104 protein-coding genes and 1 tRNA gene (2 of these 105 running past the window's edge) are annotated in these 112,117 nt (G+C 66.3%); 56 read left to right on the top strand and 49 right to left on the bottom strand.

The window, feature by feature from the left end:
- The 3 genes in view from petA to ACW17U_RS15150 are tightly spaced (at most 5 nt apart) and all read left to right on the top strand, a layout consistent with a single transcriptional unit that may run on beyond the window.
- Positions 1-278, top strand: partial view of a ubiquinol-cytochrome c reductase iron-sulfur subunit gene (gene petA, locus ACW17U_RS15160; protein WP_062143407.1) — the 3' portion only. 274 nt of this gene lie to the left of the window's left edge; the window shows 278 of its 552 coding nt (coding positions 275-552); its start codon lies off the left edge, out of view; the stop codon is at positions 276-278.
- Between the two features lie 5 nt (positions 279-283).
- Positions 284-1,567 carry a cytochrome b gene (locus ACW17U_RS15155; protein WP_062143410.1) on the top strand — a complete coding sequence of 428 codons (1,284 nt, stop codon included), beginning with the start codon at positions 284-286 and terminating at the stop codon, positions 1,565-1,567.
- Between the two features lie 5 nt (positions 1,568-1,572).
- Entirely contained in the window at positions 1,573-2,418 is an 846-nt protein-coding gene (locus tag ACW17U_RS15150) for a cytochrome c1 (protein ID WP_062143413.1), read from the top strand.
- Between the two features lie 22 nt (positions 2,419-2,440).
- Here ACW17U_RS15150 and ACW17U_RS15145 read toward each other — a convergent pair whose 3' ends face one another.
- The 5 genes from ACW17U_RS15145 to ychF all read right to left on the bottom strand — a co-directional run bounded on the left by ACW17U_RS15145 (position 2,441) and on the right by ychF (position 6,605).
- On the bottom strand, positions 2,441-3,238 hold the full coding sequence (locus tag ACW17U_RS15145) for a hypothetical protein (RefSeq protein WP_492053530.1): 798 nt from the start codon (positions 3,236-3,238) through the stop codon (positions 2,441-2,443).
- Between the two features lie 83 nt (positions 3,239-3,321).
- Positions 3,322-3,999 carry a dienelactone hydrolase family protein gene (locus ACW17U_RS15140; protein ID WP_492053528.1) on the bottom strand — a complete coding sequence of 226 codons (678 nt, stop codon included), beginning with the start codon at positions 3,997-3,999 and terminating at the stop codon, positions 3,322-3,324.
- A gap of 2 nt (positions 4,000-4,001) precedes the next feature.
- Positions 4,002-4,685, bottom strand: a complete 684-nt coding sequence (locus ACW17U_RS15135; RefSeq protein WP_492053526.1) for a dienelactone hydrolase family protein — start codon at positions 4,683-4,685, stop codon at positions 4,002-4,004.
- 35 nt (positions 4,686-4,720) lie between these two features.
- Positions 4,721-5,410: a hypothetical protein gene (locus ACW17U_RS15130; RefSeq protein ID WP_492053524.1), complete on the bottom strand. Its 690-nt coding sequence runs from the start codon at positions 5,408-5,410 to the stop codon at positions 4,721-4,723.
- 94 nt (positions 5,411-5,504) lie between these two features.
- Entirely contained in the window at positions 5,505-6,605 is a 1,101-nt protein-coding gene (gene ychF / locus ACW17U_RS15125; protein WP_492053522.1) for a redox-regulated ATPase YchF, read from the bottom strand.
- Between the two features lie 118 nt (positions 6,606-6,723).
- Here ychF and ACW17U_RS15120 point away from each other — a divergent pair, with 118 nt between their 5' ends.
- From ACW17U_RS15120 to ACW17U_RS15110, 3 genes are all read left to right on the top strand, one after another.
- Positions 6,724-7,554, top strand: coding sequence for a pirin family protein (locus ACW17U_RS15120; protein WP_492053520.1), 831 nt, complete (start codon positions 6,724-6,726; stop codon positions 7,552-7,554).
- A gap of 206 nt (positions 7,555-7,760) precedes the next feature.
- Positions 7,761-8,966, top strand: a complete 1,206-nt coding sequence (locus ACW17U_RS15115; RefSeq protein WP_492053518.1) for a saccharopine dehydrogenase family protein — start codon at positions 7,761-7,763, stop codon at positions 8,964-8,966.
- 11 nt (positions 8,967-8,977) lie between these two features.
- Complete coding sequence (locus ACW17U_RS15110; protein ID WP_492053516.1) at positions 8,978-10,150, top strand: carboxynorspermidine decarboxylase; 1,173 nt, start codon at positions 8,978-8,980, stop codon at positions 10,148-10,150.
- A 3-nt stretch (positions 10,151-10,153) separates the two neighbouring features.
- Here ACW17U_RS15110 and pth read toward each other — a convergent pair whose 3' ends face one another.
- From pth to lgt, 7 genes are all read right to left on the bottom strand, one after another.
- Positions 10,154-10,774 carry an aminoacyl-tRNA hydrolase gene (gene pth, locus ACW17U_RS15105; RefSeq protein ID WP_492053514.1) on the bottom strand — a complete coding sequence of 207 codons (621 nt, stop codon included), beginning with the start codon at positions 10,772-10,774 and terminating at the stop codon, positions 10,154-10,156.
- 99 nt (positions 10,775-10,873) lie between these two features.
- Positions 10,874-11,467, bottom strand: a complete 594-nt coding sequence (locus tag ACW17U_RS15100) for a 50S ribosomal protein L25/general stress protein Ctc (RefSeq protein ID WP_492053512.1) — start codon at positions 11,465-11,467, stop codon at positions 10,874-10,876.
- Between the two features lie 154 nt (positions 11,468-11,621).
- The gene (locus ACW17U_RS15095) at positions 11,622-12,710 is read right to left on the bottom strand and encodes a hypothetical protein (protein WP_492053510.1); all 1,089 of its coding nucleotides are present in this window, start codon (positions 12,708-12,710) and stop codon (positions 11,622-11,624) included.
- Positions 12,711-12,849: 139 nt separating this feature from the next.
- Complete coding sequence (locus ACW17U_RS15090; protein ID WP_062143447.1) at positions 12,850-13,788, bottom strand: ribose-phosphate pyrophosphokinase; 939 nt, start codon at positions 13,786-13,788, stop codon at positions 12,850-12,852.
- A gap of 118 nt (positions 13,789-13,906) precedes the next feature.
- Positions 13,907-14,692 carry a peptidoglycan editing factor PgeF gene (pgeF, locus tag ACW17U_RS15085; protein WP_492053508.1) on the bottom strand — a complete coding sequence of 262 codons (786 nt, stop codon included), beginning with the start codon at positions 14,690-14,692 and terminating at the stop codon, positions 13,907-13,909.
- Positions 14,689-15,927: a class I SAM-dependent methyltransferase gene (locus ACW17U_RS15080; protein ID WP_492053506.1), complete on the bottom strand. Its 1,239-nt coding sequence runs from the start codon at positions 15,925-15,927 to the stop codon at positions 14,689-14,691. The genes pgeF and ACW17U_RS15080 overlap by 4 nt, the downstream gene beginning before the upstream one ends.
- Positions 15,914-16,825 carry a prolipoprotein diacylglyceryl transferase gene (lgt, locus tag ACW17U_RS15075; protein WP_492053505.1) on the bottom strand — a complete coding sequence of 304 codons (912 nt, stop codon included), beginning with the start codon at positions 16,823-16,825 and terminating at the stop codon, positions 15,914-15,916. Before lgt ends, ACW17U_RS15080 begins: the two co-directional genes overlap by 14 nt.
- Before the next feature lie 115 nt (positions 16,826-16,940).
- Here lgt and ACW17U_RS15070 point away from each other — a divergent pair, with 115 nt between their 5' ends.
- The 6 genes from ACW17U_RS15070 to ACW17U_RS15045 all read left to right on the top strand — a co-directional run bounded on the left by ACW17U_RS15070 (position 16,941) and on the right by ACW17U_RS15045 (position 20,602).
- On the top strand, positions 16,941-17,207 hold the full coding sequence (locus tag ACW17U_RS15070; protein ID WP_062143461.1) for an accessory factor UbiK family protein: 267 nt from the start codon (positions 16,941-16,943) through the stop codon (positions 17,205-17,207).
- Between the two features lie 131 nt (positions 17,208-17,338).
- On the top strand, positions 17,339-17,845 hold the full coding sequence (locus ACW17U_RS15065; protein ID WP_062143465.1) for a type III secretion system chaperone family protein: 507 nt from the start codon (positions 17,339-17,341) through the stop codon (positions 17,843-17,845).
- Positions 17,846-17,995: 150 nt separating this feature from the next.
- On the top strand, positions 17,996-18,778 hold the full coding sequence (proC, locus tag ACW17U_RS15060; RefSeq protein WP_492053502.1) for a pyrroline-5-carboxylate reductase: 783 nt from the start codon (positions 17,996-17,998) through the stop codon (positions 18,776-18,778).
- Positions 18,779-18,866: 88 nt separating this feature from the next.
- Positions 18,867-19,121 carry a hypothetical protein gene (locus ACW17U_RS15055; RefSeq protein ID WP_492053500.1) on the top strand — a complete coding sequence of 85 codons (255 nt, stop codon included), beginning with the start codon at positions 18,867-18,869 and terminating at the stop codon, positions 19,119-19,121.
- The gene (locus ACW17U_RS15050) at positions 19,111-19,995 is read left to right on the top strand and encodes an SPFH domain-containing protein (protein ID WP_062143474.1); all 885 of its coding nucleotides are present in this window, start codon (positions 19,111-19,113) and stop codon (positions 19,993-19,995) included. The genes ACW17U_RS15055 and ACW17U_RS15050 overlap by 11 nt, the downstream gene beginning before the upstream one ends.
- A 64-nt stretch (positions 19,996-20,059) precedes the next feature.
- Positions 20,060-20,602, top strand: a complete 543-nt coding sequence (locus tag ACW17U_RS15045; RefSeq protein ID WP_492053498.1) for a TetR family transcriptional regulator — start codon at positions 20,060-20,062, stop codon at positions 20,600-20,602.
- A 122-nt stretch (positions 20,603-20,724) separates the two neighbouring features.
- Here ACW17U_RS15045 and ACW17U_RS15040 read toward each other — a convergent pair whose 3' ends face one another.
- The 7 genes from ACW17U_RS15040 to ACW17U_RS15010 form a co-directional block, all read right to left on the bottom strand.
- Positions 20,725-22,065, bottom strand: a complete 1,341-nt coding sequence (locus ACW17U_RS15040) for an ATP-binding protein (RefSeq protein WP_492053496.1) — start codon at positions 22,063-22,065, stop codon at positions 20,725-20,727.
- The gene (locus tag ACW17U_RS15035) at positions 22,065-22,766 is read right to left on the bottom strand and encodes a response regulator (RefSeq protein WP_492053494.1); all 702 of its coding nucleotides are present in this window, start codon (positions 22,764-22,766) and stop codon (positions 22,065-22,067) included. The genes ACW17U_RS15040 and ACW17U_RS15035 overlap by 1 nt, the downstream gene beginning before the upstream one ends.
- Positions 22,763-23,269, bottom strand: coding sequence for a MarR family winged helix-turn-helix transcriptional regulator (locus tag ACW17U_RS15030; RefSeq protein WP_062151162.1), 507 nt, complete (start codon positions 23,267-23,269; stop codon positions 22,763-22,765). The genes ACW17U_RS15035 and ACW17U_RS15030 overlap by 4 nt, the downstream gene beginning before the upstream one ends.
- A gap of 157 nt (positions 23,270-23,426) precedes the next feature.
- Entirely contained in the window at positions 23,427-25,472 is a 2,046-nt protein-coding gene (locus tag ACW17U_RS15025; RefSeq protein ID WP_492053492.1) for a TonB-dependent receptor plug domain-containing protein, read from the bottom strand.
- A 399-nt stretch (positions 25,473-25,871) separates the two neighbouring features.
- Positions 25,872-26,846: a tetratricopeptide repeat protein gene (locus ACW17U_RS15020; RefSeq protein WP_492053490.1), complete on the bottom strand. Its 975-nt coding sequence runs from the start codon at positions 26,844-26,846 to the stop codon at positions 25,872-25,874.
- Between the two features lie 139 nt (positions 26,847-26,985).
- Positions 26,986-27,402, bottom strand: coding sequence for a DUF4870 family protein (locus ACW17U_RS15015; protein ID WP_492053488.1), 417 nt, complete (start codon positions 27,400-27,402; stop codon positions 26,986-26,988).
- Between the two features lie 3 nt (positions 27,403-27,405).
- The gene (locus ACW17U_RS15010) at positions 27,406-27,771 is read right to left on the bottom strand and encodes a DUF4870 family protein (protein WP_174515170.1); all 366 of its coding nucleotides are present in this window, start codon (positions 27,769-27,771) and stop codon (positions 27,406-27,408) included.
- 145 nt (positions 27,772-27,916) lie between these two features.
- On the opposite strand from ACW17U_RS15010, the gene ACW17U_RS15005 reads away from it, so the two are divergent.
- The 3 genes from ACW17U_RS15005 (at position 27,917) to ACW17U_RS14995 (ending at position 32,974) form a co-directional block, all read left to right on the top strand.
- Positions 27,917-29,926 (top strand): TonB-dependent receptor, encoded by a 2,010-nt coding sequence (locus tag ACW17U_RS15005; protein WP_492053486.1) that lies wholly within the window; start codon positions 27,917-27,919, stop codon positions 29,924-29,926.
- Positions 29,927-30,017: 91 nt separating this feature from the next.
- Positions 30,018-32,450, top strand: coding sequence for a M1 family metallopeptidase (locus ACW17U_RS15000; protein WP_492053485.1), 2,433 nt, complete (start codon positions 30,018-30,020; stop codon positions 32,448-32,450).
- A complete protein-coding gene (locus tag ACW17U_RS14995; protein ID WP_062143502.1) occupies positions 32,447-32,974 on the top strand; it encodes a DUF6702 family protein in 528 nt (175 codons plus the stop codon). Before ACW17U_RS15000 ends, ACW17U_RS14995 begins: the two co-directional genes overlap by 4 nt.
- A 22-nt stretch (positions 32,975-32,996) precedes the next feature.
- Here the strand turns inward: ACW17U_RS14995 and ACW17U_RS14990 are convergent, their stop codons facing one another.
- The 5 genes from ACW17U_RS14990 to ACW17U_RS14970 all read right to left on the bottom strand — a co-directional run bounded on the left by ACW17U_RS14990 (position 32,997) and on the right by ACW17U_RS14970 (position 35,591).
- Entirely contained in the window at positions 32,997-33,548 is a 552-nt protein-coding gene (locus tag ACW17U_RS14990; RefSeq protein ID WP_492053484.1) for a hypothetical protein, read from the bottom strand.
- A gap of 5 nt (positions 33,549-33,553) precedes the next feature.
- Entirely contained in the window at positions 33,554-33,961 is a 408-nt protein-coding gene (gene folB, locus ACW17U_RS14985; RefSeq protein WP_492053482.1) for a dihydroneopterin aldolase, read from the bottom strand.
- Between the two features lie 14 nt (positions 33,962-33,975).
- Entirely contained in the window at positions 33,976-34,728 is a 753-nt protein-coding gene (locus tag ACW17U_RS14980) for an SDR family oxidoreductase (protein WP_492053481.1), read from the bottom strand.
- Positions 34,729-34,884: 156 nt separating this feature from the next.
- On the bottom strand, positions 34,885-35,337 hold the full coding sequence (locus ACW17U_RS14975; RefSeq protein ID WP_492053480.1) for a type II toxin-antitoxin system VapC family toxin: 453 nt from the start codon (positions 35,335-35,337) through the stop codon (positions 34,885-34,887).
- Positions 35,334-35,591, bottom strand: coding sequence for a type II toxin-antitoxin system Phd/YefM family antitoxin (locus tag ACW17U_RS14970; protein ID WP_207205011.1), 258 nt, complete (start codon positions 35,589-35,591; stop codon positions 35,334-35,336). The genes ACW17U_RS14975 and ACW17U_RS14970 overlap by 4 nt, the downstream gene beginning before the upstream one ends.
- Positions 35,592-35,668: 77 nt before the next feature.
- On the opposite strand from ACW17U_RS14970, the gene ACW17U_RS14965 reads away from it, so the two are divergent.
- Positions 35,669-36,139 carry an NUDIX domain-containing protein gene (locus ACW17U_RS14965; RefSeq protein WP_492053478.1) on the top strand — a complete coding sequence of 157 codons (471 nt, stop codon included), beginning with the start codon at positions 35,669-35,671 and terminating at the stop codon, positions 36,137-36,139.
- Between the two features lie 104 nt (positions 36,140-36,243).
- Positions 36,244-37,683, top strand: coding sequence for an aldehyde dehydrogenase family protein (locus ACW17U_RS14960; RefSeq protein WP_492053476.1), 1,440 nt, complete (start codon positions 36,244-36,246; stop codon positions 37,681-37,683).
- Between the two features lie 57 nt (positions 37,684-37,740).
- Here ACW17U_RS14960 and ACW17U_RS14955 read toward each other — a convergent pair whose 3' ends face one another.
- Positions 37,741-38,445 carry a hypothetical protein gene (locus ACW17U_RS14955; protein ID WP_492053474.1) on the bottom strand — a complete coding sequence of 235 codons (705 nt, stop codon included), beginning with the start codon at positions 38,443-38,445 and terminating at the stop codon, positions 37,741-37,743.
- 152 nt (positions 38,446-38,597) lie between these two features.
- On the bottom strand, positions 38,598-39,197 hold the full coding sequence (locus ACW17U_RS14950; protein WP_492053472.1) for a phytanoyl-CoA dioxygenase family protein: 600 nt from the start codon (positions 39,195-39,197) through the stop codon (positions 38,598-38,600).
- A 547-nt stretch (positions 39,198-39,744) separates the two neighbouring features.
- On the opposite strand from ACW17U_RS14950, the gene ACW17U_RS14945 reads away from it, so the two are divergent.
- Complete coding sequence (locus ACW17U_RS14945; RefSeq protein WP_492053470.1) at positions 39,745-40,188, top strand: GNAT family N-acetyltransferase; 444 nt, start codon at positions 39,745-39,747, stop codon at positions 40,186-40,188.
- A 179-nt stretch (positions 40,189-40,367) separates the two neighbouring features.
- On the opposite strand, the gene ACW17U_RS14940 is transcribed toward ACW17U_RS14945, so the two are convergent.
- A complete protein-coding gene (locus tag ACW17U_RS14940; protein ID WP_492053468.1) occupies positions 40,368-41,300 on the bottom strand; it encodes a CPBP family intramembrane glutamic endopeptidase in 933 nt (310 codons plus the stop codon).
- A 268-nt stretch (positions 41,301-41,568) separates the two neighbouring features.
- Here ACW17U_RS14940 and ACW17U_RS14935 point away from each other — a divergent pair, with 268 nt between their 5' ends.
- Positions 41,569-43,455, top strand: coding sequence for an AMP-binding protein (locus ACW17U_RS14935; RefSeq protein ID WP_492053466.1), 1,887 nt, complete (start codon positions 41,569-41,571; stop codon positions 43,453-43,455).
- Positions 43,456-43,504: 49 nt separating this feature from the next.
- Here ACW17U_RS14935 and ACW17U_RS14930 read toward each other — a convergent pair whose 3' ends face one another.
- Positions 43,505-45,922 (bottom strand): M28 family metallopeptidase, encoded by a 2,418-nt coding sequence (locus ACW17U_RS14930; protein WP_492053464.1) that lies wholly within the window; start codon positions 45,920-45,922, stop codon positions 43,505-43,507.
- Positions 45,923-46,089: 167 nt separating this feature from the next.
- Positions 46,090-48,606 (bottom strand): TonB-dependent receptor, encoded by a 2,517-nt coding sequence (locus tag ACW17U_RS14925; RefSeq protein WP_492053462.1) that lies wholly within the window; start codon positions 48,604-48,606, stop codon positions 46,090-46,092.
- Between the two features lie 258 nt (positions 48,607-48,864).
- Here ACW17U_RS14925 and ACW17U_RS14920 point away from each other — a divergent pair, with 258 nt between their 5' ends.
- Both ACW17U_RS14920 and ACW17U_RS14915 read left to right on the top strand, forming a co-directional pair.
- Positions 48,865-50,328: a protein adenylyltransferase SelO gene (locus ACW17U_RS14920; protein ID WP_492053460.1), complete on the top strand. Its 1,464-nt coding sequence runs from the start codon at positions 48,865-48,867 to the stop codon at positions 50,326-50,328.
- A gap of 90 nt (positions 50,329-50,418) precedes the next feature.
- Positions 50,419-50,556, top strand: a complete 138-nt coding sequence (locus ACW17U_RS14915; protein ID WP_166504117.1) for a hypothetical protein — start codon at positions 50,419-50,421, stop codon at positions 50,554-50,556.
- A 33-nt stretch (positions 50,557-50,589) separates the two neighbouring features.
- Here the strand turns inward: ACW17U_RS14915 and ACW17U_RS14910 are convergent, their stop codons facing one another.
- On the bottom strand, positions 50,590-51,795 hold the full coding sequence (locus ACW17U_RS14910; protein WP_492055748.1) for a winged helix-turn-helix domain-containing protein: 1,206 nt from the start codon (positions 51,793-51,795) through the stop codon (positions 50,590-50,592).
- Positions 51,796-51,900: 105 nt separating this feature from the next.
- On the opposite strand from ACW17U_RS14910, the gene ACW17U_RS14905 reads away from it, so the two are divergent.
- Together ACW17U_RS14905 and ACW17U_RS14900 are read left to right on the top strand one after the other, a co-directional pair.
- Entirely contained in the window at positions 51,901-52,755 is an 855-nt protein-coding gene (locus ACW17U_RS14905; RefSeq protein ID WP_492053458.1) for an aldose 1-epimerase, read from the top strand.
- 96 nt (positions 52,756-52,851) lie between these two features.
- A complete protein-coding gene (locus ACW17U_RS14900; RefSeq protein WP_492053457.1) occupies positions 52,852-53,175 on the top strand; it encodes a YdeI/OmpD-associated family protein in 324 nt (107 codons plus the stop codon).
- A gap of 16 nt (positions 53,176-53,191) precedes the next feature.
- Here ACW17U_RS14900 and ACW17U_RS14895 read toward each other — a convergent pair whose 3' ends face one another.
- Positions 53,192-54,484, bottom strand: coding sequence for a lytic murein transglycosylase (locus ACW17U_RS14895; RefSeq protein ID WP_492053455.1), 1,293 nt, complete (start codon positions 54,482-54,484; stop codon positions 53,192-53,194).
- 216 nt (positions 54,485-54,700) lie between these two features.
- On the opposite strand from ACW17U_RS14895, the gene ykgO reads away from it, so the two are divergent.
- The 5 genes from ykgO (at position 54,701) to ACW17U_RS14870 (ending at position 57,027) form a co-directional block, all read left to right on the top strand.
- Entirely contained in the window at positions 54,701-54,826 is a 126-nt protein-coding gene (ykgO, locus tag ACW17U_RS14890) for a type B 50S ribosomal protein L36 (RefSeq protein WP_018061125.1), read from the top strand.
- Positions 54,826-55,443, top strand: a complete 618-nt coding sequence (locus ACW17U_RS14885) for an HAD family hydrolase (protein ID WP_492053453.1) — start codon at positions 54,826-54,828, stop codon at positions 55,441-55,443. Before ykgO ends, ACW17U_RS14885 begins: the two co-directional genes overlap by 1 nt.
- 63 nt (positions 55,444-55,506) lie before the next feature.
- Positions 55,507-55,773, top strand: coding sequence for a nucleoid-associated protein GapR (gene gapR / locus ACW17U_RS14880; RefSeq protein WP_035047451.1), 267 nt, complete (start codon positions 55,507-55,509; stop codon positions 55,771-55,773).
- 90 nt (positions 55,774-55,863) lie between these two features.
- On the top strand, positions 55,864-56,205 hold the full coding sequence (locus ACW17U_RS14875) for a hypothetical protein (protein ID WP_062143546.1): 342 nt from the start codon (positions 55,864-55,866) through the stop codon (positions 56,203-56,205).
- Between the two features lie 357 nt (positions 56,206-56,562).
- Positions 56,563-57,027 (top strand): hypothetical protein, encoded by a 465-nt coding sequence (locus ACW17U_RS14870; RefSeq protein ID WP_062143549.1) that lies wholly within the window; start codon positions 56,563-56,565, stop codon positions 57,025-57,027.
- Positions 57,028-57,124: 97 nt separating this feature from the next.
- On the opposite strand, the gene ACW17U_RS14865 is transcribed toward ACW17U_RS14870, so the two are convergent.
- The 4 genes from ACW17U_RS14865 to ACW17U_RS14850 form a co-directional block, all read right to left on the bottom strand.
- Positions 57,125-58,597 (bottom strand): sigma-54-dependent transcriptional regulator, encoded by a 1,473-nt coding sequence (locus tag ACW17U_RS14865; protein WP_062143552.1) that lies wholly within the window; start codon positions 58,595-58,597, stop codon positions 57,125-57,127.
- A 346-nt stretch (positions 58,598-58,943) separates the two neighbouring features.
- Entirely contained in the window at positions 58,944-59,801 is an 858-nt protein-coding gene (locus ACW17U_RS14860) for an alpha/beta hydrolase (protein ID WP_492053450.1), read from the bottom strand.
- A gap of 79 nt (positions 59,802-59,880) precedes the next feature.
- Positions 59,881-60,972, bottom strand: a complete 1,092-nt coding sequence (locus ACW17U_RS14855; RefSeq protein WP_062143558.1) for a glycosyltransferase family 4 protein — start codon at positions 60,970-60,972, stop codon at positions 59,881-59,883.
- A complete protein-coding gene (locus ACW17U_RS14850) occupies positions 60,972-61,796 on the bottom strand; it encodes a UDP-2,3-diacylglucosamine diphosphatase (protein WP_062143561.1) in 825 nt (274 codons plus the stop codon). Before ACW17U_RS14850 ends, ACW17U_RS14855 begins: the two co-directional genes overlap by 1 nt.
- A gap of 280 nt (positions 61,797-62,076) precedes the next feature.
- Here ACW17U_RS14850 and ACW17U_RS14845 point away from each other — a divergent pair, with 280 nt between their 5' ends.
- Together ACW17U_RS14845 and ACW17U_RS14840 are read left to right on the top strand one after the other, a co-directional pair.
- Complete coding sequence (locus tag ACW17U_RS14845) at positions 62,077-62,706, top strand: TetR/AcrR family transcriptional regulator (RefSeq protein ID WP_492053448.1); 630 nt, start codon at positions 62,077-62,079, stop codon at positions 62,704-62,706.
- Between the two features lie 63 nt (positions 62,707-62,769).
- Positions 62,770-63,450 carry an enoyl-CoA hydratase/isomerase family protein gene (locus tag ACW17U_RS14840; protein ID WP_492053446.1) on the top strand — a complete coding sequence of 227 codons (681 nt, stop codon included), beginning with the start codon at positions 62,770-62,772 and terminating at the stop codon, positions 63,448-63,450.
- Between the two features lie 710 nt (positions 63,451-64,160).
- Here the strand turns inward: ACW17U_RS14840 and ACW17U_RS14835 are convergent.
- Both ACW17U_RS14835 and ACW17U_RS14830 read right to left on the bottom strand, forming a co-directional pair.
- A complete protein-coding gene (locus ACW17U_RS14835; RefSeq protein WP_492053444.1) occupies positions 64,161-65,261 on the bottom strand; it encodes a pyridoxal phosphate-dependent aminotransferase in 1,101 nt (366 codons plus the stop codon).
- 62 nt (positions 65,262-65,323) lie between these two features.
- Positions 65,324-65,791 carry an Lrp/AsnC family transcriptional regulator gene (locus tag ACW17U_RS14830; RefSeq protein WP_062143577.1) on the bottom strand — a complete coding sequence of 156 codons (468 nt, stop codon included), beginning with the start codon at positions 65,789-65,791 and terminating at the stop codon, positions 65,324-65,326.
- Between the two features lie 122 nt (positions 65,792-65,913).
- On the opposite strand from ACW17U_RS14830, the gene ACW17U_RS14825 reads away from it, so the two are divergent.
- The 5 genes from ACW17U_RS14825 to ACW17U_RS14805 all read left to right on the top strand — a co-directional run bounded on the left by ACW17U_RS14825 (position 65,914) and on the right by ACW17U_RS14805 (position 71,786).
- Positions 65,914-66,162, top strand: a complete 249-nt coding sequence (locus ACW17U_RS14825; protein WP_062143580.1) for a DUF6356 family protein — start codon at positions 65,914-65,916, stop codon at positions 66,160-66,162.
- Positions 66,159-67,175: a putative sulfate exporter family transporter gene (locus ACW17U_RS14820; protein ID WP_492053442.1), complete on the top strand. Its 1,017-nt coding sequence runs from the start codon at positions 66,159-66,161 to the stop codon at positions 67,173-67,175. The genes ACW17U_RS14825 and ACW17U_RS14820 overlap by 4 nt, the downstream gene beginning before the upstream one ends.
- A 182-nt stretch (positions 67,176-67,357) precedes the next feature.
- Positions 67,358-68,773 carry an amino acid permease gene (locus ACW17U_RS14815; protein WP_492053440.1) on the top strand — a complete coding sequence of 472 codons (1,416 nt, stop codon included), beginning with the start codon at positions 67,358-67,360 and terminating at the stop codon, positions 68,771-68,773.
- A 106-nt stretch (positions 68,774-68,879) separates the two neighbouring features.
- Complete coding sequence (locus tag ACW17U_RS14810; RefSeq protein WP_062143589.1) at positions 68,880-70,028, top strand: acyl-CoA dehydrogenase family protein; 1,149 nt, start codon at positions 68,880-68,882, stop codon at positions 70,026-70,028.
- A gap of 135 nt (positions 70,029-70,163) precedes the next feature.
- Positions 70,164-71,786 carry a methyl-accepting chemotaxis protein gene (locus tag ACW17U_RS14805; RefSeq protein WP_492053438.1) on the top strand — a complete coding sequence of 541 codons (1,623 nt, stop codon included), beginning with the start codon at positions 70,164-70,166 and terminating at the stop codon, positions 71,784-71,786.
- A 189-nt stretch (positions 71,787-71,975) separates the two neighbouring features.
- Here ACW17U_RS14805 and ACW17U_RS14800 read toward each other — a convergent pair whose 3' ends face one another.
- Positions 71,976-72,287 (bottom strand): energy transducer TonB, encoded by a 312-nt coding sequence (locus ACW17U_RS14800; RefSeq protein WP_062143593.1) that lies wholly within the window; start codon positions 72,285-72,287, stop codon positions 71,976-71,978.
- Between the two features lie 310 nt (positions 72,288-72,597).
- On the opposite strand from ACW17U_RS14800, the gene ACW17U_RS14795 reads away from it, so the two are divergent.
- From ACW17U_RS14795 to ACW17U_RS14735, 13 genes are all read left to right on the top strand, one after another.
- Positions 72,598-74,613 (top strand): methyl-accepting chemotaxis protein, encoded by a 2,016-nt coding sequence (locus ACW17U_RS14795; protein ID WP_492053436.1) that lies wholly within the window; start codon positions 72,598-72,600, stop codon positions 74,611-74,613.
- Positions 74,610-74,897: an STAS domain-containing protein gene (locus ACW17U_RS14790; RefSeq protein WP_166504310.1), complete on the top strand. Its 288-nt coding sequence runs from the start codon at positions 74,610-74,612 to the stop codon at positions 74,895-74,897. Before ACW17U_RS14795 ends, ACW17U_RS14790 begins: the two co-directional genes overlap by 4 nt.
- Entirely contained in the window at positions 74,894-75,259 is a 366-nt protein-coding gene (locus tag ACW17U_RS14785; protein ID WP_062143607.1) for a response regulator, read from the top strand. Before ACW17U_RS14790 ends, ACW17U_RS14785 begins: the two co-directional genes overlap by 4 nt.
- A gap of 46 nt (positions 75,260-75,305) precedes the next feature.
- Positions 75,306-77,591 carry a chemotaxis protein CheA gene (locus ACW17U_RS14780; protein ID WP_492053434.1) on the top strand — a complete coding sequence of 762 codons (2,286 nt, stop codon included), beginning with the start codon at positions 75,306-75,308 and terminating at the stop codon, positions 77,589-77,591.
- A gap of 3 nt (positions 77,592-77,594) precedes the next feature.
- Entirely contained in the window at positions 77,595-78,062 is a 468-nt protein-coding gene (locus ACW17U_RS14775) for a chemotaxis protein CheW (protein WP_492053432.1), read from the top strand.
- Positions 78,062-78,940 carry a CheR family methyltransferase gene (locus ACW17U_RS14770; RefSeq protein WP_492053430.1) on the top strand — a complete coding sequence of 293 codons (879 nt, stop codon included), beginning with the start codon at positions 78,062-78,064 and terminating at the stop codon, positions 78,938-78,940. Before ACW17U_RS14775 ends, ACW17U_RS14770 begins: the two co-directional genes overlap by 1 nt.
- Positions 78,940-79,968 (top strand): protein-glutamate methylesterase/protein-glutamine glutaminase, encoded by a 1,029-nt coding sequence (locus ACW17U_RS14765; RefSeq protein ID WP_062143619.1) that lies wholly within the window; start codon positions 78,940-78,942, stop codon positions 79,966-79,968. Before ACW17U_RS14770 ends, ACW17U_RS14765 begins: the two co-directional genes overlap by 1 nt.
- A 4-nt stretch (positions 79,969-79,972) precedes the next feature.
- Positions 79,973-80,362, top strand: coding sequence for a response regulator (locus ACW17U_RS14760; protein WP_019847929.1), 390 nt, complete (start codon positions 79,973-79,975; stop codon positions 80,360-80,362).
- A complete protein-coding gene (locus ACW17U_RS14755; protein ID WP_062143621.1) occupies positions 80,359-80,922 on the top strand; it encodes a chemotaxis protein CheD in 564 nt (187 codons plus the stop codon). The genes ACW17U_RS14760 and ACW17U_RS14755 overlap by 4 nt, the downstream gene beginning before the upstream one ends.
- Before the next feature lie 5 nt (positions 80,923-80,927).
- Positions 80,928-81,314 carry a DUF8776 family protein gene (locus ACW17U_RS14750; RefSeq protein WP_062143624.1) on the top strand — a complete coding sequence of 129 codons (387 nt, stop codon included), beginning with the start codon at positions 80,928-80,930 and terminating at the stop codon, positions 81,312-81,314.
- Between the two features lie 9 nt (positions 81,315-81,323).
- The gene (locus ACW17U_RS14745) at positions 81,324-81,923 is read left to right on the top strand and encodes a response regulator (protein ID WP_492053426.1); all 600 of its coding nucleotides are present in this window, start codon (positions 81,324-81,326) and stop codon (positions 81,921-81,923) included.
- Positions 81,920-82,378, top strand: a complete 459-nt coding sequence (locus ACW17U_RS14740) for a chemotaxis protein CheE (RefSeq protein WP_492053425.1) — start codon at positions 81,920-81,922, stop codon at positions 82,376-82,378. Before ACW17U_RS14745 ends, ACW17U_RS14740 begins: the two co-directional genes overlap by 4 nt.
- Before the next feature lie 360 nt (positions 82,379-82,738).
- Positions 82,739-85,741: a TonB-dependent receptor gene (locus ACW17U_RS14735; RefSeq protein ID WP_492053423.1), complete on the top strand. Its 3,003-nt coding sequence runs from the start codon at positions 82,739-82,741 to the stop codon at positions 85,739-85,741.
- A 64-nt stretch (positions 85,742-85,805) separates the two neighbouring features.
- On the opposite strand, the gene nagA is transcribed toward ACW17U_RS14735, so the two are convergent.
- The 3 genes from nagA to ACW17U_RS14720 are packed head-to-tail and all read right to left on the bottom strand — an operon-like array spanning position 85,806 to position 88,775.
- Positions 85,806-86,942, bottom strand: a complete 1,137-nt coding sequence (gene nagA / locus ACW17U_RS14730) for an N-acetylglucosamine-6-phosphate deacetylase (protein WP_492053421.1) — start codon at positions 86,940-86,942, stop codon at positions 85,806-85,808.
- Complete coding sequence (locus ACW17U_RS14725) at positions 86,942-88,018, bottom strand: SIS domain-containing protein (protein WP_492053419.1); 1,077 nt, start codon at positions 88,016-88,018, stop codon at positions 86,942-86,944. Before ACW17U_RS14725 ends, nagA begins: the two co-directional genes overlap by 1 nt.
- Positions 88,019-88,031: 13 nt before the next feature.
- Positions 88,032-88,775 (bottom strand): GntR family transcriptional regulator, encoded by a 744-nt coding sequence (locus ACW17U_RS14720; protein WP_062143640.1) that lies wholly within the window; start codon positions 88,773-88,775, stop codon positions 88,032-88,034.
- A 275-nt stretch (positions 88,776-89,050) separates the two neighbouring features.
- Here ACW17U_RS14720 and ACW17U_RS14715 point away from each other — a divergent pair, with 275 nt between their 5' ends.
- The 5 genes from ACW17U_RS14715 (at position 89,051) to ACW17U_RS14695 (ending at position 99,180) form a co-directional block, all read left to right on the top strand.
- On the top strand, positions 89,051-91,702 hold the full coding sequence (locus ACW17U_RS14715; protein ID WP_492053417.1) for a TonB-dependent receptor: 2,652 nt from the start codon (positions 89,051-89,053) through the stop codon (positions 91,700-91,702).
- 220 nt (positions 91,703-91,922) lie between these two features.
- Positions 91,923-94,214 carry a beta-N-acetylhexosaminidase gene (locus ACW17U_RS14710; protein WP_492053416.1) on the top strand — a complete coding sequence of 764 codons (2,292 nt, stop codon included), beginning with the start codon at positions 91,923-91,925 and terminating at the stop codon, positions 94,212-94,214.
- A gap of 23 nt (positions 94,215-94,237) precedes the next feature.
- Positions 94,238-96,763 (top strand): phosphoenolpyruvate--protein phosphotransferase, encoded by a 2,526-nt coding sequence (ptsP, locus tag ACW17U_RS14705; RefSeq protein ID WP_492053414.1) that lies wholly within the window; start codon positions 94,238-94,240, stop codon positions 96,761-96,763.
- Between the two features lie 3 nt (positions 96,764-96,766).
- Positions 96,767-98,563 carry an N-acetylglucosamine-specific PTS transporter subunit IIBC gene (gene nagE / locus ACW17U_RS14700; protein ID WP_492053412.1) on the top strand — a complete coding sequence of 599 codons (1,797 nt, stop codon included), beginning with the start codon at positions 96,767-96,769 and terminating at the stop codon, positions 98,561-98,563.
- Complete coding sequence (locus ACW17U_RS14695; RefSeq protein WP_492053410.1) at positions 98,560-99,180, top strand: DUF1349 domain-containing protein; 621 nt, start codon at positions 98,560-98,562, stop codon at positions 99,178-99,180. Before nagE ends, ACW17U_RS14695 begins: the two co-directional genes overlap by 4 nt.
- Here ACW17U_RS14695 and ACW17U_RS14690 read toward each other — a convergent pair.
- On the bottom strand, positions 99,177-100,841 hold the full coding sequence (locus ACW17U_RS14690; RefSeq protein WP_492053408.1) for a sulfotransferase family protein: 1,665 nt from the start codon (positions 100,839-100,841) through the stop codon (positions 99,177-99,179). The two genes, ACW17U_RS14695 and ACW17U_RS14690, sit on opposite strands and share 4 nt — an antisense overlap.
- A gap of 4 nt (positions 100,842-100,845) precedes the next feature.
- Positions 100,846-102,045, bottom strand: a complete 1,200-nt coding sequence (locus tag ACW17U_RS14685) for a class I SAM-dependent methyltransferase (RefSeq protein WP_492053406.1) — start codon at positions 102,043-102,045, stop codon at positions 100,846-100,848.
- A gap of 219 nt (positions 102,046-102,264) precedes the next feature.
- On the opposite strand from ACW17U_RS14685, the gene ACW17U_RS14680 reads away from it, so the two are divergent.
- Positions 102,265-104,163 (top strand): O-linked N-acetylglucosamine transferase, SPINDLY family protein, encoded by a 1,899-nt coding sequence (locus ACW17U_RS14680; protein WP_492053404.1) that lies wholly within the window; start codon positions 102,265-102,267, stop codon positions 104,161-104,163.
- 75 nt (positions 104,164-104,238) lie between these two features.
- Here ACW17U_RS14680 and ACW17U_RS14675 read toward each other — a convergent pair.
- The 5 genes from ACW17U_RS14675 to ACW17U_RS14655 all read right to left on the bottom strand — a co-directional run bounded on the left by ACW17U_RS14675 (position 104,239) and on the right by ACW17U_RS14655 (position 107,634).
- Positions 104,239-104,328: transfer RNA gene (locus ACW17U_RS14675), tRNA-Ser, on the bottom strand.
- Between the two features lie 105 nt (positions 104,329-104,433).
- Positions 104,434-104,853 (bottom strand): PaaI family thioesterase, encoded by a 420-nt coding sequence (locus ACW17U_RS14670; protein WP_062143663.1) that lies wholly within the window; start codon positions 104,851-104,853, stop codon positions 104,434-104,436.
- A gap of 65 nt (positions 104,854-104,918) precedes the next feature.
- Entirely contained in the window at positions 104,919-105,764 is an 846-nt protein-coding gene (locus ACW17U_RS14665; RefSeq protein ID WP_062143664.1) for an MBL fold metallo-hydrolase, read from the bottom strand.
- A gap of 107 nt (positions 105,765-105,871) precedes the next feature.
- The gene (locus ACW17U_RS14660; RefSeq protein ID WP_492053402.1) at positions 105,872-106,567 is read right to left on the bottom strand and encodes a hypothetical protein; all 696 of its coding nucleotides are present in this window, start codon (positions 106,565-106,567) and stop codon (positions 105,872-105,874) included.
- A gap of 95 nt (positions 106,568-106,662) precedes the next feature.
- Positions 106,663-107,634: an RluA family pseudouridine synthase gene (locus ACW17U_RS14655; RefSeq protein WP_492055747.1), complete on the bottom strand. Its 972-nt coding sequence runs from the start codon at positions 107,632-107,634 to the stop codon at positions 106,663-106,665.
- A 149-nt stretch (positions 107,635-107,783) separates the two neighbouring features.
- On the opposite strand from ACW17U_RS14655, the gene ACW17U_RS14650 reads away from it, so the two are divergent.
- Entirely contained in the window at positions 107,784-110,135 is a 2,352-nt protein-coding gene (locus tag ACW17U_RS14650; protein WP_492053400.1) for a TonB-dependent receptor, read from the top strand.
- A gap of 54 nt (positions 110,136-110,189) precedes the next feature.
- Here the strand turns inward: ACW17U_RS14650 and ACW17U_RS14645 are convergent, their stop codons facing one another.
- Positions 110,190-110,498 carry a ferritin family protein gene (locus ACW17U_RS14645; protein WP_492053398.1) on the bottom strand — a complete coding sequence of 103 codons (309 nt, stop codon included), beginning with the start codon at positions 110,496-110,498 and terminating at the stop codon, positions 110,190-110,192.
- 77 nt (positions 110,499-110,575) lie between these two features.
- Between ACW17U_RS14645 and ACW17U_RS14640 the strand changes: the two genes are divergently transcribed.
- On the top strand, positions 110,576-112,117 hold the 5' portion of the coding sequence (locus ACW17U_RS14640; RefSeq protein ID WP_492053397.1) for an alkaline phosphatase D family protein. 165 nt of this gene lie beyond the right edge of the window; 1,542 of the gene's 1,707 nt are visible here — the first part of the coding sequence; it begins with the start codon at positions 110,576-110,578; the stop codon falls past the right edge of the window.

Genomic DNA, 112,117 nt, shown 5'->3' with positions numbered 1-112,117 from the left:
CTGCGGCGGTTAAGGACGACACGGCGGCCCTGAAGGATCCGCAGACCGACGCGGAGCGGGTCAAGCCGGGCAAGGCCCAGTGGCTGGTCCTGATCGGCAGCTGTACGCACCTGGGTTGCGTGCCGACCTTCGGCGGCGGCGACTATGGTGGGTGGTTCTGCCCCTGCCACGGTTCGCACTACGACACCTCGGGCCGGATCCGTAAGGGTCCCGCTCCGAAGAACCTGGCGGTTCCGGAGTACGCCTTCCTGTCCGACACCAAGGTCAAGATCGGTTAAGCGAGATGAGCGGACATTCGACCTATGAACCGAAGACCGGTTTCGAGCGTTGGCTCGACGCCCGCCTTCCGATCGTGCGCCTCGGCTACGACAGCTTCGTCGACTACCCGACGCCGCGTAACCTGAACTACTGGTGGACCTTCGGCGGCATTCTGTCGCTGTGCCTGGCCTCGCAGTTGATCACCGGCATCATCCTGGTGATGCACTACACGCCCAGCGCCGATCACGCCTTCGCGTCGGTCGAGCACATCATGCGTGACGTGAACTACGGCTGGCTGATCCGCTACATGCACTCCAACGGGGCGTCGATGTTCTTCATCGCCGTCTACATCCACATGTTCCGTGGCCTCTATTACGGGTCGTACAAGGCCCCCCGCGAAGTGCTGTGGATCCTGGGCTGCGTGATCTACCTGCTGATGATGGCTACCGCCTTCATGGGCTACGTCCTGCCCTGGGGTCAGATGTCCTTCCATGGCGCGGTCGTGATCACCAACCTGTTCGGTGCCCTGCCGATCGTCGGCGAGAGCATCACCACCTGGCTGTGGGGCGGCTTCGCCGTCGACAACGCCACGCTGAACCGCTTCTTCTCTCTGCACTATCTGCTGCCCTTCATGATCGCGGGCGTCGTGATCCTGCACATCTGGGCCCTGCACGTGGTCGGCCAGAACAACCCGACCGGCGTCGAGCCCAAGTCGAAGGCCGATACCCTGCCCTTCACGCCCTATGCGACGGTGAAGGACGGCTTCGCGATGAGCGTCTTCCTGATCCTCTTCGCCTTCTTCGTCTTCTACATGCCCAACGCCCTGGGCCACGCCGACAACTACATCCCGGCCAACCCGCTTGTGACGCCGTCGCACATCGTTCCGGAATGGTACTTCCTGCCGTTCTACGCGATCCTGCGCGCCGTGCCGGACAAGCTGATGGGCGTGCTGGCCATGTTCGGCGCCATCGGCTGCCTGTTCGCCCTGCCTTGGCTGGACACCTCCAAGGTGCGTTCGATGCGCTACCGTCCGACGGCTCAGATGTACTTCGTGATCTTCGTGGTCGCCTGCATCATCCTGGGCTTCTGCGGTGCCAAGCTGCCCGACGATCAGGTCATCCCGCACGTGACGACGTTCAAGTTCATCGATGCGGACCTGAACAGCTTCGTGTGGCTGAGCCGGATCGCGACGCTGTACTACTTCGGCTTCTTCCTGGTGATCCTGCCGATCCTGGGTCTGAAGGAAACGCCTCTGCCGGTGCCGGACTCGATCGCTTCCCCGGCGCTGTCGCCTGCTGAGAAGGGCTGAACCCGATGCTGCGCAAACTCTCCATCATCGCAGCCGTCGCGGGTCTGATGGTTGGCGGCCAGGCCCTGGCGGCCGGTCACCCCCACAAGCCCAAGGACGTCGCCTGGTCCTTCGAAGGTCCGTTCGGCAAGTTCGATCAGGCCCAGCTGCAACGCGGCTACAAGGTCTATCGGGAGGTCTGCTCGGCCTGTCACTCGATGACCCTGGTCAGCTTCCGCAACCTCGGCGACAAGGGCGGCCCGTTCTATAGCGCCGAGTACAAGAACTCGAACGACAACCCGTGGGTCAAGGCGATCGCCAAGGACTACGAGGTCGCCGACATCGATTCGGAAACCGGTGATGCGATCAAGCGTCCGGCCACCAGCGCCGACCGCTTCCCCGCACCGTTCGCCAACGAGCCGGCCGCTCGCGCCAACAACGGCGGTGCCCTGCCGCCGGACATGTCGCTGCTGGCCAAGGCCCGCACCGGCGGTCCGGACTACATCTACTCACTGCTGACCGGCTATCATGAGCCGCCGGCCGGCCTGAAGGTTGGCCCAGGCCAGCACTACAACCCCTACATGCCTGGCGATCTGACCGCCGCCTGGTCAGGCCCGCATGACAAGGTTCCGGCCGGTGGCTTCATCGCCATGGCTGCGCCCCTGAAGGACGGCCTGGTCACCTTTGACGACGGCACCAAGTCGACGGTCGACCAGCAGGCCAAGGACGTCTCGGCCTTCCTGATGTGGGCCGCCGAGCCCAAGCTGGAAGAGCGCAAGAAGATGGGCTTCGTGGTCATCCTCTATCTGCTGCTGTTCTCGGGCCTGCTCTATGCGAGCTACCGCAAGGTCTGGAAGAACGAGTCGCACTGACCGTTCTGAACGATCGACAAGATCAGGGCCTGGCGGAAACGCCGGGCCCTTTTTCTTTGGCTGCCCGTCTGGCTGGAAGAAGCCACAGGTGGCCGCCCTGGGCGTCAAGACGCAGGCGATAGGCCGACAGCAACTGGACGCCCACCGCCCCGACCACGCCCTCTGGCAGGTCGCCGGCCACGACGGCTTTCAGGTGCTGGCGAAGGGTTCCGTTCAGCGACAGGCCGGCCAGCCGCCCGGCCGGCTTCTGCCGGGGGGCGTCGGCTTCACCCCGCGCCCGCACGCCGCCGTTCGAGGCGGTGTCGAGGGCAAAGGCCCCGGTCAGGCTGGTGAAGCCGTCCGAGGCCGTGGCCCGCACCGTCGCCACCCCGCCGACGACGGTCACCGCCAAGGGCGCTGCTCCGGGGGTAAGGGCCGCGTCCCGCGCCTCGAGGCTCAGGCGGCAGGGCGCGAAGTCGAGGCTGACCACATAGCGATCGAGGACATCGGCTCCGATTACCCCGACAATGGGGGCGATGAAGCCGACACTGCGATAGTCGAGATCCCGAACGACGATCGGAACCGCATCGAGCCTCTGGCCGGCCAGTTTGACCGGCAGGGTCAGGTCCGTCTGGGCATAGCCGCTCATCTGGGCCTTGGTGTCGTGCAGCAGGGTCTGGGGGGCCGAGAGGTCGATGACGAAGTCGCCGGCCATGTCGGCCAGGGCGGCGGGGGCGACGACGGCCCCGTTCTCGAACCAACAGGCCGTTTCGCCGGCCAGGGCCGGGCCAGCCGCCGCGAGCGACAGGCAACCAATCAGCAGGGATGAGCGGCGGCGCATGGGCGCGATCCTAGCCAAGCCGGGCGGCGAGGGCGACAGGGACGAAGGCCTCTTAGCCCTGGGTCTGCCCGTTTGCCCGATCTCTAGACCTCACCCCGGCTCCCGCCGCCCCGCTGGAACAGCTGCAGCGTTCGCAGCATGGCCAGCCGCGCGCTGTCAGCGTGATGGCCGTTGGGGGCGACAAAGGCATGGCCGGCCTCATAGAGCCAGACCGGGAGGTCGGGATGGGCGGTCCCGATCGCCTCGACATCGGCCAGGGGAATCATCGGATCGGTCTTGCCGAAATGCAGGGCGGTCGGAACCTTCGGCGTTTCGCCGACATATTGCAGGATGTCGCCGCCATAGAAGCTGGAGACCGCCGACAGGCCCTCCACCCGGGACGCCGCGAGCCAGGCGGTGGTGCCACCGAAGCAGAAGCCCATGGCGAAGACCGGTCCCTGCAGGGCGTCGACACAGGCCTGGACGCGCGGCAGGGTGGTCAGGCCCCAATCGGTGGCGCGACCCATCGCCATGCGCTGGTCAAGGATCGCCGGCTCAGTATTGGCTTGAGGGAAGGGCGCATCGGCCGGGTCGAACAGAGCCGGGGCCAGGACCTCATAGCCCTGGTCGGCGAGGCTGTCGGACAGTTCGCGGATATGGGGGGTGACGCCCCAGATGGCATGCAGGATGACCAGTCCGCCCCGGCGGGCGTCCTGATGCGGGGCGTGCCAGGCGGTGAAGGGCTTGCCCTCACGCGTAGACAGGGCCATCGCCGTGCCCATGCTCAGGCGGCGCCGTGAGCCAGGAACAGGTCCAGGGTGCGACGGCGGGCCAGCTGCGCGTCGGTGAGGTCAGACTCCGGCCGGCCGTCATTGTTGAAGCCGTGGCCGCTGGCCTCGTAGATGTGGACCGGAACCTCCGGATGGGCGGCGGCGATCGCGGCCTGCACCTCATCGGCGGGGATGTGCCCGTCCTTGCGACCCAGATGGACTATGACGGGGCAGGAGAGGGCAAACTTGGCCATGCCCGCCACCTGGCCGCCATAATAGCTGGCGGCGGCCGAGAGGCCCTTGCAGCGGGCCGCTGCCAGCCAGGCCATGGTGCCCCCATAGCAATAGCCGACCACGAAGACTGGCCCGCGCGGGGCCAGGAAATCGATACAGGCCTGGACATCGCCCATGGCGTTCTCGGGTCCGTTGGCCTTGGCATAGCGGACGCCGGCCTCGAACCCGGCCGGATCATGGTCGGCGACGAAGCCCTGTTCCTGGCGGTCGAACATCGAGGGGGCCACGACCTCGAAGCCCAGCTCAGACCAGCGGGCCACATCCTCATGGACATAGCGATCCAGGCCGAAGATCTCCTGGATCACGATGACCCCGCCCCTGCGCGGTCCCCGGGCCGGCGCATGGGCCGCCGAGAAGGCGAAGCCGTCATGGCCGGCGGTCAGGGTGAGGTTGTGGTCGGTCATGGGGTGTTGCCTCGCCGCTTCAGGGCTTCAGGGCTTCAGGGCTTCAGCGCGCAGACGGCCGCGCCGGTGGCCTTGGCCCGGGCGCAGGACATGGCCTGCAGGGGGGCCTTGGAGCGGGGCTGGGGGGCGTCGATGATATAGCCGGACCCGCCATTGCAGAGCACCTCATAGCGCGAGATCGGCGGATCACCGCCGCCGCCCAGATAGGTGGCATTGATGGGCTTGCAGGTCAGGCCGGCCTTGCTGGCCAAGGTCGCCACGCCGGCGAGGGAGCCCCTGTTGGCGGCCAGGTGGCAGGTCGCCAGCTTGCCCTTGGCGGCTTTTTCCGAAGCGGCCAGGGCCAGACAGTCATAGGCGTTGACCGTGTCGCCGCTCTTGGAGACGATCCAGCCGAAGTCGTCCTTGCAGGCGACTTCATAGCTGACCGTGCGCTTGCCGCCCTTGATGCTGTCCTTGACGACGCCCGCCGTGGTCTGGTCGCAGGTCACGCCGGCCTCGGCGGTCAGTTCGCGCGCCGCCTTCTGTTGCAGGGGGTTGCCCGGTTCAAGCGCCTTGCCGCCCTCATTGGCCGCCTGATAGCGGCCCATGGTGTAGGCCGGAGTCACCTCGCGGGGGCCGGTGACATTGGCCGATGGCGCGCCGTAATTGCCGGTACCACCGGCCGCCTGGGCCAGGGCGCTGCCGGCGACCATGGCGAAGGCGAGGGAAAGGATCAGTCTTTTCATGTTTCGGCCCCTGAACTGAGGGGCGGAGAATGGCGCCGCAGCCTGACGCCGTCGAGCCCCGGAAATGATGCTTTCCGGGGCCCGATCAGGACGATCAGACGTTGAAGCGGAAGTGCATGACGTCGCCGTCCTTGACGACATAGTCCTTGCCTTCGGCGCGCATCTTGCCGGCTTCCTTGGCACCGTTCTCGCCGCCCAGCTTGACGAAGTCGTCAAAGGCGATGGTTTCGGCGCGGATATAGCCCTTCTCGAAGTCGGTATGGATGACGCCGGCCGCCTGCGGGCCGGTGTCGCCGACATGGATGGTCCAGGCGCGGGCTTCCTTGGGGCCGACCGTGAAATAGGTCTGCAGGTTCAGCAGCTTGTAGGCCTCGCGGATCAGGCGGTTCAGGCCCGGCTCTTCCAGGCCGAGGGTTTCCAGGAACTCGGTCCGCTCTTCGGAGTCGAGCAGCGCGATTTCACTCTCGATCTGAGCCGAGATGACCACGCTCTTGGCATTGTCCTTGGCGGCGCGTTCGGCGACCAGACCACTGTACTTGTTGCCCTTGTCGGCGCTGGCCTCATCGACATTGCAGACATAGAGGGCCGGCAGCGAGGTCAGAAGCTGCAGCATGTGCCACGCCTTCTCATCGTCGGCATCGATCTTGGCGGCGCGGGCCGGGCGGCCTTCGCGCAGCAGGGCCAGGGCGATATTGGCCAGGCGCAGGGTGTTGGCGCTTTCCTTGTCGGCACCGACCTTGGCGCGCTTTTCGAGGGCGGGCACCCGCTTTTCGAGGCTTTCCAGGTCGGCCAGCATCAGCTCCATCTCGATGATCTCGAGATCGCTGATCGGGTCGATACGGCCCTCGACGTGGACGATGTCGCCGTCTTCAAAGCAGCGGGCCACGAAGGCCACGGCGTCGCAGTCGCGGATATTGGCCAGGAACTGGTTGCCCAGGCCCTCACCCTTGGACGCGCCGCGCACCAGGCCGGCGATGTCGACGAAGGTGATGCGGGCCGGGATGATTTCCTTGGAGCCGGCGATCTTGGCCAGGGCGTCGAGGCGCGGCTCGGGCACTGCGACTTCGCCGGTATTGGGCTCGATCGTGCAGAACGGATAGTTGGCGGCCTGGGCCGACGCCGTCTGGGTCAGGGCGTTGAACAGGGTGGACTTGCCGACATTGGGCAGGCCGACGATGGCGACTTTAAGGGCCATGGATCTCTCGTGAATTTCGTTGGCCGCGACCTAGCACGGATGATCGGCAAGGCGAAGGGCAGGGACTTGCACCATCTGTAACCGCATCCGATATCAAAGGCGGAAAAGGAGCCGACTGATGAGCCTTCGACCCGTGGTGAAGATCGTGAAGGGCGTCCCCGCCTCGGATGGAGACGGCGTGCGCCTGACCCGAATGCTGGGCACGGCCGAGGCCCAGATGTTCGACCCGTTCCTGATGCTGGACTGTTTCGACAACGACCAGGCGTCCGACTATATGGGCGGCTTTCCCGACCATCCGCATCGCGGCTTTGAGACCGTGACCTACATGCTGGAAGGCCGGATGCGTCACCGCGACAATACCGGCCGCGAGGGCGTAATCGGGCCTGGCGGCATCCAGTGGATGCGGGCCGGCCGCGGCATCGTCCATTCCGAAATGCCCGAGCAGTCTGAAGGCCGCATGCGCGGCTTCCAGCTGTGGGTGAACCTGCCGGCGAAGCTGAAGATGAGCGCGCCCGGCTATTCGGAGTTCGAGAGCGAGGCCATCCCGGTCGAGGCACGCGATGGCGGGGTTACGGTCAAGGTGATCTCGGGCGTCACGGAAGCGGGCACGGCCGGACCCATCGGCGGCGGCGCGGTCGACGCGCTCTATTTCGACATCGTCCTGCCGGCCGGAAGCCGCTTCGAGGAGCCTGTGGGCGCTGACCGCAATGCCATGCTGGCGGTCTATGAGGGTCAGGTTCGCGTGGCGGGTGGCAAGATCGACGCCCTGTCGGGGGTGTTCCTGGGGCGGGGCGACACGGTCCTGGTCGAGGCCGTCACCGACGCCCGCGTGCTGTTACTTGCCGGCCGTCCGATCGGCGAGCCGGTGTTCTGGCACGGACCGTTCGTGATGAACTCGCGGGACGAGATCGTGCAGGCCTTTGAGGATTTCCAGAGCGGCAAATTCTAGCCGCAGATCGGTCCTGCCCGGCATGAGCCGTGGCCCAGGGATCACGATGGTGAGACGGAGTCTGCGTCAGATCCGGACAAGGTAGAGAACTGTCGCAGCTTCTGCTTAGGGTGATTAGCGGACTCGACGTCCTCGTGATAAGACCCCCGCCCCCCTCTCGCAGGCGTTCACACTGCCAGAGGCTACAGGCGTTAGGAGAAGGCCAAATGAGCAGGGTGCTGGTTATCGGTGCTGGCGGTGTTGGTTCGGTTGCCGTCCACAAGATGGCGATGAATACGGACGTGTTCTCGCACATCACGCTGGCGAGCCGAACGAAGTCGAAATGCGACGCCATCGCGCAATCCGTCAAACAGCGCACGGGCGTGACCATCGACACGGCCGCCATCGACGCCGATGACGTGGTGGCGACCACGGCCCTGATCCAGGCGGTCAAGCCCGCCCTGGTGGTCAATCTGGCCCTGCCCTATCAGGACCTCAACATCATGGACGCCTGTCTGGCGGCCGGGGTGAACTATCTCGACACGGCCAATTACGAGCCGCGCGACGAGGCCAAGTTCGAATACAAGTGGCAGTGGGCCTATCAGGACCGCTTCAAGGACGCCGGCCTGATGGCCCTGCTGGGCAGCGGTTTCGACCCGGGCGTGACCTCGGTCTTCACCACCTATACCAAGAAGCACCTGCTGGACCGGATCGATACGCTCGACATTCTGGACTGCAATGGCGGCGACACCGGCCTGCCCTTTGCCACCAACTTCAATCCCGAGATCAATCTGCGCGAAGTGACCGCCCCGTCGCGGCACTGGGAAGGCGGCCAGTGGGTCGAGGGCCCGGCCCTGAGCCACAAGCAGGTGTTCGACTTCGAGCAGGTCGGCCCGAAGAACATGTACCTGATGTACCACGAAGAACTTGAGTCCCTCGTGAAGTTCTATCCGGAGATCCAGCGCATCCGCTTCTGGATGACCTTCGGCGACAGCTATCTCAAGCACCTGGACGTGCTGGGCAATATCGGCATGACCAGCATCGAGCCGATGATGTTCCAGGGCCGGGAGATCATCCCGATCGAGTTCCTGAAGGCCCTGCTGCCCGAGCCGTCCTCGCTGGGCCCGATCACCAAGGGCAAGACCAATATCGGCACGATCGCGACCGGTGAGAAGGACGGCAAGGCCCGTACCGTCTACATCAACAACATCTGCGACCACGAAGAAGCCTATGCCGAGACCAACAACCAGGCGGTCAGCTACACCACGGGCGTTCCGGCCATGATCGGCGCGGCCCTGATGCTGACTGGCCAGTGGAAGGGCGCGGGCGTGTTCAACATGGAGCAGCTGGATCCCGATCCGTTCATGGACATGCTGAACAAGCATGGCCTGCCCTGGAAGGTGCAGGACCTGGACGCGCCCCTGGCCTTCTGATCGATCCGCAGATGGAAACCAAGGCCGCCGGCCCCGGCGCATTCGCCCGCTTTGACCTGTATCGCGTCCCGTCGCCCTGTTTCGTGGTCGACGAGGTCGCGGTGCGGCGCAATCTCGCCATGCTCAAGGCCGTCGGTGACGGGTCCGGAGCCAGGGTCCTGCTGGCCCTGAAGGCGTTTTCGATGTGGTCGCTGGCCGATGTGGTCGGCGACTATCTCGACGGTGTCTGCGCATCTGGCCTGTGGGAAGCACGGCTGGCCCGCGAGTTCTACAAGGGGCACCTGACCACCTATTCGCCGGCCTACAAGGCCGAGGACCTGCCCGAGATCCTGCGGCTGTCCGACTCGGTGATCTTCAATGCGCCCGCCCAGATCGCCCGCTTTTCCGACCTGATCGCGGCGGCGCGGGCGGCGGGCGAGGTCTTCGATATCGGTCTGCGTCTCAATCCTGAGCACAGCGAAGCCGAGGTCGCCAAATATGATCCCTGCCAGAGGGGATCGCGCCTGGGCTTTCCGGTCTCGCAGCTGCGGCCCGAGCATCTCGACGGCGTCGACGGCCTGCACATCCATGCCCTGTGCGAGCAGGACTTCGCGCCGCTGCAACGGATCTGGCAATCGGTGGAGCCCCGGCTGGCCGGGATGCTGGGCCAGCTGAAATGGCTGAACCTGGGCGGCGGCCACCATGTCACCCGGGCCGACTACCAGACCGCCGACCTGATCGCCTTCCTGGCCGACATCGGCCAGCGCCATGGGCTTCAGGTCTATATCGAGCCGGGCGAGGCTATTGCGCTCGATGCCGGTATCCTGGTGGGCGAGATCCTCGACACCTTTGACAACAGCGTGCCCGTGGCCATCACAGACATCTCGGCCACTTGCCACATGCCCGATGTCATCGAGGCGCCCTATCGGCCCGCGATGCTGGGCGAGGTCGAGGGCGGGGTGATCCTGCGCATCGGCGGGCCCTCGTGCCTGGCGGGCGACATTATCGGCGATTACGGCTTCGCCACCCGGCCGGTCCCGGGAACGCGCATCGCCTTCCTCGACCAGGCGCACTATTCGATGGTCAAGACCAACACCTTCAACGGCGTGCCCCTGCCGGCCATCGCCCTGTGGAACAGCGACAGCGACGCCCTGAAGCTGGTGCGCCAGTTCGACTATCCCGAGTTCCGCGACCGGCTGTCCTGAGGTTCAGTCCTCGGACTTGGCCGGCTTCTTGGGGTCGGACTTGGGGGAGGGCGCCAGGCGCATGATCTCGGCCTGGTAGCGCTCGTCGTCCCCCGCTGCAGCAAAGGGCAGGGCGTCGCAGATCGCGTCCAGCAGCGGGTTCAGCCACTGGTGCTCGACCTTGTGGAAGTCGCCCAGCACATAGTGCATGACCATGGCCTTGTCGCCCGGATGGCCCACGCCGATGCGGCCGCGCCGGAAGGCGTCGCCGACCTGGCTGGTGATCGAGCGGATGCCATTATTGCCCGCCGCCCCGCCACCGGCCTTCATGCGAAAGCGGCCCGGGGCCATGTCGATCTCGTCGTGGAAGACGATTACGTCCGCCGGCGTCAGCTTGAAGAACTTCATTGCCTCGCCCACGGCGCGGCCGCTCTCATTGTAGTAGGTCTTGGGCTTGAGCAGCAGCAGCTTGATTGGGCCGTTCGGCGTCGAGACCGAGCCTTCGCAAGCCAGGCCCTGAAAGCGCGCGCGCCAGGGTCCGGTGCCCCAGCGCCGGGCCAGGGCGTCGACCGCCATGAACCCGACATTGTGCCGGTTCTTTTCGTACTTGGCCTCGGGATTGCCGAGACCGGCCAGGATCAGCATGGCTTCAATCCAAGGGGGAGCGGAAACGAAAAACGGGCGGGCTTTGTAAGCCCGCCCGTCTCGATATCAGATCGGCGATCCGACCAAAGGCGACTGGCCTCAGGCGGTGGTGTCGCCTTCGCTCGATTGCGACGCGGCCGAGGCCTTGACGTTGGCGATCACGAAGTCGCGGTCTTGGGCAGGCTTCACGCCTTCCGGCAGCTTCACTTCCGAGATGCGGATGACGTCGCCGATGTCGTGGCCGGCCAGATCGATGACCAGTTCTTCGGGGATCTTGTCGGCCGGGCAGGCCAGCTCGACGGTGTGACGGATGACTTCAAGCGTGCCGCCCTTCTTCAGGCCGACCGAGGTTTCGTGGTTCTTGAAGTGAACCGGAACTTCGATCTTGATCAGCTGGTGCTCGTCGACGCGGTACAGGTCGAAGTGGACCGGCTCGTCGGTGACGGCGTGGAATTGCACGGCCTTGGCGATGACCGACTGCTTCTCTTCGCCGTACTGCAGGGTGACCAGGTGGCCGAGCAGCTTGCCGGTGTAGAGCGCCTTGCGGAATTCGTTGCCCTTGACCGCGATGTTCACGGGAGCCTTGCCGCCGCCGTACAGGACGCCGGGGACCTTGCCGTTGCGGCGGGTTTCGCGAGCGCCGCCGGTGCCGGCGCGGTCGCGGAGTTCAACGTTCAGAATGATCTCAGCCATGATGGTCTCTCTGGAGAGCCCCTGCTCTCGAAATGTGAAGCCGCCGCACAGGACTGGATTGCCCCGCTCGGTCGACGTTTTTTGGGTCGCGCTACATACACAGAAGGGCCGGGCGATGCAACGCCCGGCCCTTCAAACTCTTGAGGTCTTTCCGCTATTTGCGGGTGGCCGGCTTCTTGGCGGCGGCCTTGGCCTTCTTGGAGTTGCGGCCCGCGCCGCCGCCCTGACCGATCGAGGCCTTTTCCGGCATGGCGCGCGGCGGAGGAACCGGCTCGACCGGCATCGGGGTGCCGGAGGCCTTGATCACGCACTGGCCGGTATCCATCAGGACATGCTGGCCGAGGCAGAAGACGTCCTCATAGTGCGGCTTGGCGACGGCCAGGCACTGGTAGAGGTTCAGCTTGCCCATGTTCAGGCACATGGCCGAATTGGGCTCGGCCATCACGGCCTCGATGGTGGCGAGGTTGTCGTCTCCGGCCGCGCCTAGCGCCGCCAGGGCCGCCACGGCCAGGCCGCGAACGACGACCGGCGAATAGGGTCCGGCGGCGGCGCGCGGCGTCAGGCTCAGGGGCTGGACGCCCACCGAGGCCTGCTGCAGGGCTGCCACATCGCTGGTGTCGCCCAAGGCCGGGATCGCTGACATGGTCTTGGCATAGGCCAGGCGGCCGTCGCGGTCCGGCACCGAGGCCTTGGACCAGGCCGAGCGCTGCACGTCATAGGCGGCCTGTTTGACGGCCTTGCCGGCGGCATAGACCTTGAGGCCTTCCGCGCCGAGCGTGTCGATCACGAGGCCGGCGGCAGTGTCGCTGCCCTTGAAGCCGACCGCATAGGCCGGATCGGCGATCAGCTGGGCGATCACCTGCTGGCGCTGGGCCGGGTCGGCCGCAAAGCTGCGCACGTCACCCACAAAGGCCGGATCCTGCAGGGCGATGACGGCGGCATAGGCGGTCGCGCCAGACAGCAGCTGCTTGGGCTCATAGGCCACGCCCACCTTCAGTGAAGACTGGATCTGTTCGCCGTTCTGGAAGTCGGGACGTATCGCGCCGGCCCGGGCCATGTAGCCGCGGAAGGCACTGGCCCGCTCGACCAGCACATTGGACAGGGTGATCGGCGGCGGGGCCGGCGGCGCGACGACGACGGGCGGCGGCGGGGGGGGCGGCGGAGTCTCGCAACCGGCCAGGACGCTGGCCAGGGCGACGGCGGCCGTCAACAGAACGGCGCGCGCACGCGAAGAAATAGGCATTCCGGGCAACTTCCCCATGGGTCTGGTTTTCGCAGATAGCATCTGCGGCGGGCGGTATTGTGACACTCAGCCCGTTAAGCAGCCTTTGACAAGCGTAGCCGCAAGCAGCTTCGCTCAAGGGGGGAAGGGACCGAAGCGATCAGTCGAACAGCTTGGAGACCGACTCTTCATTGGCGATCCGGCGGATCGCTTCACCGATCAGCGGGGCGCACGACACATAGCGGATCTTCGGGCAGGCCTTGACGGTGTCGGAGGCCTCGATCGAGTCGGTAACCACCAGTTCGGTCAGGACCGAATTGGCGACGCGCTCGGCCGCCGCGCCCGACAGCACCCCGTGGGTGACATAGGCGCTGACCGAGACCGCGCCCTGGGCGACCAGGGCGGCAGCGGCGTTGCACAGGGTGCCGGCCGAGTCGGCGATGTCGTCGAACAGGATGCAGCGGCGGCCCGAAACGTCGCCGATGATGTTCATCACCTCAGATTGGCCAGGGCCCGAACGGCGCTTGTCGACGATGGCCAGGTCGGCGTCGTTCAGACGCTTGGCCAGGGCCCGGGCGCGCACCACGCCGCCGACGTCGGGCGAAACCACCATCAGGTCATCGCCGATCGAATAGTTGCGGATGATGTCGTCGGCCAGCAGGCGCGAGGGCAGCAGGTTGTCGGTCGGGATGTCGAAGAAGCCCTGGATCTGGCCGGCATGCAGATCCATCGTCAGAACGCGGTCGGCGCCCGAGCGGGTGATCAGATTGGCGACCAGCTTGGCCGAGATCGGCGTGCGGCCGCCGGTTTTGCGGTCCTGGCGGGCATAGCCGAAATAGGGAAGGACGGCGGTGATCCGCTTGCCCGACGCGCGCTTCAGGGCGTCGATGCAGATCAGCAGCTCCATCAGGTTGTCATTGGCAGGATAGCTGGTCGACTGCAGGACGAAGACATCCTCGCCGCGGACGTTCTCGTCGATCGTGACGAACACTTCCAGGTCGGCGAACCGGCGCACCTGGGCGCGGGTCAGCGGCATGTCGAGATACTCCGCAATCGACTGGGACAGCGGACGGTTCGAGTTGCCGGACAGCAGCTTCATGGGGGCGCTCGGAGCAGGGGGTGTCGCGTTGCGGGGCTTCTAGCAGCGATCGGCCCCGGGGCAAGACCTTAACGGCCGACATGACGGATCTGCGACGCTTTGTGGCTTTCGGGTTGGCCTACGCCTCCAGCGCGATCGCCGACAGCAGCCGCCCGTAGTCGCCCTCGCCGTTCAGGAAAGCCCGGCGGTTGGAGAAGAACAGGGCCTCCTCGGCCCGGGTATCTCGGCCCACCCATTCGCGCTGCTCGATGCCGGCGGTGCGCAGGCGGTCCAGCACGAAGGCCGGTAGGTCGAACATCCGCTTGTCGTCGCTGACGCCGGGCAGGAAGAAGTGGCCCGAGCCGGGGCAATCGGCTTCGAAGCGGTGCAGGAAGTCGACGCCGACCTCGTAGGAGTCCGGCCCGATACAGGGTCCGACGGCGGCGACCATGCGCTCGGGCTCGCCCCCGAGCACCACCATCCTGTCGACGGCGGCCTGGACGACACCGTCCAGCGCTCCGCGCCAGCCGGCATGGGCTGCGGCGACAATGCGGGCCACGGGATCAACGATCAGCACTGGCGCGCAGTCGGCCGACAGCGCGCCACAGATCACGCCGGGCGTCCGGGTGACGACGGCGTCGCCCTCGGGCCGCACATCGCCCCAGGACCCGTCGGCGACGATCGCGATGGTCGAATGGATCTGGTAGCAGGTGTTGAGGTCTTCAGGCGCGACCCCGAACCAGCGCGCGGCGCGGGCCCGGTTCTCGATCACGTCGGCCGGATCGTCCTGGCTGCCCCGCCCGACATTCAGGCTGTCATAGATACCGGTCGAGACCCCGCCCTGCCGGGTGAAGAAGGCATGGCGGACACCCGGAATGGCCGCCAGCAGAGGCGACTGAATGGTGGGCAGGTCGATCTTGGTCATGTCGCGTCCTCGAAGAGGGGGGGCGAAAGGCCGGGCGCGCTGAGGCAGACGACCTTGAACAGGTGGCCCATCTGCGCCTCTCCGGTCAGGCGATCAAGCTGTCTTGCGATCACATCGGCGCGGTCGGGGCGGGCGGCGGCCAGGGCCTCGGCCCGCGCCTCAATGCCCAGCCTTGCCAGAAAGGTGGCCTGCCGCAGGATCGGTCCGGCTTTCGCACCGGCTTCGACACCGGCCGCCAGCACGGCCGGGAAGTCGGCCCAGACGGTCAGGTCGGCCTGGCCGGGGCTCTCCAGCGGATCGACCTTGCGGTGGCCCTGCACGGCCTGGAGCGTGTCGCCGGGACCTAGGGTGTCGCGACCATAGTCGATCAGCAGGGCCGCGCCGCCATCGGTCGCGACCCGGTGGCCGATCTCGGTGCCAAGGGCGGCCTGGGCGGGCGAGGATTCGAGGAGGGTTCCGGGCGGATGGTCCTCCCGCCACTGGGGGATACCCTCGTCTCCAGCCGGAAAGCGGCTGCCATCCCGGACGAGCGCATCGCGCGCAGATCCGGGACCGACGCCTGAACTCAGAACTTCCGTCGGTCCCGGATCTGCGCTTCGCTTGTCCGGGATGACAGCTGTATGCGCTGCGCGGCCCGCTCGCCCACTGGGGAGAGGATTCAGGCTGCGCAATCCAAACGCCAGATTCCCCGCCTCATCCAGCCCGATCACCCGCTCGGCCCAGCCCGTTTCCGTGCGGACAAACTGGCGGGCGGGCAGGCAGTCCAGCACCTCATTGGCGACCAGGAGGATCGGCGCGCCGCTCGGGACGGCTTCAAGCCGGTCAGCCCAGCGCGGCGGCAAGGGCGCGCCGGCCAGTCGCTCCGCCTGCAGAGCGCGCAGGGGCGAGGAGACCTCGACAAGCCATAGCTCGGCGGCGGCCAGAAAGTCCGGTGCCAGCCGCGCGGCGCGCAGCAGGTCGCTGATCAGGGTCCCGTCGCCGGGCCCCATCTCGACCAGCCGGAACGGTGACGGCCGGCCCATGCGGGTCCAGGTTTCCACCGCCCACAGGCCGATCAGTTCACCGAACATCTGGCTGACCAGCGGCGCGGTGATGAAATCGCCGCCGGCCCCCAGGTCGGGCCGGGTCGCGTAATAGCCGTCGTGCGGGTCGTGCAGGCAGCGGGTGAAATATTCGGCGAGGCTGATCGGTCCGTCCTGGGCGATCTGGGCCTTCAGACGGTCAAGCAGGCTCATGGGTCTCGGAATTTGGAGCCTCGTCGGCCGGCTCGCGCAGCGCCTTCCACAGCATCCAGGCCCCGACCAGCAGCATCGGGATCGACAGGATCATGCCCATGGTCAGGCCGAACGGAAAGTCGGGCATGCCCTCGTCGGGATTGCGCACGTTCTCCAGCAGGGCGCGGAACAGGCCGTAGCCGACCAGGAAGGCCCCAGTCAGGGCTCCCCGGCGCCGCAGCCATTTCAGTCTGTAGGTCGCGAACCACAGAATGGCGAACAGCACGAGCCCTTCCAGGGCCGCCTCATAGAGCTGGCTGGGATGGCGCGGATCCGGCCCGGCGGGACAGCGGCCGCCATTGGCATACTGGACGGTCTGGTTGCAGAAGATCACCCCGAAAGGATGGTCCGTGACCCGGCCCCAGAGCTCGCCATTGATGAAATTGGCCACCCGGCCGAAGAACAGGCCGATCGGCGCGACCGGAGCGATCAGGTCGCCGAGTTTCAGCACATCGATCTTTTGCTGACGGGCAAACAGGGCCACGGCCGCGCAGACGCCCAGAAAGCCGCCGTGGAAGGACATGCCGCCCTCCCAAATCCGGAAGGCTGCCATGGGGTGCTCGATCAGGCCGTTCCTCTGGCCCTCATTCACCAGCATGTAGAAGAGGATATAGCCCAGCCGTCCGCCGAGGATGATGCCGAGGGTGATCCAGAGCACCAGGTCATCGATCTGCAGCGGTGTCGCCGTAGGTGTCCGGCCGCCCCACAGGGGTTCGCGGTTGACCAGGCGGACCATGTAGCGCCAGCCGAGCAGAATGCCGGCGACATAGGCCAGGGCGTACCAGCGGATCGCCAGCGGGCCCCATTGCAGGGCCAGGGGGCCCAGGTGCACGACCGGGTCGATATCGGGAAAGATCACGCGATGGACTCCGTTCCGGACAGATCGTCGCAGCCATAGCCGGTTCGGTCTTCGCTTTCACCCCCTGCTTCCCATATAAGCTTTGCGGACACAGTCGCCCGCATGTGGAATCCCGATGCACAGCCAGAACCCCTTCCTTGACGAATTCGCCAAGCTGACCCAGGCGGCCATGGGCATCGCCCAGACGGCCGGCGAAGAGGCCAAGACCGCCATGCGGGCCCAGGCCGACCGTCTTGCGGCTGAATTTGACCTGATCCGCCGCGAGGATTTCGAGGCGCTCAAGGCCGAGGTGGCTGCGCTGCGCGAAGAGGTTGCCGGCCTGAAGGCCAAGAAGGCCGCTGCGCCCAAGGCCGACAAGAAGGCCGCCGGAACAGGCGAATAGACAAACCGCTGTTCGCCCTCGACGTGAAGGGGCTGTGACGGCGCTCGCGAAGCAGATTAGACTCATCGCGACGTCAGCGATTCATGGGGGGTCTCTCGCCCGCCATCGCTCACGGGACGCGCAGGATTCCTATGGATACCCGACCGGAAGACGACGACGTCCTGATGGCGCTCGACCCCCTCGAGGTGGTCGAGCATGTTCTGTCCGCCGAAAACCTGACCTTTGACCGCACCGAAGACGGCGATCTGGCCTTTGCCCTGACTGGCGACTGGAAGGACTACGAGCTGTGGTTTGCGTGGCGGCCTGAGGCCGACTGCCTGCAACTTTGCCTGTCTCTGGACCTGCGGGCCCCCAAGACCAAGCGCGCCAGTGCCTATGAGCTCCTGGCCATGATCAACCAGCGCGTCTGGCTGGGCCATTTCGAGGTCTGGACCGAGGATGGCGAGGTGGTGTTCCGCCATGCCCTGGCCCTGCCGGCAGGCGAGCGCCCGACCATGGCCCAGGCAGCCTCGATGATCGACGCTGCCGTCGAAGCGGCTGACCGCTTCTATCCGGCCTTCGACTTCCTGCTGCAGGGTGCCAAGACCCCGGACGAGGCCATGGCCGCCTGCATGTTCGAGACCGTCGGCCAGGCTTAGGGCTTTAAATCCTTCTCCCCTTGCGGGAGAAGGTGTCGCGAAGCGACGGATGAGGGGGCGCGCTGGCGATCTCCGTGAAACCCCTCATCCGACCTGTTTCGCAGGCCACCTTTTCCCGCAAGGGGAGAAGGACAGAGATCGGGAAACTTCATGACCCCCATCCTCCTCCTCGGTGCCGGTCGCATGGGTGGCGCTCTGATCCAGGGCTGGCGCGAGGCCGGGGCCTTTTCCGCCGCTGACCTGATCGTCCGTGATCCCAATGTTGACCCCGCCGCCTTCGTGGGCGCTCTGGTCAATCCGCCGCTGGAAGCCCTCTCCGCCGCGAAAACCGTCCTGCTGGCCGTCAAGCCGCAGATCTGGCGCGAGGCGATCGAGGATGTGGTCCCCCACCTCGCCCCCGATGCCGTCATCGTCTCGATCGCCGCCGGGGTGCGCGCCGCTGACATTTCTTCAGCCTTCGGCGGTCGCGCCGTTGCCCGGGTGATGCCGACCACTGCCGTGGCCATCGGCCGGGGCACCGCCAGCATTTATGCCGACACGCCGGACGCCCGCTCTGTTGCCCAAGCCCTGTTCGCGCCCGTCGCCACAATCGTCGATCTCGACCATGAGGACCTGCTGCACGCGGCCACTGCCGTCTCGGGCTCGGCTCCGGCCTATCTCTACGCCTTCGTCGAGGCGCTGGAGGCGGCCGGTGCCGGGGTGGGTCTCGACCCGGCCGCTTCGGCCCAGCTGGCTCGCGCCACCATCATCGGCGCAGCAGCCCTGATGGAGGCCGGCGGCGAGGAGCCCTCCGAGCTGCGCAAGCAGGTCACCTCGCCGGGCGGCACCACGGCGGCGGCGCTTGCGGTGCTGATGGGCGAGGGCGGCTTCGGCGATCTTCTGCCCCGCGCGCTGGATGCAGCGATCGCGCGGTCAAAGGCCCTGGGCGGCTAGCGGATCGCTGACCGAAAATTCACTCGCCAGGCGAGCGCTACAGTCTAAGGTCGTGGTCAGATCCGTGCAGCAACCCGCCGGAGGGGGCATGACCGACAAGCAGTATTTCAGCCTCGCCAGGGCCGTCGCCTATGTCATCCTTTTCCTCGCGGTCCTGATCGCCTGGCTCAGGCTCGTGGTCGGGCCCCTCTGGGGTTCAGCCTCGGATCTGGGTCTGATCGGTGCCGTTCTGGCGGGGGCGGGCGGCGTGCTGGGCCTGGCCTGGCTGGCCCGCTTGATGGTTCGTGACGTCGCCAGGGGCCTATCCCCCGTCAACCGTGAGACCCAAAATCATGAGTCCTGAGCCCGCCTTCGCCCGCAAGTCGATCACTCCGACCTCCTTCCGCAATGCCATGGTGATCGTGGCCGGCGTGCTGGTCCTGATGACCGGCGGCTGCCAGATCCTGTCGCACAGCACCACGGTCGAGCCCGGCAATGTCGGGGTCAAGATCAAGACCCTCGGCTCCGGGGCCGGGGTGTCGCCGGAAGCCCTGCCGGCGCGCTGGTACTTCCGCGGCATCGGCGAGCGGATCGTCCAGTATCCGGTGATCCAGCGTACCTACAGCTACACGCGCGAGAAGGACGAGCGCGGCAATGAGAACGAGGAGATCACCTTCTCCGACAATACCGGCCTGCCGATGACCGCCGATGTCTCGGTAACCATGCAGGTCAATCCGGCCTCGGCCCCGAATCTCTACCAGACCTATCGCCTGACCTTCGACCAGCTGCTCGATGGCCCGATCCGCAATGATGTCCGCTCGGCCGTGGCGGCCGAGGCCGAGAAGGTCGGGGTCGAGACCCTGTATAGCGGGGGTCGCCAGATGGTGATCCAGAAGGCCTTCGCCAGGGTCGCCGGGAAGTGGTCCAAGCACGGGGTGACGGTCTCGCAAATGGACTGGATCGGCTCGATCCGCTACCCGACCGCCGTCATCGACCAGATGCAGCGCAAGACCCAGCTGGAGCAGGAAGCCCTGGCCGCCAAGGCGCTCGAGGCCAAGGAAACCGCCCTGGCCAATGCCGCCGTGGCCAAGGCCAAGGGTGAGGCCGAGGCTATCCGGATCAAGGGCGAGGCACTCCGCTCCAACCCCCAGGTCCTGCAGCAGCAGGCGATCGAGAAGTGGGATGGCGTCCTGCCCAAGGTCACCGGCTCCTCGACGCCGTTCGTGAAGATCGACTGAATTGAAGTCGCCGGGGACGCGCATCGCCTTGCCATCGTCCCCGGTGCCCGCCATCTGAAGAGGCATGACCGCCGCTGAAGACCTCCTCGATCGCGCCGCCGCCGCCGCCCTGGCCCTGGCGGCTGACAAGCCCTGGCATCACATCGCCCTGCGTGACATCGCGCTGAAGGCGGAGGTTCCGTTCGCCGAGCTCTACGCCCTGGCCTCGGGCAAGGGCGCGGTTTTGGCCCATCTGTCGACCCGCTTCGATCGCGCCGCCCTCGGAACGGTCTCGGCCGACGACGCCTCGACCCATGACCGGCTGTTCGATGCGGCCATGGCGCGGCTCGAGGCGATGGAGCCACATCGTGCCGCGCTGATCGCCATCGCTGCGTCGGAAGGCGTGGTCGTGTCCGCCCTGCGCTTTCCAAAGACTGCGCGGGCTATTCTCGAGGCGGGAGGCGTCGAGGCCACGCCGGTCCGCCTGGCCGCAATGACGGCGGTCTGGGCCCGGACCGTCCAGGTCTGGCGCGATGACGAAGGGGCCCTGAACCGGACCATGGCCGAGCTGGACAAGCGGCTGAAGCTGCTGGCCGAGCGGCTCAGCAAGATCGGGGCGGGGTTTTGAGGCTCCCCCGTTGGGGGAGCTGTCGCGGAGCGACTGAGGCGGACTTCTCGGCTTAGGCCGCGATGCCCCCTCCGGCCCTCCAGGCCACCTCCCCCAGAGGGGGAGGGTCTACGCCGTCCGAACTAGCCCGGTAAACGCATCACCGCCCGCAGACCGGCCATCGGTGAGCGTTCCAGCACCAGGTCCCCGCCCAGGCCCCGCGCCATGTCGCGGGCGATGGCCAGACCCAGCCCGACGCCCTTTTCGTTCTGGTTGCGGGACTCATCCAGCCGGTTGAACGGCTTGAAGGCGTCCTCATAGCGGTCTTCCGGAATGCCCGGGCCATCGTCGTCGACCAGGATCTCCACCCCGCCGGTGATCCGCGCGGCGACCGAGACCCTGACGTGTTCGCCATGGGCGGCAGCATTGTCGATCAGGTTGGCCAGGGCGCGCCGGAAGGCATTGGGCCGCAGTTCCACGACCAGGTCGGGCGCGATCTCGGCCTCGACTGCCGCGCCGGTCCGGACGGCGGCCGCCACGACGCCGCCGATCAGATCGGTCAGATCGACGGTCTGGGGCGTCTCCCCGCCCTCGCCGCGGGCAAAGGCGAGGTATTCGTCGATCATGTGCTCCATTTCCGAGAGGTCGCCCTTCATGGCGTCCATCCGCTCGCACGGTTCGGCCAGGGCCACCTCAAGCTTCAGTCGGGTCAGGGGCGTGCGCAGGTCATGGCTGACACTGGCCAGCAGGGCGGTGCGCTGCTCGATATGGCGCTGGATGCGCGCCTTCATGGCCAGGAAGGCCATGGCGGCCTGCCGCACCTCGCGCGCGCCATGGGGCTTGAAGTCGATGTCCCCGCCGCGACCGAAGGCATCGGCCGCATCGGCCAGGCGCTCGATGGCCCGCACCTGGTTGCGGATGAACAGAATGGCCACCGCCGTCAGCAGCAGGGTCGCCATGACCATCCAGAGGATGAAGATATGGCCCTGGGTGGCGAAGGCCCGATCGCGCAGGGCGTAGATCTGCAGGACCCCGCCCTCCACCTGCACCCGGATGTCGATATAGGCGGTGTAGCGGGTGGTATCGAACCAGAAGGGCGCGATCAGCCGGTCGGCCAGGGCGTCCTGCAACGAGCGATCCAGGGCCGGCAGAAGCGAGGTGCGACGCCCGGTCGGCAGTTTCTTGCCCTTCTGAAAGGCGATGGACAGGGCCAGGGATTCTTCGGCGCGCGCGGCCAGCTTGACGACGGCCTCGGGGCTCGGATCGTCCTGGTAGCTGGCGACGGCCCAGGCGATGTCGCCGGCCAGCCCCTCGGACAGCTTGCTGTTCACAGTCTGCCAGTGGGCGTCGAAAAAGGCCCAGGTCACGGCGATCTGCATCACCGCCACCGGCAGGACGATGATCAGCAGCGACCGTCCGAACAGCGAGGTCGGCAGCCAGCGCTTGATCTGGCGGGGGATGTAGAGCTTGGCGCGCAGGCGCATCAATCCGGGGCCAGCCGATAGCCAATGCCCCGCACCGTCTGCAAATAGCGCGGGTTCTTCGGGTCGGGCTCGATCTTGCGGCGCAGGCGGGTGACCTGGACGTCGATGGCGCGGCCGGTGGCGTAGGCGGTGTCGCGGGCCAGATCCAGCCGGTCGACCGGCTCATGCACCGCGCGAGCCAGACGGCGCATCAGGGCGACCTCGGCCTCGGTCAGGCGCACGGGCTGGCCGTCACAGGTCAGCTCGCCGCGGTCGGGTTCGAAGGCGCAGCGTCCCAGGGACAGGGCCCGCGGGCCGGTCGGCCGTGCGGTGGTCCGGCGCAGGATGGCCTCGATCCGCAGCAGCAGTTCCTGCGGTTCGAAGGGCTTTCCCAGATAGTCATCCACCCCGAGGCTCAGCCCCTCGATGCGGTCCTGGGTCTGGTCGCGGGCGGTCAGCATCAGGATCGGGGTGCGGGCGGTTTCGCCGCCCTTCGCCCTCAGGCGCCGCGTGAAGGCCAGGCCGTCTTCGCCGGGCATCATCACGTCCAGCACCATCAGGTCGAAGTCCAGGGCGGCGCAAAGCCTGTCAGCCCCGGCCGCATCGGCAGCCGTGCTGACCCGGAACCCGGCCCGGACCAGGTACTCCTTGAGCAGCTTGCGAATGCGGTCGTCATCATCGACGACCAGCAGGTGACGGTCGCGGCGTTCTTCGGGTGTCATGCCACCACTCTACGGGTTGGACCCACGCCCTGTCTCGGACCCGCGAGGGCGGCCAGGATGCGCCTTGTGCCGGCCACGCCGTCGAGGCCGCCGGTTCGATAGGCCTTGGCCAGCAGGGCGCGCAGGCGCTCGGCGGTGCGGGCCTCGAAGGCCAGGCCTTGCTCGGTCAGCACCGCGGGCTTGCGGCGGCCGTCCAGATCGCCCGAGGCCCGTTCGACCAGGCCGGCCCGGGCCAGGTCCGCCAGGGTGCGGCTGGCGGCCTGTTTCGAGAGGCTGGTCAGTTTTGACAGGTCCTGCACGCCGATGCCGGGCCGGCGTCGGAGCAGGAAGGCCGCGCGCCAGTGGGATCGTCCGAGGCCGAGGCCTTCGGCTTCCAGGGCCCCATCGACCGCCGCCCAGAGGGCCGCCTCGGCCAGCAGGATCAGCTCCAGGCCGCTATCCAGCTCCTCGTCACGCAGGATGAGCCGGGGATCGGCCGCGCCTTGCTGCAGAGGGGCTATCATCGCCTTGGGGTCCACCGGGTTTTCGTCAGGCTGTCAGGAGGTCAGGGCCCTACGGTGGCCGAGATCGGCGGAGGCCGCAAGGCGAGGTGGCCCAGAACGGCCAGGCCGCCCGGGATCGCTCCCGGACGGCCCATGCTGGAGTGCAAGGTCGCTGGGCTCAGAAGGTCTTGCGCAGGCGCAGCGAGACGAAGGTGCGCGGATCGATCGCCCGGTCCTCGACAAAGGCCACAGCCCGGGTGGTGCGGTTGGCATAGACCGTCCGACGGACCGTGAAATCGTCCCAGAGGTTCAGCTGGGCCCGAAGCGCCAGGGTCGGGCTCGGCTTGTACTCGACGAAGCTCTCGTAATAGCCCGCGCCGCGCCAGACGACGGTCTGGTCCGGATCATAGGTGCCCTGGCCGAGGCGCGGCAGCCAGTTGACCCCCCATTGCAGCTTGTAGCGCGTCAGGTCCTGCTGGAACCCGACATTGGCCTGGCTGGCCCGGACGCCCGAGATAGGACGCTTCTTGCCGCTGGTCGGATCGACCACACTGGTCTCGTTCCAGTCGTTCTTGAAGGTGAAACGACCACCCGGAATGTGCAGTCGGTCCAGAGGCACGACGATATTGACCGACAGGCGGTCCAGTGTGCCGTCGCCGATATTGCCCGTGGCAGAAAGACCGCCCGGCAGGGGCAGGCGGTCGATCACGCCGATGATCTCGTCATGGCGATAGCCGACCGAGACGATGCCTTCGCCCAGGAACCGGCGCTCATAGGTCAGCTCCGAGATCCAGCGCTGCTCCGGCTCCAGATTGACATTGCCGCCATAGACAGTGTCGTCATCGAGTTCCGCCGAGGCGGCGAAATCGTCGAAATCCAGCTGGCCCAGTTCGCGTTCAAACCGGAAGCGGACCTGGTTCTTCTCCATGGGCGTCCAGGTGGCCAGGAAGCGCGGTTTGGCGAAGAAGAAGCTCTTTTCGTGGTCCGCGTCGCCCGACTGCTTGATGGTCGAGGTTTCCAGGCGCAGACCACCCTCAAGGGTCAGCTTGGGGTTCATCTGCCAGGTGGCCTTGGAGAAGGCTTCACCACGGGTTTCCTCGACCTTGACCGAGGCTGACGGCAGGGGCACGGCCACGCCGCCCTGGGTAAAGGCCTGCTCGACCTCCAGCATGTTGTAGGCGACCTCGCCGCCGGCCTCGAAGGTCAGGGCGGCCGAGCGCTCGTGCCGCACCAGGGCGCGGAAGATGGTTTCCGAGGACTCGCCCTGCGAGCTGAACCGCTGTTGCGGCCGCGCGACGCCGCCCAGGCTTTCCTGGCCGCTCGAGACGTCTTCCGAGATCTCGAACTCGTGGATCGCCCGGGTTTCCATAGACCAGCGCGGCGCGATGGGACGGGTATAGGTCAGGCCCAGCTCGCCTTCCCGGTCCTCATAGGCATAGCTGTTCTCGCGCAGGGCCGCTGATGAGCGCTGCACGGACCAGTTCTGCCAGTCGCCGACACCATAGCGGGCCGTGGCGTCCAGCTTTCCGCCCAACACGGGTCCATTGAAATTGCCGCGGATCGCGTTGCCGCCACCCCAGCTGTCATTCACATAGGCCTCATCGCGGGTCACAGCGCCGGTACCATCGCGGCGGATCGTGCGGCCCGGGCCGTTGGAATCGCTGGTTCCCATGCCGTCCGACAGGGTCACGCCCCAGCTACGGTCGCCCTCACGGGCCGTGAACTGGTAGGAGCCGCCGAAAACATCATGCCCGCCGTCGAACAGCTGGCCGTTGAGGGTCAGGATCGACTGGCGGCTGGCCGTGGACTTCAGGATCACGTTCACGATCACCGAATAGCCCTGCATGTCGATGCCGGCGGCCCCGCCGCGGATCAGTTCGATGCGCTCGACCTGGTTGGCGGGGGTGCGTGACAGGACGCTGGAGCCGGTGTCGTTCTTTGAGGCCGGCCGATTGCCATTGATCAGGATGTTACCGACCGCGCCCTCGAAACCGCGCGCGCCGGAGCCGTCATTGGCCGAGAAGCCCGGCACGCGGCTGACCATGTCCATGGCGGTGTTGGGGCGCTGAGCGGCGAAGAAGTCCGGCTGAAAGACCAGAACTCCGCGTTGGTTTGCCTCGGCGGCGGGGGCCGGGGTCTCTGACGTTTGGGGCGCTGCGACGGCAAGGGCCGGGCCGGCCATCAGGATCAGCGCCGTCGTGGCCAGCAGGATGGTTCTGGTCATCAGTGTCCCCTCGAACTTCAGGAGGAGAGCTCTGCCGATACTGCGTCTTCATCTCAAGTTACAAGGGAGAAAGGTTGTTCAGTTCATGAAATCATTACACGATTTTCATGTTCTATTTATTGATCTTGATTTCGCGACGATCCAATTTTTACTACGAATTGAAGTACAAATTCATAGATTTAAAATATACTACCGGGGTCATCCACAGATTCCGCATGGAAGACGGGTCGGAGCCAGTGTTTGACGATGCTTGTAGTCTCAGGCCGGGGCCGGTGGCCTTTTGGTCCTGTAGCGGCTCACTCTAGGCCTAGAGGCCGCTGCGGTGCTTTTGCAGCCTTGCTCGGTCGGCGGGCGAAAGATCCATGCTGAGCGCCCGAGTCCACAGGCTGCCGGCCCGGCTCAGGTCGCGATGCGGGCTTCCAGCTCGGCCAGTCTCTGGCGCGTGGACTCCAGGTCCGAGGAGAAACGGGTCGGGTCGCGGGCCGCCAGACGGGCGGCGACGTCATAGCTTTCGCGATAGAGATCCAGGGCCCGCATGCGGTGGCCGCGGTCTTCCCGCAGGTCGGCCAGGCGTTCCAGCGACACCGACAGGGCACGCTGGGCACCGGGGTCATGGGCCTCGCGCCCGCCGCTGGAGCGCCGCAGGGCCAGGGATTCTTCGAAGGCCGAGAGGGCGTCGTCCAGCCGCCCTTCGATCTCCGCCACATCCCCTACCCCGGCCAGGGTACCGGCCAGCAGTTCCATGGCATTGATGTCGTTGGGGGCGGCCCGCAGGGCATCGCGGGCATAGGAGACGGCCGTTTCATAGGCCTCGGCGGCGTCGTCCAGCTGGCCCTGGCCGCGCGCGAAATCGCCAAGGTCGCGATGCACCATGGCCAGTTCGCGGTCGCCGCGGGCGGCCGTCTTCATGGCCAGCAGCGCCCTGGCCGCGTCGTTCCAGGCTTCGGACCGGGTCAGGGCTACCATGCGCTCGCGCAGCTGGGCAAAGCTCTCGGCCGCCGCAGGCTTGGGCGGTGCGGCCGGCTGAGGCGGCGGAGGCGGCACGGGCGTGGCCTGTAGAACCGGCATGACGATCGGCGGGGCGTCCGGAACGGGCTCGGCCAGCAATACCGGCATCGCGACCAGTCCGCTGTCGAGGTCCAGGGCGACCGGGCCTTTCCTGCGGGACTTGGGCCTGGGGCGCGGGGTCAGGGCGGCGACGACGAGTACTCCCCCGAGTATCGCCGCCGCCGCGCCGGCCAATGGTCGATGCGGCTCGAAAGGTCCGAGATCGAGATGCGCGGCCCAGCTTCCCAGCTGTCCCCAGCCTGCAACTACATATCCCGACGTCGCCAGGATCGTCCCCAATATGATCCCTACGATGCGAGCCAGCATGCCGCCCCCTCCAAGACGTCCATTCGCCAGGAGGAACAGGTCAGCCGAGCGGGCCTGCGTCGTCGAGCCGTCTCAACTGGCAGGGGAAGTGGGTCTGGAAAGACGACGCGGGTGCGGGCAGCGCAGGCAGAGGCTGCCTTTAAATCAGCCATGTCCTGGGTCGCGGATAGGCTTCGCCCTTGGCCAGGTAGTAGATCCCGACGCCGCAGCGGATCGCAAACCACACCCCGACCAGGCCCATGATCATGGCGCCGGCTGCCACGACCGGGATGCCGACCAGCAGAAGCGACAGGGGCAGACCCAGGATGAACATCGCCAGGCCGATCAGGAACCAGCCGATGGTCAGCCAGAAACTGCGGATGGCGAAGGTGTAGTGGCTCTCATTGATCGGGCCGGCCGCGCTGCGGTTGGCATAGGCGACGATCAGCCCGACCACCGTAGTGGCCGCGCAGCTGGCGAAGCCCAGCAGGTAAAGCCCATAGACGACGGCCGGCAGGACCTTGTCCTCTTCGGCGCGGATCACGGGCGACGGGGCGGGAGCGGAGACATCGGTCATGACTCAGAGCATCCAGTTTTGCGGGGTGGGATAGGCCTGACCCTTGAGCAGATAGGACAGGCCGATGATGCAGCGCACGGCCAGCCAGACGCCGACCGCGGCCAGGATCACGAAGCCGATTCCGATCACGCTCAGCAGTCCGCCGGCCAGGGCAAACAGCAGCGACAGCCAGAAGGTGCGAATGGCGAAGACATAGTGGCTCTGCAGCCAGTCGGGCGCGCCCTTGCGGCTGACATAGGCCAGGATCACGGCGATGACGCTGGTGACGCCCCCGGTGATCAGCCCGCCCAGGGTCAGGGCATAGACGACGACCGGCAGGGTCTTGTCATCCTGCAGGGCCGGTGGAACGGCGGGGTCGAGATCGGTCACGGCGGGGCTTGTGTCCTGGAGAACAGCGTTGGCCCAAGGATCGTCCTTATCGACGGACGATGCAAATGAAGGTCCCGTAACCCTGCGTTTATCCGAACTCTGCGGCCGCTCTGGGCGGATCGCCGCCGGCTCGGTAAGAGACGGCATGTCACAGGCCCGACAACTTGCTCTCCTGCTGCTGGGGACCCTGATCCCTCTCGCCCTCCCGGCCCTGGCCAACTCCCAGGAGGTCGAGCCGATCTCGGTCTGGGGGCGTCGCGCCCATGAGCTGGGCCGTGCCACCTCGGCAAGCGAGGGTCGCATTGCCTATGCCGATTTCGCCATTCGGCCGCTGCTACGTCCCGCCGAGCTGCTGGAAGCGGTGCCGGGCCTGGCCGCGACCCAGCATTCGGGGGCCGGCAAGGCCAACCAGTACTTCCTGCGCGGCTTCAATCTAGACCATGGCACGGATCTCGCCGCCTCGCTCGACGGGGTGCCGCTGAACCTGCCGTCGCATGGCCATGGTCAGGGCTATCTCGATCTCAACATCCTGACCCCGGAATTCGTCCACGACATCAGCTTCCGCAAGGGGCCCTATTCGGCCGAGAACGGTGACTTCGCGACCGTCGCCGCGGTCGCCTTCGAGACGGCGGATCACCTGCATGGCGACGGCCTGCAGGCCTGGGCAGGTCAGGACGACTACTATCGCGTCGTCGGCTCCCGGGCGCTCAGTCCCGAGGTCATGATCGCTGCTGACCTGTCCAGCGGGCGCGGGCCCTGGACCACGCCGGAGGACCTCAGAAAGGTCAATCTGCTGGGCCGGGGCCTCGTCGGAGGCTGGTCCGTCACGGCCCTGGCCTATGATGCCCGTTGGACGGCCACTGACCAGATCCCGCGCCGGGCCGTCGAGGCCGGCACTCTCGGCCGCCTTGACACACTGGACGCAACGGATGGCGGAGAGACCTCGCGCTACATCGTCTCGGCCCGCCGCCGCGATCTGCTGAACGGCCTCGACACCGTGGTCTATGCCCAGCGCTATCGGCTCGACCTGTTTTCGAACTTTACCTATGCCCTTGAGGATCCGGTGCATGGCGACCAGTTCCAGCAGGTCGACCAGCGCTGGATCTATGGCGGGGCCCTGACCAAGCGCTGGGCGCTCGGCGACGGCTGGAGCGCCCGGACCGGCGTTTCCGCCCGGGTCGATGACATCGGCAAGGTCGGCCTCTACCGCACGACGGCCCGGGTCCGGCGGGCCACCGTGCGACAGGACGCACTGACGGAATGGTCCACGGCCGTCTGGGGCGAGGCCTCGCGGGACCTGGGCCAGCTGGATGTCACCCTGGGCCTGCGCGCCGATGCAATGGGGGCCCGGGTCGAGGCCGGCGATCCGCGCAATTCGGGAACCGTCTCCGAGGTCCTGATCAGCCCCAAATTGGCCCTGGCCTGGCGGCTGTCAAAGACCTTTGAGCTCTATGCCAATGCCGGGCGCGGCTTTCACTCCAATGATGCCCGCGGGGCGGTGATCACCGTCGATCCGGCCAGCGGCGCGGCGGCTGAGCAGGCCCCGCTGCTGTCGCCTTCCGACGGCGCAGAGCTCGGACTTCGCTGGCAGGCCAGGACCCTGACCCTGACGGCGGCGGCCTGGGCTCTGAAGGTCGATTCGGAGCTGGTCTATGTCGGCGACGCCGGCTTCACCGAGGCCAGCGGTGCGACCCGGCGCCGGGGCCTGGAGCTCATGGCCGACTGGCGGCCCACCCAGCGCCTGAGCCTGTCGGGTGCCTATGCCGCCGCCCATGCCCGCTTCACCGGCGCTCCGCCTGAAGGCGACCGGATTCCCAATGCCATAGGCGAGGTGATCAGCGCCGGTGCCACCTGGCGGATAGCGGACGCCTCGACCCTGTCCCTGACCTGGCGACGTCTGGGCTCGGCGGCCCTGGTTGAGGACAATTCGCTGCGCTCGCGGCCCAGCAGCCTGGTCAATGCCCTTTTCGTCCAGACCCTGGGGCCGGTCAGCCTGATGGTCGAGGTGCTGAACCTGACGGATAGCCAGGCCGACGACATAGCCTACGCCTATGCCTCGCGGCTGCCGAACGAGCCCGCCGGCGGTGTGGAGGATGTCCATTTCCATCCTGTCGAGCCCCGGACGCTGCGGGCAGGCCTAAAGATCAACTTCTGACCCCGGACAATAAAAAACAGGGTGATTTTCTCCGCGACCCTCGCCAAGGTCGCGCCGTGACGTCACACGGGCGGCCATGTCCAGGGGGCTTTTGAACTTGTCCACGCGTTCTATCCGTTACGCCGTCGCCGGCGTTATCGCTGCGGCGCTCGCCGTAACCCTGACTTCCGTCGCCCAGGCCGACGCCATCCGGCAGACCAAGGCCCCCTTCGACGACAAGTTCCGGCAGCTGGAAGGCGAGGACTGGCCGTCCCCGACGGACTATCGCAATGCCGCGGGCGCACCGGGTTATCGCTACTGGCAACAGAAGGTCGACTACGACGTCGCCGTTCGCCTGGATGAAGATTCCAAGCTGCTGACCGGCAAGGCTTCGATCACCTATCGCAACAATTCGCCCGACAGCCTCCCTTATCTGTGGCTGCTGCTGGACCAGGACTACAAGCGCGACTCGATCAGCAAGCTGACCGAGACCGTCTCGGGCGACAGCATCAGCCTGGGTCAGGTCCGCCGCATCCAGCGCTTCAAGGAGTGGGAAGGCGGCTTCACGATCAAGTCGGTGAAGGACGCCCAGGGCCGTCCGCTGAAGTTCACCGTCGTCGACACCCTGCTGCGCGTTGATCTGCCGTCCGCTGTCCGCGCCAATGGCGGCGAGACGAAGCTGACGATCGAATGGTCGCTGCCGATGGTCGAGAACAAGGTCGTCGGCGGCCGCAGTGGCTATGAGTGCTTCACCGGCAAGGGTGAGGACGGCAACTGCATCTATGAAGGAGCCCAGTGGTTCCCCCGCCTGGCGGTCTATTCGGACTATGAAGGCTGGCACAACAAGGCCTTCCTCGGGGCCGGCGAGTTCACCCTGGAATTCGGTGACTACCGCGTTGCCCTGACCGTGCCGTCCGACCACGTGGTCTCGTCCACCGGCGTGCTGCAGAATCCGGCCGCCGTCCTGAGCGCTGCCCAGCGCGAGCGCCTTGCCAAGGCCCGCACGGCCAGCGAGCCCGTCTATGTGGTCACGCCCGAAGAGGCCCTAGCGGCCGAGAAGGGCAAGGCCAAGACCGAGAAGACCTGGATCTTCCAGGCCAGCAATGTCCGCGACTTCGGCTGGGCCAGCTCGCGCAAGTTCGTCTGGGACGCCCTGGGCGTGAAGCAGGAAGACCCGTCGGCAGAGCATCCGGTCGTGATGGCGATGTCCTTCTTCCCCAAGGAGGCCCGCCCCCTGTGGGACGCCTATTCGACCAAGTCGATCGCCCACACCCTGAAGGTCTATTCGGACTTCACCTTCGCCTATCCCTATCCCGTGGCCCAGTCGGTCAACGGCCCGGTCGGCGGCATGGAATATCCGATGATCAGCTTCAACGGCCCGCGGCCGGTGAAGGACAAGAAGACCGGTGCCCTGACCTACACCGAGCGCGCCAAGTACGGCCTGATCGGCGTGGTCATCCACGAGGTCGGCCACAACTATTTCCCGATGATCGTCAATTCCGACGAACGCCAGTGGACCTGGATGGACGAGGGCCTCAACAGCTTCCTCGAATTCCAGGCTGAGGTGCAGTGGGACAAGAAGTTCCCCGCGCGTCGCGGCGAGCCCAAGGACATTGTCGAGTACATGGTCAGCCAGGACCAGGTGCCGCTGATGACCCAGTCGGACTCGGTGATCCAGTTTGGTCCGAACGGCTATTCCAAGCCGGCCACGGCCCTGGTGATCCTGCGCGAGACCATCATGGGCCGCGAACTGTTTGACCGGGCGTTCAAGGAGTATTCCAACCGCTGGCGCTTCAAGCACCCGACCCCGTATGACTTCTTCCGCACCATGGAAGAGTCCTCGGGTGTCGATCTCGACTGGTTCTGGCGCGGCTGGTTCTACTCGACCGACCATGTCGACATCGCGCTGGACAAGGTCGTCAAGGCCCGCCTGGACAGCGGCGATCCCGATGTCGAAGCCGCCGTGCGCAAGGCTGCGAACGCCATCGAGCCGGAGTCCCGCACCGCCGCCAACAACAGCGGCACGACGGTCATCGACCGCGACCCCAAGGTCCGCGACTTCTACAATGCCAATGACCAGTTCACGGTGTTCGAGAGCGCGCGCAAGAAGGCCAAGTCGGCCCGTGAGGACCTGACGCCCGAGGAGCAGGCCGCCCAGGACCTCAAGGACAATCTCTACCGCTTCACCTTCCGCAACATCGGCGGCCTGGTGATGCCGGTGATCGTCAAGATGGACTTCACCGACGGCACCAGCGAGACCGTCCGCATCCCGGCCGAGATCTGGCGCAAGAATTCGCGGCAGGTGACCTGGCAGCACGTCTCGCCCAAGGAACTGAAGGGGGCCCAGATCGATCCGCTCTGGGAAACCGCCGACGCCGATCGCGGCAACAATATCTATGAGGGTGCCATCACGCCCCTGACCCTGAAGATCCAGAAGGCACCGGATGCGACCAACCGCATGAAGGACGCCAATCTCAAGGTCGAGCCCGGCGGTCTGGGAACCCTTCCGGCGGAAGAGCCCAAGAAGGACGAAGGCTCCAAGTGATCGCCCGCGCGGCCGCCCTTTGGCTGGCGGCAGGACTCGTCCTGGCCCCGCTGCCGGCGGCCGCGCATCGGGGCCATGGCGTGCTGAGCGTCGTGGAGATCGACGCCCGGACGGGCGGGGTCCGGGTCAGCCACCGGGTCGCGGCCCATGATGCTGAACCGGCCCTGGCCCAGATCGCGCCTGAGGCCCAGGCCAGCCTCGACGATCCTGACGCGGTCGAGGCCCTCAAGGCCCATATGGGCGAGACCTTCGCCCTGGCGATCAACGGTGAAACGGTGAGCCTGACCCTGAAGGACCTCACCCTGGGGGCGTCCGAGGTCCGCTTCGAGTACAGCGGCCAGACGCGTCCCTCAGATGTGACCGGCCCCGTCGACGTGCGGGCCGCGATGTTTGCCGATGTCTATGGCGACGAGGTCAACCAGGTGAACATCCGCCGGCTGGGCATCACGCGCACCCTGGTGTTCAGCGGCGCGGAGGCCGATGAGGTTCAGAGACTCGACGCCCTGGTGCTCGAGACCCGCTGAGGGCCGGCAGGTCATTTCGGGTTTAGGGCAGAAGGTCCCGGGGCGGGTCGCGCGGATCGAAGCCGTCGCCGCGCGACAGCCAGGGCAGGGCAGCCAGCAGCAGCAGCAGGACGAAGCCCATGCGGGCGGCCATGTCGATGCCGACGGCCGCCATGCCGGCCCCCAGTGACGAGGCCAGGACCGCTACCGTTCCCAGGGCCAGCAGACCCATGACCCAGGTCAGGGCAGGGCGGGCTTCGATGCGGGCCAGGTCAAAGCGGGCGTTCGGGGCGGCCTCGGCGGCCTGGCGCGACAGGGTGCGGACAAAGGCCGAGAAGCTGTCCAGGCGGTCATCGGTCTGTCCGGGGGCCACATAGCTCTGGGCGATGATCACCATCCGGGCGCGGCCAAAGCTCAGTTGCAGCACCCGCCGACGGCCGCCCCTGGGCGGCGCGGCCAGGCGAAACCGGGTCAGGGCACTCAGGGGAAAGCCGCGTACGCCCTGTCCGCGCGTCTCGACCAGTGTCCCGTCCTGCAGCGTCCAGACCGTCTGCGGCTGGAAAGGCGCAAGCCGGGCGCTGTGGGTCGGGATCATGCGCGCTAGGCCCGGACGGCGGTGATCTCGACACCGGCAGCAGCGGCGTGGGGGGCCAGGGCCAGGGGCTTTTCGACCCGGACCCGGGCGCGGGTCACGCGACTGTCGCTGAAGCAGGCCTGGGCCAGGCGTTCGGCGAAGGTCTCGACCAGATCGATATGGCCCTCGTCGGCGATGGACCGGGCGGACTGGCCGATGGTCTCATAGTTGACGGTGTCGCCCAGGCGCTCGCAGTGGCTGGCGGCGACGTCCAGTTCGACATCGATCACCAGGGGCTGGCGGCGGCCATGCTCGTGGTCATAGACCCCGATCCAGGCCTCGACCTTGAGTGCGCGCACAAAGACCTTGGTCACGATCACCCGGGCAACGGGCGAAACGTCGGCGGCGGTTTCAGCGAGGGGGGAGGCGGCCAAGCGGTGCGCCTTTCTTAAGGTGCGACGATGTCGGGCGTGCGCCAGCCCAGATGCTGACCGGCGTCCACGGCGATCATCTGGCCCGTGACCGACCTTGCGTCAATCAGATAGCGCAGGGCGGCGGTGACGTCGTCGGGAGTGGCGCGGCGTTGCAACAGGGTGCCGGCGGCCTCGGCCTCGAACTCGCCGGGAGCCTGGTGGACATTGGGCAGGGTCGGGCCGGGCCCGATGGCATTGACCCGGATGCGCGGGGCAAGGGCCTGGGCCAGGGTCTGGGTCGCCCACCACAGGCCGGACTTGCTGAGGCTGTAGCTGAAGAACTGCGGATTGGGCCGCCAGACCCGCTGGTCGACCATATTGACGATCAGGCCTTCCAGATCGTCGGGCAGGGCCATGGCGAAAGCCTCGGCCAGGACCACGGGCGCGCGCAGATTGGTCTCGAGATGGGCGTCCCAGCGAGCCCGGTCCAGCGAACCGACCCGGTCATCGTGAAAGGTGGAGGCGCTGTTGACCAGCAGGGTCACCGGGCCGAGCGTCGCGGCGCGGGGAATCAGGCCAGCGACCTGGTCTTCGTCGGAAAGGTCGGCCGATACCGCGATACCGCGACGGCCAAGCGCCTTGATCCCGGCCAGGGTCTCGGTGGCTTCGTCGACGGCCCCGCGATGGTGCACGGCGACATCAAAACCGGCGCGCGCGGCCTCAAGGGCCAGGGCCTGGCCGATCCGGCGTCCGGCGCCGGTGACCAGGGCCGTCCCGCGCGCGGTCACGGGATTCAGTCGATGCGGCCGAACTCGAAATAGTTCAGGGCCACGAGAACGCCGATGAAGACGCTGATGACGAGGATCGCGATCATGACGCGGCTCCGGCTAGGATTAGGACTATAGCGGCTTTAGCGAGGCGCGGTGTCCGGGGCAAGAGCGGGTTCACGCCAAAGGAAAATCGGCAGGATCGTCGGTCCAGGGATTGAATAGCGGCGCGCCGCTGTCCTGGACGTCGCGGGTGTTGCCGGTGACCAGAAACAGGTCGTGTTCCAGGGCCGTGGCCGCCAGCAGGGTGTCGATCACCGACGGCGCGTGACCCGTGCGCAGCTTCACCGCGCCCGAGATCTTGCCCCAGCGGCGCACCACCGGATCGCTGACCGACAGGACCCGTCCGGCGAACCGCCCGGCCAGGGCGTCGCGAGCGGCGATATAGCGCGAGCGGTCGGGATGATCGGGCGCCAGGTTGTGGATGCCCTTGTCGTATTCGCCCAGCGACAGAACGCTGATGAACATCCGCGCCTCCGGCTGACCCGCGGCCCAGGCCTTGACGCTGGGAGCGCCGTTCGGATTGATCAGGGCGGCGATGACATTGGTGTCGACCAGCCAGCCCTTCACAGGTCGAGATCTCGCCCAGAATCGGGTTCGCGCTCCACATCGAGCCCATCCAGATGCAGGCCTTCCAGAAACGAGACCAGCGACAGACGGGCCGGATCGGGCGGCGACAGGCGTTCAAGGTCCTCGATGCTCATCACCACCACGGCGTCCTTGCCGCGCACGGTCACCCTTTGCGGGCCCTGGCTGCGGGCCAGACGCACCACCTCGCTGAAGCGGGCCTTGGCGTCTTCCAGTTTCCAGCTGAGATCGCCCATGGCAGACTCCATCTGACTAGCTAGTCAGATGATAGTTCGGATGGGCCAGACGGGCAAGGGCGGCTATCCTCCGCCCCATGCTCTGGCGTCGACACATCGAACCCTTCACCCGACCTCTGGTCTATGCCTGGTTTCGCTGGAAGCGGGGGCTGACGCTGGGGGTGCGGGGGCTGGTCACCGATCCCGAGGGCCGGGTGCTGCTGGTCCAGCACACCTATATCCCCGGCTGGTACATGCCCGGCGGCGGGGTCGAGCGGGGCGAGACGGCGGAGCTCGCCCTGGAGCGCGAACTGCAGGAGGAGGCCGGGGTACGGGTTCTGGCCCGGCCGGTCCTGCTGTCTGTGCACTCCAACGAGATCCACCATCCCCGCGACCATGTCCTGGTCTATCGGGTAACGGCCTGGGAGCCTTGCCAGGCCTCGGCCCAGGGCGAGATCCATGCGGTCGGCTGGTTCGCCCCGGACGCCCTTCCCGACACCATCAGCCCCGCCACCCGCCGCCGGATCTCAGAGGCTCTGGACGGGATCGACAGCGATGTGATGTGGTGAGGGCTTCCCACATGAACGCCGATCATTAAAATGGTTGTTTGAACAAGGCCCGCCGCTTCCCAAATCAGAGCGGACCTAATTCCCATAAAGGGCAGGAGCACGGCATGCGCGACTACACCAAGTTCTATATCGACGGGGCCTGGGTCGATCCGGTCGCGCCCAAGACTCTGGACGTGATCAATCCGGCCAATGAAGAGGTCTGCGGACGGATCTCGATGGGCGGCGTCGCCGATGTCGACAAGGCCGTGATGGCCGCCCGCCGCGCCTTCGAGACCTTCAGCCTGACCAGCCGCGAAGAGCGGATCGATCTGCTGGAGCGCATCGTCGCCGAATACATGAAGCGCTTCGAGGACATGGCGAAAGCCATCACCGAGGAGATGGGCGCCCCCGCCTGGCTGGCCCAGCGCGCCCAGGCCGCCATGGGCATCGGCCACGTCCAGACCGCCATCGCCGTCCTTAAGAACTACAAGTTCGAGGAAGATCGCGGCACGACCCGCATCGTCAAGGAGCCGATCGGCGTCTGCGCCTTCATCACGCCGTGGAACTGGCCGGTCAACCAGATCGCCTGCAAGGTCGCGCCGGCCCTGGCCACCGGCTGCACCATGGTGCTCAAGCCTTCGGAAATCGCTCCGTTCAGCGGCTATATCTGGACCGAAATCCTCAACGCCGCCGGCGTGCCGCACGGCGTGTTCAACCTGGTCAATGGCGACGGCCCCACGGTCGGCGCGGCCCTGTCCAGCCATCCTGAAGTCGACATGGTGTCGTTTACCGGCTCGACCCGCGCCGGCATCGAGGTGGCCAAGAACGCCGCTCCGACCGTCAAGCGCGTGCACCAGGAGCTGGGCGGCAAGAGCCCCAACATCATCCTGGAAGACGCCGACTTCCAGCGCGCCGTCACCGGCGGCATCGCCTCGGTGATGATGAACTCGGGCCAGTCGTGCAATGCCCCGACCCGCATGCTGGTGCCGGGCAAGAAGATGGACGAGGTCATCGCCATCGCCCGCGCCGCCGCCGAGTCCCACACCGTTGGCGACCCCAACGGCAATTCCAAGATGGGTCCGGTCGTCTCCGACGTGCAGTGGAAGAAGATCCAGGGCCTGATCCAGAAGGGCATCGACGAGGGCGCGACCCTGGTCAGCGGCGGCGTCGGCCTGCCGGACGGCCTGGACAAGGGCTACTATGTCAAGCCCACCGTCTTCGCCAATGTCACCAACGACATGACCATCGCCAAGGAAGAGATCTTCGGTCCGGTCGTGGCGATCCTCGGCTATGACTCGGTCGATGAGGCCGTGAAGGTCGGCAACGACACCGAATACGGCCTGGCGGCCTATGTCTCGGGCGGCGACGAGGCCCAGATCCGCAAGGTGGCCAGCAAGCTGCGCGCCGGCCAGGTCAATATCAACGGCGCTGGCCCCGACATGATGGCCCCGTTCGGCGGCTACAAGATGAGCGGCAACGGCCGCGAATGGGGCGACCACGCGTTCGGGGAGTTCCTCGAGACCAAGGCGATCCTCGGCTATTCGCCGAAGGTGGCGGCGGAGTAGGGCTCTACTCCTGAGGTTTGAGTTTGGAGGGGCGGGGTCGAAAGGCTCCGCCCTTTTTTACAGGCGCGCCTGTTCCAGCCGGGCCCTTACAGCTGTCTCTGCCTCGCGCATCATGGCTGACCATTCGGCTCTAAAGCGGTCGGAGCCAGCAAAACGCCCCTCGCGAGGGAGAGGGTTGTTTTGATCCTCGACTTGTTCGATCGCGGCTGCCTCGATTAACAATGCTAACGAAAACAAAAGATCATAGGTCTGTCGCTCGATGAATATGCTTTGGCCAATTAGGTAATTTCTGGCCTCACTCGCCTTCTCGAGAGCGTTTAGAGCTTGGCCCCTATTAACCATCTGCTGATAGAGCTGTTGCCGGTCTGCCGGCTGTGCATTCAGAATCGTCGTCTTAATATGCTCAGTAGTATCAATTTGATCGAGCATCTCGCGCACGGATACATCTGGAAGGTTCGCGACGTCGAGGTACTGCCTAACACGACGGGTAGCTAGTTCAGTTGCGCCGGCAGCTGTGTGGATCACATCCCATGCGCCGGTGAGGGCATCGAATTCGCGAGCCAGAAGTCTCGTTCGTCTATCCAGTTCGGCGCTGAGATCGTGGCGCAGTTTCTCCAGTTCGCCCGCTGACGTAGCTGAAAGCGCTGCTTTATGTGCCTCGAGATCCCTCGCTAGCTTGCCTTCGAAGAGCTTTTGCCCAACCCAGCCGGCGGCCACAGCTACTACGGCGGTTCCGCCAAGCGCTTTGATGATGTCGAACACGGTACTGAGCATACGTTCCGTCCACCTGCAGTATCACTGCCGTGGGCTCACACCCGGCTTGCGGTAGCTTCGCTATAATCTTGGGTGTCTGCAATGGTTGTTGGCGGACGTCCACGTGTCCCACTAACCCTTCAGCAGCGGCTTGCCGCGTCTCAGACGCCCAGCCACTGCAGCCCCCCAGGCAACTGATCGACCGCGAAGTCCACCTGCAGTACCCGACGATGCGCGGGAACAGCCGCCGCCTCCGACGCATGCAGGATCGGCGTCGCATAGAGCCAGGCGTCACCGGCCTCGGCCAAGCAAGCGACCACGCCGCATTCCCTGACCACGGCGGGCACGTCCTGCTCGGCGATCCTGCCTCGTGTGTGCGATCCCGGTGCAATCAGCAAGGGCGCATTCGTCTCGGGTACGGGATCGAGGTGAAGTCGCAGCGTGATCATCTGCGACAGGACCTCGAAGGGCGGGGCGACATGCAGCGCGCCATGCTTTCGGCTCCACGGTCCGAACCCGGCGACCTCGATGCGGTCCTGAACCGCGATGACACGGTCCTGATGCCAGGCCAGCGACCAGTTGGTCGAAGGGGTCTTGTCGAACAGGATGGCGCGCACGGCTTGCGGCGGACCCTTCATCTTCCGGGCGGCGAGCTTGCCGACGGCACCATTGGGTTCAAGAAAGGGGCGCAATGCCTCTACGCCAAAGAGCCTGATCCCGGCCTGATCCGCCGGCTGGTCGGACAGGGCGTCGGCGATCATTTTCATCGCGTCGGGGGCAATTGCTGACTTGGCCAACTCTGCGCCGTCGACCTTCAGGCTGAGGCGTTCAAGGCGCAGGGGAGTCGTGGGCTCACTGGTCATGTTGTTACGAAGCAGACGCCCTCGCGTCTCACCAAGCCCTTCATCTCGCGTAGGCAGCAGCGTGCCGGACTGGACAGGTCAGTCAAGGCTCGCCTCCGGCGACCGCTTCGCGGCGACGCGAAGCGTCGGCCTTGAGTGGCCTGTCCAGACCGGCGATCGTCTCGCCGTGAGATGAAGGGATGGCTCACTTCGGCGCGAAGGGGCGGCTGGGCGCGAGCTATAAAGTTCCCGCTCTCCCCGGCGAAAGCCGGGGCCCAGATCGAACCCTGGGAGGTCGGTGCGTCTGGCCCAGTCAGAAGGCGCGTCATCCCCATAAGCTCAGGCTGAATCTGGGTCCCGGCCTTCGCCGGGAAGAGCGGGTTGATTGGCGGCGCACGAATGACGGGAGGTCAGCCCGGCCCGAGGATCAATTGTCGGGCTTCCACCGCCGGACTAACCTCACCGCATGATCACCCTGCGCCGCCTCCGCCCTGATGAAGGTCCTGCCGCTGCCGACCTGCACCGTCGCGGCGGGGCTCTGATCCCGGGCTATGACACCTCGCTGCATACGGCCGAGGAATATGCGGTTTTCTACCGCGACAGGGTGATGGTCGACGGTCCGGTCTGGGGCGCGTTCGACGGCGAGGTGCTGCGCGGTCATGTGGCCCTGCTGCCAGGCTGGATCGACCATCTCTATGTCGATCCGGACTTCCAGAGCCTGGGGATCGGCAGCGCCCTGGTGCGGCTCGCCCAGGCGCAGCAGGAGGAGCTGCGGCTCTACACCTTCCAGGCCAATGTCAGGGCACGGGCGCTTTATGAGCGGCATGGCTTCGGGGTCGAGGAGCTCACGGACGGCACGCGCAACGAAGAGAAGATGCCGGACGTGACCTATCACTGGCGTCGGGTGTGACGCGGCGAAATCCCTCTCCCCTTGCGGGAGAGGGTGGGCCGCGCCAGCGGCTCGGGTGAGGGGTTGAAGAACGGCGACGCCGCGACGGCGGACCGTCTGGGCGCGGGCGAACGGGGTGATCGACCCCTCACCCGGCCCTTTGGGCCACCCTCTCCCGCAAGGGGAGAGGGAAGGTCAGCCTACCCCAGCCCCGGTGCCGAATAGCGTGCGCCCTGACGCAGGGTGCCGGTGACGAGGAAATAGACCACGCCGGCCAGCAGCACGATGCTGGTCGCCACACTGGCTTCCGGACCGAAGGCTCCGCCGGTCAGCCACCAGGCAGCGCCCTGGGCCGGGGCGAGGTCGACGACCAGGCTCTGGACGGCGATCTTGCCGCCGCTGACATCGAGACCAAAGCCGACGCCCAGCAGGGTGTTCCACATCGAGTGCCAGGCGCAGACGCCCCACAGCGAGCCTTCCTTGATCGCGTAGAGGCTGATCATCACGGCAAACAGCACCAGATTGACCAGGGCCAGGGCCAGTTCGGGCGAGGGCTCGATATTGCCGGCGTGCAGCAGGGCGAAGATCAGCGAATTGATGATCACGGCGATGACCAGGCCATGGCGCGAGGCCACCAGCTGCATCAGCCAGCCGCGCAGCATCAGTTCCTCGGTCGCGCCCTGGATCATGAAGCCGCCGAAGATGCAGAGGATCGGCAGGAACAGGGCCAGGGTCGGACCGCTCCAGACGCCGAAACCTTCGATCCGGTAGCCGCCCAGCGCACAGGCCAGGCCGATCGCGGCGAACAGGAAGCCGGCACCGACCAGCAGGCCACGGCCATAGCGTAACAGGGCGTCACCATTCAGGCCGAGGGCGGCCGGCGAGCGGCGCTCGAACAGCCAGGCCCAGGCCAGGATCAGCAGTGCCGTGAAGCCAAAGCCCAGAAGCTGGATGGTCAGGGGCTGCCACTGGGTGGCCAGGTCGGCCTGACGAAAGCCCATCGGCTTGAGGATGCCGAAGATCGTCAGCAGCTGGCCGGCGATGAAGAACAGCACGATCAGCGGGATCGCGGCCGCCGTCCAGGTGCGGCGATGGCGCGACGTGCGCGCGGCATAGAGTTCGATCTGTTTCATGATCTAATACAGGCGGTGTGTTCGCCTTACCAATCTGTAATGATGGGTGGTTGCTGCGTGTATTAGCGTCGAAAATAAGGTCTTGTGTATTTAAATATTTGTCACCTGAGACCGACTGTCCTTCGTTGTCTTGGCAGGGCTCGGCCGGCCCTGATCCTGCAGCGGCGGCGGCGGTGGTGCTTCGACCGTGAGCCATCTTGCCGTTCGCCGGGTTTGCGCTAACGTCTCTCCCCAAAGAGAACAATGATAACCTACAGGGAGCGAGACCATGACGCCTGCGGATGGCGCGTCGCCTTTGCGCGATGTAAGCACGGTGGCTTTCAAGCCTCTGGCGATGAAGGGCCCCGAGGTCAGTGTCGACTATCGGCCGGACGGCTCACTGGTCATTACCTCCAACCATGCGCCGGGCGAGGGTCCCCGCTCCATCGCCCACCTGTTGGCCCAGAAGGCTGGCGAGCATCCTGACCGTCCCTATCTGAAGCAGCGCGAACCCGGCCATGGGCCGTGGCGATCGGTGACCTATGGCCAGGCCCAGAGGGCGGTCGAGGGGATCGCCCAGTTCCTCCTGGACGGCGGTGGACAGCTGGACCGGGGCCTGACCCCGGACGACAGCGTGATGATCCTGTCGAGCAACTCCATCGAGCACGCCCTGATGACCCTGGGGGCCTATGCCGCCGGTGTCCCGGCTGCGCCGGTCAGTCCGGCCTACAGCCTGATTTCCAGCGACCTTGCCAAGCTCAAGCACTGTTTCGACAAGGTGGCCCCGCGCGTGGTCTTCGCCCAGAGCGGCGCGATGTTCGCCAGGGCTCTGGAGACCCTGAAGGCCCTCGACCCGACCCTGGTGGTGATCACCGCTGACGGCACAGGCGAGGGTGCCCTGGACTTCGCCCGGATCGCGGCCACCGTCCCGACGGCGGCCGTCGAGGCGGCGCGCGAGACTGTGGGCCCGGCGACGGTGGCCAAGTACCTGTTCACCTCCGGCTCGACCGGCATGCCCAAGGCGGTGCCCCAGACCCACGGGATGATGGCCGGCGTGATCGCCGGCCAGGACGGCCTGAAGCTGGAGGAACCCGAGACCGGCGAGGTGCCCCAGAGCCTGGAATGGATGCCCTGGAGCCATATCTCGGCCGGCAATATCGGCTTCAATGCGGTGATCTGGGCCGGCGGCACCCTCCATATCGATGAGGGCAAACCCCTGCCGGGGATGTTCGAGACCACGATCAAGAACCTCTACGAGGTCTCGCCCAACGTGTTCGGCTCGGCCCCGATCGCCTTCTCCATGCTGGCCGAAGCCATGGAAAAGGACCCGGTGCTGCGGGCCTCGTTTTTCAAGAACCTTCGTTATATGGGCTATGGTGGGGCGACATTGTCCAACGACGTCTATACCCGGATCCAGGCCCTGGCCGTCGCCGAGACGGGCCAGCGCATTCCGCTGACCACCATGTACGGCGCGACTGAAACCCAGGGCATTACCGTCACCCACTGGATCACCGAGCGGGTTGGGCTGGTGGGTCTGCCCCTGCCGGGCATCCAGCTGAAACTGGCCCCCAGCGGCAGCAAGTTCGAGGTCAGGGTCAAGGGGCCCACGGTGGCGGCGGGCTATCACAAGGATCCGGAAAAGACCGCGGCGGCCTTCGACGAAGAGGGCTTCTACCGGCTCGGGGATGCGGCGCGGTTCGTCGATCCGGCGGACCCGGCCAAGGGCCTGGTCTTTGACGGGCGGGTGACCGAGGACTTCAAGCTCGACAGCGGGACCTGGGTCAGTGTCGGGGTCCTGCGCCCGGACCTAGTCGCCGCCTGCAGCCCCTATGTCCATGACGCCGTGATCTGCGGTCAGGACAAGGGGTTCGCCGCGGCGCTGTTCTGGCCTTCGCCGTCCGGCCTGATGGCCCTGGCCGCCGAGCCGGGCCCTGGTACGCCGATCGAGCGGCTGGTGGCCCTGTTGCGTGAACGGCTGGCGGCTTTCAATGCGACAGCCGGCGGCTCCTCGCGCCGCATCGGCCGTTTCACCATCATGACCGAGCCGCCCTCGATCGATGCCGGCGAGATTACCGACAAGGGCTACGTCAACCAGCGCGCTACCCTCGAACGCCGCGTGGCCCTGGTCGAGGCGCTGTACGTCAATCCGCCGCCAGAGGGCGTTGTGTCGGTCTGAAGGCTGTCACGCTCCCCGGCTTTAGCCGGGGAGCGCGTGAGCATCTGAATCACCAGGCCAGCCGGGCATGGGCCAGGACTGCCGTCTTGTCCGACATGCCGGTGGCCATCAGCTCGGCCGGCTTGGCGGCGGGAGCCGCGGCCTCGATCGGCCAGCCGTCGCGGAACTCCATGACCTCAGCCTCCACCCGCCCCGTGGCTTCGGACGTGAAGCTGAGCGTGACGCCGTTGGGATCGGGGGCATGGTAGGTCAGGGTCGACCAGCTGTCGGGCTGGCTGACCAGGGTGATCGGCCGGCCGTTCAGTCGCGGATCGTGCAGTGCGGTCGAGGCACGGATCTTCAGACTCAGGACCTCGGTACCCGCACCGGGGATGACGCGGACGATCAGGCGGTCGCCCGAACGTTCAGCGGTCAGGACCGGCGGCGGCACCGGCACGGCGCGGGTCTCGGCCATCCAGGTCGGCTTGGCCAGGAACGGTTCGAGGGTCTGCTGCTTCAGGTCTACCCCGCCGTCGGCGATCAGGACCTCGCGGGTCCAGGCGTCCAGCTGGGGCAGGGTTGAGACCCGCCAGGCGCGGCCGGTTGAGGGGTCGGCCAGGTGGTGGGCCTCGGTCAGGTTGGGCCGGTCGGCCGAGGCGGCCGGGAGGGCCGCAGTCACGACCAGGCCCAGTCCGGCTACCGCCAACAGGACCACCCCGCGCCAGCCCCAGGGAGACTCGGCGAAATCGAAGGTGATCGGCACCAGGGCGGGCGCGGCCAACAGCACGAACACCGCCAGCACAGCGGGCTCCATCAGGCCGATGCCGGCGAAGGTCCAGGCTCCCCAGGCGGTCAGCTGGGCGACGGTGAGGGTAGCCAGCACCCCCATGACCAGGGTCATGGCCAGGGCGACGCGGCGATCGCGGGTCCCGCCCAGGCCCATGGCCAGGGTCGCGCCGAGGGCAGCGACCAGCAGAGGCCAGACCAGCATCACGGTCGCCCCGGGAGCCAGGAGCTGGGCCGCCAGGGACGCCAGCAGCAGGGTCACCAGGCCGCCGATCCAGACTCCCAGCACTCCGACCTTCCGGCCGAGGGAGGCCCAGCACAACACCGCCACCGCGACGCCCAGGCCCAGACCCACGGGATCGAAGCCCCCGGTCAGGCTGCAGGCCCCGCCTAAGGCCAGGGCGGCCAGGCTCGGCCACATCCGCCGCGCGCCGCGGGCCTGGGCCGTGATGACCAGCAGGCCGGTCCCGACGCCCAGGGCCCCGGCCCCGAGTAGCAGCAGATCGAAGCGGCCCAGGATGTCATAGAGCCTCTGACCGTCCCCGACCTGGAGCAGCTGCCCCATCAGATGCAGGACCAGGGCGCTGGCCAGCAGCAGCAGCAGCGCGCCGGTCACGCCCTTGACGATCTCGAGCGCGGTGACGCCGCCACCGGTCAGGGCCCGCCAGGCGACAAAGCCGATCAGGCCCGTCGCCAGAACCAGCAGGGCCCAGCCCACGGTCGTCGAGTAGCTGATCAGGATCAGACCGAGGAGGTCGGAATAGATCACATTGGGGCTTCGGGCCGGCAGGCTCTGGGCGTCGGCCAGGGCCCGGGCGACCGGCAGGACCTGGTCGCCCATATGCTGCAGGCTGCCCTGGTCGAGGCGCTCGGGCGTCGACAAGGGCGTATGATAGGCCAGCTGGTTGTCGATCAGGGCGAAGTTCAGGCCCGGCAGGCCGGCCTTCAGTGCATGGGTGAAGTCGGTGTCATTGGGCATGCGCTCATAGACGGTCGAGGCCAGGGAATTGGCCGACGGGCCAACCGCCTCACGGGCCATCAGGGCCAGCAGTTCGCCATTGTCCGGGCCCGTCTGGAACATGGCCGCACGGCCGGCGTCGCCCCGTGTCTCCATGTTCAGCACCATCCCGACCTTCCGGGCGGTGGGGTCGCGGGCAAAGAAGGCGTCAGCGCCCAGCAGGCCCGCTTCCTCGCCCTCGGTGAACAGGAAGATCACGTCACGGGCCGGCACGGGACCGGCCTTCAGGGCGCGGGCGATCTCCAGGGCGGCGGCCACGCCCAGGGTGTCGTCAGCGGCTCCGGGCGAGTTGTGGACGGTATCGTAGTGGCTCATCACCAGCAGCGCCGGCAGCTCGCGGTCCTGTCCCGGCAGGATGCCGACCACATTCTGCACGGCCGCCACACCCAGCGAGCGGCCGTCGTCGGAATAGGGGCGGAAGCCCTCGCCGGGGCGGACCGAAACTTCCAGGCCCAAAGCCCCGATCCGGGTCAGGAGATGATCCCGAACCCGGACGATCTCGGCTGAACCGGTCGGGTGGGGGCGCTGGGCGATGGCCCGCACGTCCTCCATGGCCCGACTGGCGGAGAAGGCGGTTTCGGCAGCGGAAACGCCCACCGGCTGCGGGGCTTTCTGGGCCAGGGTGCCCAGACCGATGCCGATGGCCAGGCAAATCCAGAAACCCAGTATCCTGATCGTCTTCACGGCCTGCCTCCGGGTCGGGCGAATCCCCACAAGAGGTTGCGTCGGGTCGGGCCGGATCGGAAGGCCTAAAGAAAAAGGGCGACCCGGTTGCCCGGATCGCCCCTTCCTCATCCGAAAGCCAGAGGCCCTGCTCGCTTTGGTAAGCGGGCCTCCAGATCCCCTCCCGGTTAGAACTTCGCCCGCAGGGTCACGCCGTAGGTACGGGGCGCGCCGAGGAAGGCGTTGTAGGTCAGGCTGTCGTTGGCCGGAACATAGGTGGCGCTGGCGGCGCTCAGGCCCGACGAACCCTGCAGGGGGCCGTTGAAGCCGACCTGGGTGTATTCTTCGTCGAGGATGTTCTGGCCCCACAGTTCCACGGCCCAGGCGTCGCTGGCGGCGCCGAAGCCGATGCGGGCATTGACCACCGTATAGGCTTCCTGGGTCTTCGGCGTGAGCAGGTCCGAACCGGTGATGTAGTCCGACGAATACTTGGCACCGACATTGAAGCGGGCCTTGTAGTTGTCGCCCACCGGACGCTCATAGGTCAGCGAGCCGGAGGCCGAGTACAACGGGGCCAGCGACAGACGGTTGCCCGGCAGCAGGGCCAGGGAATTGCCCGGATCGTTCGGGATCTTGTCGTCACCGTACTCGGTCTTGGCATAGGTAAAGCCGCTCTGGACGACCAGGCCGCGCACCGGGGTGAACCACAGGAAGTCGGCGTCGACGCCCTGCGAGGTCACTTCCGGGATCGAACGCACAACGAACGAGGTGCCCAGGAAGGTGTTCAGCTGGAAGTCGGTGAACTTCTGATAGAAGCCCGTGACGTTCAGCAGGACCGACCGGTTGAACAGGGTGTTCTTCAGGCCGACTTCGTAGCTGTCGACAAATTCGCCTTCGAACGAGGTGTCATAGATCGGCAGAACGCCACTGCCACCGCTTTGCAGGCCGTTGGACGACTGGGTGCGGTCGAGGTTGTAGCCGCCGCCCTTGTAGCCGCGGGCGAACGACGCGTAGCTGAACACTTCCGGCGAGAAGCGGTAGGCCGCCTTGATCGTGCCCGACCATTCCCGGTCAGTGCGCGACTGGTCGGTGTGGCGGTTGTGGAACAGGGGGTTGGCCCAGGGCAGGCAGAGGTTGCCGACGATGGTCCCGGTGGCCGCGGCGCCGACGATGCCTGCGATGCGAGCCTGACCGGCCGGCGACAGGGCGACGCCGCAGCCGACGCCGCCGTCCGAGTTGGACTGGTTGGTGCTCACTTCCTTCTTGTCGGCGCTGTAGCGCAGACCGGCGGTGATGCCGAAGGCTTCCGTGAACTGGTAGGTGTTGCTGGTGAACAGCGCGACGGTCTTGGCGCGCTGGCTGTAGGCGTCCCGCAGGCCCTGGCCGGGCGTGAAGGTGGTGTTCGGGGCGCGGCCGGTCAGCAGGGCGACGAAGTTGGCGATACCGGCCGGGTTGGCCGCCGAGCGCGACAGCAGTCGGCCCATATACTGCTCGTAGTCATTGCCGAACAGGAAGTTGGACTTGGTCTCGAGCTTCTCGTCGGCCAGGAAGGTACCGACCAGCCAGTCGAGGTTGCCGGTCTTGCCGGCCAGACGCAGCTCTTGCGAGAAGGTCGTGAACTCGCTGTAGTTGGTGCCGTCCTTGTTGCGATAGGTCACATCGGCGGTGGTGAAGTCGCTGTCCTGGCCGTTGTCGGTGCGCCAGTTGCGGATCGCGCTGATGGCGGTCAGTTCGCCGATCGGCAGATCGATCGTGCCTTGCAGCGAGATGCCCTTGTCCTCGATCGACGACGGCGCGCCGCGGTTCGAATAGGCGACGCGGTCATAGGGCTTGGCGATCGGAGCCACGGCAGTGCCGCCGCTGATCAGGTTCAGAATGCCGGCGGTCGGACCGGTGCGGATCTGCACGGCGCCGCAGCAGTTTTCGTCGCGCTTGGTGTAGTCGGCGATCAGCTTGAAGGTGGCTTCATCGTTCGGCACGAAGAGCAGCTGGCCGCGAACGGTGTAGACGCCCTGGTCGGCATCTTGGTCGCGCTTGCTGGGACCCTTGCCGGTGATGACGTCATTATAGCCATCACGCTCGCGGGCGGCGACATAGAGGCGACCGGCGAGGGTTTCGGTGCCGAACAGCGGCCCGGTCACCGAGGCGGCCAAGGCGTGGGCGTTGAAGTTGCCCGCCGTCGCTTCAGCACTGGCCCCGAAGCCGAATTCCGGCTCCTTGGTCACGATGTTGATGACGCCGGCCGAGGTGTTCTTGCCGAACAGGGTGCCTTGCGGGCCCTTCAGCACTTCGATGCGCTCCATTTCGCCCAGGTCACCGAACGACACGCCGTTACGGGGACGATAGACGCCGTCGATCACGACGCCGACCGAGCTTTCCAGGCCGGGGTTGTCGCCGACCGTGCCGACGCCGCGGACGCGGGCGGTGGTCGAGGCTTCCGACGACGTCGAGGTGACGGTCAGGCCGGGGGTCAGGATCGTCAGATCCTTGATGTCCTTGACGCCCGTATCTTGCAGCAGCTTGGCACCGACGGCGGTCACCACGACCGGCACGTCCTGCAGGTTCTGCTCGCGCTTCTGGGCGGTGACGACAATGCTGTCGACGGTGGGGATGTCTGCTTCCTGCGCCGATGCGGCGCTGGCGGTGAACAGACCGGCTAGCACGACGGCAGACGCCGTGCCGCAAAGCACCTGGGTAAAGCGCATTTCCTACCTCGGTTCGTTATGCCGCGAGCGCTTGCATCGCCAACGGCTGATTTTGTTTGGACTCATCCGAACGGCTGTTCGAACAGACGGGCCACGGTTACGGACGGCCGAGGGGCAGAGCAAGTTAAAACCCTTACAGGAAAGAGGATCGGTGGGCTCTGTTGCCGAGAAGCGACACGAATCTGTCACCATCCCGACGTGTGGAAAGCGCCCGGGACCGGACTTGCCAGACGGGGCCGTGGGGCTCATTTGCGGTGCATGACCGTTTCGCCCGCCTATCGCCCCGATCCGAAATTCATGGCCCTGGGGCGCGACTTCGCCGATCCGGTTCAGCCAGCCGACTTTCCCATGACCCACCTGCGCTTTCGCAATGACCGGGCGGCGGCGACCGTGGGCCTTGAGGGCCTGTCGGATGCCGAATGGATCGCCGCCTTTGGCCGCTTTCAGCCCTTGCCGGGTAACCAGCCAGAGCCCCTGGCCATGCGCTATCACGGCCATCAGTTCCGATCCTACAATCCCGACCTCGGGGACGGCCGGGGTTTCCTGTTTGCCCAACTCCGCGAACAGGACGGTGGTCCCGACAGGCCCGGTCGCTTGCTCGATCTGGCCACCAAGGGTTCGGGCCAGACCCCCTGGTCACGCCAGGGCGACGGGCGGCTGACCCTGAAGGGCGGGCTGCGCGAGATCCTCGCCCCAACCCTGCTCGAGGCCCTGGGTGTGCCCACCTCGCGGGCCTTCTCGCTGATCGAGACCGGCGAGGAACTCCAGCGGGGCGATGAGCCCAGCCCGACCCGCTCGGCAGTGCTGACCCGGCTGTCCCACAGCCACATGCGTTTCGGCTCCTTCCAGCGGCAGGCCTATTTCGAGCGGCCCGATCTGATCACCGTGCTCGTCGATCATGCCGTCGAAACCTACTATCCCCATCTGGCCGACCAGCCGGATCGACCGGCGGTCCTGATGCAGGCGGTGGTCGAGGCCAGTGCCAGGCTGCTGGCCGGCTGGATGGCGGCCGGCTTTGTGCATGGGGTGCTCAATACCGACAACATGGTCGTGACCGGGGAGAGTTTCGACTACGGCCCCTGGCGGTTCCTGCCGCGCAATGACCCGAACTTCACGGCCGCCTATTTCGACCATTCGGGCCTCTACAGTTTCGGCCGTCAGCCGGAGGCGGTGTTCTGGAACCTGCAGCAGCTGGCCGCCTGCCTGACCCCCGTCACTGACCAGGCCGGGCTTCTGGCTGCCCTCAACGGGTTTTCTGACGCCTATCGCGAGGCGCTGCGGGCGGCAGTGCTGCGGCGACTGGCCGTGACATCGCGGGGCCCCCAGGCGGACATCGACCTGGTCAGCTCAGCTTTCAAGGCCCTGGCGGGCGGGGGTGATGTCCTGCGCTGGGAGCCCTTCTTCTTTGACTGGTTCGGCGGTCCGGCCTCGGAGGCCCGCGCCCTGGCCGGTCCCCGGGCCGCGCTCTATGGCCAGGAGGCCTTTGTCGACTTCCGGCGCCGGCTGGCGGACTTCGAGCCCGAGCGCCCGGAGCGGCTGGATCACCCCGTCTTTGCCGCCCCCGAACCCGAAGAATTGCTGGTCGAGGAGGTCGAGGCCCTGTGGGCCCCTATCGCGGCGGAGGACGACTGGTCGCCTGTCCGGGCCAAGCTGGAACGCCTCGAAGCCGCCCGGCAGGCCTATGGCTTCTCGGTCGGCGAACAAGAAAACGACGCAGTCTGAACTTTTCTGGACGGGTCCGGAACAATTGTCATGGTTCTGGCTTACGGCTTCTAAGTCGTACCGACCGGTGAGGCTTTGCGGAGAGACCCCATGCGCTTCTTCCATGCGATTGTTCAGCCCGTCATGCTGGTCGGCGCCGTCGCCATGTCGTTCATTGGCGCGCTTGGCCTGCCGGGTTGCGCCCGCGCCATCGGCGAGTGCCTGACCGAAAGCCGCGAAGTCGCCTGACACTTGGGCTTCGCCCGGGACCGGATGCCGTGATCAGGACCGCAAGGCCTCACTGAGTCGTCCGGACAGGTCACCTTTCTCGACCACAACGACGTCCGTCAGGCCCAGCCACCGCGCCATCAGCTGCAGCTCCTGCGCCAGGGCCCAGGCCGTCTGATCATTGGCCGAGGGCTCGGCATGGGTCGCCTGGACCCCCAGGGCTCCGGCCTTGCGGTCGGCCTTCAGATCGACCCGTGCGGTCAGGGTCTCGCCCTGCAGAAACGGCAGAACATAATAGCCGTGGGTGCGCAGGTGGGCGGGGGTGTAGATCTCCAGCCGGATACGGGCGTTGAACAGCCGCTCGGTGCGCTCGCGAAACCAGATCAGGTTGTCGAACGGCGAGAGCAGGGCGCGGGCCTCGATCCTGCGTGGACGCGTGGCACCGGCAGCGACATAGGCCGCCTGGTCCCAGCCCTCGACCTGAGCCGGAATCAGGCCGCCATCCTCGACCAGTTCGGCGATGCGGGCCCGGCTCTCGGCGGGGCCCATGCGGAAATAATCGCGCAGGTCGCGGTCGCTAGCCACGCCCATGGCCCGGGCGGCGCGGGCAATCAGGGCGCGCTGGGCGTCTTCGCGGCTGGGCGTCGGTGTGTTCAGCACCGGGGCGGGCAGCACCTGCTCCGGCGTGCCATAGACCCGCTCAAAGCCCGTGCGACGCGTCGCGGTGGTCAGTTCGCCGGCCCAGAACAGGCATTCGACAGCGCGCTTGGCCTCGCTCCAGCCCCACCAGCCGCCCGGCCCCTTCTTCGCGCCGATGTCCAGTTCGCCCGCCGACAGGGGGCCCCGTTGCCGGATTTCCTCCAGTGCCCTGGCGATCAGGTCCGGGTGGCTGTCAAGGAAGCGGGCAACCCCCTTCCAGACCCCGACCCCGGCCCGGGCGTCGGCCATCCGCCAGCGCAGCAGGGGATGCAGGTCATGCGGCATCAGCGAGGCCTCGTGGCCCCAGTATTCCGCCAGGACGGGTTTCCGGCCCCAGGCCAGGTCTTCCAGAAGCGCCCGCGGATAGTCGCCCAGGCGCGAGAACAGCGGCAGATAGTGCGAGCGCGACAGCACATTGACCGAGTCGATCTGGATCAGGCCCAGGGTCTCGATCGTCGACAGCACATGCCGCCGTCCGGGCGCGGCCGGGCGCGCCTTGCCAAATCCCTGAGCCGCCAGGGCCATGCGCCGCGCCGTGGCGGCGGAGAGTTTTTCGACCATGGTCAAGATTGAGCATCCGTCGGCGGGCCCCGGCAAGCGCAGGCCGCTGGGAGCGTTACCATCCAGGGCTTGCCTCGGCCGCCGGAATGGCTCAACCGGAGGCCCATGATCGTCGTCGAAATGGGCGCAGCGCGCCTCGAGCTCCTTCCCGATACCGCCGGTGCCGTGCGGCGCTTCAGCGTGGCGGGGCGGGACATCCTGCTGGTTGCCCCGGAGGGCGCGAACGATGCCCTGCAGACGGCGCACTTCCCGCTCGTGCCGTTCTGCAACCGCATTCCCAAGGGCCGGTTCACCTTCGACGGGCGCGAGGTGGTCCTGCCGCCCAATCTTGGCGACCATCCTCACGCCCTGCACGGCCAGGGCTGGCGTGGAGCCTGGACGGTCGACCCGGCCGCAGCCGGCCAGGCGGTGCTGTCCTATGAGCACACACCCGGCGACTGGCCCTGGGCCTATCGCGCGGAGCAGCGGTTCGTACTGGGCGAGGCGAGCCTGCGGATTACGCTGTCGGTGACCAATAAGGGCGATCAGCCCATGCCCGCCGGCCTGGGCTTTCATCCCTATTTCCCCCTGCGTCCGGGCGAGAGGCTGAAGGCGGCTGTCGATGGCGTCTGGCTGATCGATCCGGATGTGCTGCCGACCGTGCATTACCCGGGCGTCTGGGGGGCTGACTGGACCTGTGACGTGGGTGTCGAGGGCCATCCCGGCCTGATTGACCACTGCTACACCGGCTGGGACCAGCGAGCAGTACTGAGTGCGCCCGGCCTGCCGACCACCACGATCACCGCGTCGGCAGACTGCCGCTGGCTGCACGTCTATGTCCCACCGGGTCAGGACTTCTACTGCGTTGAGCCCTGTGCCAGCCGGCCCAATCCGTTCGGTCAGGGTGAGACCGGGATGGTGACGCTGGCACCGGGCCAGACTCGCTCTGTGTGGATGGAAATCGCGACCGGTTCGGATTGAGTCAGCGGACCCAAGTCCTGCGCCCAGTTTGCGGTGGTCAAACCCGGCTGCCGGCGGGCAGAATTATGCGGGCGCGCCGGTTCAGGAGGTTTGGTGGTGAGTGGATTCCCTCAAGGCACGGTCCACAAGGCGGGTGAGGATCTCCAGGCTTCGATCCAGGCCGATCCTTCCCTCTTCGCGCGGTGGGAAGGCCTGTCGCCGCTGGGGCGCAACGAATTCATCTGCTGGGTCGAGGACGCCAAGAAGCCGGCAACCCGCCAGCGCCGGATTGAGCGTACCCGGGAGGAGCTCCTCGAAGGCAAGAGCCGACCGTGCTGCTGGGCAGGCTGTATTCACCGCACGGACAAGGCCCCGAGCCCCTGGCAACAGGCCGTTCTGATCGAACGGAAGGCGAAGCCCAGACCCCAGGGCGATGGTTAGAGGGCGATAACCGAGCTCAGCTCAGCCCTGCCTGGGCCTTGAGCCGCTGGACCATGTCCATCGACAGATAGCCGTCGGCGGGCAACTGGCGGCTCTGCTGCCAGGCGCGCAGGGCCTTGCGGCTGCCGGCGCCGATCACGCCGTCGGGCGCGCCGGGGTCGAAGCCCAGCCGGGCCAGGGCGATCTGGGCGGCCATGCGGTCCGACAGCGACAGCGGCGCCTCGACGGGCCAGGCCGCGACCAGGGGGCCGCCGCCGGCGAAGCGGTCGGCCAGCAGGCCAATGCCCAGGGCATAGGAGGTCGAGTTATTGTATTTCCGGATCGCGAAATGGTTGGGCAGGGCCAGGAAGGCCGGTCCAGAGGCCCCGGCCGGCAGGATCAGGCCGGCGGGCGAGGCGGCGTCAGCGGCGGTCCAGGGCAGGCCGTCAGCGCGGCGGACGCCCTTGGCCTCCCACCAGGACGGGACCTCGCGCGGTCCTTCCGACAGACCATAGTCGAAGCCGGCCGGCAGGATCACCTCCCTGGCCCAGCCGACACCGGGCTTCCACCCGCCCTTGGCCAGCAGATTGGCCGCCGAGGCCAGGGAATCGGCGTCCGAGCCCCAGATGTCACGCTTGCCGTCATTGTCGGCGTCGACGGCGGTGGAGCGATAGTTGCTGGGCAGGAACTGGGTCTGGCCCATGGCCCCGGCCCACGAGCCTTTCAGCCGGGCGCGAGGGACCTCACCCGAATCGATGATCTGCAGCGCCGCGATCAGTTCGCCCTCGGCCCAGCCGCGACGGCGGCCGTCGGCGGCCAGGCTGACCATCGAGCGCACGACGTCGAAATCGCCCTGGATCTTGCCGAAGGCCGATTCCATTGCCCAGACGGCCAGCAGGATGTCGCGCGGCACGCCATAGCGGCTCTCGACGCTGGGCAGGAAGGTCAGCTCTTCACGCTTGCGGCGCCCGACGGCGACGCGGTCATCGCTGATCACGCCCTTGATATAGTCGCCGACCGGCTTGGAGAATTCCGGCTGGCGGCCATCCAGGCTGATCACCCGGGGGTCGGGCGTCACACCGCCCAGTTCGCGCTCCAGCAGCAGCCGGGTCAGGCCGGCGGCTTCCGCGCGGACCATGAAATCGGCCAGCCAGGTGTCAAAGCTCAATTCACCGGCCGGGACGGGCGTAGCGGTCGCGGGCGACGGCGCGCTTCCCGGCGTTGCGGGCGCAGGGGTGGGCAGGGCCGAAATCAGCGGTGTCAGCGGACCCTGTGGTGAGGTATCCGCGCAGCCGGCCAGCAGGAGAACGAGAAAAAAGCGACGATCCATGGGCGCAGGCTACCGGCATCCGGGTGAGTTCTTCAATCACAAGCCCGACAGAAGGACGAAGTTCCTGCCGAAGGGGCCGAATTGTCGGCGTCTGCAGGCACGGTTCGCATTGACTCAGTCAGCACCCTTGCCTATACGCCCTCCCTCCGAAACATCCCGGACGTTCCGGTCGCCATATGGCGCGCCCGAACCTCTCCGCTGAGTACAGAGACGGTCATGAAGGTTCGTAGCTCGCTGAAGTCGCTGAAGTCGCGTCACCGCGACTGCAAGATGGTTCGCCGCAAGGGCGTCATCTACATCATCAACAAGACCGACCCGCGCTTCAAAGCCAAGCAGGGCTGATGATGTTTGCCGGTCCTCCCAGGGCGCTGCTCTGGGACGTCGGCAATGTCGTCGTGCGCTGGAATCCGCGCACGCTCTTCGCGAAGATTTTCAAGGAACCCGCCGAACTCGACGGGTTCCTTTCGCATGTCTGCACCATGGAGTGGCACGGTGAGACAGACCGGGGCCTGTCGTTCGCCGACAATATCGCCCGGCTGAGTGCCCGGCATCCGCACTATGCCGGCCAGATCGCCGCCTGGTGGGATCGCTGGCCCGAGATGTTTTCCGGCTGTATCGCCGAGACTGAAGCCGTCATCGAGGCCCTGGCAAAACGCGGTGTCCCGCAGTTCGGGCTCACCAACATGTCCAGCGAGGCCTGGCCCGGCGTCCAGGCGATGAGCCCGGTGTTCCGGCATTTCCAGGACGTGGTGGTCTCGGCCGAGGAGGGCGTGATCAAGCCCGAACCTCGCATCTATGAGATCGCGCTGGATCGAACCGGACTGAGGCCGGAGGATCTGCTGTTCGTCGACGACAGCGCCGCCAATATCGCTGCCGCCGGGGCTTTGGGCTTTCACACCCACCTGTTCCGGGATCCGGCGGACCTGCGACCGATGATTCAGGCGCACGGGCTGTTGTGAGCGGCGGGCCGCGCGCCTATGGTCCGCGACCCCGTTCCACCCCTGTCTGAAGAGCTTTCCGTCATGGCCGACGACGCCGCCCACGCCGACGTTCTGAACTCCACCGCCCAAGGCCAGCTGAAGAGCATCATCGAGCGCATTGAACGCCTCGAGGTCGAGAAGGCCGAGATCTCCGAGCAGATCAAGGAAGTCTATAACGAGGCCAAGGGAAATGGCTTCGACGTCAAGATCCTGCGCAAGGTGGTCCGCATTCTCAAGCAGGACCGCGCCAAGCGCCAGGAAGAGGACGCCATCCTCGACCTCTATCTGTCGGCCGTGGGCGCGATCTGACGCCTCGGGCCTGGCGGGCGTGCAAGCGCCCGCCGATCACCATTTTTTGCGGGATGCGTCCCGGCGCGGCTTCGGGGATAGTCCCCCTTGATGCGCGCCAAACCCCCTGATCCGCGAACCCAGGCCCGCAAGGCGGCGCTGAAGGCCCTCAAGCGGGCCCAGCGCCTGGCCGACAAGGCCGGCGTCGCCCTGTCGGACTGGGAGGGCGAATTCCTCGGCTCGGTAGCCCAGCGCATCGAGACCTATGGCCGGGCCTTCGGCGATCCGGAAAAGGGCGGCCGCGACCAGGCCTTGTCGGCCAACCAGACCATCAAGCTTAAGGAAATCGTCGCCAAGGCCAAGGGCGAAGCCAAGCCTCTCCGTCGAGGCCGGGGCTTTGGCCGTCGGTCTCCGCCGATCCGCGAGCCCGAAGGTCCTGACGAGACCGAATAGAGAGCCTCAACCGAGCGATCTTGCCTGGCCGGACCCCTCATTGCCCGGCAGGTCCCGGGCGCCGGGGGAAGGTTTCAACCCGGTCGAAGGGCGGGTACGGCCGTTCAGCCTGTCCACTCAGGGCTTTGGGGTGATTTATCCTCATCCCTAGGGCCTGAGGTATCTCAAAGATCGGAGTTCGCCGAACTTCGTTAAGGGCGCAGTAACCTACAAGGTGAGACATTATGGCGCAGGGTCCTCGTGATCCTGACACCAAGAACGTTTCGTCCGGTGGGGGCGACGTTCGCCCTGTTCGGCGCGCGCGGACCCTGGTCTGCATCGGTGCCGGATCAACGCTTACGTTAACGGACAAGCGCCATGGCGACGACGTATGACTATCTGATGCGAAGGAAGGCGGATCTCGAGGTCCGCATGGCGGAAGCGCAGAAGCGCGCCCTGACCCCCTTCGAAGCTGAACTGCGGGCCATCAGCCTGGCCCTGGGGGCCATCGAGCGGGCCGGCCTTAGTGAAGACCGCGTCGCTTCCGAGGTTTCCGCTTTCATCAGTCCCGCGCCGAGCCGTCGGGGACGGCGCAGCCGCTCGATCGGCGACATGATCCTGATGGCCCTGCAGAGTGGCGGCAGCGCCCTGGCGGCCAGCGATATCGCCCTCCAGCTGGAGCGGCGCTGGAACCGGTCGGTACCGGCTACGGCCATTACCCTTGAGCTGCAGCAGCTCGAAGCCGACGGCGCGGTCCGGCGCTGTGCGGCAGGCTGGAGCCATATTGCTGAATCTGCCGACCCCGAACTCGCCGAAGACGGCGACGTCGCAAGGGTCGCCTGACCTCAGGCCGGGCGCGGCGTCTGGGGCACCGGTTTCGCAGGGCGGATCAGCGTCTTCAGGCGCTGTTCGCGCGAGACGGGGCGAAGGATGATCGTCATCAGCCAGCTTCCTTCATGTCGACGTCGATGCCCTGCTCTCGCACCTTGCGATAGAGGGTAGAGCGACCGATCCCCAGGCGGCGGGCCACTTCGCTCATGTGGCCGGCATAGACGTCGATCGCGTGCTGAATAAGGTCGCGTTCGATTTCTTCCAGAGTCCGCAGGTGGCCGCGATCGTCGAGGATGCGCACCGGCGCATCGCCCGGGGCGCTGGCCATGGCGGCATGGGTCGCCTGCAACACGGACGGCAGGTCCGGCCCGCCACCCGTCGCCGGAGGCGCAGCCTCGATCGGAGCCTGCAGGCCCGAGATCGCCGGGAAGTCATAGGGCTGCAGATAGGGCGCGTCGGCCAGGACGATGGCGCGATAGACGGTGTTTTCCAGCTGGCGGACATTGCCCGGCCAGTCGAAGGCGGTCAGAAGGGCCAGGGTTTCGGGCGCGGCCCCGATCACCCGCTTGCCCTCTTCCACATTGAAGCGGCGGATGAAGGTTTCGACCAGGGCCGGCACGTCCTCGCGGCGTTCGCGCAGGGACGGCGCCTCGATCGGGAAGACGTTCAGGCGATAGTAAAGATCCTCGCGGAACCGGCCCTGGGCCACGGCCTGGGCCACGTCGCGATTGGTCGCCGAGACGATGCGCACATCGACCTTCTGCGAGCGCTTGGAGCCGATCGGATCGATCTCGCCTTCCTGCAGGGCGCGCAGCAGCTTGACCTGCATGTCGAGCGGCAGTTCGCCGACCTCGTCGAGGAACAGGGTGCCGCCGTCGGCCTCCTTGAACTTGCCCAGATGCTTGTCGGTGGCCCCGGTGAAGGAGCCCTTCTCGTGGCCGAACAGGATCGACTCGACGAGGTTCTCAGGGATCGCACCGCAGTTGACGGCCACGAAGGGCTTGCCGGCGCGGTCGGACGAGCCGTGCACGGCCCGGGCGATCAGTTCCTTGCCGACCCCGCTTTCGCCGGTGATCAGGATCGGGATGGCGCTCTTGGCGGCGCGTTCGCCCATCCGCTTGACCAGGGTCATGGCGGGTGAGGTTCCGATCAGGTCGGCAAAGGTGGTGCGGCCGGCCGTGCGCTTGGTCAGGCGCTCGACCTCGCCCTTCAGGTCGCCCATCGACAGGGCGTTGCGGATTGAGACGGTGATCCGCTCCGGCGAGGCCGGCTTGATGAAGAAGTCGGTGGCACCGGCCTGCATGGCCCTGACCACGGTGTCGACGCCGCCTGACGCTGTCAGGACGATGACGGGCTGGGCATGGCCGCGAGACCGCATTTCCTTGAGGGTGTCGTGGCCGTTCAGGCCCGGCATGACCAGGTCCAGCAGCACCACATCGGCGGCCGCGCCGGAGCCCAGATGGTTCATGGCCGCATCACCGCTCTCGGCGTGCGCGACCGCGAATCCGTCGCGCTCCAGAACGGCCTGGATCAGGCGACGCTGAGTCGGATCGTCATCGACGACGAGAACCGTCTTGGACATAGGAAGACACCCACCATAACCGGCCGGGCTCGACATGGAGCCAGGCTCTTGTTGGGTCGAAGTGATACAGCAGGGGTGTAAAGACCGGGTTTCGGAGACGTGTCCGGGGCCTTAACGGACGCGCTTAACCGGGTCTGAACAGGGCCGAGCCGCGGGCGTTGCCAGGCGGCCCTTTCGCGGACCATTGTTACGCCAGGGTCGACGACAACGCCCTGGCCTGGGCCTATCTCGCCCCTCCACGGTGCCCAAGTCTCCCGCACCATCAGGCCAGTCTCCGTCGCAGGGGAAGGCACCCGTGTCCGGCCCGACAGCGGCGATGGGAACTGAAATGAGCCCTGAGGCCCGCTCACGGCCGGTGGGCGTAGCCCCGTGCCACCAGGAAGGCCTCGAGCTTGGCGAAGCCGTCCCGGCTGGCCTGCGGATCGATGTCGAAATTGCTTTCCTGGTTGCCGATGTTTCGCGTCAGCAGGTGGCCCAGGCCGGGATAGCGATGGATCTCACAGACGCCGCCGGCCGTCTTGCGCCGTTCGCAGAACGCCTCCGCGCTCTTCAGCGGGGTCAGGGTGTCGGCCTCGCCCTGGACAATGGCTGTGGGCGGTCCGCGGCGGTCCGCCAGGGCCAGTGGTGAGACCGGGGCAGGATCCTTGCCGGCCATCAGCTTCCTGAACCAGCCGTCCTCGGCGACGTCCAGGGCCGGCGACAAGAGCAGCATCAGGTCCGGTCCGCGCCTCTTGCCGGGGCAGGCACCCAGGCCGGCCGCCGCGGTCAGCTGCCCGCCGGCGCTGATGCCGTAGCCGGCCACCCGCCTGGGATCGACGCCAAGACGCTTGGCCTGGGCCCGGGTCCAGGCAAAGGCGTCACAGGTGTCGGCCAGGGCGTCCAGCGGCGACACGCCCTCGCGGGTCAGCCTGTATTCGATGGGGATCGCCACCAGGCCCAGCGCGGCCAGCATGCGCGCCCGGCCATAGGTCCATTCGGCTTCGCCATCGGTCCAGCCGCCGCCATGGAACAGCAGCACCGCGGCCCGCCGGCCCGAAGCCTGGTTCGTCGCCGCAAACACGTGGGCCTTCAAGGCCTGGTCGCCGACGGTCTTGTAGGTCTCGAGGCTGGGCGTGGGCGTGGGCGTGGGCGTGGGCGTTGGCGTCTGGGCCTGAACGGCACCGGCCGACAGCCAGAGACCCATGGCGATGGCGGCGAGTTTCATCCGGCTTCTCCCCTTCACGGGACCAAGCGATACGGCGACTCAACGGCGCGCGCCAGTTACAACCTGGACAGGAGAAGCGTCAGGCCGCCGTCCGGCCGCGCAGCCGTGCCAGCCGGCGCAGACGCCGCCAGAAGCGGGTCTTTTCCGGCTCGGGATAGGGCTGCAGGTTGCGGTAGAACTCCTCGGCGCAGGCGCGCCAGGAGAAGCCTTCGGCGAACTTGCGCACCACCGTGCGGTCGAGATCCAGACAGGCCAGGCAGGCGTCCTTGAGGCCGTCGGTCTGGCCCGGCGCCAGGGCCCCGGCATTGGAGCCCGGGATGATGTCGATCGGGCCGGGGGCCGAGAAGGCGGCCACGGGGACGCCGGCGGCCATGGCCTCGAGGATCACCAGGCCGAAGGTGTCGGTCAGGGACGGGAAGCAGAAGACGTCGGCGCAACCGAAATAGCGTCCGAGCTCGGTGCCGAACTTGGCCCCGAGGAACTTCACCTCGGGATATTTCTCGGCCAGTTCCTCGCGCTGCGGGCCGTCGCCGATCACCACCTTGGTGCCGGGCAGGTCCAGGCAGGCAAAGGCCTCGATGTTCTTCTCGACCGCGACGCGGCCGACATTGAGGAAGATCGGGCGCGGCAGACCTTCAAACAGGTCCGGTTCATCCGGCAGGCGCGGCTTGAAGATGTCGGTGTCGACGCCCCGCGACCAAGGCGACAGGTTGCGGAACCCGTGCTTGGCCAGCTCGTCGCGCATGGTCGGGGTGGCCACCATCAAGCGCCCGGAGGGTTTGTGGAACCAGCGCATATAGGTGTAGCCGGCGGCCAGGGGCAGCGGCAGGCGGGCCGAGACATATTCGGGGAACTTGGTGTGGTAGCTGGTTGTGAACGGCAGCTTCCATTCCAGGCAGATCCGGCGGGCGGCCAGGCCGATCGGCCCCTCGGTGGCGATGTGGATCGCCTCGGGCTCGAACGACTTGAAGCGGTCCTGCACCGGCTCATAGGCCCCGATGGCCAGCTTGATTTCCGGATAGGTCGGCAGCGGAAAGGTCGGGAACTGGTCAGGGCTGACAACGTCAACCTCGTGGCCCATGGCGCGCAGTTCGTCGACCACCCGGGTGAGGGTGCGAACCACGCCATTGACTTGAGGTTCCCAGGCGTCTGTGGCGAGAAGAATCCGCATCAGGCGGCGGCAGGCTCCGGCAGGGGCTCGTCAAGGGCCGGGGCGCGTTTGCGGTCGATCACCGACCACGAGCGCAGCTTGGCCCATTCGAGGATTTCAAGTTGACCGTCGGCATGTTCGACGAGGGCGGTGCAGCTCTCCACCCAGTCACCATCGTTGACATAGGTGATTCCGTCGATGTCGCGCATTTCGGCCTTGTGGATGTGGCCGCAGATCACGCCGTCGACACCGCGACGTCGTGCTTCCTCGGCCACGGCGCTTTCGAAGTTCTCAATGAAATGCAAAGCGTTCTTCACCTTGACCTTCAGATAGGCCGAGAGACTCCAGTAGCCGAAGCCCAGGCGTCGCCGCGCGCGGTTCAGCAAGGTATTCAGCATCAGGATGGTTCTATAGGACCAATCGCCGAGGAAGGCGAGCCATCTGGCCTGCTGCACGACCCCGTCGAACTCGTCGCCATGGACCACCAGATAGCGCTTGCCGTCGGCCGCCTCGTGGATGACGTCACGGGCCACCACCACCCCGCCGAAATGGGTGCCGCAGAAGTCACGGATGCGGTCGTCGTGGTTGCCGGGCACATAGATGACCTCGGTGCCCTTGCGGGCCAGGCGGAGGATCTTCTGGATCACGTCATTGTGGGACTGCGGCCAGTGCCAGCCGCTGCGCAGCTTCCAGCCGTCGATGATGTCGCCCACTAGATAGAGGCGCTCGCACTCCACATGACGGATGAAGTCCAGCAGCAGTTCGGCCTGGCAGCCGCGGGTGCCAAGGTGCAGGTCACTGATGAAGATGCTGCGATAGTGCCGGACGGCGGATTCGGCGCTCATGCGGGTCCCCGGGTTGCTGCGCCTGGTCGATCCGCCCCCGGATTGGTTGCGACCTTCGGCGAGTTCACCGGCGATTAAGCTGATTGCGTGTCGCTTTGATGAAACCCGGCGCATCCCTCAGGCCGGACCAGGCCGGGACTGACCCCGGGTGAGCCTCGAAAGCGGGCGCCACCCGGGTCCGGCGGTCGCAGCGCAGGCGTCGGCCCGGCCAAATCCCCGGGCCTGGCAAAGGCGAGGGGCAGCTGTTGCGATGCAGCATGGCGCACACTAGATCAGGGGGATGGACGCTGCCCGCCTTGCCAAGGACACCCCGAAATCATTGAAGACGCGGGCGCGGATTCTTGATTGCGCCATGCGGCTGATTGCCCGGATCGGCTATCACGCCGCCACCAATCCGGTGATCGCCGAAACGGCGGGCCTGACGCGCGGGGCGATGCTCTATCACTTCCCGACCCGCGAAGCCCTGGTCGAGGCCGCCGTGGCCCATGTCCAGGCCGAGCGCTCGGCCCTGTTCCAGGCCGCTGCCGACACCCTGCCACCGGGCTCGGACGTCACCGAGCACGCCATCGACTCCTACTGGGACCTGCTGCAGAGCGTGCCCTTCATGGCCTTCGCGGAGCTGGAGGCGGCCGGTCGCACCGATCCGGCCATCCAGGCCCTGCTGGCCCCGGCCCAGGCCGAGTTCGACCGCGCCCAGGCCGGCGACCATTTCCTGAAGATCCTCCATGCCGGGGCCGGCCCCCGCTTCCAGGCCAGCCGCGACCTCGCCCGCTTCATGCTTGAGGGCCTGGCCCGTTCGACCCTGACCTATGACCGCGACGGCCGGAAGGAACGCCTGCTGGCCGTGATCAAGCGCGCCACCCACATGCTGAACCGCAAGGGCGACGTGCAGGATCTGTGGCCGGACTAGGGCATCGTCCTCTAGGGTTCGGGCCGGGGCATAGCGACGATCGCCAGAAAAGGGGCCTGAACCGTGAAGGAAACTGTCGAGGCCGGGGTCCGGATCATCACCCTGCAGCGCGACCCGATGAACACCCTGGACCTGAGGGCTATTGAAACCCTCAGCGCCCTGTTCGCAGGCCATCCGCCCGACATGCCCCTCGTCCTGGAAGGCTCCGACGGCCTGTTCAGCGCCGGGGTCGATTCCCGCGCCTTTGCCCAGTACAGCCCGGCCGAGCGACTTGACCTCGCAAGGGCCATTACCCGGATGACGGCGCACCTGCTGTCGGTGACGGCGCCGGTGGTGGCCGCTGTCCCGGGCCATGCCCTGGGCGGCGGTCTGGTCCTGGCCCTGTGCTGTGACCACCGGGTCGCCACGCGGGCGGAGACGGCCAAGTTCGGACTGTTCGAAGCGAAAGCCGGAATCGCCTTTCCGGCCGGACCGGCCCTGATCGTGCAGAGCGAACTGCCGTCACCCCTGCTGCGCCATCTGACCCTGTCCTGCGCCAGTGTCTCGTCGGAGGACCTGGTCCGGCAGCGCGTTTTCGACGAACTGGCGGACCCCGAATCCGTTCCGTCAGTCGCCCGAGATCGGGCGCGGGACCTGGCCCAGCTTCCCGGCTTCAAGAGGGTCAAGGCGCAGATGCGCGGCCAGCTGGCGGCGGCCGTCCGGCAACTGGCCGCTGAGGGGGATGAGCCGGCATTCGAAGCCTGAGGCAGTGCGCTGAGCTATTCGGCGGATGATGTCCGGACGACGCCGCTGGCCCCCTCCTGACCTGCTCCGCAGGTCGTCCTCCCCCCTGCGGGGGGAAGATGAAACGCGCCAACCTATCTTCCCCCTCCGGGGGAAGACGGCTGCGAAGCAGCCCGTAGGGGGCAAGTATGGGGATTGGGCTCGATCTGTCCCCGGCGTTTCCCAAACACACCCCAGCCCGATCAACCGCTTGCAAAAAGACCCACCGCGCCAGTCCTCCGCGCTGAATCCGCCCGCATAATGCTCCCACCTGACAGCACGGGAAGGGCGTCCGGCCGGCGACCAGCGACGGCTGTCAGGGGTGATCGCGCGGGACCACCGTTCGGGCCAAGGCCCGGGCGGCCGGTTTAAAGAGAGGGCGGGGGACGTAAACCTGCCCATCGGAGGTCTGCCAGGGCCCCCGCCCGTCCGAAGGTTCGCTCCGGGTCCCTCCGGAATCGGCGTGGCTGCAGCCCAAGGCTCAAGTCCGTCGCGAGGAGGACAGGGCCCGGGTGGGGTGAAGGGTTGAACCAGACCCGCGCGCCCCGGCCAGAGGGATAACGGTCACGCGGAGCGTCGGTCTTCGTCGAAACGGTACTTCCAAATCCACAAATCCGGGCGAGGCCCGGACGCTCCGCAACCCTTCCCACACCTTCAGCGGGCCCGCCGCGTGGAGCGGCCAGGCCGTGCCTTCAAGCCTTCAGCGCTCGCGGCAGCACCTCGGCGAAGATGTCCAGTTCCGCCGGGCTGGCGGTGCCGACCCGGATCCAGGTGGGGTGGGCGGGGCTGTCGAAGACGCGGACCTCGACGCCCATGGCCGCCAGGGTCTTCTGGAAGGCGAGGTTGGGCCTGCCGGTATCGACAAAGACATAGGTCCCGAAGGAGGGCAGGCAGGTCAGGCCATTGGCCTTGCAGATCGCATAGATCTTCTCGCGGCAGGCTTCGAGATAGGCCTTGGTCCCGGACAGATAGGTCGCGTCGCCATAGCAGGCGAGGGCGGCGGCCAGGCCCGGGCGGCCCTTGTGGGTCGGGATCAGGCTCTTCAGCTGTTTGACCCGCTCGGGCCGGGCGATGATGAAGCCCACCCGCAGGCCGGCCATGCCATAGACCTTGGAAAAGGTGCGGGCGACGATGACGTCATGGCCGGCCCTGACCAGGTCGATCATCGAGTGCCGCACAGGGTCGGGGCTGATCTCGATATAGGCCTCGTCGACGATCACTGGTGCGACCTTGCTGGCCTCGATGCAGAAGGCGCGCAGGGCTGCGGGATCGGCCAGCAGTCCGGTCGGATTGTTGGGGTTGCAGACATAGACACAGCCCGCGCCGCTGGCCTTCTGTAGCAGGGCCGGCAGGTCCATCTGGTGGTCGCCGGTGACCGGGACCCAGCTGAGGCTGGCACCCTGGCGCCCGGCATAGAGAAGGGGGGTGGCATAGGTCGGCTGGGGCGCAACGATGGGGCCGGCCTTGCCGAACAGGGTCGAGAGCAGGGAGAGGGCCTCCAGCGAGCCGTTACACAGGCCGACGCTGTCGGGGCTGACCCCTTCCTGCCGGGCGATGGCCTCGACCAGGGGCGGCTCCAGGGACCAGGCATAGTAGGGCGTCTGGTCCAGGGCCTTGGCTGCAGCCGCCCGAGCGGCCGGGCTTGGACCATAGGGGTTTTCGGTGACCCCGAGATGGGCGCGGATGGGCGCAGCTGGCGCGGGATCGACCGTCCGGGCGGCGGCCATCGCCGGTGCCACAGCCGGAGCCAGGGCCGCTCCGCCGATCAGCAGGCCGCGTCGCGTCGTATCCATGGTCCGTCTCCCCCTGTTGCGTCCCCAGTTGAGGCCGCAGGCGTGACAGGATCAAGACGCCATCAGGCCGTGGTGATCGGCAGGGCGGTGGTGAACTTGATCTGCTCCATGGCGAAGCTGGAACTGACGTCGGTGAGCGGGGCGGTGGCAATCAGGCGCTTGTAGAAGCGGTCATAGGCGGCGATGTCGCGGACCACGACCTTGAGCAGATAGTCGACCTCGCCGCTCATCCGGTAGAACTCGACCACCTCGGGCAGGGCACGGGCCCCGGCGGCAAAGGTCGTCAGCCAGGCTTCGTCATGGCGGCCGGTCTTGACGGCCACAAACACCGTCAGGCCCAGGTCGAGGGCGTCGCGGTCGAGCAGGGCCACCCGGGCGGTGATCACGCCGGCATCCTGCAGGCGCTTGATCCGTTTCCAGCACGGCGTCTGGGTCAGGCCCACCCGTTCGGCCAGTTCGGCGATCGGTACGGTGGAATCCTCCTGCAATATGGCCAGGAGCCTGCGATCGATATGATCGAGATCAATCATCTTCGATATCTCCAAGATCAGGAATGATTTTCTCCATAGGGCGAAATTGGCAGCGTATCCAGTAATGCCATTCTTCGGTTCCGCTTCATGATGGGACACCTGACGACAGATCGGGGAACGCCATGCTGAAGCCATTCACGAGCCATCCGGAAGCGGTGGGCGAAACCTATGGCGAGCATCTGACCGTCGCCTGGAGCTTCGGCTTTACCCTGCTCGGGGCCGGCCTGGCCTGTCTGGTTCATGGCCTGCTGCCCTTCGCCTTCGAACGCACCGGCAGCAATACGGTCCGCCGCCTGAACGAGCGGCTGAGCCGGCGCTGCGCCCTGGCTGACAAAACGCGAGGCCTCGACGCGGCCCCTGTCCAGGGATGAATGCCGCCATCGCCAGGCTCGGCGCTTTCCGCTTCGAGGCGGGCAAGCTTTGGCCGGGCCTGATCGCTGGCCTCGCAATCGCCTTGCTGGCCAAACCGCTATCGCACCTGCTGCACGCGCCGGCACCGCTGCTGGCCGTGATCCTGGGCATGGGTCTGGGGGCCATGGGCCTGGGCAGCCGTCTGGCCGCCGGCCTTGACCTCTGGGCCAAGCCCGGCCTGCGCCTGGGCGTCGCCATGATGGGGGCCCAGATCACCTGGAGCGAATTTGCCCTGCTCGGCGGACCAGCCATCCTGGCCAGCGGGGCCGTGGTCCTGGGCGGACTCACCGTCGGGGCCGGCGTCGGCATGGCCCTGGGACTGCCCCTGGCCGAGGCCCTGATCGCCGCGGCCGCTTGCTCGATCTGCGGGGCCTCGGCGGCGCTCGCCGCCTCCCAGGCTGCGCCGGCCAGTCCGGCCAATCAGCGCACGACCGCCCTGGTGATCATCGGGGTCAATCTGCTCTCGACCGTGGCCATGCTGGCCTATCCGCCGGTCGCCAAGGCGCTGGGCTTCACGGCCCACCAGGCCGGCGTGTTTTTCGGCCTCTCCATCCACGACGTCGCCCAGGTGGCGGGCGCGGGCTCGTCGGTCTCGGCGGACGCTGCGAGTGCCGCGGCCCTGGCCAAGCTGGCCCGGATTGTCTGGCTGGGCCCGGCGGTCGTTCTGATCGGCCTGCTTCTGAGCCGGACCCGGGACGGCTGCGGCCAGGCTGGCTTCAAGGGCCCGCCCCTGTTCGTCCTCGGCTTTGCCGCCCTGGCCGCCCTGCGCGGGTTCGGACTGCTGCCGGAGGGCCTGGTCGCGATCCTGGCCACGCTCTCGAGCTTCCTGCTTCTGGCCGGAGTCGGGGCCATTTCGGCCAAGCTGGGGCCATCCGCCCTGCTGGAGGTCAAGCCCAGACTGGCGGCGGCCCTGGCCCTCTCCACCCTGGCCGTGGCGGCCATGGCCTATGGCCTGACGCGGGCCTTTTTCTAGCCAATCTGGCCTCGGGGGCGAATTTGCGGGCTTTCCAGCCCGCAAGACGCTGCGTAAAGGGCGCTCGGCCGGTCTGGGGCGCGAACTTCGGCAGGAAATTCCCCTGCTGATCGCGCACGTCTTGGCGAAACACGCTGCCCGGACCATGGTCGGGGCAGAAGACCAAGTCGGAGGGAATGACCTTGAGTTTCTGGACGCGGCGCAAGTCGATCGACGCCATTGTGGCGGGGCATGATGGCCATCAGTTGAAGAAGACCCTGAGCTGGCCGCATCTGGTGGCCCTGGGCGTCGGGGCCATCGTCGGGACGGGCATCTATACCCTGACCGGCATCGGCGCGGGTCTGGCCGGGCCGGGCGTCATTCTCTCCTTCCTGATCGCGGGGGCCGTCTGCGCCTGTGCAGCGCTCTGCTATGCCGAACTCTCGACCATGATCCCGGCCTCCGGCAGCGCCTATACCTACAGCTATGTCGCCATGGGCGAGCCCGTGGCCTGGTTTGTCGGCTGGAGCCTGATCCTCGAATATACCCTGGTCTGCGCGGCTGTGGCCGTCGGCTGGTCGGCCCATGCGACGGGCCTGTTCCGGATGATCGGCACACCTGAGTTTCTGCTCGCCGGCCCCCACATGGGCGGACTGGTCAATCTCCCCGCCGTGATCATTTCCTTCGCGGTCGCGGGCCTGCTGGCCCTGGGCACCAAGGAGAGTGCCACGGTCAATATGGTTCTGGTGGCGGTGAAGATCATCGCCCTTCTCGTCTTCGTCGTGCTGTGCATCCCGGCGTTCGACGCCAGCCACTTCGCCCCCTTCATGCCCAACGGCTTTGCCGCGACGCCCGACGCTAACGGCATCAAGGTGGGTGTCATGGCCGCCGCCAGCCTGATCTTCTTTGCCTTCTACGGCTTTGACGCGGTGTCGACCGCTGCCGAGGAGACCAAGAACCCCAAGCGCGACCTGACCATCGGCATTGTCGGCTCGATGGCCGTCTGCACCCTGATCTACATGGTCGTGGCGGCCGTCTCGATCGGGGCCTCGCGCACCGAGGTCTTCTCCAAGAGCGAAGCGCCGCTGGTCTTTATTCTTGAAAGCCTAAGCCACCCCAAGGTCGCCCAGCTTGTGGCCCTGGCGGCCGTGATCGCCCTGCCGACCGTGATCCTGGCCTTCATGTACGGCCAAAGCCGGATCTTCTTCGTGATGGCCCGTGATGGTTTGCTCCCCAAGAGCCTGGCCAAGGTCAATGCCAAGACTGGTACGCCGGTGCTGATGACCCTGCTGACCGGGGCCCTGTCGGCCCTGATCTCGGGCTGGCTGTCGCTGAAGGACATTGCCGAGCTGGCCAATGCCGGCACCCTGGCGGCCTTCATCGCCGTCGGCCTTTCGGTGATCATCCTGCGGGTTCGGGATCCGGGCCGGCCCCGGGTGTTCTCGACACCGGTCTGGCCGGTCGTGGCCTCGGGGGCGATCCTGGGCTGCCTCTATCTGTTCTCCAGCCTGCCGACCACGACCCAGCTCTACTTCCTCTATGCCCATTGCCTTGGCGCGGTGGTCTATGTGGCCTTTGGCCTGCACAACAGTGCCCTGGCCCGGGCCGAGCGGACGTAGCGGCAAGGCGATTTTGGGCCGGCGTATCGCGCGCCGGCCCTTCCATTCCTGAGCTTGGCGGCTACAGTCCGCGTCAAAACAAGTGTTTGACGCAGGAAGCTCCGCCATGGCCCTCGATCTCGAAACCCGCGACCAGCTGCTCGACATGGTTGCCCGCTTCGTCGCCGAGCGCCTGCGGCCCATCGAGGCCAAGGTCGCCGAGGACGATGCGGTGCCCCAGGACGTCATCGACGAGATGAAGAGCCTGGGCCTGTTTGGCCTGTCGATCCCGGAAGAGTTCGGTGGCCTTGGCCTGAACATGGAAGAGGAGTGCCTGGTCGGCGTCGAGTTGGGCCGCACCTCGCCCGCCTTCCGCTCGGCCTTTGGCACCAATGTCGGCATCGGCAGCCAGGGTCTGGTGATGTTCGGGACCGACGAACAGAAGGCCAAGTGGCTGCCCGGCATTGCCTCGGGCGAGATCATCACCAGCTTCGCCCTGACCGAGCCGGAAGCCGGCTCCGACAGCGCCTCGGTCCGCACCCTCGCTGTCCGCGACGGCGACGACTACGTCCTCAACGGCTCCAAGCGCTACATCACCAATGCCGGCAAGGCCTCGCTGTTTACGGTCATGGCGCGGACCAATCCGGACTCCAAGGGCGGGTCGGGCGTGTCGGCCTTCCTGGTGCCCGGCGGCCTGCCGGGCCTTATCGTCGGCAAGCCGGAAAAGAAGATGGGCCAGCAGGGTGCCCATATCCACGACGTCACCTTCGACAATGTCCGCGTCCCGGCCTGGAACCGTCTGGGTGAGGAGGGCGAGGGCTTCAAGGTCGCCATGCAGGTCCTGGATCGTGGCCGCCTGCACATTGCTGCCGTCTGCGTCGGGGTGGCCGAGCGGCTGATCAAGGACTGTGTGGCCTATGCTGGCGAGCGCAAGCAGTTCGGCCAGGCCATTTCCAGCTTCCAGCTGGTCCAGGCCATGATTGCCGACAGCAAGACCGAGGCCCTGGCGGCCCGGGCCCTGGTCATGGAGACCGCCCGCAAGCGTGATGCGGGGCAGGGCGTGACCCTGGAAGCGGCGGCCTCCAAGCTGTTTGCCTCCGAGATGGTCGGCCGCGTCGCCGACCGGGCGGTGCAGATCTTCGGCGGGGCCGGCTATGTCGCCGACTATGGCATCGAGCGCCTGTACCGCGATGTGCGGATCTTCCGGATCTATGAAGGCACCAGCCAGATCCAGCAGGTCGTCATTGCCCGGGAGACCATGAAACAGGGCGGCTGATTGGCTCTGCAAACGTTTCCATCCTGAGGAGAGTGCGGCGAGATGCCGCGTCCCTGACGGGAATACTTAAGCCGCCATTAAGTATGGAAGCCGAGGGTTCAGTCCGGCATTTTCGCCAGGACAGGAGCCCTTGCCATGAGCCAGGAGCACGCGCTGAATGACCGCCTCGCTTTCATGGGCCTGGATCAGCGGGCGCGACAGGCTCTGCGGGATCTCCGACCCTTGATCCGCAAGGAGATCGAGCCTGCCCTGGCAGCCTTTTATGGCAAGGTCAGGACGACACCGGAGACCGGCCGGTTCTTCAAGGACGACCGCCATATGGAGGCCGCGAGTGGCCGCCAGGCAGCGCACTGGGACGTCATCGCCCAGGCCGAGTTCAGCGATACCTATGTCAACACGGTGCGATCGATCGGTCAGGTCCATGCCCGCATCGGCCTGGAGCCGCGCTGGTACATTGGCGGCTATGCGATCGTCATGGACCGGCTTCTGCGTTCCACCATCGAGTCCCTGTGGCCCAAGGGCTTTATGGCGAAGGGAAATTCCGCGGAGGTCGGAGAGTCCGTCAGCGCGCTGATGAAGGCCGTGATGATCGACATGGATTTTGCTATCTCGATCTATCTCGAGACCATCGAAACGGAGCGGCAGCAGCTCGAAGCCGCCAGGCTCGAGAGCGAACAGCATCAGACCCGGTTGGTGGAAGCCCTGGCAGAGGCGCTGTCGAACCTGGCCAAGGGCGACCTGGTCAGCCGGCTCGACGGCACGGTGAAGCCGGAGTTCCAGAAGCTGAAGGATGATTTCAACAGTGCGGTCGGAATTCTCGAACAGGCCATGAGCCGTGTTTCGGGCGTCACCGACAATATCCGCGCCGGAACCGATGAAATCGGTGTGGCCGCCGATGACCTGTCGCGCCGCACCGAGCAACAGGCCGCCAGCCTCGAGCAGACCGCTGCCGCGTTGGACGAGATCACTTCGACCGTCCGTCGATCGGCGGCCGGTGCCAAACAGGCGTCCGAAGTCGTCGCCGGGGCCAAGACCGAGGCCGAGCGCTCGGGAATCATCGTCGATCAGGCCGTCGCCGCCATGGGCCAGATCGAGGGCTCGTCACGCGAGATCGGCAACATCATCGGAGTCATCGACGAGATTGCTTTCCAAACCAATCTTCTCGCCTTGAACGCCGGGGTCGAGGCGGCCCGGGCCGGCGAGGCCGGTCGTGGCTTTGCCGTGGTCGCCCAGGAGGTGCGGGCCCTGGCCCAGCGCTCCGCCGACGCGGCCAAGGAAATCAAGACCCTGATCTCGTCCTCGACCCAGCAGGTCAGCCAGGGGGTCAGCCTGGTCGGGCAAACCGGCGAGGCCCTGCGCGGTATCGTCGCCAAGGTCGCCGAAATCGACAGCCTCGTCGTCCAGATCTCGGCCTCGGCCCAGGAACAGTCTACCGGCCTGCATGAGGTCAATACCGCCGTCAACCAGATGGACCAGGTGACCCAGCAGAACGCCGCCATGGTCGAACAGACGACGGCGGCGACCCATTCGCTCAAGGATCAGACCTCGGAACTGGTCAATCTGATCGGGGCGTTCAGGGTCAGCCGTTCAGCGTCGTCGCCGTCAGCGGTAGCCCGACCGGCGGCCAGGCCGTCTTCTCCGCCCAACCGCCCGGCACCGGCTCCGGCTCCGGCTCAAGCAGCCCGACCCACCGCCGTACGTCCCGGTGCCCGAACCGCGGCGGCCGCTGCCGTTCGCGAAGAATGGGAAGAATTCTGAACCCCAGTCTCGCTCAGGTCCTGAGACGTTGAATACAGTAAAGCCGGCGACCTTGTGGCCGCCGGCTTTAGTCTGGCTGGTCCATCAAAAGCAAAACGCCGCTGCCGGCCCGACACGAAGCGCTCCCTTGGAACGCTTCGGTCAGATCGGCAGCGGCGTATTGAGCTCCGGTGTGCCGGAGCCTTGAGTTTACGCGCCGCCCGGGAAGCGGAACGGAACCTTCACGGTACCGGTCTTGGCACCCATCGGCAGCTTTTCAGCGATGCACATGGCGGCCTTGTCGAAACCCTTGCCGGCCGCGCTGTTGTCAACGACCTTGCATTCAGAGAGTTTGCCGGCATCGGCAGTGCATTCAAGCATCACCTGCGCGGCGTCGCGCGTATTGGCGTACTGCTGCAGGCAACGGCTCATCTGGTCTTCAAAACCGCCGGCCGCCGAGGCGGCTTGAGCGATAAAAAAGCTGCCAGCGATTCCTGCGGCAAAAGCGATCGGATATTTCATCCCGCTGCTCCTAGTAATGAATTCTCGTCCTGTGGACGACGCGCCAACCGGACGCATGACCTTTCTCTCAGGTGCGAGTTAAAATATTCTGAGTCAGGAAAGAATATTCAAAATTTACTATACGGTAACCTTACTTCGATCTTGACGCTTCAGGAGGGTCACTCGGACCCCTCTCTATAGATTCAAGGGGTGAAAAAGCCCCCGAGCCTGCGACCAATTGTCCCTCAGGGAGGGGCTCTGGTGCCTGTTCTCCAGTTTCTCTTAACCAAGGTCAGAGTCTGTTAGGAATCTATCGTGATGATCACCTGGCTTGTTGGCGATCCGTGGGCACGGACCGCTGCCTGAAGGGGACCTTGAGATGAAGCGCTTTCGGCTTGTCGACCTACCGATGATCATCAAGATTGGCGTGGCGCCGGTCTTTGCGTTGGTGATGCTCGCAGTTTTGGCTGCGGGCGCAGTGGTCGTCCAAAAAAGTCAGTCCGCCGCCCTGCAACAGGTTGTGACGACCGACCTGGGTAACAATCTGGCTATCGCCGGGGTTTCGCGTGAGATCGAAGCCATTCATGGCGATCTGTATCTGGCCATGACCCACCAGGCCGCCTCGATCGAAACCGACAAGGTCGCCGGGCGGATGTCGGATATCCTTGCGCGCTTCGACAGCGTCAAAAAGGATCTTGAGGCGATCAAGAAAAACTCCCCGGCCAGCGATCAGGCGGATTTCGCAAAGCTGATCAAGCAAGTCGACGATTGCCGGAGCGCCGTCGATGTGGTCAGCGGCATGATTGGCGTCGATTTCAATATGGCCGCCAGCTTCGTTGCCCCGTTTGAAGACCAGTATGTTCTGATGAGCGAGGACCTGGACGGGCTCCTGGCCAAGATCAATTTGCGGACCAAGAATCAGGCTGCCGCCAAGCAGAAAGAGTCGGCCACGGCGATGAGCCTGACGATTCTGATCTCAGCGCTGACCTTGGCGTCGGTTGCAGCCATGGCGATCCTGATGGTCACTAATGTCCGCAAGTCGATCGCCGACATAGCCGGTGCCACCGAGCGCCTGTCCAAGGGTGACAACGGCATCGATCTGGAGAAGATGACCCGCCTCGACGAGCTGGGTGCCATTGTCCGCTCGCTGAAGGTGTTCCGCGACAACCAGCTGCATCTGGAACAGATGCGCGCCGACCAGGAAAGATCCGCCGCCCTGACCGCCGACGAGCGTCGGGCCAAGGAAGAGGCCGCCGCCGCGGCTGCCCGCGACAGCGCCCTGGTGGTGACCAACCTGGCCGAGGGCCTGGAGAAACTGGCCTCGGGCGATCTGACCTTCCGCGTCAACGCCCAGTTCCCCGGCGAGTACAACAAGCTGAAAGACGACTTCAACGGTGCCATGGCATCGCTGCAGGAGACGATGAAGGTCATCGCCGCCTCGACCGACGGCCTGCGGACCGGTGCCGACGAGATCGCCCATGCTTCGGACGACCTCTCGCGCCGCACCGAACAGCAGGCGGCCTCGCTGGAAGAAACCGCAGCGGCGCTCGACGAGCTGACCGCGACCGTCCGTCGTACCGCCAGTGGCGCGCGCCAGGCCTCCGACGTTGTCTCGACCACCCGTGGCGAAGCGACGCATTCCGGTCAGGTCGTCCATCAAGCAGTCTCGGCCATGGGCGAGATTGAGAACTCGTCCAAGCAGATCAGCCAGATCATCGGCGTGATCGACGAAATTGCGTTCCAGACCAATCTTCTGGCCCTGAATGCCGGGGTCGAGGCCGCCCGCGCTGGCGAAGCGGGTCGCGGCTTCGCCGTCGTCGCCCAGGAAGTTCGCGCCCTGGCCCAGCGGTCCGCCGAAGCGGCCAAGGAGATCAAGACCCTGATTTCGTCCTCGACCCAGCAGGTCAGCCAGGGCGTGAACCTGGTCGGACAGACCGGCGAGGCCCTGCAGCGCATCGTCGTGAAGGTTGGCGAGATCGACGCCCTGGTGACCGAGATCGCGGCGTCCGCAGCCGAACAGGCCACCGGTCTGAACGAAGTGAACACGGCCGTGAACCAGATGGATCAGGTCACCCAGCAGAACGCCGCCATGGTCGAGCAGTCGACCGCAGCGACGCACTCCCTGAAGGGTGAAACCAACGAGCTGGCTCGCCTGATGGGCCGGTTCCGGGTGGGCGCAGGCCAGGGCGTTCAATCGCGCCCGATGGCCGCTGATCCGGTTCAACACGCACCGGCCCGCAACCCGGTCGCCGAGCAAAGGGCCCGTCTGGGCGCCTTCACCCGGCCCGCACGTGGCGGTGCAGCTACCGCGGCCGCTCCGGCGTCCGATGGATGGGAGGAATTCTGATGGCCGCTCTCGCGCTGCCTGAAACGCTTGATCTGAAGGCCGCCGGTCCGTTGAAGTCGGCGTTCATGGCGCATCGGGGCGAAGCCCTCGAGGTCCACGCCGACCAGGTTCGCCGCCTCGGCGGTCTCTGTCTCCAGATTCTGCTCGCGGCCCGCAAGGCCTGGGCTGAGGACGGCAAACCCTTCTCGATTACGGGGCCTTCGGAGGCCTTTGTAGAAACCACCCGTCTCTTCGGCGCCGATGGGGCGCTCCTTTCGGCGGAAATCCATGGAGTCCAATCGTGACGCGCACGATTCTCACGGTCGACGATTCTCGCACGATGAGGGACATGCTGCGCATGGCCCTGGTCGGCGCGGGCTTTAATGTTGTCGAGGCCGTCGATGGCGAGCATGGGCTGGAGGTACTTTCCGCCCACCGCCCCGACGTCATCATCACCGACATCAACATGCCCAAGCTGGACGGCTTTGGTTTCATCGAGGCGGTTCGCGTCGATGACGACTATCGCGGCATCCCGATCCTGGTGCTGACCACGGAAAGCGATCCGACCAAGAAGCAGCGGGCTCGTGAAGCCGGCGCGACGGGCTGGATCGTCAAGCCGTTCAATCCTGAGAAGCTGGTCGAGGCCATCCGCCGCGTCGCGGCCTGATCTCCAAGGCTATTCGACGTCTGGAACTCTCTAAGGAACTGCCGGAATGGACGAGCTAGAGGCCATCAAGGTCACCTTCTTTCAGGAATGCGAGGAACTGCTCGCCGACCTCGAAGGCGGGCTCCTGGCCATGCAGGAGGGCGTTGGCGACATTGAGACCGTCAATGCCGTCTTCCGGGCCGTGCATTCGATCAAGGGCGGCGCCGGCGCCTTCGGCCTCGAGCCGCTGGTTCGGTTCGCGCACGTCTTCGAGACCCTTCTGGACGCCGTTCGATCCAATGAAGTCCCCAATACCGTGGAGCTGGCTGCGGTCATGCTTCGCGCCTCCGACGTGCTGGCTGACCATGTCAGCGCCGCGCGCGGCCTTGGGGATGTCGACATGGCAGCCTCTGCCGCCATGGCCGCTGAGCTGAAGACCTGGACCGATCCCTCCGCCGCACCCGCGCCCGCCGCGCCGGTGGCAGAGGTGGTCGAATCCGCCCCTGAGACCGTTGTTGCTGTGGCACCGACCCCGGCTCCTGCTGCTGCGTCCGATGACCTGGACGACGACCTGGGCTTCGACTTCCAGCCGATGACCATTACGGTCGACGAGCAGGCGGCCGATGCCGAACTGATCCCGTCCCATATCTGGACGGTGTCGATCCGGCCCAAGTCTGACCTCTATCGCAAGGCCAATGAAACCGCGCTGCTCCTGCGCGAGCTGAGCCGCCTGGGTCCCATCGTGGCGACCATGGACCAGAGCGCTCTGCCGCCGCTCGAGTTCCTCGATGTCGAAGCCGCCTATGTGACCTGGAGCGTCCGCGTCGAGACCGACCATGGCGAGGAGGCGATCCGCGAAGTCTTCGAATTCGTGGATGGTGACTGCGATCTTGAAATCGTTCGCGGTGAGGCGCCGGTTGAGGCTGCTCTTGCGAACCTTCTGAACGCCATTGATTCATCGGCCGCTGCACCCGCGCCACCGCCGGTCGAAATGCCCCCGGTGGCTGAAGTCGCGCCGGCACCGGTCGAGGAGCCGTCCGAACCCCCTCCGCCTGTTCAGGCCGCGCCCGTCGCGGCTGCCGTGGCCGCGACACCTGCCGCCGCACCGGTCAAGGCCACCCAGGTCGACGTCCCCGGTCCTGGCCAGTCGGTCATTCGTGTCGACCCCGAGCGTATCGACCGCCTGATCGACCTGGTCGGCGAACTGGTCATCAACCAGGCCATGCTGGCGCAACGCGTCGGCGAGTACGGCATCGCCCCGTCTTCCAATCTGGCCATGGGTCTGGATGAGCTGGAACAGCTCACGCGAGAGATCCAGGACAGCGTGATGGCCATCCGCGCCCAGCCGGTGAAATCGGTGTTCCAGCGCATGCCGCGTCTGGTGCGTGAAGTCGCCAACATGACGGGCAAGCAGGCCCGTCTGGTCATGGACGGTGAAAACACCGAGGTCGACAAGACGGTCATCGAGCGTCTGTCCGACCCGATCACCCACATGCTGCGCAACGCCATCGACCACGGGCTGGAAAGCCCGGAGGAACGCAAGGCGGCCGGCAAGAATCCAGAAGGCGTTGTGCGCCTCGCCGCCCTGCATCGCAGCGGCCGGATCGTCATCGAGGTCCAGGACGACGGCAAGGGCATCAACCGCGAACGCGTACTGTCGATCGCCGTCAAGAAGGGCCTGATTTCGCCCGACCTTCAGTTGACGGACGAGGAGATCGACAACCTGATCTTCCTGCCGGGCTTCTCGACGGCCGACAAGATCTCCGACGTGTCCGGCCGCGGCGTCGGCATGGACGTGGTCAAGCGCTCGGTCCAGGCGCTGGGCGGCCGCATCTCGATTGCCTCGCGACCCGGTCTGGGCTCGACCTTCACCCTCAGCCTGCCTCTCACGCTCGCCGTGCTCGACGGCATGGTGGTCGATGTGGCGGGAGAAACCCTGGTCGTTCCGCTCGCCGCGATCGTCGAGAGCCTGCGTCCGAAGCCGGAAGAGGTACGCCCTCTGGGCCCTGTCGGCTCTGTGCTTGCCGTTCGCGACAGCTTCGTGCCGCTGATCGATGTCGGCCTGACCCTGGGCTATCGCACCACCTCGCCGTCGCCGACCGAAGGCGTGGTGCTGCTGGTCGAGGGCGAGGACGGCTCGCGCGCCGCCCTGGTCGCCGATGCCATCCATGGCCAGCGTCAGGTCGTGATCAAGTCCCTGGAGCAGAACTACCAGCAGGTCGAAGGTGTCGCTGCCGCGACGATCCTGGGCGATGGCCGCGTGGCCCTCATCCTCGACGTCGATGCCGTGATCAATCTTCGCCGCCGTGAATCGCCCCGTCCCGTCGAACCCACACTCATAGCCGCGGAGTAAGTCATGTTCGACCCAACTACCGTCGCGAGTACGGAACGCCGGGAACTGATCTCCTTCCGGGTCGGCGACCAGGAATACTGCGTCAACATCATGGCTGTGCGCGAGATCCGTGGCTGGAGCCCAGCGACGGCGCTGCCCCAGACCCCCGGCTATATGCGGGGCGTGATCAATCTGCGCGGGGCTGTCCTGCCGATCATGGACCTGGCCGCCCGGCTGGGCATGCCCATGGTCGAGCCGACTGTCCGCAGCGTGTTCATTGTCGTTCAGGCGGGTGATCGAACCGTCGGCCTGCTGGTCGATGCGGTGTCGGACATCCTCTCGATCAATGACGACATGGTTCAGCCCACCCCGGACGTGGCTTGCGACACTGTTCGCAGCTTCGTTCGTGGCATCATTTCGATCGAAGATCGCATGATCAGCGAAATTTCCCTCGACCGTATCCTCCCCGAACGCGAGGCCCTGGCCGCCTGATGACCCCAGCCTCAACAGCAGAACGTCGCGAGGCCATCGTCGATGGCGAGTTCGCGTTCACCAATCAGGATTTCAAGAAGATCGCCGCCCTGCTCTACGGGCAGGCCGGGATCAGCCTGCCTGAAACCAAGGCGACCCTGGTCTATTCGCGCCTGGCCAAGCGGCTCCGCGCCCTGGGGATGAAGACCTTCACGGAATACTGCAACTTCGTGGCGCTCGAGAGCAGCATCGACGAGCAGCAGGAAATGCTGCGGGCCCTGACCACCAATGTCACCCGCTTCTTCCGCGAGCCGCACCATTTTGATGACCTGCGCGCCAATATCCTGGAGCCGATGGTCGACAAGGTCCGCTCCGGCGGACGCCTGCGCCTGTGGTCAGCCGCCAGCTCGTCCGGCCAGGAGCCCTATTCGATGGCCTTTACGGTCCTGTCGGTGTGGCCCAATGCCGCCGACCTGGACATCCGCATCCTGGGAACGGACATCGATACCAACGTCCTGGCGACCGGCCGCGCCGCCGTCTATGACGAGAGCCTGCTGGAAGGCATTCCGGCCAATGCCCGCAACCAGTATTTCGAGCGGGACGCGAGTGATCGACGGGCCTGGCGCGTGTGCGAAGCTGCGCGCAGCCTGGTGGCCTTCCGCGAGCTGAACCTCAATGGCCCCAGCTGGCCGATGAAGGGACCGTTCGACGCGATCTTCTGCCGCAATGTCGTGATCTATTTCGACGAGCCGACCCAGGAGCGTGTGTGGAACCGCTTCGCGCCGCTTCTGGTGCCGGGTGGCAAGCTCTATGTCGGACACTCAGAACGGGTAGGGTCCTCGATCACCGCCTTTGAAAGCGCTGGGCTCACGGCCTATCGCAAGGTGGGAGGTCGCTGATGGCCAAGATTCGCGTTCTCGTCGTTGACGACTCCGCCACCATGCGGAGCCTGATCACAGCAGCCCTCAACCGGGATCCGGACATCGAGGTCTGCGGCGCCGCCGGCGATCCCTTCGAGGCCCGGGGCATGATCAAGGCCCTCAATCCCGATGTCGTCACGCTCGATATCGAGATGCCGAACATGAACGGCATCGAGTTCCTCGAGAAGATCATGCGCCTCCGGCCCATGCCGGTGGTGATGGTCTCGACCCTGACCCAGGCCGGGGCGGAGATGACCCTCCGAGCTCTGGAATTGGGTGCCATCGATTGCGTCGCCAAGCCGGCCGACGCCCTGGGTACCCAGGATGCGCTGAACGAGATCGTCGTGAAGGTGAAGACCGCGGCCCGCGCTTCAGTGCGGACCAAGGCCGATGCCGCACCGGCGGCGGTGCGGACCAAGAGCTACATGCCGTCGGGCGACATCGTGGCCATCGGCTCCTCCACCGGTGGTGTCGAGGCGCTCCTGGCGATCCTGACGATGTTCCCGGACACCTGTCCTCCGACGGTCATCACCCAGCACATGCCGGCGACCTTTACGGCCAGCTTCGCGGCGCGTCTGGACCGCGCCAGCGGCGCCCGGGTCCAGGAGGCCTCCGAAGGCGCCCTGCTCGAGCCGGGCAAGGTCTATGTCGCTCCCGGCGGTGCCGCGCACCTGGAAGTGGTGCGTTCGGGTGGACTGCGCTGCCGTCTGGTTCCAGCGGATCCGGTCAGCGGGCACCGTCCATCGGTGGACGTCCTTTTCAACTCGGTGGCCAAGGCCGTCGGCGACAAGGCGGTGGGCGCGATCCTGACCGGCATGGGCCGCGACGGTGCCCAGGGGCTACTGGCCCTGCGCAAGGCCGGTGCCAAGACCCTCGGACAGGACGAGCAGAGCTGTGTCGTTTACGGCATGCCCCGCGCGGCCTTTGAAATCGGTGCCGTGGAGAAGCAGGTTTCCCTGTCCTCCATGGGCCAATCTATCCTCGATCTGGCCTCCGCGAGGCGATGAACCCATGCCCCAAGCAAGCTCCATTTCCGTTCTCGTCGTCGATGACCAGCTGACCATGCGGGCCCTGATCCGCAATGCGCTTCAGCAAATCGGGTTCAAGGACATCCGTGAGGCACCCGATGGTGAGGAGGCTCTGAAGAACCTCCTGGCCAAGCCGGCAAACCTGGTCATTTCAGATTTCAACATGCCCAAGATGGACGGGTTGGCATTGCTCCGCGCCGTTCGCTCGCACCCTCCCATTCGGCAGACAGCCTTTGTCATGCTGACGGGCCGGGCCGACCGTGAACTGGTGCAGAGGGCCGTGCAGTTCGGCGTCAACAACTACTGCGTGAAGCCGTTCACCGTTCAGGGCCTCAAGGAGAAGATCGAACAGGTCTTCGGGCAGCTCACATGACGTTTGCACCATCTGATGATCTGGAACGGGCCATCAAGGTCCACGTGACGCAAGGCGAAAGCCACGTGTCATCAGACCCCAATGTGGTGATGACCACGGTGCTCGGATCCTGCATCGCCGCCTGTATCCGCGATCCGCAGGCCGGCATTGGCGGCATGAACCACTTCCTGCTGCCTGACGCTGGCGACGGTCGCAAGGATGGCGACGCCGTGCGCTATGGTGCCTATGCCATGGAGCTGTTGATCAATGGTCTCCTGAAGCGCGGTGCCCGGCGCGAGCGGATGGAAGCCAAGATCTTCGGTGGCGGAAAGCTGTTTGACGGCCTTTCGGACGTCGGGGCCAGCAATGCCGCCTTCGCCGAACGCTTCCTGCGCGACGAAGGCATACCGATCGTGTCTTCGAGCACGGGGGGTGTCTCGGCCCGTCGCGTGGAGTTCTGGCCGGCCTCGGGCCGTGTTCGGCAGCGTCTGGTGGCGGTCGACAACGCGCCGCAGGACGTCCGGCGTCCCGCTCCGGCACCCATGCCGGCCTCGTCTGGCGGCGATCTGGAGCTGTTCTGACCCGTATGACCCCAAAGCCGCATCTGACATCCATGATCGACCCATCGGAGTCTCTGACACCGGTGGGCGAGCTCTCGCGCCGCCTTGCGGCCGAGCTGATGTCGGCGGCGGCGGTCTGTCGCGACTGCGAGCACATCGCCGGCGACCTGGCCAAGGGCGGCGCAGCCCTGGAAAGCATCTCCAGGCTTCAGGCCCTGGACGAGCTGACCCAGCGACTACATGGCCTTTCGGATGTGCTGCAGCGTATTGGCCAGCATGCCTCCGGCGAATGGAGCATATCGATCGAACCCCTTCTCGAAGGTCTGGGCCTGGCGGATCTGGTGGTGCGTCTTCGCGCTGTCGACGAGCCGGCGGCCCAGGGCGTCGAGGCGGGCGAGCTCGACTTCTTCTAGGAGCCGTCCATGGACGTTCTCCAGCCTTCGACCCGGATCAATCTGGAGCGCGCCACGGTTCTCGTGCTCGATGACAACGGGCCGTCGCTCGATATTCTTTCCCAGGTGGTGTCCGGGTTCGGCGTCAAGCAGCTGTTTCGGGCGGAGTCGGTCAAGGAAGCCCAGACGCTTGTCGGCACCAAGACCTTTGATCTGATCATCAGCGACGTTCAGATGCCCGAGGTTGACGGGATTGAGTTCATCAACTGGCTTCGTCGAGAGGCCCAGGAAACCAATCGCTATGTGCCGGTCATCCTGGTGACGGGCCATACCCGGACCACGGATATCCTCCGCACCCGCGACGCCGGCGCAAACTTCACGGTGGCCAAGCCGATCACGCCGAAGGTCCTGCTGGAGCGGATCTTCTGGGTGGCAAGGGAAGAGCGGGCCTTTATCGAGTGCGAGACCTTCGTCGGGCCCGACCGACGGTTCAAGTATGAGGGGCCGCCTATCGGGATGGATGGCCGGCGACGCGACGACCTGCCTGCCGAGGTCGGTGACGCTCAGGAAGCCAACATGTCCCAGGACGAAATCAACAGTCTGATGAAGGTCGCGAAGGTGCAGATATGACCGTCGCTCGCAAGTTCCACCCCCCCAACCGTCTCGCCAAGCTGATCAAGACCAAGGGCGGGATCCTGGCCAGGGACGCGATCATCGCCGCCGAGGCGGGGGTCGAAGGGCTGCGTGAGGCCTCGCTCATTGTCCTGGACGAAACCCTGGCGGAAATCGAACTCCGTTTCGGCGCGTCGGCCAGCAATCGCCAGGCCGAACGCTTCGAGGACCTCTACAGGCTGACCATGCGCCTGATTGACGTCAGCACCTTTGTGTCCGACGCCGGCGTGGATCAGGCTGCGGTGTCGCTCGCCGGTGTTGCTGACAATTGCGCCGAAGTCGGTGCCTGGCGCTGGAACGCCATCGACGTGCATCTGGACGCCCTGCGGCTGCTGCGTTCGGTCGGTGCCGAACTGCCGGCCGCCGACCGTCAGGCCATGATCGACGGTCTCTATAGGGTCAGCCACCGCTAGGGTCCTGACCGTCCCGATCGCGGCTGCCTAGCGATTAGAAACGACGCGAGCGGGACGATCCTTCAGCCTCCTGTACCTCGCCGCGCGCAGCAGGCTGGGCTGCGGGTTATGCAACGATGTGTCGCAAAAGCCACGCAAACGACATCTCCAGCCCGTCGCGACAATCTCGTCTTGTCGCCAGAACAACGGTTTGTTACCCCTTTGCCACCGGTGTCAGTCCCGGGGACATTTGTGCGTCCGCATCTGACACCGGTGTCAAAAACACAGACGGCCAAGAACGGACCGCGCGGGAAGGAAGCGCGATCCAATTCGAAGCCGGGCGGCGTTCAGCGCCGTTTCCGTCGAACGGGAGGAGGATACATGTCTAAGAATTCTGCGGGGCGCCTCGACGTCCTGAAGCTTGGCGTCTCGATGGGTGCCCTGGCCATGGCCATGACCCTGGCCGGCACCGCTACAGCCCAGACGGCACCGGCCCAGGCAGACGATGCCGCGGTTGAGGAGATCGTCGTCACCGGCTTCCGTGCCAGCCTTGCCAATGCGCTCGACACGAAGCGCCGCGAAAACGACATGGTCGACGTCATCAAGGCGACCGATATCGCCGACTTCCCCGACCTGAACCTGGCGGAATCCCTGCAGCGCATCCCCGGTGTCTCGATCGACCGTGACGGCGGCGAAGGCCGCACCATCACGGTGCGGGGTCTGAACGCCGACTTCACCGTCGTGCGCCTCAACGGCCTGGAAGCCCTGGCCACCACGGGCGGCAAGGACGGCTCCGGCGGTGCCAACCGCAGCCGTCAGTTCGACTTCAGCATCTTCGCCTCGGAACTGTTCAACAGCGTCACCGTCCGCAAGTCGACCTCGGCGGCCAATGAAGAAGGCTCGCTGGGCGCGATCATCGATCTGCAAGCGGCCCGTCCGTTCGACTTCAACAAGTTCACGATGAGCGCAGGGGCCAAGTACGGCTGGAACGATCTGTCGCGAAACAGTGACCCGCGCTACACCTTCCTGATCAGCAACACCTGGAACGACGGCAAGTTCGGTGCCCTGCTGTCGGTGGCCTATGCCAAGCGCAGTACGCTTGAAGAAGGCTCCTCGACCGGCCGCTGGGAAAACCCCAGTGTCCGCTTCAATTCCTCGACCGCCTTCCCCTGCACGGGCACGGCCTATAATCCGGTCAGTGGCCCGGCCCTGACCTGCGGCCAGATCGGCACCGTTACGGGCGGTACCAATCCGACCGTGACAGCGGCCACCGGTACCGCCAACAACCTCTGGCACCCGCGGATTCCGCGCTACGGCCGGCTCGAGTACGCTCAAAAGCGTCTGGGCGTGACCGGTTCGCTGCAATGGCGTCCGACCGACAACTCGACCCTGACCCTGGATACCCTGTTCGCGGACTTCACCAACAACCGCGATGAGACCTATCTGGAAATCATCTCGTTCAGCCGCAGTGGCCAGGGCCTGCCCCAAACCGACGTCGTCAACTTCACGGCGGACGCCAAGGGTCACCTGATCAAGGGCACGTTCGATGACGTCGATGCCCGCGTTGAGTATCGCCACGACGACCTGAACACCGAGTTCTTCCAGAACGTACTGACCTACGACACCAAGATCGGTGACAAGGGCAAGCTGGTCGTGACCTATGGTCAGGCCCGTTCGATCCAGAACAACCCGGTCCAGACCACCTTCTCGTTCGAACGCTATAACAGCGACGGCTACAGCTACGACTATTCGAACGACCCGCGTCTGCCGTCGTTCAACTATGGCTTCGATCCGACCAACCCGGCCAACTACCAGTACAGCAACAGCTCGGCTCTCGGTGATCCGTCGCTGCTGCGCATGCGTCCCAGCAAGGCGGTCAACACCTTCAAGACCTTCCGGTTTGACTTCGACTATCAGGTCGCCGACTGGCTCAAGGTTCGTACCGGTGCGACGTTCAAGGAATACGGCTTCAACTCCTGGGAAAAGCGCAACTTCTCGCGCGTGATCCCGGGCGGCACCGGCTTCGTCGCTGAAGCGGCATTCCCGCTGCCGGCCGGCGTTACGGTGGCTGACGTTTCACGCCTGATCACCGGCTTCGGTCGCGGCCTCGACATGCCGGCCGGCACGCCGACGTCCTGGATTGCGCCGGACCTCGACAAGCTGAAGACCGTTCTTGGCTATGACTGCAACTGCATCAACAATAACGGCGACTTCCGCCTCAGCACGCTGAACCAACTGGGCGCGCTGCGGGAAATCGCCGAGAAGGACACGTCCTACTACCTGCAGGGCGACTTCGACCGCGACATCGGCTCTATCCCGGTCCGCGGCAATATCGGCGTGCGCTGGGTCAAGACCGAGCAGAACGCCCTGGGTCACTACAACACCGGCAGCACCACGGTGGCCACCGTGACGCCGGTCGGAACGCTCTCGCAAACGGTTCCGACCGATGCGTTCCAGACCACGTCGCGCAGCTACACCAACACCCTGCCGTCGATGAACCTTTCGGCCCAGCCGATGGAGAACTTCTTCGTGCGCTTCGCGGCCGCCAAGGTCATGACGCGTCCGCAGTTGCAGAACCTGACCCCGGGCTTCACGGCCAACAGCCAGTCGGCCCAGACCCTGACCCGTGGCAACCCGAACCTGAACCCGATGTTGGCCAACAACCTCGACCTCGGCTTCGAGTGGTATCCGGATCGGGAAACCCTGTTCTCGCTGGGCCTGTTCCAGAAGGACATCAAGTCCTTCATCCAGACCACGGCGGTCGCGGTTCCCTATTCGGAAACCGGTCTTCCCAACAATCTGCTGACCAACGGCAATACGCCGGACACCCTGTTCACGGTGACCTCGCAGCAGAATACCAAGGGCGGCAAGCTGAAGGGTTACGAGATCAGCCTGCAGCGTCCGTTCACCTTCCTGCCGGCACCGTTTGACGGCTTTGGCGGCATCGTGAACTACACGCGCGTCAAGAGTGACATCGAGTACGTGATCTCCAACCCGACCTTCGGCGGCACTCCCCGGGTGCAGCTAACCCCGGCGGTGATGGTCACCCAGCCCCTGCTGAACCTGTCGCCGGAAGCCTATAACGGCACGCTCTATTACGAGAAGGCGGGCTTCAAGGCACGCGTCTCGGCTTCCTACCGTGACCCGTACCTGATCCAGGTTGCCCCTTCGGCGACCAACAACAACGACGTTCGGATCAAGCAGAAGACCCTGAACGTCGACACCCAGGTCAGCTACGAGTTCAAGAACTTCACCATCACCCTGGAAGGTATCAACCTGACCGACCAGTTTGACAGCAAGGTGGACGACTCGGTCCGTCAGATCTCGGAAGAGTATGTGCACTTCGGCCGCCAGTACTATCTGGGCGTGAAGTACAAGTTCTAGTCCTCAGCCCAGGCTGGAGACGGGAGGGCGTCGGCGAAAGCCGGCGCCCTTTTCGTTTCGGCGGTCAGGCGACGAGGCCGTCGATCCAGGTGGCCTGGACCTGCAGGGCGTCATCCAGCAGAACGAGGTCGGCGGCCTGGCCGACGGCAATGCGGCCGCGCTGGGCCGACAGGCCCAGGAAGGCTGCCGGAGCGGTCGCGGCCATGGTCACGGCGTCCCCGAGCGACAGGCCGAGCATGGCCATGGCGTTGCGCACCGCGCCGGCCATGTCGAGGTCGGATCCGGCCAGGGTGCCATGCGCATCGACGCAGACGCCGTCGACCACATGGATTTGGCGGCCCTGCAGGTCGAAGCTCTTGTCGATCATGCCCACGGTCGGCATGGCATCCGTGACCAGCATGAAGCGGTCCAGCGGCCGGGTGCGCAGGGCGATGCGCAGCACCGCAGGATCCACGTGGCGACCGTCAACAATCAGGCCGCACCAGGCTGTCTGGCTCTCCAGCGCTGCGCCGACCACGCCAGGTTCCCGACTGGTCAGGGGCGACATGGCATTGAAAAGGTGGGTAAAGCCGGTCAGGCCGGCCGCCAGGGCCCTGCGCATGGTGCCGTAGGCCGCGTTGGTGTGGCCTGCAGCGACGATGACGCCGGCATCTGTCAGCTGACGGATCATGTCCGGCGTCGTGGTTTCCGGTGCCAGGGTCACCAGGGTCTTGCCCGCCTTCAGCGAGCCCAGAAGAGCCAGGGCGGCATCATCGATGACCCGGAACTTGCCGGCATCGTGGATACCCTTGCGCTTGGCGTTGAGGAACGGGCCCTCGATATGGATTCCCAGCACTCCCGGCACGCCGGCCGCGATGGCGGCTTCGGTCGCGCGCATGGCCTGGTCCACGACGGAAAGGTCGTCACTGATCAGGGTGGGCAGGAAACCCGTGGTGCCGAAGGGGCGGTGAGCGGCCCCGATGGCGGCAATGGTCTCCGCCGTCGGGGCGTCATTGAACAGCACACCGCCGCCGCCATTCACCTGGGTGTCGATGAAGCCGGGGACCAGCCATCCACCCCGCAGGTCGTGGACTGACGCATCGGCGGGCAACTCGGCGGCATCGACCAGAGCGGCGATCCTGCCGTTCTCGATCAACAGGCCCTTGCCGTCGACGACGCCGTCGTCCGTCAGGATGCGGCCATTTACCAGGACTGCCAGCATCAGACGGTTTCTGTCACCTTGTTGAGATGGGGCGGGCTGTCGGGGTCATAGCCGCGAGCCACCGATAGAGCATTGGCCATGCGATAGAAGCTCTGGATCATCAAGATCGGTTCGATCACCGGATGAGCGGCGATGGCCGGCAGCAGGCTGCCGCTGTCTCCGGCCCCAACCAGCAGCACATCGGCCTCACGGGCCGCCAGGCTGGCCGCCATGGCGTCGACGCTGCCCCGGCTCTCATCATTCTGGGCGAAGACCAGAACCGGGAAGCCGGACTTCACAAGCGCCATGGGGCCATGCAGCACCTCGGCGGCACTGAAGGCCTCGGCATGCAGCCCGCAGGTCTCCTTGAACTTCAGGGCCGCTTCCTGGGCAATGCCGAAGCCGACCCCGCGGCCCAGCACATAGAGATTACGCGCCGGCGTCAGGCGCTCGACGGCGGCGGACCAGTCCAGTGCCCAGGCCCCGGCGAGGCCGGCGGGCAGGGCGGCGAGCCCTTCGGCGAGATCGGTGTCGCCGGTCCAGGCCGCCACCAGCTGGGTGATGGCCGACAGGGCGGCGATGTAGGACTTGGTGGCCGCCACGCTCAGCTCGGGCCCGGCATGCAGGGGCAGGACCGCATCGACGATCTCGGCCAGGGGTGAGGCAGTGTCATTGACCAGGGCGATCGTGAAAGCACCGGCAGCCTTGGCCGCCCGGACCGAAGCCAGAAGGTCGGGACTCTTTCCCGATTGTGAGATGGCCAGATAGAGCACCCCGTCCATGTTCTGGGCGGCCGCATAGACCGAGCTGACCGAAAGGCCTGCCGACGAGGTCAGGACGCCGGTCCGGGTCTCGATCAGATATTTGGCGAAGGTGGCGGCGTGGTCCGAGCTGCCCCGGGCACAGGTCACCACGGCGCGGGGCGGATTGGCGCGCAGACGTTCTGCGATCGCCGCGACCCTGGAGGCATTGGCGGCCAGTTGGGCGGTGACGACCTGCGAAGCCTGGCCAGCCTCCTGGAACATGCGGGTCGACTCTGGCGTCAGTTGCGCCGGGGTCACGGGGGCCTGCGGTCGGGTCAAGGTCGTGGCCTCCAAGATGGGTCTTCCTTCAGGACAGGGCGTTCAGTTCAGCGACGAAGTCATAGGCGTCGCCGCGATAGTAGGATTGGGTGACTTCCACCGCCCGGCCGTCCTTCAGGAAACCCCGCCGTTCGATCAGCAGGCCGGCGTCCTTGACGGGCACGCCCAGCAGGTCGGCATGTTCTGCGTTGAACAGCACGGCGCGCAGGCGCTGCAGGGCGCGAACGGGGCGGTGGCCGGTGTTCTCGAGGGCCTCATAGAGCGAGGTCCCGACCGTTTCGGTGGAGGGCAGGGCGAAGGCGGCGACCGTCGTGTATTCCACCGCCATCGGCGCGCCATCGGCGTAGCGAATGCGGTTGAAGCGGTAGACCGGCGTGCCAGGCGACAGGCCCAGGGTCAGGGATTCCTCGGGCGTGACCGACCCTTCGCTCTTGCTGATCCATTCGCTGCGCGGCACGCGGCCGCGCGAAATCATGTCCTCGGTGAAGGACGACAGCTTGGAGAAGCTCTTTTCCACCCGGGCGGCGACAAAGGTGCCGGCCCCCTGGCGGCGGGTCAGAAGGCCCTCGCTGACCAGGCCATCCAGTGCCTTGCGCACTGTGATGCGCGAGATGCTGAACTCCTCGGCCATGTCCCGCTCTGCGGGCAGGGCGTCATCCGGGGCCAGGATCTTTTTGTGAATCGCATCCCGCAGGGCGCGCTGCAGCTGCTTGTAGAGCGGCGCGTGCTCGGCACCACCGGCATCGAGTCGGCCGATCCGTTCCGAAAACATTGTCAAATCAGCCTCCCTGAGCAAATCGCTGCCGTTGCCTGGCGATGTCGATAGCATATGACCATTTTCATACCAATAAGAACGTGGTCTGCAATTGGTTTCTTTTTGGACTTGTCATTCGATAGAAATCCGTCACAGTCTGGCTCCAAGGCCCGAGAAGTACCGCAATCTGCGGATGTCCGCAGATAATTGGTACCAAATTGGGCTTGGAGTTCGGCTCCGGGCCTAGGGCCGGCGAAAAGGGGAGAAGCCGAGTTATGAGAAGCGTTCACAAAATGATCCTGACCGCGTCCGCCAGTGCCCTGGCGGTGATGGTCGCAATGCCTGCCTTCGCGCAGCAAGCCGATACGGTCGACGAAGTTGTCGTCACCGGCATTCGGGCTTCGCTGCAAAAGGCCATCCAGCAGAAGCGTAACTCCGATCTGGTGTCGGAAGTCGTTACCGCCGAGGACATCGGCAAGTTCCCGGACAAGAACGTCGCTGACTCGCTGTCGCGCGTTTCGGGCGTCAATGTCGTCACCGGCTCGGCCGCGGCGGGTGGCTTCGGCGAGAACGAGCGCGTCAGCGTTCGCGGCACCGATCCGAACCTCAACCTGACCCTGCTCAACGGCCACAACATGGCCACCGGCGACTGGTTCGTTCTCGATCAGACCAGCGGCGGCCGCAGCTTCAACTATTCCATGCTGCCTTCGGAAGTCGTTGGCCGCATCGACATCATCAAGAGCTCGGCGGCGAACATCCCTGAGGGTGGCGTCGGTGGCACGGTTGACGTGCACACCCGCATGCCGCTGGACCTGCCCAGCCTGACCGCCAATGCCTCGGTCCAGGGCCTCTATGCGACCCGCGCTGAAAAGTGGACGCCCCAGGTTTCGGGCATGGTCAGCTGGAAGAATGAAGCCGGCACCTTTGGTACCCTGGTCGGTGCCTTCTATCAGGAGCGCGAGTTCCGCCGCGATGGCCAGGAAATCCTCGGCTACACCGAGTATCAGAACTTCGCCGGCACGGGCCAGACCGTCCTGGCCCCGAACCTGATCGGCAACGCCTTCTTCCAGCAGACCCGCAAGCGCAAGGGTGCCAACTTCGTCACCCAGTGGGAGCCGAACGAGAAGCTGGAGCTGTCGGTTTCGGGCCTCTACACCAAGATGGACGCCGACAATACCAACGTGAACCGCATGGCCTGGGTCAGCAATCTGATCTCGGCCAATACGGGTCCGGCTGGTTCGGCCGGCAACGCCCTGACCTCCTACAAGATCAGCAACGGCATCCTGTCGGCAGCGACCTGGGCGGCGACCTCGCCGAACGGGACCAAGAGCCGCGGCATGGTGCAGGATGACATCTTCCGTACCGCCCACTCGACCTCGTGGGACCTGAACCTCGACGGCGTCTATCACGCCAGCGACAATCTGAAGATCAGCGGCAATATCGGCTACACCAAGGGTGAAGGCGCCACGGACGACACCGAGGCGTGGGAAACCTACTGGGAAACCGGCATGAGCTACGAGCTCGGCGCGCCGGTGACCAAGGTCAGCTATCCCGGCCTGCCGGCCGTTGGTTCGGCTGCCTATCTGAACAACTTCTACAGCTGGTCCTGGGGCGGCAAGGTCGAGAGCCCCGACGAGGAGTTCTACGCCAAGGGTGATGTCGAATACACGGTCGACAATGGGGTCCTGAAGACCCTGCTGTTCGGTGGCCGCTACACCGACCACACCCGCGAAGTGAACTACACGGCCTATGCCTGGTCCGGTAACGGCGTCTACAGCGGCACGTCCGGTGTGGATCTGGGTACGGTGGTCGGTGCCTCGACGCCGTCCAACTATGGCGAAGACATCGGTCTCTCGGGTCAGGGCTATGTCCTGGCCGACCGCGGCAAGGTCCTGGCGGCCCTCAAGGGCAATGGCGGGCGTCAGTTCGCCTATTATCCGCCGCTCAGCTTCGCGGTGCAGGAAAAGACCCAGGCCGTCTACGCCATGGCCAAGCTCGGCAGCGATCGCTGGCGCGGTAATGTCGGCGTCCGCGCCGTCCATACCGAACAGGACACCACCCAGTATTCCGGTTCGGTCACGCCCGCGACCATCACCAACGTGTTCGGCTCGTTCGGTGCTCGCAAGGTCAATCGCGACTACTGGGACATCCTGCCCAGCGCGACCCTGGTCGTGAATGCCGATGATGATGTTGTCGTCCGTCTGTCGGCCGCCAAGGTGATGTCGCGTCCGGGCTATGCCCAGCTCGCCGGTGCCTTCAGCCTGAACGACACGGCTGTCACCGGCAGCGCCGGCGGCAACCCGGAGCTGGATCCCTTCCGCGCCTGGCAGTTCAACGCCGCCGCTGAATGGTACTATGCGCCGGAGGCCCTGCTGTCGGTCGGCGTCTTCCTGCTGGACATCGACAGCTACATCACCAGCCGCACCTACAAGGAGTACCACGTCACCCAGCAGACCCAGCAGCGTCTGGGCACCGGCAAGGGTGATACCTTCACCATGACGGGTCCGATCAACGGGGACGGCGGTACCAACCGCGGCTTCGAAGTGACCCTGCAGCAGCCGATCGGCGGCGGCTTCGGCTTCATCGGCAACTACACCTATTCGGACGCCAAGACCGACCTGGGCAAGCCGATCGATGGCAGCTCCAAGCACACCTACAACCTGACGGGCTATTTCGAGAACGACCTGCTCAGCGCGCGGCTGGCCTACAGCTACCGCTCGAAGTTCAAGTCGGGCACCGATCGTGGCACCGACATGTTCCAGGACAACTTTGCGACCCTGGATGGTTCGGTCAGCGTCAACCTGAACAAGACCGTCGCCCTGACGTTCGACGCTCAGAACCTGACCAACGAGAAGCTGAAGTACTTCGTCGGCACGCCAGACGTGCCGCGGGCGATCTATGACAACGGCCGTACCTTCTACGCCGGCGTCCGCTTCAAGTTCTAAGGCCCAAAGGGACTTCCGGATTCCCTCTGGTCCGGAAGTCCCGTTCTTCTACCTCGCAGCGATTGCATCGTCGGCAGCATGGTTCAGGATCTCCTGATGCCCGGCCAGTCTCGCGTCTCTGCTGATTTTATCCTCCTGACCTGCAAGCATGGAGCTTGGGCGGAGCGCGCAGTCGCTCCGCCCGCCTTTTTGCCGCGCCTGTATCCGTGAGAGCCCGCCCATGACCCTCGCTCGATCCGCCGCCGTCGCCCTGGTCTCCGCCATCGCGCTTGTCGCCGCCGTGCCCGCTCTGGCCGGGCCCGTGGCCCTGACGCCCATGCCGGCCAAGCTGGCGAGCGCCGAGGGCAGCTTTGCGCTCACCGCCAAGACCCGGATCTTTGTCGCCAAGGGCGACGTCGAGGCGCGCGGTGTCGCCGTTCAATTGTCCGATCTCCTGGGCCGGGCCCGGGGGCTGACCCCGGCCATCGTCGAGGGGCCTCCGCCCGCCGGTGAAGCCGGCATCGTCCTGGCTCGGGGCGGCCCCGCAGGCGAAGCCTATGCCCTGCAGGCCGGCCCGACCGGGGTGACCATCACCGCCGCCAAGCGCGCGGGCCTGTTCTACGGTGCCATGACCCTCTGGCAGCTGGCCACCCAGGAAGCGGGCCGTGGCCCGGCCGATCTGCCGGGTGTCAGCATCGAGGATGCGCCGCGTTTCGGCTGGCGCGGCCTGATGGTCGACAGCGCCCGCCACTTCCAGTCGATCGAGACCCTGGAGGGCATCATCGACGCCATGGCGGCCCACAAGCTCAATACCTTCCACTGGCATCTGACTGATGATCAGGGCTGGCGCCTGGAGATCAAGAAGTACCCCAAACTGACCGAGGTCGGTGCCTGGCGGACCCCGGCCGGCGCCGCGGGGCGCGATCCCGTCACCGGCAAGGCCATCCGCTATGGCGGCTTCTACACCCAGGACGAGGTGCGGGACCTCGTGGCCTATGCCGCCGCCCGCAACGTGACCATCGTCCCCGAGATCGAGATGCCCGGTCATGCCCTGGCGCCGATCGTCGCCTATCCGAAACTGGGTGTGAATCCCAACCCGCCGGCCATCGATCGCAACAACTGGGGCATCTTTCCCTGGCTCTACAATCTGGATGACGACACCTTCGCCTTCCTGAACGACGTGCTCGACGAGGTCATGGAGCTGTTCCCCAGCGACTATATCCACGTCGGCGGCGACGAGGCCGTGAAGACCCAGTGGAAGGCCAGCCCGAAGATCCAGGCCCAGATGAAGGCCCTGGGTCTGGCCGATGAACATGCCGCCCAGAGCTATTTCATCCAGCGGGTCGGCAAGCACCTCTCGGCGCGCGGCCGTCGCCTGATCGGCTGGGACGAAATCCTCGAAGGCGGCCTGGCTCCCAATGCGACCGTGATGTCCTGGCGCGGCCTGGACGGTGCCATTGCCGCCGCCAAGCAGGGGCACGACACGGTGCTGTCGCCCTGGCCGCTGATGTATCTCGACAACCGCCAGAGCCCGTCGCCGGACGAACCGCCGGGCCGGGGCCGGGTCGTCAGCCTCAAGGATGTCTACGACTTCGATCCGGCTCCCAAGGCCATGACCGAGGACGAGCGCAAGCATGTGATCGGACTGCAGGCCAACGCCTGGACCGAGCACATGCGCACCGACGAGCGGCTTGAGCGCATGATCTTCCCGCGGCTGGTGGCCGTCGCCGAGCGCGGCTGGTCGCCCCAGACCGTCACGGACTGGGCGGATTTCAATCGCCGCATGCCGGCCGAGTTCGCCCGGCTGGACACCCTGGGCGTCGCCTATGACGCCGTGCCGTTCGAGCCCCAGGCGACCGTCTCGCCGGGCGAAGACGGCAAGGTAGAGGTCGCCCTGGCGTCCAGTCTGGCGATCGGCGAGATTCGCTATGCCGTCGGCGGGGCCGAGCCGACGATGGCTTCCAGCCTTTATGACAAGCCCCTGGCCCTCGCGGCTACGGACAAGCTCAGGGCCCGGACCTTCGTTGACGGCCGTCCCTTGGGGCGCATTCGCGACCTGAGCGCCAGCCCGGACACCCTGCTGACCCGCACGGGACACCAGCTGAAGGCCTGCAGCGACAAGCTGACCCTGCTGCTGGAAGACGATGCACCGGTTCAGGGCGACCGGGCCGTCTTCCATATCGACATCATGAACCCCTGCTGGATCTGGGAAGGGGCGGACCTGTCGCGCGGTGCCACCCTGACGGCGCGCATCGGCCAGGTGCCGTTCAACTTCCAGATCGGCGAGGAGAAGAGCAAGATCCCGTTGCGCAAGCCGTCGACGGCCGAGGGTGAACTGGAAGTCCTGCTGGGCTGCGAGGGCGAGCGCATCGCCGCGATCCCGCTCGGCAAGGCCGCCAGGGAACCAGCCCTGTCGACCGTGTCCGGCAAGATTCCGGCCCGACCGGGTCGCCACGACCTTTGCCTGATGTTCACGGCCCGGAGCGTCGATCCGACCTTTGCGATCGATCGGGTCACGCTCAAGCCCAACTAGACTGTCGAGAGAGTACAAGTTTCGTGTCCAACCTCGTTCTCTCAGCGCCGCTTAAGGGCTGGATCGCGCCGCTCGACGAGACGCCCGATGCGGTGTTCGCCGAGCGCATGCTGGGCGACGGCCTGGCGATCGATCCCACCGGTTCGAGCCTGCACGCGCCCTGTGACGGCGTAGTTCTGACCGTGCACCGGGCCCGCCATGCCGTGACCCTGCGCGCCGCCAATGGCGCGGAGATCCTGATGCATCTCGGTCTGGAGACCGTCGCACTGGAGGGGGCGGGATTCGAGGTTCAGGTGCGTGAGGGCCAGAGCGTCAAGGCCGGAGACCCCCTGATCGCCTTCGATCTCGACTTCCTGGCCCAGAACGTCCGTAGTCTGATGACCCCGATCGTTATCACCAATCCTGACGCATTCCAGATCGTTCATCGCGAGCAGGATCACGCCATTGAGATCGGCGACACCCTGATGGAGCTGCGCGCCATTGCCGCTCCCATTGCGGTCGCGAGCACGGCCAACGCCACGATCGAACGCTCGCTGCGGGTGCCCCTGGTCCATGGCATACACGCCCGACCCGCCGCCCGGATTGCCGAGACGGCCCGTCGCTTTGAGGCCGAAACCGCCCTGATCGCCGGCGGTCGGCGCGGCAGCGCCCGCAGCCCGGTCGGCCTGTTGTCGCTGGCCATTCGTCACGGTGATGAGATCTCCGTGGTCGCCAGCGGTGTCGACGCCGAGGCCGCCCTGGCTGCCCTCGCCGACTTGATCGAGAGCGGGATGGGCGAAGGCGGAGCCGTGCCCCTGACGGATGCAACGACCGTGACGGCATCGCCCGCGCCGGTTGCGGCGGTTCAAGCTGAAATCTGGCCGACCGACGGCGTGTTCAAGGGCGTCCTCGCCGCGCCGGGTCTTGCGATCGGCAAGGCCGTGCGCCTGTCTGCCGCCGAGATCAGCGTGCGCGAGGCGGGGGATGGGGTCGCGATCGAACAGACCGCCCTGACCGAGGCCCTCGGCACGGTGCGCAGCCGCCTGGAGACGGCCGCGACCAAGGGCGACAAGGCGCGCAAGGCGATCCTGGTTGCCCATCTGGCTTTCCTCGAGGATCCGGAACTCGCGGCCGGAGCGCGCGGCCTGATCGACCAGGGCAAGAGCGCCGGCTTTGCCTGGCGCAAGGCCGTCGGCGGTTATGTCGAGGCCCTGCGCGGCCTCGGCGATCGCCGGCTGGCCGAACGGGTCGACGACCTCATCGATCTCGAGCGCCAGGTCCTGCGGGCCCTGACCGGGGAAGAAGAAGGCACGGCGAACCTGACCGCCGGCTCGATCCTGCTGGCCGATGAGCTGCTGCCCTCGCAACTGATGGGCGTCGATCCCGACCTGATCGCCGGTTTCTGCACGGCGCGGGGCGGTCCCACCTCGCATGTGGCCATCCTGGCGGCGGCCATGGGCATCCCGGCGCTCGTCGCGGTCGGCGGCGCGGTGATGACGGTGGCCGACGGTACCGCCCTGATCCTGGATGCCGACAGCGGCCAGTTGCGCGTCGCCCCCGATGCTCCGGCGCTCGAGGCGGCCCAGACCCGGCTGGCCCAGCGCCAGGAACGCAAGGCGCGCGCCAAGGCCTCGGCCCACCAGATCTGTGTCACCCGCGACGGTCAGCGCATCGAGGTCTACGGCAATGTCGGCTCCCTGAATGACGCCCTGGCCGCCACGGCCAATGGGGCCGAAGGCAGCGGCCTGTTGCGGACGGAATTCCTGTTCCTGGAGCGCGACACGCCGCCCGACGAGGACGAACAGGCCCGCCAGTACCAGGCCATCGCCTCGGCCCTCGACGGCAAGCCGCTGATTATCCGCACCCTCGATGTCGGCGGCGACAAGGCCGCGCCCTATCTGCCGATCCCGGCCGAGGAAAATCCGGCCCTGGGCCTGCGCGGTGTCCGGGTCAGCCTCTGGCGGCCGCATCTGCTGAAGACCCAGATCCGCGCCATCCTGCGGGTTCGCCCGGCCGGTCAGTGCAAGATCATGGTCCCGATGATCGCCAGCCTGGACGAGCTGCGTGCGGTTCGGGCTGTGCTCGACGAGGCCAAGCGGGAGCTGGGGATCACGGACCGGGTCGAACTGGGCGTGATGATCGAGACACCGGCTGCGGCCGTGACGGCCGATCTGATTGCAGCCGAGGCCGACTTCCTGTCGATCGGCACCAATGATCTGACCCAGTACGTCCTGGCCATGGACCGGGGCAATCCCGAGCTGGCCGCCCGCATCGACGCCCTGCATCCGGCGGTCCTGCGGATGATTGCCCAGACCTGCGCCGGCGCGGCCCGCAATCATCGCTGGGTCGGGGTCTGTGGCGGCGCGGCGTCTGACCTGCCCGCTGTCCCGATCCTGCTGGGTCTTGGCGTTACCGAGCTCTCGGCTACGGCCGCCGCTGTGCCGGAGGTCAAGGCCCTGGTGCGTAGCCTCGACCTTGAGGCCTGCCGCGCCCTGGCCGCCCAGGTGCTTGACCTGACCTCGCCAGAGGCGGTCCGGGACGTCGCCAATCGCTTTCTGGCCGGAGTCTAAGCGATGAAATCGCCGCTCGAAGTTCTCCAGCCCCTGGGCCGGGCCCTGATGCTTCCCATCGCCGTGCTGCCCGTGGCGGCCCTGCTGCTTCGTATCGGCCAGCCCGACCTGCTGGGGGCACCGGAACTGGCCGCCATGACCGGCGGTCTGTCCCTGGCCATCGCCAATGTGTTCGGCGCGGCTGGCGGAGCGATCTTCTCCAGCCTTGGGCTGATCTTCGCCATCGGCGTCGCCGTGGGCCTGGCGCGCGAGAACCACGGTGCCGCGGGCCTGGCCGGCGTCGTCTGTTACGTCATCGCCACCAAGGGGATCGACGCCCTGATCGTCGTGCCGCCGGCTGTGGCCGCTGCGGCCGTCGAGAGTGCCCGCGATCTCACCATCGCAGCCTGGAAGGCCAAGGAGATCGGCAAGCTGTCGATCCCGGTCGGCATCCTGTCCGGGGTGATCAGCGGCGGGCTCTATAATCGCTATTCCAATATCAAGCTGCCAGAATATCTGGCCTTTTTCGGCGGCCGGCGGTTTGTGCCGATCGTCGCAGGTCTGGCCGGCGTGGGCCTGGCCCTGCTGTTCGGCTTCTGCTGGAGCTATCTCGAAGCCGGGGTCGACGGCCTCAGCGGTCTGGTCATCGCTTCGGGCGATGTCGGACTGTTCGTCTACGGCCTGCTCAACCGTCTGCTGATCGTCACCGGCCTGCACCACATCCTCAACAATGTGGTCTGGTTCATCCTCGGCGATTTCAATGGCGCGACCGGAGACCTCAACCGCTTTGCCGCCGGCGATCCCACCGCCGGGGCCTTCATGAGCGGGTTCTTCCCGGTGATGATGTTCGGCTTGCCCGCCGCCTGCCTGGCCATGTTCCATACGGCCCGGCCGGAGCGCCGCAAGGCGGTCAGCGGCATGCTGGGCTCGCTGGCCCTGACCTCATTCCTGACCGGCGTGACCGAGCCGATCGAGTTCTCGTTCATGTTCCTGGCCCCGGTGCTCTACGCCGTTCACGCGGTGCTGACGGGCCTGTCCATGGTGATCATGAACCTGCTGGACGTGAAGCTGGGCTTCGGGTTCTCGGCGGGTCTGTTCGACTATGTCCTGAACTTCAACAAGGCGACGCGGCCCCTGCTGCTGATCCCGGTCGGCCTCGTCTATGGTGCGATCTATTACGGAGTGTTCCGCTTCGTGATCGTGCGCTTCGACCTCAAGACCCCGGGGCGCGAGCCGGATGATGCCCTTGCCGCGCCAGTCGCCGCCTCAGCCGGCGGACGGGGCGAAGACTTCCTGATCGCCCTGGGCGGCGCGGCCAACCTCGTTTCGGTCGACGCCTGCACGACCCGGCTGCGGCTGGTGGTGACCGGGGCGGGCGTCGTGGACGAGCCTCGGCTCAAGGCCCTGGGGTCCCGCGGTCTCGTGCGGCCTTCGGACCGGGCCCTGCAGGTCGTGCTGGGACCGATCGCCGACCAAGTGGCCAGCGAGATCCGGGCGGCTATGGGCAGCGCATCGGTCAGCGCCCCAGCGTCCGCGGCCACAGCGCCTGCACCGGCCCTGGCGACCCCTGCACCGGCGGGCGACCGCGCCCTGGCCGAGGGGCTCGCCAGCGCCCTGGGCGGGGTGCGCAATATCGAGGAACTGGGCAGCTGTACCAGCCGCCTGCGCCTGGTGCTGCGCGACCCCCAGGCCGTCGATGAGGCCGCCCTGAGGCAGCTCGGCGTGCGGGGCGTGGCCCGGATCGGTGAACGGACCGTCCACGTGGTGCTGGGGCCCCAAGCCGACGCGATGGCCGAAGCCATTCGCCAGTTGCCCGCGTGATCCTCAGCCGCCGGACTGCGCTGGTCGGTGCCGGGGCTGCGGCCCTGACGCCGTCCCTGGGCCGGGCCGCTGAGCCGACCGCCTGGCTGAACCGTCCAAAGGTCTGGACCGCCAAAGGTTCGGGCCTGAGCCTGAAGGCCGAAAGCGGATCGGACTTCTGGCGCAAGACCCTGTCCGAAGGGCGTAACCTCGACAGTGGCCATTTCTACTTCCGCGAGATTGTCGGCGATTTCATCAGCACCGTGACGGTTGAAGCCGACTATGGCGCTGACGCCGATCAGACGGGCCTGATGGTCCGCGTCGATGCCGAGACCTGGATGAAGAGCGGGATCGAGTGGCTGTCGGGCCAGCCCCATGCCGCGAGCGTCTTCACCCGCGACTGGTCCGACGGCTCCGTGACCCGACTGGAGGGCTGGACGGGACCGGTCACACTGCGTGTCACCCGTCGCGGACCGATCCTGACCTGTGGCTATGGCCGCCCCGGCCAGGCCCTGTTCGACGCGCGACTGGGCCACCTGCCCATGGGCAGGAGCGTTCAACTGGGCCTGACCGCCTGCGCGCCGTTTGGCCCGGGTTTCGAGGCGCGGTTCTCGGACTGGGCGGTCAGCAGCGCCTAGTCCGTATAACCGAGCTCGGCGATCACCTTGGCCAGGGCCCTGGCCTGCGGTTCGAGCGCCTGTTTGTAGAGCCGCCAGCGTCCGATGGAGCGGTCGTTAAGGGGCTCGCTGACCTGGGCGTAGCTCGGGGTCGGGGCATAGCGGCGGTTTTCGTGAAAGCGCAGGCAGGCCGGTTCGAAGGCCAGATCCAGATGGGCCAGCAGTCTCCGGGTCCAGGTCTCCTGATCGGCCACCAGGTCCTCATAGCGGAGGGTCAGGGCCGTTTCGCCCAGGGTACGGGCATAGCGTCCGGTCAGCGCGTGGACGGCCTGCATGTGGTGGGCGATGTCCGTGATCCGATAACCGCAATAGTCGCCATGTGTCAGGTTGTGCGACAGCATTGACACCGCCGTGTCCAGGGGATGGCGGACCATGCGGACCTGTCTGGCCTCCGGGAAGGCGGCGCGGATCACCGGCGTCCAGACCTCGCTGAGCGGCATCTTGTCGGTGAACAGCGGCTTGCCGGAGCCTCTCAGGCCAAAGGCCGCCGCCCGCTCCAGATAGAGGTCCCGCAGGGCTTCGGCGACGCCGGGCGTCCAGAGAGCTTGCAGGCCGCCAAACCGGCTTTCCAGGGCCGTGACCATCTCGGTGACGAAGGGCAGCTCGCCGCCTGCGGCTATGGCCGAGTGGCTGGTCAGCACCTGCTCGACCATCGTCGTGCCCGAGCGCGGGAAGCCGAAGACGAAGACCGGCTGCGCGCCTTCGCGTCGGGCCGCCAGGGGTGGTGGGCCCAGGGTCTCGACCAGCCGGCCCAGGGTCTCGAATTCCCGCGCCACGGCCGCACCGTCATAGGTCAGGCCGTCCCGCGTCGCCAGGCGCGCCTTGCCCTCGACGAAGTCTGCAAAGGCTTCGGCGGGGCGTCCCAGCCTTTCCTTCAGCCGCCCGCTTTCGAGCAGGGCGTCGCCGCCCTTGCGACCAGGTACGGCCTCGATCACGGCCAGGGCTTCGGCATGGCGCTGCTCGCGACCCAGCTGAACCGCGCGTCTCAGGGTGACGTCGAACCCGGCCGCCGCAGCCCGATCCAGCAGGGTGCGGCTGGCGGCCAGATCGCCGAGGGCCTCGCGCAGCCGCGACCAGTGGGCCAAAGTCAGGCCATCGCCGGGGGCCAGACGGTCAGCCCGGGCCAGCAGGGGCTCGGCCGCTTCCAGCCGGCCCTGTTCGATCAGGTTGGCGGCCAGGGCGACCTGAGTGGGAGGGTGGTCGCCGACCAGATCCAGGGCCTGTTTGAACGCGGCCTCGCCGCCGGGCAGATCGCGTCGTTCCGTCAGCAGGGTTCCGAGCAGGGCGCAGGCCTGGGGATTGGCGGGATTGCGGGCCAGGGCGTCGCGGACGACCGCCTCGGCCTCGGCCTTGCGACCCAGACCCGCCAGCAGGATCGCCAGATCGTCCCGCGGCCAGTCCAGCTGCGGGGCCAGCATCAGGATGCGCTCCAGCAGCCGCTTGGCCTCCAGAACTTCGCCACGCTGCTGGCAGACCAGGACCAGGATCTCGAGAGCGTCGACATCATCGCCGTCTGCCGCCAGCCGCTGCCGCGCCGCCGCCAGGGCCGCCTCGACCTGCCCGCGATTGAGCTGGTCGCGCGCCTGGGCGATCAGCGGATGAGGAGGCGCATCGGCCGGCATGCGGTCAGATGGACTTTTGAAAGACGTGAAGGGAGCCCTGAACCGGCGCTGTGCCCTCATGGCGCAGGGCGAGGGACTCCTGGTCCAGTAGGGTCCAGCCCGCACCGGCCGCCTGCGCGACATAGGCATCGGCGTGGGCAAAGCGGCCGGAGGTCAGCAGGGTCCAGGTTCCCGTGCCCGACTCCGTGCTGAGGGTGAAGAGGCCGCCCGGGCGCAAGGCCCCAGCCGCAGCCCTGAAGAGGTCGGACAGATCGCCGAAATAGATCACCATGTCGGCGGCGAAGATCAGATCGAAAGCGCCCGGATGGTCTGTCAGAAACGCGATCGCCTCGCCCTGGACCAGGGCGTCATAGCCGCCCCGGGCCCGGGCGTGGTCCAGCATGGCACCGGACAGGTCCACGCCGGTCAGGTGGCCTCCGAACTGGGCCAGGGCCGGGGCTGAGAGCCCGGTCCCGCACCCGAGGTCGAGGATCGCGCCGAACGAACCGGCATGGCGGGCGACGAGCTCGGCCATCCGTTCGGGCGCGCGATAGTTCAGCAGGTTGACCAGCTGATGGTCAAACTTGTCGGCGAAACTGTCGAAATGAGCCTCGACATAGGCGGGCGGGGCCCGATCGACCGCCGCCCCGCTGACCGCCTGCAGCAGATAGGCCTGGATCTGGTCATCCGGCTGCCGGGCCAGCCGCCAGGCGCCCAGGGCAGCCGCGGCCTCGGCGTGGCCGAACACCCCCAGGATCGCGAAGGCCTCCCTGGCAATGACCTCGATGTCCTCGGCCCCTTCGCCGGCCAGGGCGGCATAGCGTTCCAGGGCTGCCTCGACGGAGCCTTCGATCATGGTCGCGAAAGTGCGGGCCCGGGCATGGGTCAGGCGGGCATTGGTCGCCAGGGGTTCAAGGGCCGCAGCCCGTTCGAAGGCCTCTGCGCAGCCGGCGAAGTCGCCGGTCATGTAAAGACCCTGGGCCAGGCAGGCCTGCCAGAGGGCCGGTGCGTCTGGCGTCGCCGCCGCCGCCCGCAAAGGTGCGACAGCCTCGGCAAAGTCTCGCGTCGCCATATAGGACAGACCCAGGCCCAGATGCGCCTCGCCCAGAGCCGGGTCGAGCGCCAGGGCCCTGGTAAAGGCCGTGCGGGCCTCGGTGTGGCGGCCGTCATTGCTGGCCTCGACAGCCTGCTGCAACCAGTCCTCGGCGCTGAAGTCGTCGGTCAAGAATACCTCTGCAGGAAGATTGCCTTCAACGATTGTCAGGCGGCTGCGGTCGCGCACACTGCGAGTTTAGAGCTTCCCCTATCCAATGGGAATCGTGGATATCGTCTGGCTGGGCGCGTCGAGCCCGGAGCGGCTCAAGGCTGAATCCGCCCTGGCCTGTCAGCATTTCAAGTAAGGCCTGCCTGACCAAGGCGGGCTGACGGCTACGAACGGGACACCATGAACGACACGCCTGCTATCGACCCGTCGGATGCCGCCGCCAACCATGGTGAGGCTGTTCGACTGCACAGGCTGGGCCAGATCAATGCCGCCGTGCCCTATTACAAGGCTGTTCTGGCCCTGATGCCGCATGAGCCGGACAGTCTGCATAATCTTGGCCTGATTGCGCAGGCTCGCGGCGACCTTTCGAGCGCAATGCGCCTCTGGTCATTCTGCATCGCCCACAATCCGGGCCGGGCCAACACCCATAATGCCATGGGCGGTCTGCTGGCCCGGGTGGGTCGTCTCGACCAGGCCCTGGCGGCCCATGATCAGGCGCTCGCGATTGCACCGGACGATATCGATGGCCTCATTTCGAGGGGCAATCTGCTGGTCCGGCTCGGCCGCAATGATGAAGCCCTGGTCGCCTATGACCGGATCATCGAGATCCGGCCTGAGCTGCCGGCGCCCCACGCCAATCGTGCCGGTCTCCTGGCTGTCCTGAAACGGCCCCGGGAGGCCATCGAAAGCTGCCGCAATGTGCTGAGGCTGGAACCCACCAGCGCCGTGGCGGAGAGCCTGAAGTATCGCGAACAGATCAAGATCTGCGACTGGTCCGATCATGCCGAAATCATGGCCGCCTTTGAGCAGCGCATCCTGACCTTCAGTGACGATCCCCATGCGGTCCTGGCCCGCTGCGATGATCCCCTGGCGCAAAGGCTGTGCTCTGAGACCTATCTCGGAAAACGCTTTCCGGTGCCGGTCCAGCCTCTGTGGACCGGTGAGATCTATCGCCATGACAAGATCCGCATCGCCTATGTGTCATCGGATTTCCGCGACCATCCCGTCGCCCATCTGGTCGCCGGGCTGTTCGAACGGCACGACCGCGACCGTTTCGACATCACGGCCTATGCCCTGTCCCCCAGCATTGGTGACGTGCATCGTCTGCGCATCGAGGCCGCCCTCCCGGAATTCCATGATGTCTCCGGTGCCAGCGACCTGGAGATCGCCCAGCGGATCCGGGCGGCCGAGACGGACATCCTGATCGATCTCAACGGTCTGACCGGCCACCTGCGGCCGTCGATCTTTGCGGCCCGACCGGCTCCGATCCAGATCAACTATCTCGGCTATCCGGGGACCGTCGGCCACGGCCTGGTCGACTATATTCTGGCCGACCCAATCGTTGCGCCGCGCGGGCGCGAAGAGGCCTATTGCGAGCAGATCATCCGTCTGCCGCACGCCTACCAGATCAATGACGATCGGAAGGTTATCGCGGCAGAGACGGTCTCGCGACACCAGGAGGGCCTGCCGGAAACCGGCTTCGTGTTCGCCAGTTTCAACGCCCACTACAAGATCAGCCCTCCTGTGTTCGACGTCTGGATGCGGCTGCTCCAGGCCGTTCCAGGCAGTGTGCTCTGGCTTATCAGCGGGCGTGAGGATGCGGTCCGTAACTTGTGCGCGGAGGCCGAGGCGCGTGGCGTGTCAGCCGACCGGCTTATCTTTTCGTCGAGGGTTGATCTTCAGGACCACCTCGCCCGCCATAGGCTGGCAGATCTCTTTCTCGACACCTTGCCCTACACCGCCCACACCACCGCAAGCGACGCGCTCTGGGCAGGGCTGCCGCTGGTCACCTGCATCGGTGAAGGCTTTGCCGCCCGCGTCGCCGCCAGCCTTCTGACGGCCGTCGGCCTGCCTGAACTGATCACCGACAGTCTGGAAGCCTATGAGGCCCTGGCCCTGGCCCTGGCCCGCGATCCGGATCGGCTACAAGCGCTTCGCCAGCGGCTCATCGACCAGGTTCCGACCACGCCGCTGTTCAACACCGACCTGTCGCGACGTCACATCGAGGCTGCCTATATCGGGGCCTGGGAGATCTATCAGCGCGGCGAGCAGCCCAAGGCCTTCGACGTCGCGCCCTAGAGCCTCGCAAGCCTGACCCTGGGCCCGATCTGATCGGTCGGGTCCAGCGAAGGCGGCTATTTTTTCAAAGGCAAGTGGCGGAGAGGGTGGGATTCGAACCCACGGTGCCCTTCCAGGCACGCCGCATTTCGAGTGCGGTACATTCGACCACTCTGCCACCTCTCCATGGGTGCCTTTTCGAGGGTTTTTATACCGCCCGAGGTCGAGGGCGCGATACCTAGCGGGGTCGTGACGGTTACGCAAGTCCCTGTTGGCGGCTTTCTGACGCCGTCAGGCGCGCGGATGCAAAACCATCTGGGTGCAGCGGAAAAGCGCGATGGTCTTGCCGGTCGCTTCGGCCGTGACGACGGCGTCCCAGACCTGGGTGGTGCGGCCGCCATGCAGAAGACTGGCCTCGCAGAGAACCCCGCCCTCGAGGACAGTTCCGAGGAAATTGCTCTTCAGTTCGATCGTGGTGAAGCCTGTGGCTCCCTGCGGCAAAGAGACCACGCAGCCATAGCCGCAGGCGCTGTCGGCCAGGGCGATGACGCTGGCGGCGTGCAGGAAGCCGTTGGGGGCCATGTGGTGTCGAGCGACGGTGAAGCGACCCTTCACATAGCCGGCCCGCGCCTCGAGCCATTCCAGGCCCAGAAGGTCCGGCAGGTGGCCGGACTGGCGCTCGGTCAGGGCGGTGCTGAAATCTTCGGACATGGCGCGCTTCCGGGGGCTGGAAGATCCAGCCTAGGGGCGCAGCGTGGACTGTGGCAAGTCCGTTTTCAAAAAGAACTTATATCGGTGGGCGGGAAGCGCAGCCCGCCTTCGCCTTCCGGCGGCAGCTTGCCCGAGCGGATGGCGACCCGCAGCGCCTGGGCGGGATAGGGCAGGGGAGGCAGGACGGCATCGGCAGCCTGGCGGGCGGCCACGAAGGTCGGCAGGTCGACGCCATCGCGCAACTGCACGTTTTCAGCGCGTTGCTGGGCGACGGTGGTGGTGCCGGCACCTTCCCTGGATTGCCAGCCGGCCAGCAACTGGGTGTCGTCGGGCAGGGACAGGAACTTGCGGGCATCGGCGAACAGGGCCTGGAGATCGGCACCCGGCAGGTCGGCGCGGCCCGTCCCGAGCTCCGGTGCCAGCACCACGTCGCCGGTGAACAGGATGTCGCCGATCTGATAGGCCACAGCCCCGGGCAGGCGGCCGGAGACGGCGTGGGCGGTGATCTCGAGCGCCCCCATCGGCAGGACTTCGCCGTCCTGGGCCAGCTTGTCGAAATCCCAGCCCTCCAGATCGACGCCGTGTTCCCCCATGGCCGGAGCCAGGCGCTTGAGGCTCTCGATGACGGCCGCCCCGATACAGACCGAGGCCCCCGTCTCGTATTTCAGATGGCCGGCAGCAGACAGGTGGGTGGCATGCAGGCCCGTCTCCAGGATCCAGGTCGGACCCATGTCGCGTTCGCGGATCTGGGCAATGATGGCGTCGATGAAACGGGTGTCGGTGGCCTGGGTCTCGGGATCGAAATCCAGAACAGGGTCAACGATCGCGCACAGCAAAGTGGCAGGGTCGATCACGAGATAGGTCACCGTCCCGGTGGCGGGATGATGGTGAGCGATGATTTCCGGCTGCATGCGAACGCCTGATAGATCCCGATACGCCACCATGACCGCAAGCCGTTAAGCATCAGCGAACGCGACCCATCATCAATGTGATCGGTTTCAGGCGCGAGGGTCTGCCGTCATGGAGCCGCCTCGCCGGAGCAGGGACTGGCCTGGCCGCGCATCCGGGTCGCCCACAGCGGTTCGACGAATTGATCCCCGGTCCGGAAGGCCGGGGCGCAGCCCTCGGGCGGCCGTTGCCGATCCCCACCGACCGCGAGGGACACGGCGAGGGACTGATTTTGTCCGCCGCGACCCCAGTATCCGGGTTGGCCCAGGCCGACGTGGCGGCCGTTCCAGCCGCCCTGATCGTAACCGCCCAGTCCATAACCACGGTCATCATAGGGATAGAAGACCGCCGTCTTGCCATAGTCGGTCTGGGAATAGGCCAGGCCCAGGGTCGAGGTCTCGCCGATTGGAATCTGGGCGGCAACATAGGCGCTGCGATAGCCGCCCGTGCCCACCGAGACACCGACGCTGCCGTGGATCCGGCGAACCGATCCGTCTGCGGAGTCCGCGAAGGCCTCCTGGCCGTCGCGGTCTGCCCTGGCGGGCGAAGGGGTCAGGAAGGCCGCGATCTGTTCTTCGGTGGTCAGGGCCCGGACCGGAGGCGTCGGCACGGCCGGTGCGGTCTCGGCCTGGGCGGCGGCTCTGGCGTCCAGCCGGTGGGCGGCCGTCGCAACGGCCTGGTCATCGCCGGCCACGGTCTGGGCAAGGCCGGGGCCGGAGACGGCCAGGCCGGTCAGCAGGGCGAAAAGCAAACGGGACGCGGTCATCAGGGCCTTCCGGGCAACGGAGAGGGCACCAGACTGGGCCGTCGCAGCAGCCGAATTAGGGCGCGTTTATATCGCCGCTGCAAGAGACCGATGGCTCAAAGAGCTTTCAGGCCTGCTTCGAGGCCGGCCATGTCGGCAGGCAGGGGCGTTTCGAACCGCAGGGTCTCGCCCGTGATCGGGTGGACAAAGCCGAGCACGGCGGCATGCAGGGCCTGACGGGAAAAGCCGAGGCTCTCGATCAGGGCCTTTACGGCGGCGGCGGGCTGGCTCGCTCCATAGACCGGGTCGCCCAGGCACGGGGTGCTCCGGCTGGCCAGATGCACACGGATCTGGTGCGTGCGGCCGGTTTCCAGCCGGCAGGCGACCCGCGCCGCCAGGGGCTTGTCCGCCGGTCCGAAGACGTCCTCGACACGATAGTGGGTAATGGCTTCGCGGCCACCGCTCTTGAGGATCGCCATCTTCTTGCGGTCATGGGGAGAGCGACCCAGTTGGGTCTGGATCGTCGCCCTGTCCGGATGCGGGGCCCCCCGGGTCAGGGCGATGTAGAGCCGGTCGATGTCATGGGTCGAAAACAGCGCCGACAGACCCTGATGGGCGGCGTCGGTCTTGGCCGCGACCATGACGCCGGAGGTCTCCTTGTCCAGCCGGTGGACGATGCCCGGACGGGCCACCCCGCCGACGCCTGACAGGCTGCCCCGGCAGTGATGCAGCAGGGCATGGACCAGGGTGCCGGTATAGTTGCCGGGCGCCGGATGGGCGGCCATCCCGGGCGGCTTGTCGACCACGATCAGGTGGGCGTCCTCATAGAGGATGCTCAGCGGGATGTCCTCGGGCGAAGGCTCCGCCGCGATCGGCTCCGGGATCTGCAGCTGATAGAGGCCCGGGCGGGCCTTTTGCGAGCCGTCGGTCAGGGCCCGCCCGTCCAGGCTGAGCCGGCCATCGGCGATCAGGGCCTGCAGGCGAGCGCGCGACAGGCTCTCGAACCGTGCCGCCAGAATCTTGTCCAGGCGCTCCCCAGCGTCATCCGCCGTCAGAGCAACCTCAAGCCGGGCCTCGGTTTGTGGCACCTGAACCTCGGTCTCGATGTCGTCTGTATCGTCGTCCAGCGGGCTCAAGGGTGTTTCATCGCTCCGTCGCAATCCCGTCGCGCGTCCGACACCGGCGGTGCCTATCCGCCGGGAGCTTAGTTCCAGCTTGTCGTCGAAGGGGATAATCGATGCGCGCGATCCACACCACCTTGCTGATGTCTGCCACCAGTGTTCTGGCGCTCAGCCTCGCCTCCATGGCCGTTGCGGCCGACGTCGATGCCCCGGCTGACGCCGCTCAGGTCGAGCAGGTTGTCGTCACCGCCCAGAAGCGCGAGCAGAAGGCCATGGATGTGCCGGTCTCGCTGACCGCCTATTCGGGCTCGACGCTCGAGATGCTGGGCGTTCAGGAGTTCGAGGAGCTGTCGCTGTTCGTTCCGGGCTTCGAGGTCCAGAACCAGTCGCCCAACAATCCGGGCTTCGTGATGCGCGGCATTACGTCGGACTCGGGCGAGGCCACCAACGAGCCGCGCGTTTCGGTCTATCAGGACGGGGTCTCGATCTCGAAGTCGCGCGGTTCCTATGTCGAGCTGTTCGACCTGGAGCGCGTCGAAGTGGCCAAGGGCCCGCAATCGACCCTCTATGGTCGCGGCGCGCTGATCGGCGCGGTCAACATCATCCAGGCCAAGGCGCGGCCCGGCTATGCCGCCTCGGCGCGGTTTGAGGGCGGCAACTTCGGCTACCTGATGGCCGAGGGCATGTTCAACGCGCCGGTTACTGACACCCTGTCGATCCGCATCGCCGGCCGGATCAAGCACCGCGACGGCTATGTGAAGAACCTGCTGGTCGGCGAGGACTTCAACTCGACCCAGACCACCGCGCTGCGCGTGGCCCTGAACTGGCGGCCGACCGAGCGTTTCGACGCCGACCTGCTGGTCAACTACCAGTCCGACAGCCCGTCGGGGACCTCGTTCAAGTCGCTGACCTATCTGCCGACCGACCCGGCCACGGGCGCGGTGCTGGGTGATCTGGGTCGCAATTCGGGCGCGGCCCTGGCCACCGTGGCCGGCTTCGAGAACGACCAGAAGCTGGGCCTCGAGCGCGACGTGTTCAGCGTCACCGGCCTGGCCCGGTACAAGATCAATGATGCGCTTTCTCTGGCCTCGACGACCGCCTTCCGCCGCTTTGCGGGCGAGGAGATCTTTGACGCTGACGGCTTCTCGCTGCCGCTGTTCACCTTCGCCGAGGACGCCCAGGGCAAGTCGGCCAGCCAGGACCTGCGTCTGAACTATGACTCCGGCGGTTCGGTCACCGCCTTCGGCGGGCTCAGCTATTTCTGGGAAGACGGCAGCCAGCGCGTGCCGCTGCTGTTCAACGAAAAGGTCTTTGCCGCCCGCGCCGGCGCGATCCCGGGCTTCGTCAGGCCCAATGTCGCCGGTCTGGCCTTCATCAATGCGATCCCGTCCTTTGGGCCGCTCAAGAGCCAGCACCTGGAAACCTTCACCAACTACGGCAAGACCAAGTCTTATGACGCCTATGGCGATGTGACCTGGAAGGCGACCGACAAGCTCGAGCTGGCGGCCGGCCTGCGCTACACCTATGACGACAAGGAAAGCGGCTACGGCGTCGTCCTGGGCAATGGCGGCTCGGTGCTGGGCGGCAGCACGCCGACCACGCCGCGCGGCCTGTTCGTGCAGCCCACCACCAATGGTCAGGCCCAGTACAAGAGCTTCACCGACAACGGCATCACCTACCGGGTCGTCGGCCGCTATGCGGTTACCCCTGACGCCAACCTCTATGCCTCGGTCGCCACCGGCCGTCGTCCGAAGGTGCTGTCGGGCGGCGGCCCGGCCGTCCCGGGTGGTCCCGCGCGCTTCACCGCCGTGCCGGCCGAGGAGGTCATTTCCTACGAGATCGGCTCCAAGGTCGCCCTGCTGGATCGCCGCCTGACCCTCGAGGGCGCGGTCTATCGCTATGACTACGAAAACTTCCAGACCTCGATCCGCAACTCGGCGGGGCAGATCGTCACGACCAATGCCGGCGAGGCCTCAGCGACCGGCTTCGAGGGGCAGGCGACCTTCCAGGTGACGGCCAATGCGACGGTGTTCGGCACCTACGCCCACAGCGAAGCGCGCTTCGGCAACGGTCTGTTCAAGGACAACAGCTTCCGCCTGTCGCCCGATGACAGCTTCTCGCTAGGTGCCAATGTGGCGTTCGATGCCCCTATCGGCCGCTTCACCATCACCCCGACCTATACCTGGCAGTCGGAAGTGTTTTTCGACAACAACAACGATCGCGCGGTGCTGCAGACCACGGGCGATGCCATCCAGGACGAGAAGCAGAAGGCCTATGGCCTGATGAACCTGCGCATCGGCTATCAGCCTGGCAAGGACAGCGCCATCAAGATCGAGGCGTTTGCGACCAACCTGCTCGAGCAGGACTATATCAAGGACGCCGGCAATACCGGCGACGCCTTCGGCATCCCCACCTTCATCGCCGGCGAGCCGCGCTTTGTCGGGGTGGCGCTGTCGATCAAGCGCTAGAAACGTCTATCCGCTCTGCCCGGCCCTGGCCGGGCAGAGCGGAAATCCTAACGCCTATTTCCCGACCGCCTCTTCCTCATGGCCGGCGATCGAGCCGTCCTTGAACAGGTACTTGCGCAGCTGTTCGTCGGTCTCCGGATCGTCGCGGCGCAGCCATTCCAGCAGCATGGCGGCGTGTTCGAGTTCCTCGCGCGCGTTGTGCAGCAGGATCTTTTTCAGCTCGACGTCGTCGCAATCGTCAGCACGCTGACGGTACCAGTCGACCGCCTCGAATTCCTCGATCAGCGAGGTGATGGCGTAGTGGCGGTTGAGGCTCTCGCGGCTGAGCTTTTCGCGGGGGACGTGAAGGCCTTCACTCGACATGCGTCATCTTCCTGTTGTGCAGTGGCGCTAACGCACGAGACGCCCAAACGGTGCCGTGGACCCAGGAAAGACATCCCATGAAGATCGATCGTCGCAAGGCTCTCGCCTTTCTCGGCCTGGGTGGCACCGCCGGGGCTGGAAGCAGTGTTTCGGCGCAGGCGCTGACCCCTCACAAGGGCGCGGTGGCCTTCGAGCATGGCGTCGCCAGCGGCGATCCCGGCCAGACCCGGGTCATTCTCTGGACCCGCGTCACGCTCAAGGCGCCCTCCGGCGGTGATGTCCTGGTCGAGCTGCAGGTGGCGTCGGACCCGGACTTCAAGACCCTGGTTCAGACCCGCAAGGGTCTGACGGCCCGGGCCAGCGCCGACTGGACGATCAAGGTCGATCTCGACGGCCCGGGCCTGAAGCCGGGCACCGACTACTGGTATCGTTTTGTGGCCCATGGCGTGACCTCGCCGGTCGGCCGCACCCGCACCCTGCCGGCCGGGCCGACCAAGGACGTGGTCCTGGCCGTGGCCTCGTGCTCGCTCTATTCGAACGGCTATTTCAACGCCTACGACGCCATCGCCAGACTGCCGCGTGTCGACGCGGTGCTGCACCTGGGCGACTACATCTACGAATATGGCGGCGAGCCCAAGGACTACGGCATGAACTCGCCGGTCGCGGCTCAGCGCATGCCTGATCCCCTGCACGAGATCGTCAGCCTCGACGACTATCGGCGTCGTCACGCGCGCTACAAGTCCGACCCGATGCTGCAGGCCGCCCATGCCCGCGCACCCTGGATCGTGGTCTGGGACGATCACGAGACCGCCAATGACAGCTGGCAGGGCGGGGCCGAGAACCATGACCCCGACAAGGGTGAGGGCGACTGGGCGGCACGCAAGGCTGCGGCCCTGAAGGCCTATTACGAATGGATGCCGATCCGCGAGCCGAACGCCGGAACCCTGCCGGAGGCCAGCTGGCGCGGGTTCCAGTTCGGCGACGTTGCCACCCTGCTTATGACCGAGACGCGTCTGACCGCGCGGTCCGAGCAACTGAGCTATGCCACCGACCTGCCGATCGTGGACGGCAAGCCCGATGTGGCCGCCTTTTCTGCCAAATGGAAGGATCCGGCCCGCCGCCTGGTGAGCGAAGCCCAGGCCCAATGGCTGGCCGGGCAGGTCAAGGCCTCGGTCAAGGCCGGCAGCGCCTGGCAGGTGCTGGGCAACCAGATCGTCATGGCCCGCGTCGCCGGTCCCAATCTGAAGACCCTGCTGGGTGACAGGTTCGAGCCGGCAATGGCCAAGCTGCCGGCCTATGTTCGCGAACGTGTGGTGCAGGGCGTGGCCCTGTCGGCCCTGGGCCTGCCCTATAATCTCGATGCCTGGGACGGTTATCCCGCCGATCGCGAGCGCCTCTATGACCTGTTCAAGAGCGCCGGGGCCCGTCCGATCGTGCTGTCAGGCGACAGCCATTCCTTCTGGGCCAATGAACTGTTCGACCAGGGCGGCAGCAAGCGGGTCGCGGCCGAGTTCGGGACCACGGGCATCACCTCGCCCGGCTATGGCGACATCCTGCCGGGCATACCGTTGGGACAGGCCTTTGCGGCGCGCAATCCCGAGGTCAAGTTCGCGGATCCG

This window comes from Caulobacter sp. AVps16 (assembly GCF_058681455.1).
The sequence above is the reverse complement of the archived record's forward strand: the minus strand, read 5'-3'. Positions and strand labels throughout refer to the sequence as shown.

What these genes read in the sequence shown, in the direction of transcription:
- ACW17U_RS15040 (WP_492053496.1), bottom strand. Translation starts at nt 22,065, where the DNA reads ATGCGCCTGCGCGCCAAGCTCTACATCCCCCGCCAGATCAAGCGCTGG.
- ACW17U_RS15100 (WP_492053512.1), bottom strand. Translation starts at nt 11,467, where the DNA reads ATGGCTGAGATCATTCTGAACGTTGAACTCCGCGACCGCGCCGGCACC.
- ACW17U_RS15045 (WP_492053498.1), top strand. Translation starts at nt 20,060, where the DNA reads ATGACCGCCGCTGAAGACCTCCTCGATCGCGCCGCCGCCGCCGCCCTG.
- ACW17U_RS14990 (WP_492053484.1), bottom strand. Translation starts at nt 33,548, where the DNA reads ATGATCCCGACCCACAGCGCCCGGCTTGCGCCTTTCCAGCCGCAGACG.
- ACW17U_RS14820 (WP_492053442.1), top strand. Translation starts at nt 66,159, where the DNA reads ATGAATGCCGCCATCGCCAGGCTCGGCGCTTTCCGCTTCGAGGCGGGC.
- ACW17U_RS14735 (WP_492053423.1), top strand. Translation starts at nt 82,739, where the DNA reads ATGTCTAAGAATTCTGCGGGGCGCCTCGACGTCCTGAAGCTTGGCGTC.
- ACW17U_RS14910 (WP_492055748.1), bottom strand. Translation starts at nt 51,795, where the DNA reads ATGGTCGAAAAACTCTCCGCCGCCACGGCGCGGCGCATGGCCCTGGCG.
- ACW17U_RS15135 (WP_492053526.1), bottom strand. Translation starts at nt 4,685, where the DNA reads ATGACCGACCACAACCTCACCCTGACCGCCGGCCATGACGGCTTCGCC.
- ACW17U_RS15050 (WP_062143474.1), top strand. Translation starts at nt 19,111, where the DNA reads ATGAGTCCTGAGCCCGCCTTCGCCCGCAAGTCGATCACTCCGACCTCC.
- ACW17U_RS15130 (WP_492053524.1), bottom strand. Translation starts at nt 5,410, where the DNA reads ATGAAAAGACTGATCCTTTCCCTCGCCTTCGCCATGGTCGCCGGCAGC.
- ACW17U_RS15110 (WP_492053516.1), top strand. Translation starts at nt 8,978, where the DNA reads ATGGAAACCAAGGCCGCCGGCCCCGGCGCATTCGCCCGCTTTGACCTG.
- ACW17U_RS14770 (WP_492053430.1), top strand. Translation starts at nt 78,062, where the DNA reads ATGACCCCAGCCTCAACAGCAGAACGTCGCGAGGCCATCGTCGATGGC.
- ACW17U_RS15095 (WP_492053510.1), bottom strand. Translation starts at nt 12,710, where the DNA reads ATGCCTATTTCTTCGCGTGCGCGCGCCGTTCTGTTGACGGCCGCCGTC.
- ACW17U_RS14775 (WP_492053432.1), top strand. Translation starts at nt 77,595, where the DNA reads ATGTTCGACCCAACTACCGTCGCGAGTACGGAACGCCGGGAACTGATC.
- ACW17U_RS14915 (WP_166504117.1), top strand. Translation starts at nt 50,419, where the DNA reads ATGCGCTTCTTCCATGCGATTGTTCAGCCCGTCATGCTGGTCGGCGCC.
- ACW17U_RS14885 (WP_492053453.1), top strand. Translation starts at nt 54,826, where the DNA reads ATGATGTTTGCCGGTCCTCCCAGGGCGCTGCTCTGGGACGTCGGCAAT.
- ACW17U_RS14950 (WP_492053472.1), bottom strand. Translation starts at nt 39,197, where the DNA reads ATGATCGCCGACGCCCTGTCCGACCAGCCGGCGGATCAGGCCGGGATC.
- ACW17U_RS14745 (WP_492053426.1), top strand. Translation starts at nt 81,324, where the DNA reads ATGGACGTTCTCCAGCCTTCGACCCGGATCAATCTGGAGCGCGCCACG.
- ACW17U_RS14645 (WP_492053398.1), bottom strand. Translation starts at nt 110,498, where the DNA reads ATGTCGAGTGAAGGCCTTCACGTCCCCCGCGAAAAGCTCAGCCGCGAG.
- ACW17U_RS14800 (WP_062143593.1), bottom strand. Translation starts at nt 72,287, where the DNA reads ATGAAATATCCGATCGCTTTTGCCGCAGGAATCGCTGGCAGCTTTTTT.
- ACW17U_RS14760 (WP_019847929.1), top strand. Translation starts at nt 79,973, where the DNA reads ATGCCCCAAGCAAGCTCCATTTCCGTTCTCGTCGTCGATGACCAGCTG.
- ACW17U_RS15145 (WP_492053530.1), bottom strand. Translation starts at nt 3,238, where the DNA reads ATGCGCCGCCGCTCATCCCTGCTGATTGGTTGCCTGTCGCTCGCGGCG.
- ACW17U_RS14860 (WP_492053450.1), bottom strand. Translation starts at nt 59,801, where the DNA reads ATGAAACTCGCCGCCATCGCCATGGGTCTCTGGCTGTCGGCCGGTGCC.
- ACW17U_RS15140 (WP_492053528.1), bottom strand. Translation starts at nt 3,999, where the DNA reads ATGGGCACGGCGATGGCCCTGTCTACGCGTGAGGGCAAGCCCTTCACC.
- nagA (WP_492053421.1), bottom strand. Translation starts at nt 86,942, where the DNA reads ATGCTGGCAGTCCTGGTAAATGGCCGCATCCTGACGGACGACGGCGTC.
- ACW17U_RS14835 (WP_492053444.1), bottom strand. Translation starts at nt 65,261, where the DNA reads ATGGATACGACGCGACGCGGCCTGCTGATCGGCGGAGCGGCCCTGGCT.
- ACW17U_RS15005 (WP_492053486.1), top strand. Translation starts at nt 27,917, where the DNA reads ATGTCACAGGCCCGACAACTTGCTCTCCTGCTGCTGGGGACCCTGATC.
- ACW17U_RS15025 (WP_492053492.1), bottom strand. Translation starts at nt 25,472, where the DNA reads ATGACCAGAACCATCCTGCTGGCCACGACGGCGCTGATCCTGATGGCC.
- nagE (WP_492053412.1), top strand. Translation starts at nt 96,767, where the DNA reads ATGAAATCGCCGCTCGAAGTTCTCCAGCCCCTGGGCCGGGCCCTGATG.
- ACW17U_RS14845 (WP_492053448.1), top strand. Translation starts at nt 62,077, where the DNA reads ATGGACGCTGCCCGCCTTGCCAAGGACACCCCGAAATCATTGAAGACG.
- ACW17U_RS14925 (WP_492053462.1), bottom strand. Translation starts at nt 48,606, where the DNA reads ATGCGCTTTACCCAGGTGCTTTGCGGCACGGCGTCTGCCGTCGTGCTA.
- ACW17U_RS14670 (WP_062143663.1), bottom strand. Translation starts at nt 104,853, where the DNA reads ATGTCCGAAGATTTCAGCACCGCCCTGACCGAGCGCCAGTCCGGCCAC.
- ACW17U_RS14865 (WP_062143552.1), bottom strand. Translation starts at nt 58,597, where the DNA reads ATGTCCAAGACGGTTCTCGTCGTCGATGACGATCCGACTCAGCGTCGC.
- ACW17U_RS15015 (WP_492053488.1), bottom strand. Translation starts at nt 27,402, where the DNA reads ATGACCGATGTCTCCGCTCCCGCCCCGTCGCCCGTGATCCGCGCCGAA.
- ACW17U_RS14945 (WP_492053470.1), top strand. Translation starts at nt 39,745, where the DNA reads ATGATCACCCTGCGCCGCCTCCGCCCTGATGAAGGTCCTGCCGCTGCC.
- ACW17U_RS14755 (WP_062143621.1), top strand. Translation starts at nt 80,359, where the DNA reads ATGACGTTTGCACCATCTGATGATCTGGAACGGGCCATCAAGGTCCAC.
- ACW17U_RS14960 (WP_492053476.1), top strand. Translation starts at nt 36,244, where the DNA reads ATGCGCGACTACACCAAGTTCTATATCGACGGGGCCTGGGTCGATCCG.
- ACW17U_RS14875 (WP_062143546.1), top strand. Translation starts at nt 55,864, where the DNA reads ATGCGCGCCAAACCCCCTGATCCGCGAACCCAGGCCCGCAAGGCGGCG.
- ACW17U_RS14870 (WP_062143549.1), top strand. Translation starts at nt 56,563, where the DNA reads ATGGCGACGACGTATGACTATCTGATGCGAAGGAAGGCGGATCTCGAG.
- ACW17U_RS14920 (WP_492053460.1), top strand. Translation starts at nt 48,865, where the DNA reads ATGACCGTTTCGCCCGCCTATCGCCCCGATCCGAAATTCATGGCCCTG.
- proC (WP_492053502.1), top strand. Translation starts at nt 17,996, where the DNA reads ATGACCCCCATCCTCCTCCTCGGTGCCGGTCGCATGGGTGGCGCTCTG.
- ACW17U_RS14905 (WP_492053458.1), top strand. Translation starts at nt 51,901, where the DNA reads ATGATCGTCGTCGAAATGGGCGCAGCGCGCCTCGAGCTCCTTCCCGAT.
- ACW17U_RS14935 (WP_492053466.1), top strand. Translation starts at nt 41,569, where the DNA reads ATGACGCCTGCGGATGGCGCGTCGCCTTTGCGCGATGTAAGCACGGTG.
- ACW17U_RS14810 (WP_062143589.1), top strand. Translation starts at nt 68,880, where the DNA reads ATGGCCCTCGATCTCGAAACCCGCGACCAGCTGCTCGACATGGTTGCC.
- ychF (WP_492053522.1), bottom strand. Translation starts at nt 6,605, where the DNA reads ATGGCCCTTAAAGTCGCCATCGTCGGCCTGCCCAATGTCGGCAAGTCC.
- ACW17U_RS15115 (WP_492053518.1), top strand. Translation starts at nt 7,761, where the DNA reads ATGAGCAGGGTGCTGGTTATCGGTGCTGGCGGTGTTGGTTCGGTTGCC.
- ACW17U_RS15090 (WP_062143447.1), bottom strand. Translation starts at nt 13,788, where the DNA reads ATGAAGCTGCTGTCCGGCAACTCGAACCGTCCGCTGTCCCAGTCGATT.
- ACW17U_RS14940 (WP_492053468.1), bottom strand. Translation starts at nt 41,300, where the DNA reads ATGAAACAGATCGAACTCTATGCCGCGCGCACGTCGCGCCATCGCCGC.
- ACW17U_RS15070 (WP_062143461.1), top strand. Translation starts at nt 16,941, where the DNA reads ATGCACAGCCAGAACCCCTTCCTTGACGAATTCGCCAAGCTGACCCAG.
- gapR (WP_035047451.1), top strand. Translation starts at nt 55,507, where the DNA reads ATGGCCGACGACGCCGCCCACGCCGACGTTCTGAACTCCACCGCCCAA.
- ACW17U_RS14680 (WP_492053404.1), top strand. Translation starts at nt 102,265, where the DNA reads ATGAACGACACGCCTGCTATCGACCCGTCGGATGCCGCCGCCAACCAT.
- ACW17U_RS14780 (WP_492053434.1), top strand. Translation starts at nt 75,306, where the DNA reads ATGGACGAGCTAGAGGCCATCAAGGTCACCTTCTTTCAGGAATGCGAG.
- ACW17U_RS15120 (WP_492053520.1), top strand. Translation starts at nt 6,724, where the DNA reads ATGAGCCTTCGACCCGTGGTGAAGATCGTGAAGGGCGTCCCCGCCTCG.
- ACW17U_RS14715 (WP_492053417.1), top strand. Translation starts at nt 89,051, where the DNA reads ATGATCCTGACCGCGTCCGCCAGTGCCCTGGCGGTGATGGTCGCAATG.
- ACW17U_RS14660 (WP_492053402.1), bottom strand. Translation starts at nt 106,567, where the DNA reads ATGACCGCGTCCCGTTTGCTTTTCGCCCTGCTGACCGGCCTGGCCGTC.
- ACW17U_RS14970 (WP_207205011.1), bottom strand. Translation starts at nt 35,591, where the DNA reads ATGGGCGATCTCAGCTGGAAACTGGAAGACGCCAAGGCCCGCTTCAGC.
- ACW17U_RS14850 (WP_062143561.1), bottom strand. Translation starts at nt 61,796, where the DNA reads ATGAGCGCCGAATCCGCCGTCCGGCACTATCGCAGCATCTTCATCAGT.
- ACW17U_RS14825 (WP_062143580.1), top strand. Translation starts at nt 65,914, where the DNA reads ATGCTGAAGCCATTCACGAGCCATCCGGAAGCGGTGGGCGAAACCTAT.
- ACW17U_RS14720 (WP_062143640.1), bottom strand. Translation starts at nt 88,775, where the DNA reads ATGTTTTCGGAACGGATCGGCCGACTCGATGCCGGTGGTGCCGAGCAC.
- ACW17U_RS15150 (WP_062143413.1), top strand. Translation starts at nt 1,573, where the DNA reads ATGCTGCGCAAACTCTCCATCATCGCAGCCGTCGCGGGTCTGATGGTT.
- ACW17U_RS15155 (WP_062143410.1), top strand. Translation starts at nt 284, where the DNA reads ATGAGCGGACATTCGACCTATGAACCGAAGACCGGTTTCGAGCGTTGG.
- ACW17U_RS14740 (WP_492053425.1), top strand. Translation starts at nt 81,920, where the DNA reads ATGACCGTCGCTCGCAAGTTCCACCCCCCCAACCGTCTCGCCAAGCTG.
- ACW17U_RS14750 (WP_062143624.1), top strand. Translation starts at nt 80,928, where the DNA reads ATGACCCCAAAGCCGCATCTGACATCCATGATCGACCCATCGGAGTCT.
- pgeF (WP_492053508.1), bottom strand. Translation starts at nt 14,692, where the DNA reads ATGACCAAGATCGACCTGCCCACCATTCAGTCGCCTCTGCTGGCGGCC.
- pth (WP_492053514.1), bottom strand. Translation starts at nt 10,774, where the DNA reads ATGCTGATCCTGGCCGGTCTCGGCAATCCCGAGGCCAAGTACGAAAAG.
- ACW17U_RS14765 (WP_062143619.1), top strand. Translation starts at nt 78,940, where the DNA reads ATGGCCAAGATTCGCGTTCTCGTCGTTGACGACTCCGCCACCATGCGG.
- ACW17U_RS14665 (WP_062143664.1), bottom strand. Translation starts at nt 105,764, where the DNA reads ATGCAGCCGGAAATCATCGCTCACCATCATCCCGCCACCGGGACGGTG.
- ACW17U_RS15080 (WP_492053506.1), bottom strand. Translation starts at nt 15,927, where the DNA reads ATGAGCCTGCTTGACCGTCTGAAGGCCCAGATCGCCCAGGACGGACCG.
- ACW17U_RS14830 (WP_062143577.1), bottom strand. Translation starts at nt 65,791, where the DNA reads ATGATTGATCTCGATCATATCGATCGCAGGCTCCTGGCCATATTGCAG.
- ACW17U_RS14710 (WP_492053416.1), top strand. Translation starts at nt 91,923, where the DNA reads ATGACCCTCGCTCGATCCGCCGCCGTCGCCCTGGTCTCCGCCATCGCG.
- ACW17U_RS15020 (WP_492053490.1), bottom strand. Translation starts at nt 26,846, where the DNA reads ATGCTGGCTCGCATCGTAGGGATCATATTGGGGACGATCCTGGCGACG.
- ACW17U_RS14965 (WP_492053478.1), top strand. Translation starts at nt 35,669, where the DNA reads ATGCTCTGGCGTCGACACATCGAACCCTTCACCCGACCTCTGGTCTAT.
- ACW17U_RS14895 (WP_492053455.1), bottom strand. Translation starts at nt 54,484, where the DNA reads ATGGATCGTCGCTTTTTTCTCGTTCTCCTGCTGGCCGGCTGCGCGGAT.
- ACW17U_RS15065 (WP_062143465.1), top strand. Translation starts at nt 17,339, where the DNA reads ATGGATACCCGACCGGAAGACGACGACGTCCTGATGGCGCTCGACCCC.
- ACW17U_RS14690 (WP_492053408.1), bottom strand. Translation starts at nt 100,841, where the DNA reads ATGCCGGCCGATGCGCCTCCTCATCCGCTGATCGCCCAGGCGCGCGAC.
- ykgO (WP_018061125.1), top strand. Translation starts at nt 54,701, where the DNA reads ATGAAGGTTCGTAGCTCGCTGAAGTCGCTGAAGTCGCGTCACCGCGAC.
- ACW17U_RS14855 (WP_062143558.1), bottom strand. Translation starts at nt 60,972, where the DNA reads ATGCGGATTCTTCTCGCCACAGACGCCTGGGAACCTCAAGTCAATGGC.
- ACW17U_RS15055 (WP_492053500.1), top strand. Translation starts at nt 18,867, where the DNA reads ATGACCGACAAGCAGTATTTCAGCCTCGCCAGGGCCGTCGCCTATGTC.
- ACW17U_RS15035 (WP_492053494.1), bottom strand. Translation starts at nt 22,766, where the DNA reads ATGACACCCGAAGAACGCCGCGACCGTCACCTGCTGGTCGTCGATGAT.
- ACW17U_RS15030 (WP_062151162.1), bottom strand. Translation starts at nt 23,269, where the DNA reads ATGATAGCCCCTCTGCAGCAAGGCGCGGCCGATCCCCGGCTCATCCTG.
- ACW17U_RS14650 (WP_492053400.1), top strand. Translation starts at nt 107,784, where the DNA reads ATGCGCGCGATCCACACCACCTTGCTGATGTCTGCCACCAGTGTTCTG.
- ACW17U_RS14805 (WP_492053438.1), top strand. Translation starts at nt 70,164, where the DNA reads ATGAGCCAGGAGCACGCGCTGAATGACCGCCTCGCTTTCATGGGCCTG.